This window comes from Desulfofustis glycolicus DSM 9705 (assembly GCF_900130015.1).
Lineage (GTDB): Bacteria > Desulfobacterota > Desulfobulbia > Desulfobulbales > Desulfocapsaceae > Desulfofustis > Desulfofustis glycolicus.
Genome location: NZ_FQXS01000009.1, coordinates 1 through 115343, shown reverse-complemented (window position 1 = coordinate 115343; position 115343 = coordinate 1). Strand labels below are relative to the sequence as shown.

The window sequence follows — 115343 nt, the reverse complement described above, 5'->3', positions numbered from 1 at the left end:
AGGCCCTGGCCGTCGACAACACGGTTCTGATGGACTTCCGCATCGCCCGTGAGGAAGGCGTCTATCCGATGGTGCCGGCCGGCAAGGCAACCACCGAAATGCTGCTCGTATAGCTAACTTAACCAACGGCGGGACTGGTTTTAACCTGTCCCCCGCTAACTTTAAATGCTTTCCAACGGCGGGACCGGTTTTAACCTCACCCTCCGCAAATCTGACTGGAGATCACAACAAAGGAAACCTTGAAAAGTATCATCGTGGTCGATAGGGCTGGGTCGATTCTCCCTCCGGCTGCTGCGTTGCGGTCTGATCGGTTGGTCTCCGAGGCCGGCAGACAGGCCATCCATGGCCTGGCGAGAAGCGTTCGGGCCTGCTTCTCCGCCCCACCTGGCCTCCGCGATGCAGCCTCCGGCAGAACCGGACAGCCCGGGAAACTGAGGTTCACATAAACTTCCAATGGCGGGACAAGTAGTAACCCGCCTTCCACGGACTTTCAACTGCGGTCAACATCAAGAGACGATTGCCATGCGAACAGAACGTATTCCCATCGCCCGAGAGGGTGTCCCGTTTATCGGCTACACCGCTTTCCTCACCCTTACCTGTGCCCTGCTCGGCCTCCAGACGGCAACCCTTGTGCTGGTACTGATCACCACCTTTGTCCTGATGTTCTTCCGCGATCCGGACCGCATCACGCCGGTGGAAAACGATGTTGTCATCGCTCCGGCGGACGGAAAAATCATCGTCGTCGAGCAGGTGATCGATGAGCGGTTCTCTCCCGAACGGGTATGGAAGATCTCCATCTTCATGAACATCTTCAACGTTCATGTCAACCGCATTCCCATCGCCGGCACGATTGAGCACATTCGTCACATACCCGGCGCCTTCCTGGCCGCCGACAACAAGGATGCCCACCTGAAAAACGAGTATTGCGCCATGACCATCGCTGTCCGGGAAAATGTCAGGCTGACGGTGGTGCAGATCGCCGGTCTGATCGCCAGACGAATCGTCTGCCGGGCGGAACCCGGCGAGTCGGTCCACGCCGGCCGGCGCTACGGTCTGATTCGTTTCGGCTCGCGTCTCGACCTTTACCTGCCCATCACGGCGACGATGACCACCGAAGTCGGGCAGAAAAGCAGAGCCGGAGAAACCATCCTGGCCCGTTTAAACTAAAACCGGCCGATCCTATCACGGCTATTGAAAATTAACGGGGGACTGGTTCTAACCTGTCCCCCGCTGACTTTCCTGCCAACGATTCCAGAAGGCGAACCGGTTTCAATCTATCTCTGCTGACTTACCAACGGCAGCCCCGGTTCAACATCCCGCCGCGCCTGCGAGGAGCAATCTGTGGCACGACAAACGGCCCTGCCGACTATGACGGGACCTTTTTTCGATCGTGACAAGCTTCACCCTGGAGATTGCATTGCAATTGAATATTGCCGGTAAACCTGGTACGTTCACTGGTCGATAATCAGACTGGCGGCACGGGCCGCCCGTCATTTCATCTGATCTGAGGTGAACCGATGTTTACACGTAAATCAGCATATAATGTCGCCGTTGTCGGCGCCACCGGAGCCGTTGGTGGTGCTATGCTTGAAACCTTAGCCCGACGAGCGTTTCCAATCAATGAACTGCGGCTGCTCGCTTCGGAACGGTCACGCGGGAAAACCTGCCCGTTTCAAGGTCGGGATGTGGCGGTCGAGGTGTTGACCGAGGATTCTTTCGAAGGGATCGATTTCGCCCTCTTTTCAGCCGGGGCTGACCGCTCCCTCGCCTTTGCGCCGGCAGCGGCGGCGGCCGGCGCCATCGTCGTCGATAATTCGAGCGCCTTCAGAATGGACCCCGATGTCCCCCTGGTGGTTCCCGAAGTCAATCCTCAGGCGATTAGTCGGTACGCTAAGCGTGGTATTATCGCCAACCCGAATTGCTCCACTATCCAGATGCTGGTCGCGCTCAAACCGATTTACGATCGCGCCGGTATCAAGCGAATCGTCGTCTCTACCTATCAGGCGGTATCCGGCACCGGTACGTCGGCAATCGAGGAACTCAAGCAGCAGGTGCGCGATTTTGTCGCCGGCACACCGCTCTCCCATCGCGTCTATCCACACCAAATCGCCTTCAACTGCCTGCCGCATATCGACTCGTTCCTGGACAACGGCTATACCAAGGAAGAGATGAAGATGGTGAACGAGACGAGAAAGATCTTCGAGGACGAATCGATCGGGGTCACCGCTACCGCCGTCCGGGTACCGGTCTTCTACGGCCATTCGGAATCGATCAACATCGAGACCCAAACAAAAATTTCCGCCGCTGAAGTAACCGCCCTGCTGGCGGAAGCCCCCGGCGTCACCGTTGTCGATGACCCGCTCAAGCAGCGATATCCCCTAGCCACCAACGCCCAGGGGGAATTCGACACATTTGTCGGCAGAATCCGCGAAGACGAATCCATCGCCAACGGCATCAACCTCTGGGTCGTCTCCGACAATATCTTGAAAGGTGCGGCACTGAACACCATCCAGATCGCCGAGCAGTTTTTCAAGGATTGATTATCTGCCGGTCGAAAACGCCGACACGCCGGGATGCCTTGCGCCAGCCGGCACCATTTCCACCTCGGAGTTTCAAGCGGACAAGAGAATCGACATCGGCGATGATCGCCTGCGGAGCAGCGAAGAGAGATGAGGATCATCAGCGGCATCGCCCGGGGACGCCGGCTGTTCACTCCGGCCGGCGGCACCCGGGCCATCCGACCGACAGCCGATCGCGCCCGCGAAGCGGTATTCAATATCATCAGCTCGGCGATCGTCGGCAGTCATGTCGCCGATCTTTTCGCCGGCACTGGTGCGTTTGGCTGTGAAGCACTGAGCCGGGGCGCGGCATCGGTGCTTTTCGTCGATAACAGCAGCCAGGCCCTCACGCTGGTAGCTAAAAACGTCGCACTGATTGCTGACGGTCCACAGCGTTCGGCGTTACGCCGGGCCGATCTGAGCAAAGGTCTCGGTGTCATGACCACCACCGGCGATCCGCACCGTCGCTACGACCTTGTCTTTGCCGATCCTCCGTATGGCAAAAATCTGGCACGGACCATACTTCACCTGCTCGATCGCCCCGATGTCTTTTCTGCCACAGCACTGCTCATCATCGAGGAGCGTAAAGACTTTTCGCCGCCCGACTCGCTTCACCACCTAATCCGGATCGACAGCCGGCGCTACGGCGACTCGATGTTTATCTTCTATCGCCCGACGCCACCAATCTGACCACCCTACCGAGCCCAGGAACCAATCATGACACCATCAGAGCACCTGCCCACGACCGCCATCTATCCCGGGACCTTCGACCCGATCACCAACGGCCATCTAGACCTGATTACCAGGGGATTGAATCTCTTTGACAGAATCATCGTCGCTATTGCCATCAACCCCGGGAAGGCGCCTCTGTTCAGCCTGGAAGAACGAAAAGAGATGATTCTTCGCTGTTTTCAGGGCAACGAGCGGATCGAAGTTGATTACGTTTCCGGTCTGCTCGTCGAATATGCCGCCAGACGACAGGCCAGGGCCATCATTCGCGGTCTCCGGGCCGTTTCCGATTTCGATTACGAGTTTCAGTTGGCGCTGATGAATCGGAAACTTGAACGATCCGTCGAATCGGTCTTTCTGATGCCGGGTTTTCGCTGGATTTTCATTTCTTCTTCGATCGTCAAGGATGCGGCACGGCACGGTGGTGATGTCCACGATCTGGTACCGGAACACGTCAATGAAATGTTGATCGAAAAATTCCGAACCAGCGCCCCTCCCGTCGACAGCGAGTCATGAACAACGGCAACCATCGCCAGGTTGCCAGCCCGGCACGCCGACTGATTCTGCTGCTGGGCTCGCTCCTGCTGCTCTATCCGCTGATCCGCTTCATCCGCTTCAAGCTGCCGCGCAAACCGAAGATCATCGAGGTAAGCGGCACGGTGAAGCAGGACGGGCAGTTGCTCAAGCAGGACTTCATCCTCTTATCCCGAGATGATCAACTCTGGGCTGTCTCACGAATCTGTACCCACCTGGGCTGTCGTATCAATTACAAGGAACGGGAAGGCTATCTGGAGTGCCCGTGCCATCAAAGCCGTTTTTCCATCCATGGCGAGGTGCTCAATGGGCCGGCACAGCAACATCTGCCACGCTATCATGTTGAAGAGAAAGGTGCCCCACCGGCTCTTTTCGTAACCATCAAATAGGGCGCATGCGTATCGCGGAGCGATTCGGCACATTGCTGCAATCGATTAAATGGGGAGAGTGGAGCCTGATCTGCCTCTACCTGTCCCTGCTCTCAGGGATCCTCGTCGGTCTGCATTATGACCCGCACGAGCCCTATTACTCGACCTCCGCCCTCGACATCCTGATTCCCTACGGCGCCTGGTTCCGATCCCTTCACTTCTATTCGAGTCAGCTCTTTTTCCTCTTCGCCCTGGCCCACTACCTGGCGGTATTCGACAAATCTGAGAGCTACGACACCACCTCCTTTATTGTTCTCATTCTCTGTTTGCCGGTCATCCTGATGCTGCTGTTCACCGGCTATGTACTGCGCTTCGACAGCACCGGTTTCTCCGCCGGAATGATCGCCGAACATATCCTCGAAGCCATCCCGTTCTTCGGCTCGACCCTGGATCGCCTTCTTTTTGCTATCTCCGATGGTGGGCTGCAACGCGTTTACCTGCACCATGTCTGCTCGTTTAACATCCTCTTTCTGCTTCTCGCCTGGAACCATCTGCGTCGCTATTACCGGGTCAATCTGACTTCGCATCTGCCGCTGGTCGCGACCGTCATGCTCACCGGGGTATTCGTTGCAGCCCCGCTCGACCCGGAACAACTCGGCATTTCTTATATTACCGGCCCCTGGTTCTTTCTCGGCCTACAGGAACTACTCCGCTATCTGCCGCCGCTTATTGCCGGCGTTCTGGTTCCCGTCGCCCTGATCGGCGCCCTCACCGTGCTTCGCCGCAAAAGCCGCTGGTATCCGCATCTGCTGACCTTCGTCGGCTGCTGGCTGGTCGGCTACCTCTTCCTAACGGTTCTCGCCCTGACCATACACGATTGAAAGCGATAAACTGCCCCGAGGCAGTTGTGTTTTTTTTATATGAAAATCGGCGGGACAGGTTTTAACCTGTCCCCCTCTCACTTTCACCAACCGGATCTTCCGAATACGACACCGATTTTCATCGTTCGTTGTGACATCCCGTCATGGGGGCTATATAAAAATCAGTTCCACAGGCTGAACTTCCCGGGCTGGTTGGTTCTCTCGGAGGCTGCATCGCGGAGGCCCGGCGGGGCGGAGAATCAGGCCCGAAGGGGAGCGGACAGGACGTCCGCTCCAGGCCGATCAGGCCGCAGCGCAGTAGCCGGAGGGAGAACCAACCAGCCCATCCGACCACGGCGCTGATTTTCATCGTTCGTTATGACGTCCCGTCATGGGGATAGAGGAGCTGCGGGCAGGATGTCCGCAGCTGTACTGGAGTTCGGGTGACAGGTTGCAACCTGTCACCCCGTATGCATGGTTTTGCGGAGGACTCAGCTTTGGTCTCTGCCTTCCAACCGTTTGCGCAATTCCTCAATATCTGCCTGCAATGAGGAGCGCAACGCTGCCAATTCCTTTTTTACATATTCGGTAACCGGATCGCCACCGGAGCCTTCATCATCCGGCGGCGGCGATTCGGCATCACCAATCTCAGACTCGACAGCAGCATCGAAGGACAAGGAAGAATCATCCGAAGCTGTTTCATCCTCGTTCCCTTCGAGTTCTTCATCAAAAGACAAAAACGGCGAATCTTCCTCCTCGGTATCGGCCGGCGGATCGAGCGAAAACACATTTTCCTCGTCCAAGATCAACGAATCATCAGGAATTCCGCTTTCCTCCGGTTGGTCGGACCCGACCAGGTCGAACAGATCGTCTTCATCCCCTTGCTCATCGCCACCGGTGGCCGCGAGATGCTGATGCTCATCATCCTCTTCGACCGGTTCAAAAACTGCCTGAAAGTATTCCTTTTCAGCCTGCTCCTCGGTAACGAGGTCGGCGGCGCCGGCACCTTCATCTCCGTCACCGGATGGCTCATCCTCAGCCATCTCCTCCGCCTGATCGGAACGAACGGGACTGAGAAAGGTCAACTCGTCGCCCTTGCGGATGGCCTGCCGATCAAGCATGGTCTGCTGCCAGAGTAATACCTTGGTGGTCTCAGCGAGCAGGATCTCGTGGGCCTGCTCCGCCGGCAGTTCCGGATTCTGAATGAGTTCAAGCTTATCGAAGACAGAAAGAAGCAGGCCATGGGCCTCGGCGCTTGCTTCATATCGATACTGGCCGATGTGCTGCACGATGGTCGAAATCAACTGGAGAAACGTCTTCTCTACCGGACGGTTGGAATAATGGTGTCGCAATCCGTTCACTGCCGACAAAATTCCCTGAATGATCGTATCGTTGATTTCAACGCCAAGCGAGGCGATGGCTCCCCGGAGATCGCCGAGATCGTCGTCACTGGCGAAGACGAAGGTATCTTCCTCGTCTTCTTCCTTATCTGTTTCGGTCAATGCGGCCGGAGGTGGTGGCTTCTCACCGGGCTGACCGGCACCATCGGTTTCAGGCTGGCTCAGGGAAGCCACATCACGGGTATCGATATCGTCGGTTTCGTCGAGAAGCTCCATTTGGAACTCACCCGGTTCATCGACTCGTTCATCGATCGCCGCAAAAAATTCCTCCTCATCCGATTCGCTGGCAAACGTGGCATAGCCGTCATCTTCGTCACCGTCATCAATAATGCCTTCGGCGATCTCACCGACAACCTGCTCATCCTCAACAGCAGTGAAGACGACACCCTCCGTTTCTCCATCGTCAGCGGTCAGACCGGCCGCCATCTCGTCCGGCGACAGATCAGCCGGAGCACCGAACGCATCATCGGCCGGTTCGAAAAACGCGGCAACCTGTTCCTCTGCCCCAGCGGTTTCAAGCGAATCCTCCCTTTCGCCACCATCGTCTCGGTCATCGCTGTCATCGAACAAAGAATCGAGTTGGCTCTCAAATTCAATGGATTCTTCGGACTCGAAAAGGACCGGGGATTCATCGTCGAACGAGGCAGCCGGCTGCTGGGCTGGCTCGGCGTCACGCTCGGTATCGAGATCAATGCCTTCAAGCGCCGACGAGACGACGGCGTCGTCTTCTGCAAAAAGGGTCTCGAGACGATCCTCTATATCAGTGCCGATCATCTCACCTTCGTCAGGAGATTCGACACCCCTTTCTTCTTCATCCTCCATCGACAGGGCCGGCGCCAGATCTTCATCATCGCTGAGCGGAAGTGCGGCTTCCTCGGTATCGTCATCAGCTTCACTCTCGACATCGACACCACGGAGAGCCGAATCGGCCACCGCCTGGGAAACCAATCCTTCCTCTGCTTCCTGATCGAAAAAACCGCCGAGCCGTTTTTGCACCTCATGAACCGAATCGTCATCACTCCAGGCAATCGCTTCTTCGGACGTATCGCCGAACATAGTCGCCGGTTCCCCTTCCATATCGGCCAGGGCCGGTGCCAGCGTACCGCTCGGCTCCACCGGTAAGGCCTCTTCGGCCGAGTCGTCGTCGGCGTCGGTCTCGACATCGACACCGCGCAGGGCCTCTTCGGCGCTGATTGACATATACGAGGAACCGGCCCGGCTCTCCTCGGTATCGAAAAACGAGGCAACCCGCTGTGCCGCCTCCTGAGTAAAACTGTCTTCAGGCCCGGCACTGGCCGGCGTTTCTTCGACGGCAGCTTGCTCTCCGTCGCCGCTTTCCGAGAAAAATTGTTCGAGTCGGTCTTCTACATCGTTCGGCACATCTTCACCAAGCTGCGCCGCCTCTTCATCGGCCTGGAAGCCATGCACTTCATCGGGCACATCGGCAAACGCCGGTGCGACACTTGTGCCTTCACCTCCTTCATGCTCGTCGGCGGCTCCGGCATCTTCTTCGTCCGCCGGGGCGTCTTCGGTCAATGACGGCAGAATGATTTTCTTGAATTGTTCAAACTTCTCAACCTCCGGAAAGAGAATCGCCTTCTGCTCTTCGATGCTCATGTCGTTGACGACGATTTTTTCCAGCCCTTCATAAAAAGAATAGAGCAGTTTGAACGCATCGGCGTGAGCATTGCTCTTTTTCAATCTGATATAGCCGCCCAGAGCTTCGATGCCCTGGAGAAACAGCAGGCGCGGTTTGTCGCCGGCGAACTCAACCTCGAGTCGCCTGATCTCCTTGCTCAGATCACTCAATTCCCGCTCGGTTATCTCCCAATCCATACCGAGAATGCAGGCCTTGAGATTGAACAGGACGGGATGTGCGGCACCATGTTCCGACAGGGAAAGGGATGCGGCACCGGCCGGACCCGCGGCCGGTTTTTTACTCTTGGCCGTCTCCGCCTCGATCTGACGCTTGAGTTGCTCGAATTTTTTCACATCCGAGCGGAGAACCTCTTTTTTCTCGGCTTCGGACAATTCGGCATCAAGAACGATCTTTTCCAGATTATAATAGAAGGTCAGAAGCAGTTTGATGGCACTGGGGTGAGAATCCGACTTCTGCTGGAAAATGTACTTGCCGATTTTCTGCAACGCCTGGACATAGACCAGCTTGACCGGATCATCGGCCCAGATATCATGCAGGTCTGTCAATTCGTCGTTGAACTGGGTCAGGACTTCGTCGGTGATCTCCCAATCAATCGACAGCACAATCGTCTTCAGGCGAGCGATAGGAGACTCTTCTTCTCCGGAATACTCGAACAGGTCCACATAACCGGCATCGATGGACTCGTCATCATAGTCCGCGATTCCGACGGTCAGGTCGTCGTCATACTGGCTGTCTGTTTGTCGTTCCACCGTGCCTTCTCTCTAGAGTAATTTTTTCTGTATCGAAATAACGGTCGAGGAAATGATCTTCTTTAAAGTTGCTGCTACATTGTAGCCCGTTATGGCACTTGCTTCGAAATACGGAACCTTGAGTCTGCTGTTCAGATCTTTCTGCAATACCTCCGTGGGTAAAATGGGTATCCCGTGTTCCTTGAGATCCACCTTGTTATATTGCATGACCAACGGAATCTTGAAAATACTCTCTTTGTAGGAAAGGAGGTTTTCGTGTAACTGGTTGAGAGATCGTATATTTTTTTCCCTCTGCTTGGCCATCGCGTCGGCCACGAAGACAATGCCGTCGACACCTCGCAGAACCAATTTTCGCGTCGCGTTATATTTGACCTGGCCGGGTACGGTATACAATTGGATCTTGATATCGTACCCCTTGATCTTGCCCATATCAAACGGCAAAAAATCGAAAAACAGTGTCCGATCGCCGTGCGTTTTCAAACTCACCATCTCGGAGACTATCTGGTTACGATAGGTCTTGTTGATATATTCGAGATTGGTCGTCTTACCGCATCGCCCGGGCCCGTAATAGACGATCTTTACTTGAACAACCTTGTCTTTCAAGTTGATGAAGCTCAACTCAATACCCTCCTCTGCTTCGGATAATCGATACTGCTGAGGCGCACGGTCATCGTGGTGCCCTGTCGCCTATTTTCGTTTCCAAAGCTGGCGGATTTTCTCAATGACATCAACGACATTGAGTCTGAGAAAACCGAGCGATATATCTTTTCCGAACATGGAAATCAACAGTAATTCGTCGTCGATTTTGGAGAAATGAATATTTGATTCCTGCCCCTTGTGAAACAACAGGGAGAACTCCTGCTCCCCAACCAGTTTGGCCATGGCATCTACCGTCGCAAAGTTTCCGGCGGCAAGTGCGGCAAAGGAGTAAACGTCATATTTACTTTCACCATTGTCTTTGGCGGTGATGATATTGCCTGCCATATCAATGATGATGACACAATCAACACCCAGTTTTATCAGCTTGTCAGTGAGAATCGTATCGATCTGCTCAAGCTGTTCCTGACTGACAATTCCGTAATTCATGCCGTTTACCTCTTGTTGGTTTGAGCCATGCCCGCGGCTTTACTTAGATAATGAAACAACCTGTGGAAAACTCACCCGAAACCGGCCCGGTGTCGGAAGACCAGTCGGCCTGGCCAAATAAGTTTTTTTCTGATGCCCTATCCCTCGGTCAATCAAGGGCAGCGGCGCTGCTACTACGGCCCTTCGGCCGTTCTCGTCCGCTGCCCTCATCTCGCCGTTGCCGCCCCCCCGCACCAGTGCCACTGGAACCATCGTGCCGGCAGGCAAACAACCACTTGTCATAGTTGACAAAGTGATCACACTTCTGTTGCTACTCGTACCACTATACGATAGTTTTTTCATGAGTTGAAGCGCTTTTTTCAATTTTTACAATAAAAATCAGAGGCATAACAGGTAGCCCCAGCGAAACACCAAGAAATTCTATTAATTCATATATGATATCTGTTAGTTAAGAACAAATAGCGAAAATCCGTTGAACAATTCCGTGCTGCTGCACGTAAAAAGCTTCGCCGCTATAACACCACTATTTTACCGGGACCGCAAAAAGTTTGTAAAACCGGTTTATGCCCCGTTGGATTTCCGTCCAGACAAGACGGAACGCCTGTCCGGACAAGCCAATTTGCCGTTGCAGACCTCCCGTTAATCTGCTAAGTACCGTGGTGAATTTGACAACGCAGCACTACCGAAATCTCCGCCGCCACCTGTTCCACGCCGTCTCTTTGCCGTCACCGGTCAACCAGGAAGGCGCGTATTCAACTCGTCAGATAATACTTTGATGCAACTTGCAATTCGCCACACTGACCGTTTTGGGGTCCACGGCCCGATAACGCTACACCGATCGGTTCGCCGGATAGATCCTCACCGCAGTCGGGAGGCCCGTGGCCGTGCCTGAACTGCGAACCACCATTCCGGTCCTGCCGGAAGGCGCCACGCTGGTCGATTCTCATTGTCACCTTGACATGGAAGACTATCGCGACGATCTGCAGCAGGTCGTTGAACGGGCTGCTCGGCACGGTGTCTCCGGCATCGTGACCATTGGTATCGATCTAGCCAGCTCCCGTCAGGCCGTCGCCATCGCCGGGCGATTCAAGACGGTGCGGGCCACCATCGGCATCCATCCCCACCACGCCGATGACGTCGACCAGACAACACTGGACGAGCTGGCGCTACTGGTGGAACGGAATCGCGATCAGATTGTCGGATTCGGGGAGATCGGTCTGGATTACGTCAAGCGCCATGTCGCCCCGGAACGCCAGCGTTCGGCACTGATCATGCAACTCGGCCTGGCCAAAGAACTGGGACTACCGATCATCATTCATGACCGGGACGCCCACGAGGATTGCCTAAAATTACTGCAATCAGAAGGGCCGTTCGATCAGGGCGGTGTCATGCACTGCTTTTCCGGAGATCTGGAGTTTGCCCGGACCATTCTCGATATGAATCTGTACATCTCCATTCCCGGTATTGTCACCTTCAAAAACGCCCAGGATCTGCAGGCCGTTGCCGCACAAATCCCGCTTGATCAGCTCTTGGTGGAAACGGACGGACCATTCCTGGCCCCGGTCCCTTTTCGGGGCAAACGAAATGAACCCCTCTATACCATCTATACCGCCGCCGCGATTGCCACCCTGCGAGGAGTGGCATTGTCTGAAATCGCCCGGCACACCAGTGACAATGCATGTCGTCTGTTTGCCTGCACGTTTTCCTCTGATGAGGCGCCGACATCATGATTGGCCGGCAAATCCAGGAAATTCGAACCGAGCTGGCAGCCGCCGCCCGCCGGTGCGGCCGCGACCCTGCCGGAATCAAGCTGATTGCCGTATCGAAACACTTCCCGGTTGCGGCCATACTGGCAGCGCGTGCGGCCGGACAGACGGTGTTCGGGGAAAACTACCTACAGGAAGCCGCCGATAAACGGGCGCTCTTGCCGAATGACGTGGAGCTTCACTTGATCGGTCATTTGCAGAGCAACAAGGCCAAAGCCGCCGCGACGCTGTTTACGATGATCCACACCATCGATCGCTTCAAGATCGCCGCCGCTCTGAACCGTTATCTGGAAGAGGAACAACGCCATCTTGACGTGCTTGTCCAGGTCAACGTCGGCCGTGACCCGAAAAAAGCCGGAGTTTTGCCGGAAGACGCCGAAGCACTGCTCGACCGGCTGGCTACCCTGCCGAACCTGCGCGTCATGGGCTTGATGACCATGCCGCCCTACAACGAAGACCCGGAGCTGTCCAGGCCCTGTTTCAGAGAATTACACCGACTCGCCGAAACCTTCCGGCAACTCGGGCTGTTCGCCGCCGGCGCCCCCCCCGAGCTATCCATGGGCATGTCGCACGACTACCGCATAGCCATCGAGGAAGGAGCGACGATGATCCGCATCGGCACCGCCATCTTTGGCGAGCGATACTGATTGTGCAACGAGGCGGGACAGATGTGCAAAAGTAGCTGCGGTCGACCGGCCGCAATCACGGTATCATCAACCACATACGGCCCGGCGCCGGCCACGTCGGTTCTTTCCAGGCCGTGAAACAATAAGAGGAGCAGGATCAATGGACATCACGATGATCGGCACGGGCTACGTCGGCCTGGTGACCGGCACCTGTCTGGCAGAATTCGGCCATCATGTCATCTGCGTCGACAAAAACACCGAAAAAATCGACAGGCTGCGCCAAGGGGAGGTGCCGATCTATGAACCGGGGCTGGAGGTAATGGTCGCCAAAAACGTCAAGGAGGGACGTCTCTCCTTCTCCTGCGAACTGGCCGCGGCCGTGTCCGCTGCCGAGGCGATCTTTATCGCCGTAGGGACCCCGAGCAGCAGACGGGGCGACGGTTACGCCGATCTTTCTTATATCTACGAGGCGTCGCGGGAAATCGCTCCGCACCTGAGGGGCTACACGGTAATCGTTGACAAGAGTACGGTTCCGGTCGGCACCGCTCGACAGGTCGCCAGGATCATCGGCGAAGTGAACCCCGAGGCCGACTTCGACGTTGCGTCAAACCCGGAATTTCTGCGCGAAGGAGCGGCGATCGCCGACTTCATGCGGCCGGATCGGGTGGTCATCGGGGTGGCTTCGGAACGTGCGGAAAACGTGCTGCGGGCCGTTTATCAGCCGTTGTACCTCCGCGAGACGCCAATCGTCAAAACCGGTATCGAGACCGCCGAGTTGACCAAGTACGCAGCCAACGCCTTCCTCGCCACGAAAATCAGCTTTATCAACGAAATGGCGGTATTGTGCGAAACAATCGGTGCCGATGTGGTGGCCCTGGCCAAGGGCATCGGTATGGACGGCCGCATCGGCAGCAAATTTCTCCATCCCGGACCGGGCTACGGCGGTTCCTGTTTTCCCAAGGACACCCTGGCACTGATGAGAATCGCTCAGGAAAACGGCCAGAGCCTACGCATCGTCGAGGCCACCGTCGAGGCCAATGCTGCCCAGAAGGCCAAAATGGTCAAAAAAGTCAGGGATATGCTCGGCGGCTCGGAAGCCGGCAAGACCATCGCCGTACTCGGCCTGACCTTCAAGCCGGAAACCGACGATATGAGGGACGCGCCGTCTCTTACCATTATCCCCGCTTTATTGGAGAAAGGCGCTCGGATCCGCGCCCATGATCCGCAAGGAATTGAGGAGGCCCGCACCATGCTGCCGCCCGATGTGGTCTATAGCGAACACGCCTATGAGGCCTGCACCGGGGCCGATGCCGTGATCCTGATGACCGAATGGAACCAGTATCGTGCCCTTGACCTGGAACGTCTCGGCACGGTTATGAAACATCGCGTCTTTATCGATCTGCGCAACGTCTACCAGCCGGATATCGTCAAAGCCCACGGCTTTTCCTATAGCGGGGTAGGCAGAACCTGACAGCTGCCGCAAAACAAAACGACCTCCGGAACCGGTCAGGCCGGTCCCGGAGGTCGCTGCCAACAATTCCGTTGCAACAGCCGCTGTCGTCAGTGTGGCAACAGCGTCGTCGCCTAAGTATCAGCGCTTGCGCTTCGAAGCGCGCTTGGACGCTTTCAACGGGTTGATTCGCACCTTGGCGATATTGATTTCCGGCTTCTTGTGAGTAGCGAAATTGCAGATGCCGTTTTTCCATTTCGCTTCGGGATTGACATAGGTCCTGCAATGGCGCACCCCGTCCGTTTCGACAATGCGGTCACATCCTTCGCATTGATCGACGATCGGCTTGAACGGTACGGCCATCTTGAGAGCTGCATCCGACATGGTATCCTCCGGAGTATTTCATAACCAGAAGCGGCCTCGATGGGCACGTTCCCCCTGGCAGGTTGACAGATAAATCGCGGCAGAGCAGCCGGCGCACCGGACCACTCACCTTTTACCGAACCAGCAAACGCACTAAAATACCAAACTTGCGTTCAGTCGGCAAGCACAATGTCAACAACCGGCCACCTTGAAACGTTCTTTGCAGTGCAAGCAAAGAATTCGATCCAATCTGTACTGTTTTTACGAATATCGACGCCCTCCCGACCAAACCCATCGAACCGATTTTCATTGTTCGTTGCGACTTCCCTTCATGGCGCGAATCCGTGAACACCTCGGCACAAAACAATATACTCCATTATATCAGATAGATAATTCTGATAATTCAAGAAAAACGTCCTCTTTTCAAAGGGTTCTTGTTTTCTCCAATCTCTTGGAATATAATAAATTCCGTGATAACTCAGACATACGGCGCACAACCTGTTCACACGGCTGAAAACAACATCTGCTTTTTTGGAGACCGTCATGCCTGTCTATGTATGGAAAGGTAAAAATCAGTACGGAGAAAAACGGAAAGGCGAAGTGGAAGCGCCCGATCAGGCGGCGGCTCTCGCCCATGTGAAACGGTTGCGTATCATCGATCCGGTGATCAAGGAAAAACCGAAAGACCTTTTTGAAAACGTCTCGTTTTTCAAACCGAAAGTCACCGGTAAAGACGTGGTGGTCTTCACCCGCCAGCTGGCAACCATGATCGATGCCGGGCTGCCGCTTGTCCAGTGTTTGGAGATTCTCAGCAAACAACAGGAAAACTCGACCTTCAAAAAAGCCTTGGCGGCCATCCAGGCCGATGTCGAAGCAGGTACGACCTTTGCCGACTCTATGCGCAAGCATCCGAAGATATTTGACAACCTCTACAGCAACATGATCGAGGCGGGCGAGACCGGCGGTATCCTGGACACCATCCTCAACCGGCTGGCCATTTTCATGGAAAAGGCAATGGCCCTGAAAAAAAAGGTCAAGGGGGCGATGACCTATCCGGCCATCTGTCTCGCCATTTCCATTCTCATCCTGGTGGTAATCCTGGTCTTTGTCATCCCTGTTTTCGAGGAGATGTTCTCCCAGATGAACAACGCCACCCTGCCGATCCCGACCCAGATCGTCGTTGGTCTGAGCAACGCCTTTAAAAACAACTTTCTCTGGATTTTGCTGCCGTTTATCGCCATCATCTATATCTTTCGCAAGATCTACAACACCGAAAAAGGACGACTCCGCATTGACCAGGCGCTGCTGCACATGCCGGTCGTCGGCATCCTGATCAGAAAAGTCGCGGTCGCCAAATTCACCCGCACGCTGAGTACCATGCTGCAGAGTGGTGTTCCCATCCTCGAAGCCCTGCAGGTGGTCGCCAGGACCGCCGGCAACAAGGTTATCGAACGGGCCGTGTTCCGGGTGTCGGACTCGATCGCCGAAGGTCGGCCGATTGCCGAGCCGCTTGAGGAAAGCGGCGTCTTTCCGAACATGGTCGTGCAGATGATCAACGTCGGCGAGTCGGTTGGTGCTCTGGACGCAATGCTCGAAAAAATAGCCGACTTCTATGACGAGGAGGTTGATCAGGCCGTCTCCAACTTGACCGCGATGATCGAACCCTTCATGATGGTTTTTCTCGGCGGTCTGATCGGTGCCCTGGTCGTCTCCATGTACCTGCCGATCTTCGAGATGGCTGGCCATATTTAACGGGGGTGCCACACCACCGCGAAAAAAAAAGGTCGACAATCACATTTAAAAAATAATAACCTGATACCATTGACATAATCTACGCGGCGAATACAATTACAGCTAGGTGATGCACAACAGGTCCTATCTATCGGGAGGAAACCATGACACTGACAAAAGCCGACCTGGTCCAACAGGTCTATAAAAACCATGAAGGATTGACCAAGGCCCAGGCGACTGCTTCCGTCGAGGCCTTCCTGCGTCTTTCTAAACAATCGTTGATCAACGGCTCCGACCTGCTGTTGAGCGGTTTTGGCAAATTCAACGTTAAAGACAAAAACGCACGGCGCGGCCGCAATCCGCAAACCGGTGAAGAGTTGACACTGGAAGCCCGCCGTGTCGTTACCTTCAAACCATCGGGAATTCTTCGCGAGAGAATCAATAAATAACCATCGTGCCGTTTGTTGCAGTTTCCCGCAACACACCCTCGTCGCACCGCTGCCTGATCGGGATCGCTCCCGGTCAGGCAGCGTGCTTTTACCTCCATGAATTGGCCCGAACTACACCGATTGCCGCTCGACGCGATCGACACAGACAGATCCTGGAGCCTGCATCAGGACCTAAATCAGTCGATTGATGCTGCACTTCTTGCTTCCGTGCAAAGATACGGCATCCTCCGGGCGCCGCTGGTGCGCCGATCGGGCCGGGACGGCTATCAAGTCATCTGTGGAGCGGATCGTCTCCAGGCACTCCGTGCAGTGGCCGCGGATCACGCATTTTGTCTGGTCCTCGACCCGGCTTTGGAGCCGCGGGATCTGCTCATCCTGGCGGCCAGGGACCAGGCGGAAAACGGTATGCTCAGTCCCATCGAAACGGCGCGGCTGGCGCTGCTCGCGACCACCTTTGCCGGCGATGACGCACCGGCTCTCCTCGCCGCACACACCACCATCAAAAACAGCGGTCAGCGGCGGCGGATCGTCCGGCTGCTCGACCTGGAGCCGCCGCTCCGCCAGTCCATCCACGCCGGAACAATGTCGACGAAGACCGGCCTGCTGCTGGCCGAACTGTCCACAGACGACCGACTCTTTCTCGGACGTCTCTTCGCCGGCCTGGCCCTCAATGACAACAAGCAACTGCGAATCATCGAATATGGCCGGATCATTACCGTTCGAGAGCACTGCTCCTTCCAGGACCTCTTCCGCGCCCGATACCACTATTGCCTAGACCTCGACCACCGGCGGGACAACATCCCGCAGCTGACGAACCGTCTACTCGACGAGATCTACCGTCATAGTCATCCGTTGATCACCGAGGCTCGACAACAGTTCGCCGAACGTGTCAAATCCCTGCATCTCCCCTCGCAGTGCACCGTTATACCGAGCACCTCGTTCGAATACGATCGGGTCACCCTGTCGATCGAATTCGACAGTCTTGACGATCTGGCGACGCGATTGTCAGCCCTGAAAGACCTTCTGGCGTGAGCTTTTGTGTGAAACGGCAACGTTCTGAGGTTCGTTGTGCCTTCCAGCAATAGGGCTTTTTATGACAATTAGGTCCGCCGGGCCGGCCGGTTCTGCCGGAGACTGCATCGCGAAGGCCCGGCTGGACGGAGAAGCAGGCCCGTAGGGCTGCGGACAGGACGTCCGCAGCCGGCGGTCAGGCCATTGATGGCCTGTCTGCCGGCCTCGGAGGCCAGCCGATCAGGCCGCAGCGCAGCAGTCGGAGGAAGAGCCGGCCGGCCCTTCCGATAATGGGCGGAGATCAGGTTGATTGTTTCTTTGCTCTTTTTAGTTCCGGGTGAGCATAGTTTTACTCCTGACCTGCCATTTTCTGGTCAGCGGAGGACAGGCGAAAAATTGTGCTCTGCTGCTTTTTAGTCAGCGGTGGACAGGTTAAAACCTGTCCCGCCGTTAGATATGATAGCTGACATCACCGGTGATCATCAAGTCCTCGCCGAACCGTTTGATCGAGGTGTTGACCAGGCGGGGAGCATGGTTGCGATCGGACGCGGCGAGATAGTGTTCAACCACGCTGTTGCCGCCGTCGCCGATGAAGATCGGGGCGTAAAACAGGTTGACCCGGTCAACGAGCCGGGCTGCGAGAAAGGCGCCATGAACCGCCGCCCCGCCCTCGACGAGCACTGAGGTGATGCCCCTGACGCCGAGCAGTCGCAGCACCTCTCCCGGATCAAGCCGACCGTCAGCGGTGCAGGCGGTCTCAATGATCTCGATTCCCGGCCGCGCTGCAAGGCGCTCCCGTTTGCCCGGATCGACCGCCGCCGAGCAAAAAAGCAGGGTCGATGCCATAGACTGTTGGCACAGTACCCGGGCCTGCTCGTCGATGCGCAGGCTCGTGTCGAGGACGATCCGCACCGGGTCTCGGCCGCGCCTGCCGGCAAGTCTGGTGGTCAGCGACGGGTCGTCGATGACGATCGTGCCGATGCCAACCAAGATGGCATCACACTGGTCGCGCATACGATGCACCTGGCGCAACGTTGCGTCACCGGTAACCGCGCCGCGGCTGCCACGCCGAAAGGTAATCCGACCATCGAGACTGAGACCGGCCTTCAACACAACCCATGGCAGCGATGTGGCAATGTGTTTGAGAAACGGACGATTGATTTCCCGGCACTGCTCCTCTAGCACACCGGTAACCACCGCAATCCCTCTGCTGCGCAGGTAATCGGCACCACTGCCGTCAACAAGCGGGTTCGGGTCGAGCAGGCCGATCACCACTTCGGCAATGCCCGCTTCCGCAACGGCATGAGCGCAGGGAGGGGTTCTGCCATGATGGCTGCACGGCTCAAGCGTCACATACAGCGTCGCCCCCCGTGCTGCCGAACCGGCATCACGAAGCGCGTGGATTTCCGCATGGGGGGTACCGGCCTGTCGATGGTAGCCGGTAGCGACCACTTGGCCGCTCCTGACTATGACCGCACCGACACACGGGTTCGGGGCGGTGCGACCGAGTCCCTTGCGTGCTTCGACCAAGGCACGCCGCATAAAACGGCGGTGCATGTCCTCGCTACTCATAAGATCACATCACAGATATCCGTGGAATCATATCTACTCCGGAAATTCTCGTTCTCGGGTTTCCAGCAGGTTTTTCAGCTCATCCATGAATTCATTGACGTCCTTGAACTGCCGATACACCGAAGCAAAACGAACGTAGGCCACTTCATCGAGAGCCGAAAGGGCTTCCATTACCCACTCTCCGATAACCTTCGACGGTACCTCCTTGGCTCCGAGATCCTGTAGCTTATGCTCGATTTCGTCGACGAACTGATCGATGGCATCACGGCTGACCGGCCGTTTTTCACATGCCTTTTCCAAGCCGACAACGATTTTCTGGCGATCCCATGGTTCCCGCCGGCCGTCCTTTTTTACCAGGACCGGCATCATCACCTCGAGACGCTCGTAGGTGGTAAATCGTTGGTCGCAGGACAGGCAGGAACGGCGGCGCCGGGTAATTGTGGCGTCCTTGTTCAGACGGGAATCGATCACCTTGTTGTCCAGATTTCCGCAATAGGGGCATTTCATGATCTCTCTCCTTCGGGCTGCAGCAACCGCACACAAACCGGAGCGATCAGCCGCGACAAAGCAAACAGGCCGGTATCGACTGAAGGAGTCGATACCGGCCTGTCCAAATTCCCGCTCATTACGCCCGGGTCAACTGAACTTGGCGATACGATGCTGGTGACGACCGCCGTCAAACGATGCGGCAAGCCAAGTCTTGACCAAACCCTCCGCGACTCCGGGACCGATCACCCGAGCCCCGAAACACAGGACATTGGCGTTGTTGTGCTGACGGCTGAGACGGGCGGTGTACTCGTCATGACAAACGGCCGCGCGGATACCGCGATAGCGATTCGCCGCCATCGACATACCGATCCCGGTCCCGCAGATCAGGATGCCACAATCAGCGCGCCCGGCCAGCACCGCCGCACAGACCGTTTCGGCAAAGTCGGGGTAATCGACCGATTCCGGCGAATGACAACCAATGTCGTCGACATCGTGTTCGAGTCGCTGAAGCAGACCGACCACGACTTGCTTCAACTCAAACCCACCGTGGTCGGCGCCGATTATGATTTTCATCACACTCCCTGCTGCCCGCCTAACCGTCGAAGCGGCGTAATACGACAACGCCGTTGGTGCCACCGAAGCCGAACGAGTTGGACATCGCCACCTCGATCTTCATCTCCCGTGCGGTGTTGGGCACGTAATCCAGGTCACACTCAGGACTGGGCCGCTGCAGATTGACCGTCGGCGGCGCCACCTGATCCCGGATGCTCAGCGCGGTAAAGACCGCTTCGATACCACCGGCGGCGCCGAGCATATGCCCGACCATCGACTTGGTGGAACTGATCGCCAAACGGTGCGCGTGTTCGCCGAACACGGTCTTGATCGCGGCCGTCTCGCAGCGATCGTTGAGCGGCGTCGACGTGCCGTGCGCATTTATATAATCAATACGTTCCGGGCCCAGGCCGGCATCCTGCAGCGCAAAGGTCATACAGCGGGCGGCGCCCTCGCCGTCTTCCGGCGGGGCGGCGATATGGTAGGCATCGCTGCTCAGACCGTAACCGACCACTTCGGCGATGATCGTCGCTCCGCGGGCTCGGGCATGTTCGAGTTCCTCGACGATCAGAATCCCCGACCCTTCGGACATGATAAAGCCGTCCCGCTCTTCATCGAAGGGACGCGACGCCTCGGCCGGGCTGTCGTTGCGTTTGGACAGAGCCTTCATGGCCGAAAAACCGCTGACCCCGAGCGGGCAGATCACCGCCTCGGTACCGCCGGTGATCATCACATCGCTCATCCCGTACTTGATATGGCGATACGCTTCACCGACGGCGTGGGTTCCGGCGGCGCAGGCGGTGGTCAGGGTCAGGTTCGGTCCCTTGCTGCCGATATCCATCGAGATATGGCCCGACGGCATATTGGGGATGACCGTCGGGATGAAAAACGGAGTCAGTCGGCGATAGCCCTTGCTGAGCACCAGTTCGTGTTGTTCGGTGATAGTCGGCAGGCCCCCCATGCCGCACCCGGTAATAACTCCGATGCGGCCGCAGTTCTCCTCGGAGATCTGCAGGCCGCTCTCCGCCAGAGCCATCCGGGTTGCCACCAACGCATACTGGACAAACAGGTCGAGATGCTTGGCCGTCTTCTTGTCGAAATGGTCCTCGGTAACGAAGTCTTTGACCTCGGCGGCAATCTGGACCGCGAAATCAGACGCATCAAACCGGGTGATACGATCAATGCCGCTGACCCCGTTGCAGAGATTGCGCCAGGCTTTGGCCACTCCGGTACCCAACGGTGTCACGAGGCCGGTTCCGGTCACCACTACTCGGCGGTTCACGATTCAGTCTCCTTCGGCTTATGCGGTACGTGGTCGATTGTGCGCTCGCAGGCAGGCAGGTAAAATTACCGGAGTTTACTCACGTAATCGACCGCATCCTGGACGGTGACGATTTTCTCGGCATCCTCATCGGGAATCTCGATCTCGAACTTTTCTTCCATCGCCATGATCAATTCCACCAGATCAAGCGAATCGGCGCCGAGATCATCGACAAAGGATGCCTGCGGAACAACTTTATCTTTTTCTACGCTCAATTGCTCAACGATGATGTCAATCATTTCCTGATCGATCGCCATTGTATTGTCTCCTTAAAAACGTTTATCGACTATTCTTGATTGTTTGTCGTCATCGCGCCATTTCAGGAACAGCGTGGGAGCGGATGACGCCGAGAGACCACTTTTTAACAAATCCGCCCAATTTGCAACCATTAAATGCTGCCTGACCGGAGGCAACAGCATTTGTTTCATCGTTACATATACATGCCGCCATTAACATGAATCGTCTGTCCGGTTACGTAGGCGGCCTCGTCGTTGACGAAAAACAAGGCCGCCGCCGCCACATCGGCGGCCGATCCAAGCGTACCCAGTGGTATTTCTCTGATCAGCTTCTGCTGCGCCACCTCCGGAAGGGCCTCGGTCATCTCGGTGACGATATAGCCGGGCGCAACGCAATTGACGGTGATCCGCCGGGAAGCGAACTCACGGGCCAGCGACTTGGTCAGGCCGACCATGCCGGCTTTAGCGGCGGCGTAATTGGCCTGGCCGGCATTGCCGGAGAAACCAACCACCGAGGAAATATTGACGATCCGGCCCCACTTTTTCTTCATCATCGAGCGTACCACCGCCTTGGAGCAGTTGAACGCCCCTTTCAGGTTGGTGTCGAGCACCTGGTCCCAGTCCGCCTCCTTCATCAGCGGCAGCAAGCCGTCCCTGGTGATACCGGCGTTATTGATCAGGATATCAACCGACCCAGCCTGACCGACAACCTCCTTCATCGCTTCCTGGGTGGCGCTGAAATCGGCCACGTCGCACTGCACGATGGCACCATCTCCGCCGGCCTGCCGAACCAGGCCGATGGTTTCTTCGGCGGCATCGGCACGGCTGACGTAGTTGACAAATACATAGGCGCCCCGCGCGCCGAGCGCTATGGCAATTTCCCGGCCGATGCCGCGGCTGCCGCCGGTAACGACTGCGGTTTTTCCGTGCAAAGTCATGATCCACGCCTCCTCTCGATGGCAGCGATAAGTTTCGGGATAACCTCATAGAGATCACCAACCACACCGAAATCGGCAACGTCGAAGATCGGCGCGTCACCATCGCGATTGATGGCGACGATGGTTTCCGACGACTGCATGCCGGCAACGTGCTGGATAGCACCGGATATACCGCAGGCGATATAGAGTTTCGGCGCCACGGTCTTGCCGGTCTGGCCGACCTGGTGCGGATAGGGAATCCAGCCGGCATCGACGACGGCCCGGGACGCGGAGACCTTGGCGCCGAGCGCCTCGGCCAGCCGGCCGAGAAGTTCAAAGCCCTGCTCGTTTTCCAAGCCGCGGCCGCCGGAAACGAGAATATCCGATTCCTGGATGTTGACCATGCCCCGGGCCTCGGTCACCGACTCGAGCACCTTGATGCGACTGGTTAACTGGTGCGGTTTCGGCATGATATCGATAATCTCACCGCTTCGATCGGCTGCAAACGGCACCTCTTTCATCACCTTCGGTCGAACCGTGGCCATCTGTGGCCGGGTGTCGGGGCAGACGATGGTGGCCATGATGTTGCCGCCGAAGGCCGGCCTCGTCTGCAGCAGCACGCCGTCTTCCTCCCTGATCGCAAGGCCTGTGCAGTCGGCCGTCAGGCCGGCATCGACACTGGTGGCCACACCGGGAATGAACGAACGGCCGATGGCCGTCGCCCCGGCCAGTACGATCTCCGGCTTATGCTGCCGGATCAACTCGGAGACTATCTTCTCGTAGATCTCGTCGGAGAACAGCTCAAGGGCCGGGTTGTCGACCCGGTAGACAAGATCGGCGCCGTGCCCGATCAGGGTTGCCGCGCTGTCCCCGGTCATATGACCGAGCAGTACCGCGGCCAATTGCACTCCTCGGGCATCGGCGAGCCGACGGCCGACGCCGAGCAATTCGGTGGCCACCGGCGCCAACCTACCGCGGGTAAATTCGGCAAAGACCCAGACCCCGGAAAAACTGGCCAGGTCCTGCTGGACGGCCCGGCCGCCGCCTTCGATCCGCAGCGCCCCGACTTCGCACTCCTCGACACAGGCGCCGCACAACGTGCACGAATCACCGACGACGGCGATGCCGTCCACTACTTCAATGGCCCCGAACGGACACTGCTGCTCACAGATGCCGCAGCCGATACAGAGCGTTTCGTCTATCTTCAGCATAGAATACCTACCATCTAAACCAGATACGGCGCAAGCCTGGTTACCAGTTGCTCCACCTGCTCATCGACACTGCCCGACAGGATCGCCCGCTGGCCGCGGGGCTCGGGAGGAAAGACCTTGACCACCTGGGTCGGCGAGCCGCCAAGACCGATGTTGGCCGGGTCGGCCTTGATATCGGCGGCGGTCAGGACGGTGATCTGCGCCTTTTTCGCCTTCATCTTGCCCTTCAGCGACGGCACCCGCGGCTGGTTGATATCCTTGACCACGGTGAGCAACGCCGGAAACCCGACGCTGAGCAGATCATGACCGTCGTCCATCATCCGTTCGACCACCAGTTCGTCGTCCGTAGCGGAACGGATTTTCTGAATGCAGGTGGCATACGGGATGCCCAGCCGCATCGCCAGACCCGGTCCGACCTGGGCGGTGTCGCCGTCGATCGCCTGCTTGCCGCAGATGATCAAGTCAAACGGCGCGCACTGCTCCACCGCCTTGGCCAGGGTATAGGAGGTCGCCCAGGTGTCGGCGCCGGCGAAACTGCGGTCGGAGACGAGCACGGCCCGGTCGGCGCCGCAGGCCAGGGCCTGGCGCAGCACGTCTTCGGCCTGGGGCGGTCCCATGGTCAGCACGATCACCTCACCGCCGCGCTCCTCCTTCAAGGCCACCGCCGCCTCCAGTGCGTGCTGGTCATAGGGATTCATGATCGACTCTACCCCTTCCCGGGCCAGCGTGTTGGTCTCCGGATCGAGTCGGACATCCTTGGCGTCGGGTACCTGTTTGACACAGACAATGATCTTCATGCGCAATCCGTCGATTCTCTGCAGGCGCCGCGCCGACGCCGGTCGTTACTTGTTATATTCTTTATTGAGTTCCTGGCCGATGACGTTGCGCTGCACCTGGTTGGTCCCTTCGTAGATCTGCAGGATTTTCGCATCGCGCATCATTTTCTCTGCCGGATAGTGACACATATAGCCGTAGCCGCCCATCACCTGAACCGCATCGGTGGTCACTTTCATCGCCATATCGGTGGCAAAGACCTTACACATCGAAGAAACCTTGGACATATCCTTTGGATGAGCGTCGATGTGACGGGCGGCGGCATAGGTGAGTGCCCGCGCCGCTTCGAGAGTGGTAGCCATATCGGCGAGCAGGTGCTGGATCGCCTGGAAACCGATGATCGGCTTGCCGAACTGCTCCCGCTGCTTGGCATAGGTGACGGCCATGTCCAGCGCCCCCTGGGCCAGGCCGACGCCGAGCGCGGCGATACCGGGGCGACTGGAGTCAAGGGTCTTCATCACCGTGATAAAACCGGTACCCTGTCGACCGATCAGCCGGTCCTTGGGAATCCGGCAATCCTTGAAAATCAGTTCGGTGGTCGAAGAGGCCCGAATGCCCATCTTGACTTCCTTTGGTCCGCAGGAGAACCCGGGATCACCGTCTTCGACGACGAACATCGACGCGCCGCGGGCACCCTTGTTCTTGTCGGTGATGGCCACCACCGTATAGATCTGAGCCTCACCGCCGTTGGTGATCCACTGTTTGGTGCCGTTGAGTACCCACTCGTCGCCGTCGAGCACGGCCGTGGTGCGGATACCCGAGGCATCCGAGCCGGCGTTGGCCTCGGTCAGCCCGAAGGCCGCAAATTTATTGCCGGCAGCCACCTCGGGCAGGTATTTATCTTTCATTTCCGGAGAACCGCCGATCATGATCGGATAGATACCGAGCGCGCTGGCGGCAAAGGCGGTGCCGACCCCGATGCAACCACGGCCGATCTCTTCCAGGGCCAACACGATATCGAGACAGCTGCCGCCAAAACCCCCGTACTCTTCCGGAATGGGTATACCGAACAGGTCGGCCTTGGCCATGGCCGTCAGGATGTCCCGGGGAAATTCGTGCTTTTCATCGAGCTCGGCACGGTTCGGGATGATCAGTTCATCAGTGATCTGCCGCGCTATGTCGACGATCATCTGTTGTTCCTCAGTCAAAAATCTCTCCATAACGATTCTCCTTTCTACCACCTGAGCAGGGTCGCGCCCCAGGTAAAACCGCCACCGAAGGAACAGAACAACACCGTCTTACCGGGTTGCAGCAGCCCGGCGCGATTGGTTTCGTCCAGCGCGATGGGAATGGATGCGGCCGAGGTATTGCCGTAGTGCATCACATTGAGGATCACTTTCTCCTCCGGGATATCCAGTCGCTCCATGAGTTTTTTCAAGATTCTGATATTGGCCTGGTGGGGAATCAGCAGATCGATATCCCATATGCTCATTCCGGTCGCCCGCAGCACCCCATCAACGGCATCTTCCATGGCCTTGACCGCATGTTTGAATACTTCGCGGCCCTCCATGATAATGTGGACACCGGGATTGTCGGGAACAAGCAGATCGGGATTGGTGCTCGGCGACTGGTGCATGTAGAGCAATTGCCAGAGCCGGCCGTCAGAGCGGTGATTGGTACCGAGAATCCGTCGCCGCTCATCCTCCACATGGCCGAGTACCGCTGCTCCGGCCCCGTCGCCGAACAGGATGCAGGTATTGCGATCCTGCCAGTTGAGACGGGAGGATAGCGCCTCGGCCCCGATCACCAAAACCTTGGCCTGACGATCGGCACGGATATGCTTGTCGGCAATATCCAGACCGTAGAGGAAACCGGAACAGGCCGCGTTGACATCGTAGGCAAAAGCATTATCGGCGCCGATTTCCTGCTGCACGAAGCAGGCACACGACGGCATCAGCATATGGGAACTGATGGTGCCGACGATCAGCAGCGAGATATCCGCAGCCGTTACGCCCGCCATGGACAATGCTTCCGAGGCCGCCCGGGCGGCGATCTGGTAAGTTTTCTCACCGGGGCCGCCGATGCGGCGATTCTCTATGCCGGTCCTGGTCCGAATCCACTCGTCGCTGGTATCGACGATCTGTTCGAGATCGACATTGCTCAGCACTCGGCTCGGCAGGCACGATCCGGTGCCCAAGACGACCGTTCCCATTTACACCACCTCGGCCGGAACGGTCACGCCGTCTGCCAGTTCCCGGGAGATGAACTCGTTGATATTGAGCCGCTCCATCTCAACCGCTTCGATCAATGCATTCTTGATCGCGTAGGCACTTGATTTGCCGTGACAGATAATACCGATCCCCTTGATCCCGAGCAGCGGCGCCCCGCCGTATTCGGCATAGTCGACCCGTTTCTGAAAGTTTTTAAAGGCCGGACGAGCGAGCAGATAGCCGATCTTGGCCATGGTCGATTTGAGGATTTCGTCGCGCAGCATCTTCATTGCCGATTCAGCCAAGCCTTCACTGATCTTGAGGCAGATATTGCCGACGAAGCCGTCGCAGACGATTACGTCGACATCACCGAGGAAGACGTCGCGGCCTTCCACGTTGCCGATAAAATTAAGGGCACTCTTGTGCAGCAGGGCGTAGGTTTCCTTGACCAGACTGTTGCCCTTACCCGATTCCTCGCCGATGGTCAGCAGGCCGACTCGCGGCTTGTCGACATTGTAGAGCCGAGAGAAAGCCGAGGCCATGACCGCGAACTGGTAGAGATGGATCGGCCGACACTCGACATTGGCACCGACGTCCATGATCACCACCGGCCCTTTGAGGGTCGGAAAAATCGAGGCCAGTCCGGGCCGGGCGACATTTTTCAACCGTCCGAGTGTCCGCACCGCCGCCGCCAGCGTGGCACCGGAATTGCCGGCACTGACCACCGCTGCCGCCTGACCGGACTTGGCCAGTCCGAAGGCAACCATGATCGACGAATCCCGCTTTTTGCGAATCGCATCGACCGGATTTTCATCCATGCCGATCGTCGTCGGGGCATGGACAATGGTCAACCGGCGTCCTGCTTCACGGCCCGCTGCCAATACCTCGACGTGCTTGGCGAGAATTGTTTCGTCACCGACCAGGCAGATATCAACATCGGCCTGTTCGGCGGCCAGCAGCGCCCCGGTGATCAGTTCCTGCGGACCATGGTCTCCGCCCATGGCGTCCAGGGCAATGTGCACCGAGTGTCCCCTTTTAGACGTCTGTATCCAGAACGTAAACCACGCGCTCTTTGTATTTGCCGCAGCTACCGCAGAGACGATGCGGTTGCTTCGGTTCTCCGCAGTCCTGGCACAGGTTCAACCCCGGAGCCTGCAATCCATCGTGCGACCGTCGTTTATGGGTGCGGGCATGTGAATGTCGTCTTTTTGGTAAGGCCATTGTTTCCTCCGTTATTCAGACTCACTGACTTCTGTTTATTTTCCCTTTACCTGCCGGAGAACGGAAAACGGGCCGCCGTCACCGTCCTGTAGGCACGAGCAGCGCGTATCGTTGAGATCAGTGCCGCACTGCTGGCACAGCCCCCGGCAATCACTGCAACACAGAACCCTCGCCGGCAGAGCAAGATAGATCTGCTCGCGCAGTAAAATCCCGAGATCGATGATCGGCTCCGGCAAAAAGAGGGTCTGACAATCTTCTTCGCGACACTCGGCCACCGTCGCAACACCGTCGACCGATTCCCGGCCGAGACGGCAGTGATAGGTTAACTCGATCATCAACTCCGACGATACCGGACGACAGCACCGATCACAGGCTGCGGTAACGATAACCGTCATCCGTCCCGTCACGTCGACCCGATCACTGCCGATCCGACGAAGCGAGACCAAGCCGTCGACCGGCGTGAGCGCCGTCACCTCGTCTCCGGGGAACCATCCGTCATCGCTGATGCGGCGGACATATTCGTCCCCGACAATCTGATGAAATGCAACCTTCACGACGTACCATCCAACAGACAAAGAGTCAAACGCAGCAGATTAATCCATTTCCATCGTATCTGCCAGAAAAAAAAGCGCTGTGGAGCGGTATGCTGCAAATCCGGCAGCACGGATATCCAGGTTGCCGAGCTGCAGTTGAGGGAGAGAGCCGGGCGGCCCCGCCGACCACGACGATAATTTTCATTGTTCGTTGTGGCCTTCGGCCATAAGGGGACCTTGAAAATTCGGAATTTCGTTCAAGATAGAGGCGCGTAAGAACATTTTACCGCAGGCATAGACATGATATTCCGATGATAAAATTCGATTGCACAACGATGAGATTGGGCGAAATGACAATTTTTCAAGGTTCCCATAAGAGTTAGCGGCAAAAGTCGTTTACAGGATATGGGCCAACCGCGCCGAACACTTCTCCAGCCTCAGTCCGGTAATACGCAGCAAGTGTCCCATGATCGACAATGCGATCTGCGGGTGGCGCGCGGCGAGATTGTCAAAGTCGTCGGCCGCCAGACGAAGCAGCACGGTATCGACGACGGCGTGCACAGCAGTCAGGTGTTCGCCGCTGCCGACCAGCGCCCCTTCGCCGACCGGAGCCGGCGGCGACAGAAGGGCGATCACCTGGCTGTTACGGCCATATCCCGTCTGCTTCTTGACGGCGACACTACCCGACAGGAGCAGATAACAGGCGTCGGCACCATCGCCGATGGTAAAAAGCGGCTCTGCGGCCGCTCTGCGGCAGATGGTGACAAACGGCTGCACGATGGCACGCTCCTGCTGCGACAGGAAGGGAAATACCCGGGCCAGGTCCTCGGGTGTGGCGACTGCTGACAGATCAGGCCGGCTCATCGTTGTCGGCAAACGACTGGTTCTTCTCTTCGATTATCTTCAGCAGCCCCTCGAAACTCTCCTGCCGCAGAATCGAGCGGAACTGTTCCATGTAGTTGCGGATCAGACTGACCCCTTCGATGTTGATGTCATAGACCAACCACCGATCCTGTTCTCTTTGCATGATGTAATGGATCGGCAGATTCTGCCCCTGATGCTCGACGATCGTCGTCACCTGGGCCCGTTTTCCCTTGACCCGCTCGGCCACGAAATCGACAGCCTGGCCGCTATATGTCTCCAGTTTGCCGATATACACATTCTCCAGCAACTTGGTCATCTGGGTTACAAAATAATCCTGCTGATCGGCGGAGATGTCATGCCAGGTCGCGCCAAGGACACGCCGGGACATCTCCCGAAAATCAAAACCGATCGTCACCACCTCCATGATCCGGCTGCGCCGCTCTTCTTTGTTTTCCTTGCCCTTGAGGCTGTCATCAACGAGGATTTCGATCACTTTATCGATGGTCGGCCGCAGTTGCTCGGTCGGGCCGATCTCGCTTGCCGGAGTGAAAGACGGCACGGCGGCAACGAGAAAAACGGCTAGAAACAGGTGCAGCACCTTCATAGTATCCACCTCTTGGGTATTTAAAGAGCAGCTTCGCCGGAGAGCTACCGCTCGTTGATCACGGAGAGCTACCGCTCGTTGATCAGCTTGCGACGGTATTCATAATAGGCCTGCCGCGCCGCCACGTAAGGATCGAGCGAAATACGCTGCAATTCCTCGTAAACATCGGGACTGATCGACAACATATTGACCCGCTCCGCCGAAACGTAGGAAAAGTCGAACACCAGATTATCGGAAAAATAAAACACCGGATGAAAGTAGAAATCGGTAAACAAACCCACCGAATCACGGATATTCGATGGCCCGAGGCCCGGCCAGCAGAGGTAGACGCCTTCGTCCACGCCCCATTTACCAAGCGTCTGGCCGAAGTCGGCATGCCGCTGCCTGATGCCGAAGTCATCGGCAGCCGGATCGATGAGCCCGAAAATACCGATAGTGCTGTTGATCAGAAATCGTTCGAGGACGATGCCGGCATCCCCGACCTCGCCCTGCAGCAGATTATTGACCAAATGGATCGGTGCTGTCAGGTTCGTGAAAAAATTGCCGAGACATTTCCTGATATCTGCCGGCAGGATCTCCGCGTAAACCGTTTTGACCGGCTTGAGAACCCAATAGTACAAGCGGTCGTTAAACTGAAAAAAGGCGCGGTTCATCGATTCAAGGGGATCGTGCACGACCAGGGCCGGCGGCTCCAGTGAATAATCGTCCTCGAACAGGGGGTCGCCGAGGATTCGCTGCGGATCGATGATATACGGTTCATCGCCCAGCAGATCGGGACCCAAACCGTCGCCGACCGCTTCGTCCTCGAGTAGATCGGGAAACGTCTGCTCCGGCCCGGGAGACAGCTCGGCACCGTAAGCCGGAACCGTCAATCCGATTAAAACGAGCATGAGCAAGCTGAAGCGAAGCATTGTTCCCCCGACCGGCGACACGTTATTGGGCGCTGCCGAACGCAAATTTACTGATCAGCGACTCGATATCGATGGCCGACTCGGTATCGAAGATCACATCACGTTCCTCGAAGTGATCCAGCGCCCCGCCGAGGGTGATCTGGATAAACTTGTCACCGATAATCCCCTGTGATTTCACCGATGCGATCGAGTCGGTCGGCACCTTGAGCGTGCGGTCCAGTTTCAGTGTCAATTCCGCGAGCTGATCGTCGTTGAGCCGTATCCCGCTGACCTCGCCGACGATGACCCCGGCCACCTGCACCGTCGCTCCTTTTTTAACACCCGAGACGTTGTCGAACTCGGCCTGGATCTCATAGGTGCGACCGCGGTCGAACAGCCCCACCTCGCCGAGGTTGAAAGCCAGGTAGACCAGGGCCAAAAATCCGGCCACCATGAAGGCTCCGACGGTCATTTCTACCATTTTCGTATTCATGATCTATTCCACAAGCTGACTCTGGTAAAGTTCTCCCATCGTGGTCCGGACGAAATCCTTGATATGGGGTTTGGTCGACCACTGGAGTTCATCGGGGCTGGCGAAGGCGTCCATTTTCCCGTCGTGCAGAATGATTACCTGATCGGCAAGACTGAAGACGGCGGGGATATCGTGGCTGACAATAATCGCCGTATACCCGAGCTTGCGCTGGGTACGGGCAAACAGTTCATAGATTTCTCGGGTCATCACCGGATCAAGGCCGGTGGTTGGTTCGTCAAACAACATGATCTCCGGATCGAGCTGCAGCGCGCGGGCCAGTCCGACCCGCTTTTGCATGCCACCGCTCAACTGGGCCGGAAATTTCTCTTCATGCCCGCTTAGATCAAGTGTCTGCAACGTCGCCAAGACCTGCTGACGGATCTGCTCCTCGGTCTTGTCGGTTCGCTCGCGCAACGGCAAGGCCACGTTATCGAAGACGGTCATCGAATCGAACAAGGCCGCTCCCTGAAACAGCACCCCGAATTTGGTCCGCACTTCCTCGAGCCTGCCACCCCTGATCCCGGTGATATCGACTCCACCGACCAAGATTTGGCCTGCGTCGGCATCGAGCAGACGCAGGATCAGCTTCAGCGTCACACTCTTGCCTTGTCCGCTGCCGCCGGCAATGACTGTGGTTTGGCCGGGCGGAATCGAAAAGTCGACCCGATCGAGGATCACCTGACGGCGTCCGTCCCGACCGACGAAGCTCTTGGAGACGCCGATAAATTCCACGGCCGGTTCGCTCATAGGATGATCGCCGTCAGCAGATAGTCGAAAATGAGAACCGAAATCGAGGCCATGACCACCGCCTGGGTGGTCACCCGGCTGACACTCTCGGCGCCGAACCCGGCACCGCGAATCTCCCGGACCAGATAGCCGCGACCGGTGCAAATCCATACCACCAGCACGGCGAAGACGAACGATTTGATGATGCCCAGATTGATATCGTGGTTGGTCACGCTCTGCTGCATCCCTTCGATGAAGCTACCGGGATTGACGCCCATCAGCAATACTCCGGAGATATAGCCGCCGGCGATGCCGATGACGTCGAACAGTGCGGTCAACAGCGGCACCGAGATGATCGCGGCAACGAATTTGGGCGAGATAAAGAAGCGAAACGGATCAACCGCCATGCACTCGAGGGCATCGATCTGATCGGAGATGCGCATGATGCCGATTTCTGCACACATCGCCGAACCGGCCCGCCCGGCGACCATCAGTGCCGTCAGGACCGGGCCAAGCTCCATGATCAAGGTCAGCGACACGGCCGAGCCGAGCATGCCTTCGGCTCCGAATTTATTGAGCGAATAATAGCCCTGCAGGCCAAGGACCATACCCGTTGACAGTGCGGTAAAAAATATGACGAGCACCGAGCCGGCGCCGATGAAATGCACCTGTTTGACACACTCGCGAAAACGAAACGGCCGGCGAAAAAGACCGCGCAACGCCTGGAGCAGAAACAGGCTCATCTTGCCGAGGTCGGCGAGGATGTACATTCCCGTGCCGCCGAGACTGGCCAGCGCATTTTTTCCTGCAATATCTGTCATAAACATGCCTGCTCTTGACTGCCGAAGGGCAAGGAAGCACTCGCTGAAACGGTTATGCTCGATGGACCGGCTCGCTGAGGCATAACACGGTGCCAATAATACGACATCCCTGCTGAAAGTCAATAATGGAGAGATGACCCAGCAGTTCGTTCTCGTCGATTGCAGCGACTTAACAACCCGAAATCACTACCACAAGAAAAATGAATCCGGCACCCGGCCGACCGACTGGCGGGAGCCGCCGCTGTCTGCCGTCACCGACAGAACTACACGTGTCGTCGAACCGGTCACCAACAGTCCGGCACCACCTGCGATTGCCGTACTATGATTTGCGTGGATCAAAGGCCTCGCGCAGCGCTTCGCCGATAAAGATGAGCAGCACCAGCATGCCGACCAGTACGAGAAACGTCGACAGGGACAGCCACCAGGCATCGATATTGTTTTTCCCCTGCGCCAGCAACTCGCCGAGACTCGGCGTCGACGGCGGCACCCCGAGTCCGAGAAAGTCGAGGCTGGTCAAGGCCAGGATAGAGGCCGACATGCGGAACGGCAGGAAGGTAATGACCGGCGTCATGCCGTTGGGAAGCAGGTGGCGCACCATGATCACCGGGCCGCTGACGCCGAGCGCCCGTGCCGAGCGAACGTAGTCGAGATTCCTGCCTTTGAGGAACTCTGCCCGCACGTAATCGGAGAGTCCCATCCAGCTGAACAGGGATAGCAGAACGAGCAGCAACAGTGCGCTCGGCTCAAAGATCGAGGCAAAGATGATCAGCAGATAGAGTTCCGGCATCGCCCCCCATATCTCGATAAAGCGCTGGCCGAATAAATCGATCCTGCCGCCGAGATAGCCCTGGATGGCGCCGACCAGGATGCCGATCAAGGTACCGACCGCGGTCAGCGCCAGGCCGAACAGGACGCTGAGGCGAAAGCCGTACAACAGCCGGGCGAACACGTCACGCCCGCGGTCGTCGGTACCGAGAAAATTGCTGGTGGTCGGCGGCGACGGCACCGGACCGTCGATCTGAAAATTGATGGTATCGAAATCGTGATGGTTGATCGGGAAGATGGCGCGATTACCGGGCTTTTCCATCTGCTCGAGGAAAAACGGGTCGCGGTAGTCGGTCTCGGTCACAAAGACGCCGCCAAACGTCGTTTCCGGATAGTCGAACAGCAGCGGCGCGTACCAGGACCCCTCGTAGCTGACCAGCAGCGGCTTGTCGTTGCTGATCAGCTCGGCGCCGAGACAGAGGACAAAGAGCACGGAAAAGATGAGTAGGCTGTAATAACCGCGGCGATTGCGGCGAAAGCGCAGCCACCGCCGCTGCCGTGGAGTAATACCCCGTCCGGCCGGAACCGTATCAACCATTGGCATCGACACGACTGAAATGGATCCGCGGGTCAACAGCGACATAGCTCAGGTCGGACAACAACCGGCTGACCAGGCCGATGATCGAGAAAAAGTAAAGGGTGCCGAGCACGACGGGATAATCGCGATTGAGCACCGACTGATAGGCGAGCAGTCCCATCCCTTCGAGCGAAAAAATTGTCTCGATGAGCAAGGATCCGGTGAAGAACGAGGCGATGAAATAGCCGGGAAAGCCGGTGATGATCGGGATGATCGCGTTTCTGAAGACATGTTTGTACATGATGGTCCGCTCGTCAAGTCCCTTGGCCCGGGCCGTCATCACGTAGTTCTTGCCGATTTCCTCGAGGAAGGAGTTCTTGGTCAACATGGTCATCACCGCCAGGCTGCCGATGGCGCTCGACACGATGGGCAGTACCATGTGCCAGAGGTAGTCGAGGACCTTGGCAACAAGCCCCAGCTCCGCCCAATCATCCGAGACCAGCCCGCGCAGCGGGAAGACGCTCCAGAAACTGCCGCCGCCGAACAAGACGATCAGCACGATGCCGAGCACGAAGCCGGGAATCGCATAACCGACGAGGATGACGGTACTGCTGATCACATCGAAGGAGGACCCGTCACGCACCGCCTTGGCAATCCCCAGCGGAATGCAGACGCCGTAGACGATGAAAAAGGTCCACAGGCCGAGCGACATCGACACCGGCATCCGGGAAATTACCAGGTCGACAACATCACGCTGGTAATAGTAGGAAGAGCCGAAATCGAAGCGGAGGTAATCGGCCATCATCGCCAGAAAACGCTGCAATGGCGGCTGATCGAAGCCGTAGAGGGCCTTGAGTTCGGCAAGCCGCTCTTCGTCCAGGCCGGTGGCCCCGCGATACATCGACGACGAGGCGGCCACTTCACCGCCCGCCCCGCCGTGGCCCTCGAGCAGCGCGATCATCTGATCGACCGGGCCGCCCGGGACAAACTGGGTGACGATAAAGGTGATCAGCATGATCCCCACCAGGGTCGGGATCATCAAAGCGATGCGTTTCAGGATATATGGGACCATGCGTGCGCTCTATGGCTGTGCCGGTGTGCGCTCGTTGCGATCTGTCGCGGCGAGCGTCATTCATTATAGCCGGCAGCCTAGCATCGAGAAAGACAAAATGCCAGTCGGACAACAAGCGATGCAGAAAAAATCAACAGCCTCCCCTGTCGACGGCCGCCCCGCGCCGCGCTGCTCGGCACCTCTCAAAGAAACTATTGATTTTATATTTGCTTTCTATTACAGCTTGATACCGGCCGGGACCGGTGCTCATGGTTTCCCGATCATCCGTTACACCAACCAGCTGTTTCGAGGACGACAATGAGCATGATCACCACCGAGGATGAACTCAGGGAATTGGTAGACCACGCCCGACGCAGTGAATGCGTGGCGCTGGACACCGAATTCGTCTGGGAGAGAACCTACTATCCGCAGCTCGGTCTGATCCAGCTGGCCCTTTCCGACGAACAGTGCTACCTGATCGATCCGCTGGCCATCACCGATCTGTCCCCGCTCGGAGCACTACTCGCCGACCCCGGCGTCGTGAAGATCCTGCACGATGCCCCCCAGGACCTGTTCATCCTCAACCGAACCACGCGGGCCCTGCCGGCAAACATCTTCGACACCCGGGTCGCCGCCGGTTTTTCCGGCCTGTCTTCGACCATTTCGCTGGCCGACCTGATCGGTGTCCTGCTCGACATCAACCTGCAAAAAACCCAGACCCGAACCAATTGGCTCAACCGCCCGCTCGATCAGCTGCAACTGGACTATGCCCTCGACGATGTTCGCTATCTCGGCGCGGTGCGTGTCCTGCTGCTGAGCCGGATCATCGTTCCGGAAATCAAATCCTGGCTGAAGCGTGAGCTCGAACTGCTCAACAGCCCGGACCACTATCTCGGCATCGACGACCGGAACCGCTTCAGCAGACTCAAAGGCGCCGGTTCCCTGAATCGGGAGGAACTGGCCGTCGCCCGGGAGCTGGCAACCTGGCGAGAGCAGGAGGCCCGGCACATGAACCGGCCGCGCGGCCATATTCTCACCGACCAGGTCGTCATCTCCCTGGCAAAAAAACAGTGCGCCTCCCCTGCCGAGCTGCAGCAGGCTCACCTGCTGTCACCGAAAAAACTAAAGCGGTACGGTCCGGCTATCCTGAAGAGTATCGAGAACGGGCGGGCCACCGATCGTACCGAGATACCCGAGCGAAAACGCCCCCTGCGCCTGAACCAACGGGAACAACAGGCCTATGAGCGCCTCACCGACTTCATCCAGCTCAAATGCGAACTGCAGGGGCTTGACCCGCAGCTGATCGGCAGCAGCGCCGAGTTGAAACAACTGGCGAAAAATCTGGATAGCCCCGGCAGCCCGTTGCCGAAACGCTTGACCGAAGGCTGGCGCCGGGAGTTTCTCGAAGAATTTTACCGCCGGCGCGGCTGATCAGCGGGCCAGCGCATCGAGCCGGGCCAGCAAATCCTGTTCGGACGGCGCCCCGACGATCCGATCGATTTCCTGCTCCTGCCGGAAAAACAGCAGCGTCGGCACTCCCTTGATCCGGTAATGAACGGCTGTTCCCGGATGGTTGCTGGTGTCGAGACTGGCGACGATTACCCGGCCGACATAGCGGCCGGCGCACCGCGCAATCAACGGCGCCAGCGACCGGCACGGACCACAGCCCGGCGAAAATACATCGACCATCACCGGCAGGGGTGCCGCCCGGATAAACGACTGGAAATCGTCGTCACCGAGCTGCACCGGCGTTGCCGCCCCGCGAAGATCCAGCGGTTTTTTGCAGACGCCGCAGCGCGGCTGCAGGTGCTGTTTCTTTTCCGGAATCCGGTTTTTTTTTCCGCAGGAACTGCACGTGACTATGACTGTCTGCATGGTTTCGCCTCCTCCTGTGGTGGCAACCGCTGTGCACCACGATAATGCTCACGGTCTCGCTTACGACGTCAAATGGCGATAGAGATCGACCATGCGCAGCGGCAATTGTTGCACCTGGTCGATGAGCAAATAATGATCGCTGCCGAAGATCCGCGGCAGATAATCGCGGGCCTGGCGATCGATAGTCACCCCGAAGGCGTGCAGTCCCGAGCCGCGGGCCTCGAGCAGGGCCTTGCGGGTGTCCTCGACGGCATACTCTCCCTTGTAGTCGTCGTAGTCTTCGGGCTTGCCATCGGTCAGCGTCACCAGCAGCCTGGTCCTCGCGTCACTGGTACCGAGCAATTCGGCGCCCCGGCGAATGGCCGGGCCAAGCCGGGTATACTCGCGCGGCGCGATCGAGCCGATCCGGCGTGTCACCGCTTCACCGTAAGGTTCATCCAGCCGTTTGATCGGAAACAACTCGCAGCGGCTGCGCCGCATCCCGGAAAAACCGTAGATGCCGTATCGATCCCCGGCCGCCGCCATAGCCTCGCAGAGCACGACGAGCGCCTCCTTGATCACCGTGCCGACCCACCCCCGGGTAGAATTGGACAGATCAACGAGAAAGAGACTTGCCAGGTCGCGTTCGTTACGCTGCAGCCGAATGAACAGCCGATCACTGGCCGCTGTTGACGCGCGCCGGTCGGCTCGCGCCTCGACCGCTGCATCGAGATCCAGTTCATCGCCTTCGCGCTGGCGGCCGACAAAGCATTCGTCAACCCGCATCATTTCAAACTGGCGCCGTAGACGCAGCAAGACGCCGTGATAATTCTGCAGCGTCGCCGCGACAAAGTTCGACTGCACGAGCGGCAGCTCCTTTTCATAGACGGCGCACCAATTTTTCCGATAACCGTTGCGACGAAAATCCCATTCGTCAACCAGTCGGGCGCCCGGAGCCGGTCCGGGGGAGGGCCCGGCCGCATCGGCGTCGTCATGATGGCCGCTGCTGACACCACCGCCGGCGACACCAACCGCAGCGGCGATATAGGCGGCCGGTATCCTGCCCCGATCCTGCAGGATCTCAGCGGCCAGCGCCTGGAGTTCATCGGGCAGCTGACAGTTCTCGTTGTCGATGTGCAGCACCAGCCGGCACGTCGTCTGACCCTGTTCACCTTCTTCGACCAGCATGATCTGCGTTGCCTCAACTTGGTCGGCAGTACCGCCGTTTCCCTCGCTCGCCTGCTGGTGATGATCGGCCAGCAGGCGGCCCAGCTGCCGGACGAAGGCCTCGCGCACCAGTGCACGCCGGGTCTCGAGTTGTTCGGCGGCGCCGGAAAAATCGTGGTGGCCGAGCATCTCCAGGATCAGCGGACGGCGATACGCCCCACCATGATCGGCAACCTGCCGGTAACACTCCAGCAACGCCGGCCAGGGATTTGCCGCCGCACCGCTCGGATCGCCGCGGCGATCAGGTTCAAACGGGTCGTGCAGTACCGCCAAGGCCAGCCGGGAGACGGCCGTTCCGATCGATGTCGGCTCCACCGCCAGTTGCTGCCTGAGCTCGGGGAAAACGCTTCGCCATTGCCGGGCCAGCCCCGGCAGGCGGCTTTCGATCCACTGCATCGCCCGCCGACACTCGTCGATAAAAAACAGATCGGCCGCCAATTGCGGCTCCGGGAACAAGGCGAAATAGGCAGCCAGGGACGGCCGACTGCCCGACGGCGGCGTAACATCGAAACGCATGCGAACAGCCGCCAGATCATTGTTGCCTGGCACCAGGCGATAGGTCCCCTGCCGAACGAAACCGACGTGCACCGCTGCGACCATTTTATAAAGTACGGTGTTGGCGGTTCCATCACCAGCGCAATCGATCTCCGGGGGCAGCCGGAGGGTCACCGTGTCGGTGGCGGCAGTTTGACCGGCAGTCAGCTCCATCGCCTCGCCGGCCAGGCCGGCGACGAACAGGCTGAGCCACGGGGCTATCTGCTCGAGGGTTACCGCGCTGCTCTGTTCCCGCGAAGCGAGAAACTTCACGCCACCGTCGTCGAGAAGCGTTCGGGCACCCCGGAGACCGTCACGCTCATAGCGCTGCAACAGGGCCCGAACCCAGTCTGCCAGAAGGAGATCGGGCACCGCGATGCGTCGCACGCCCTGCTCGAGAAAGGCTAGGCAGAGGCTGTGACTGACCGGCCAGATCGGTGATACCTGGTCCAATAACACCTCCTGTCGATCTGCCGGCAGACCGGCCAGACGACCCAGCAGGTCCTCTACCTCCCACTCGTTGGGGTGAGAGGGGTGAATCAATTGATAGAATCGCTCTTTGCAGGCCTGTTCATTCATCGCGCCACGGGCTCTTCCACTGGTGCTCTGCAGCTCAGAAGACCGCTGCGACCATCTCTTTCAAGGCCGCGAGCAGATCGGGATCATCGGTAAGGCTCTCGACGATGCCGACCAGGCAGGCGGTCTGTACGTCGATACCCGATTGCACCAGCAGTCCGGCCTGGATGAGCAGCCGCGTCGACGCCCCTTCCGGCAGTCCGGAGTCTTTCAGTCCGCGGCTCATGGCACCGAGGCGCACCAGCTGCAGGGCCAGAGAGGATTCGATGCCGGCCTCCTTCGAGACAATGAGCGCCTCCCGCCGTTCATCGGGATAATCAAAAGACAGGGAAACGAAGCGCTGCCGCGTCGAGGGCTTGAGATCTTTCAAAACGCTTTGATAGCCGGGGTTGTAGGATACGGCCAAGAGGAACTCGTCCGGCGCCGTCAGTAATTCGCCCCGTTTCTCGATGGGCAACTCCCGCCGGTCGTCGGCAAGCGGGTGAATGACCACCGTCGTGTCCTTGCGGGCCTCGACAATTTCATCGAGGTAACAGATTCCACCGACCCGGACCGCCCGGGTCAACGGGCCGTCGAGCCAGACCGTATCGTCACCCTTGATCAGATAGCGGCCGACCAGATCGGAGGTCGACAGGTCATCATGGCAGGAGACGGTGACCAGCGGACGCTGCAGCCGCCAGGCCAGGTAGCGCATGAACCTCGTCTTGCCGCAGCCGGTCGGGCCCTTGAGCAGCAGCGGCAGCCGGCGCGCTGCAGCGGCGAGGGCTATGGACACTTCTTCACCGAGCGGCAGATAAAACGGTTCGCTGCTGATCCGGTGGTCTTCGATCGATTGCTGTTGATAGGCCATGGCCGTCTTCTCCTGAAGGGAAGCTTGAAAAATGAGAGCTTTTATCATCACGGTAAGTGCAGCCGATGACCCGCGCAAGGACCACCTTGCATATCACCGTTGCCGAGTCGGGCCCGTTTCCCCGGCCCGGCGGCGACTGACGATCTTTTCAGCCCCTTTCCGTTCCATCCTTGACTTCTGTAAACTTTCGAAGTATTTTTGATCTCTTTTGAGTACAGCATTCTCGGCTTTTGCCCGGAATAAGCGTAAATACAAATTGTTATCATACCAGCCCAACGTGTGCAGAGGTATGCCCGTTTCTTATGTTTGAAAATCTGACAGATCGGCTTGAAGCAGTTTTCAAGAAACTCCGCGGCCACGGCGTTCTCACCGAAGAGCACATCGCCGAGGCCATGCGCGAAGTGCGCATGGCCCTGCTCGAAGCCGATGTCAACTACCAGGTTGCCCGCGACTTCGTCGATTCGGTCTCCGCCAAGGCCCTCGGCCGGGAAGTCTCCCAGAAACTGTCTCCGGGTCAGCAGGTCATCAAGATCGTTCGCGACGAACTGGTCGAATTGCTCGGTGGCAGCACCGAACAGATCAGATTCGACGGCCGGCAACCGGTAACCATCATGATGGCCGGCCTGCAGGGCTCCGGTAAAACCACCACCGCCGGCAAACTAGCCGCTCAGTTCAAGGACTCGGGACGAAGGCCCTATCTGGTGCCGGCAGATATCTACCGGCCGGCAGCCATCGAGCAATTGCAGATTCTCGGTGATCGTGTCGGCGTGCCGGTGCACCCGTCGACCGCCGACACCAAACCGGTCGACATCTGTCGCCGGGCCGTCGCCGCAGCCCGCGAGAACAATTACGACACGCTGATCATCGACACCGCCGGCCGGTTGCATATCGATGAGCAGCTAATGGGTGAGCTGAAAGAAATTCAGACCGCCGTCGATCTCTCGGAAATCCTCTTCGTCGCCGACGCGATGACCGGCCAGGACGCCGTCACCGTTGCCGACACCTTCAACAAAAACCTGGAGATAACCGGCGTCGTCCTGACCAAGATGGAAGGCGATGCCCGCGGCGGCGCGGCGCTGTCGATCAAGCGGGTCACCGGCAAACCGATCATGTACGTGGGCACCGGCGAGGGTCTCGATGCACTGGAGACCTTTCACCCCGACCGAACCGCTTCCCGCATCCTCGGCATGGGCGATGTCCTGACCCTGATCGAGAAGGCGGAAGCCGTCGTCGACAAGCAGGAAGCCGACCGTATCGCCCGCAAACTGAAGCGCAGCGAGTTCACGCTGGAAGATTTTCTCGACCAGATCCAGCAGATCAAGAAGATGGGCTCGCTCGAGCAGATCATGTCGATGGTGCCGGGTATCAACAAATTGCGCCAGATCAAAGACGCCCCGCAGCCAAACGAGAAGGAACTGGTCAAGACCGAAGCGATCATCCGCTCCATGACCCGCAAGGAACGGACCAACCACCGGATCATCGACGCCAGCCGCCGGCAGCGCATCGCCGCCGGTTCCGGCACCTCGGTGGCCGAGGTCAACCGTGTCTTGAAGAGCTATACGGAAATGCTGAAAATGCTCAAGAAGATGCGTGGCAAACCGGGTGCGATGTCCGGCATGAAACGAAGAAAGGTTCCGAAAGGAATGAGACGATAACCGTACACCAACGAATAACCCGCACGTCAGGACGCCTGATGGCGCCTTTTTGCAGAAAAGGAGAACTCAACCATGGCAGTTAGAATTCGCTTAACCAGACTGGGCCGCAAGAAAAAGCCGTTTTACCGCATCGTCGTTGCCGACAGCGAAGCTTCACGCGACGGTAAATTCCTCGATATCCTCGGCACCTACGACCCGCTGCAGGATCCCGCCGGGATCACCATCAACAGCGAGAAATTGCAGGACTGGCTCGGTAAGGGCGCCCTGCCGACCACTACCGTGAAGAGCTTGATCAAAAAGGCCGCTGTCGTCGGTTGAGTGCGGGCATGAAGGATCTGATCGCCCATATTGCCGAATCGCTCGTCGACCACCCCGACCAGGTCGTCGTTAACGAGCAGGAGACCGAGGACGGCCTGACCATCGAACTGACGGTCGCCCGTGCAGACCTCGGCAAGGTAATCGGCAAACAGGGACGGACGGCCCGGGCCATGCGAGCGCTGCTGTCGGCGACCGCTACGGGTCAGAGCCGGAAGACTAGGCTCGACATCATGGAGTGAGGCGCCCGCCGCCATGCCCATGCAGTATGATTTCCCCACCGACGCCTTCCGGCTGGTCGGGAAAGTGAACAGGGCGCACGGGTTGAAAGGTGAATTGAAAGTCGCCCCGCAATCCTGCACCCCCGAGCAATTCAGACAATTCAGCCGCGTCGCCCTCGTAGCGACAGACGGCCGGATGACCGCGCTGCTCGATGTCGCCGGCGTACGCTGCCACCAGCGACTGGTCATCCTGAAGCTTGCGACCATTGACAACCGTAACGAAGCCGATCTGACCGCCGGTATGGGCGTTTTGCTGCCCGCCGATCAGATGGTGGACTCCGGCGACCGGCTTGACCCGCATGGCCTGATTGGCCTGAGCGTCCGGCAGGTCGGCGAACCCGAGATCATCGGCACGGTGGTCGACTCATTTGACAACGGCGCCCATCAGGTCCTCGTCATCCACCACGGAAAAAAGGAATTTCTGGTGCCGCTGGTCGACGATATCATCACCGGGATCGAAACGAATGCTGTCGTCATCGACCCCCCGCCCGGTCTGCTCGATCTGGACGCGAACAACAACCGCGCCCGCTAAGGCGAAGAAGATGATCTTTTCAGTATTGACCATCTTTCCCGACCTGTTCGACTCGCCGCTGCGCGACGGCATCGTCGGCAAGGCCATCGGCGAGCGGAAGATCAGCGTCGACCTGGTCAATATCCGGCAGTTTGCCACCGATCGCCACGCGACCACCGACGATCGCCCCTACGGCGGCGGCGAGGGTATGGTGATGAAGCCGGAACCGCTGGTCCGCGCGCTGCAGCAGGTACGTACCACCGCCCGGCCGTCGGCGCGGGTGGTATTGCTCAGTCCGCAGGGACGTTTGCTGCGCCAGGATATCGCCGAAGAGCTGGTTGACCCGTCGGGGCAGTTGATCCTCATTTGCGGCCGTTACGAAGGAGTGGACGAACGGTTTCGCCGCCACGTCGATGACGAGATATCGATCGGTGATTATGTCCTGACCGGCGGTGAACTGGCCGCTCTGGTTATCATAGATGCGGTGACCCGCCTGATTCCGGGAGTACTCGGCTGCAGGGCGTCGGCCGAGAACGACAGTTTCTGCGGCAATTTGCTCAAACACCCGCAGTACACGCGGCCACGGGTCTTTGAAGGACAGAATGTTCCTGACGTGTTGCTCAGCGGCGATCACCACAAGATCGGCGAGCATCGCTTCCTCGCTGCGGTCCGGCAGACCCTGCAGCGACGGCCGCAGTTGCTCGCCGGCCGGCAGTTCAGCGCGCCGGAGACGGCGCTGCTGCAACGACACGGTCTGTGGCCGGAAATCGAGGCGCTGCTGAACCGCGGGGAGCGTCAATGAACCGGACAACGGATTTTCGGCTGGATATTGCCCTGCTGCATCACCCGGTGATCAACAAGACAGGGGAGACGATCGGTTCGGCGGTCACCAATCTCGATCTGCACGACCTGGCCCGCGCGGCCCTGACCTACGGGGTCGGCCGGTATTACCTGGCGACACCGTATGAAGACCAGCATGAGTTGGTGTCTCAGATCATCGGTCACTGGCAGGACGGGCACGGGGCAACATACAACCCGGCCCGCAAAGAAGCACTGGCGATCATCCGTCCGGCCTACAGCCTCGACGAGATCGTTGCCGACGTTCAGGCCCGGCGCGGCGAAACGCCGCTGCTGGTGGCGACCAGCGCCAGGCCATGCACCGGCGCCGTCGGTTTTCGGGAGATGCGTGATCATCTGGAGCACGACCGACAACCCGTTCTGCTGCTGTTCGGCACCGCCCATGGGCTGGCCCCGGAATGTTTGGGCCGGGCAGATGCCGTGTTGCAGCCGATCCGCGGCAGGTCGTCGTACAATCATCTGTCGGTACGATCGGCGGTGGCGATCGTGCTCGACCGGCTACTCGGGACGCCCTGAGCCTCCTGAAAAGGTTTGCCGGAAAAGAGCAGCAAGCGTGCTGCTATTGCAGCGATGAAACACTCGGTTTTGCCTCAATTCGAGCGACCGCGCCCCGTCTTTGCGGCGGCGCTGATGCCGATGCGAGCTTTTATATCAGGTAGTCAAACAACGAGAACAACGAGAAGAGTAAAGCCATGAATCATCCAGTCATCGATAAAATCGACCAGGAACAGATGCGCTTCGACCACCCGGCCTTTCGGCCGGGAGACACGGTCAAGGTCCATATCCGCATCATCGAAGGCAACAAGGAGCGTATCCAGATCTTCCAGGGTGTGGTTATCAAGCGCAAACGCGGCGCCATGGACGCATCCTACACGGTCCGCAAAATCTCCCACGGTGTCGGCGTCGAGAAAACATTTGCCCTGCACAATCCGCGAATCGAAAAGGTCGAGCACGTCTCGTCCGGTCGTGTCAGACGCTCGCGGCTCTATTACCTGCGCGAACGTCGTGGTAAGGCAGCCCGTATCCGTGAGCGCGGCATCAACTGATCCCGGCAGCTTTTTTCCCGCCACGAGGCCGGCCCGATGACCACCGGGTCCGGCCCGTGCGGCGTCTTGGTACCAGGGCTGTTCGCGCCGCCGGCCGACGACGGCGATACGTTTCAGTTTGAGCGCTTGCTGCTCGATCGCGGATTTTGCTACATCGCCGGCACCGACGAGGCCGGCCGGGGCCCGCTGGCCGGACCGGTGGTCGCCGCCGCGGTGATCCTGCCGCCCGGTGCCGACTACCGACCCTTCTGCGACTCGAAACAGACGACCGCTCGACAACGGAGCTGCCTGCGCGACCGTCTCCGGGAGATCGGCGCGGCCATCGGCATCGGCTGCATCGATGCCGCCACCATCGATCGAATCAATATCCTGCAGGCCTCACTGCGCGCGATGGCCGACAGTATCGCCGCCTTGGCCGAGCACGGGACAACTCCCGATTTCATCCTGGTCGACGGCACCTGCCGGGTACCGCTGACCATCCCCCAGCAGCCCATCGTCAAAGGTGACTGCCGCAGCGCATCGATCGGTGCCGCATCGATCATCGCCAAGATCACCCGCGACGAGATCATGGCAGAACTGCATGAGCGTTACCCGGTCTACGATTTCCTGGCCAACAAGGGCTACCCGACCAGATACCATCGTCAGGCGGTGCAACACCACGGACCGAGCCCGGTGCACCGCTTCAGCTTCAAGGGAGTCAGGGAATTTGTCACGACAGCGGAGTGAAACCGGCAAGCAGGGCGAACAGCTGGCCGCCGATTTTCTCGTCGCCGCCGGCTATCGAATCGTTGCGCGCAACTACCGGGAAAAATGCGGAGAGATCGATATCATCGCTCGTGACGGCCCCACCTGGGTGTTCATTGAAGTCAAGGCCCGGCGAAGTCGCCGCTACGGCGCTCCGATCGAAGCAGTCACCAGCCACAAACAACGCCAGATCAGCGCCACTGCGCTGCTCTATTTGAGCCGGCACGGACTACTTGAAGCACCGGCCCGCTTCGACGTGGTCGGGATCGATCTAGCCGACGCCGTCCGGCCGCAGATCGTTCACCTCAAAGACGCCTTTTCCACAAGTTAAATGCCATGAGCCGGAATACTACGAACAATGAACATCGGCGTCACGGTCGGAGGGGCCGACCGGTCCTCCCTCCGGCTGCTGCGCTGCGGCCTGTTCGGCTGGCCTCCGAGGCCGACAGACAGGCCATCCATGGCCTGGCCACCGGCTGCGGACGTCCTGTCCGCAGCCCTTCGGGCCTGATTCTCCGGCCCGCCGGGCCTTCGCGATGCAGCCTCCAGGAGCACCGATCGGCCCGGACAATTGATTCGCGGATAACAACCGCACAGCACGCATGAAACAATGAGCAGACAACCAGCACGCGCCGCCGCACCGGTCGGCATCACGATGGGGTGCCCGGTCGGCATCGGGCCGGAAATTATTATCTCCTCCTGGCAGACCTGCAGCCGTACCCTGGCCACGCCCCCGGTCGTCATCGGCGACCGTGCAGTGCTGGCGATGACCGCCAGGCAGCTCGGCCGCCACATGCCCATTGCCGACTGGCAACCGGGACGCCCGCCTCAACCGGACGTTCTGAACGTGCTCACCGCCTCCCGCCTTGATCCGGACACGTTGCGCGCCGGGCAACCGAGCCGCGCCACCGGGCTGGCCATGGCCGGCTATATCGATACCGCCATCTCATTGTGTACAGAAGGTCTGCTCGACGCGATCGCCACCGGCCCGATCTCCAAGGCCGCCCTGAACCTGGCCGGTTACCCGTTCCCCGGCCATACCGAGATGCTCGCCGCCCGAACCGGCGCCGAGCGGGTGGCCATGATGTTGACCGGATCGCGCCTGCGGGTCGTGCTGGTCACCATCCACTGTGCCCTGGCCGACGTGGTTCCGGCCCTCACTGGCGCGTCGATCATCGAACTGATTACGCTGACCGAGCTGGCCCTGCGCACCGATTTCGGACTCGACAAACCGCGCATCGCGGTTGCCGGACTCAACCCGCACGGCGGGGAAGGCGGCATGTTCGGCCGTGAGGAAATCGAAATCATCGCCCCGGCCGTCCGCCACTGCGCCCGGCTCGGCATCACCATCGACGGACCCTTTCCGCCGGACACCGTTTTCCACCAGGCGGCCTCGGGCCGCTTCGACGTGGTGGTCTGCATGTATCACGACCAAGGGCTGATTCCATTCAAACTGCTGCACTTCCACGATGGCGTCAACGTCACGCTCGGTCTGCCGATCATCAGGACCTCGGTCGATCACGGCACCGCCTACGATATCGCCGGCCGCGGCGTGGCCGACTGCCGCAGCCTGGAACAGGCGGTGACGCTGGCCGCCGAGCTGGCCGAAAACCGGCGGCGCAGCGCAGAGAGAGCGTCCGGCACCCTCTCCGACAAACAGGAGGGTTCATGAAACGGAGTAGCGGTCGACTCATCGTCTTCGAAGGCATCGACGGCACCGGTAAAAGCACCCAGCTGCGCCTGCTGGAGAGCTATCTCGAAGAGTGCGGCAACCGTGTCGTCGCCACCCGCGAGCCGACCAACGGCACCTTCGGGCGGAAAATCAGATCACTCTACCACAGCCGCAGGGCCATCTCCCGCGAAGAAGAACTGGCCCTGTTCATCGACGATCGCCGCGAACACGTAACGACGGTACTCGCTCCGGCACTGGCCGCCGGCCGGATCGTACTCTGCGACCGATATTTCCTGTCGACCGCCGCCTACCAGGGCGCTGCCGGGCTCGACCCGGAAAAGATCATCGCCCGGAACGATTTTGCTCCGACCCCGGATCTCGCCCTGGTCTTCGAACTGGATCCGCACGAAGCGCTGCGCCGCATCACCGAACACCGCGGAGAGAAGCCCAACGATTTCGAGCAACTCGATTACCTGAAAAAAGTCGATACCGTTTTTCGCTCGATGCGATTACCTTATATCAAGCGAATCGATGCGTCACCAATCGCCGAACTGATCCAGCAGCACGTGCGGGACGTGGTCGATGAACTGCTCGATCATCATCAAGCGTAACGGAGCCGCAGTGCAGACGTTTATCAAATTCACTCTCCCGTGCCTCTTGTTGTCACTGTTCATGGCCGCCTGTTCCGGAGCAGGGACCATCGGCGCCGAGGCACCGGCCGACGCAGGCCGGGCAGTCGACAGCGACAATCGAGATCTTTCCTGCGCCTACTTTTACTTTCTCTGGGGGAGTCACGCCGAATTCGACAATCGGCTCGAAGATGCACTGGAGGCCTACGAAAAAGCGCTCGTCTGCGATCCCTCCGCCAGCTATATCAAGCAGAAACTGCCCTTGCTGATGATGAAAATGGGCGACACCGACCAGGCCAAAACCCTGCTCGAAGAGGCCATCCGCCGGCACCCGGAAGACACCGCCCGGCGAGCCCTGCTGGCAAGTATCCATATTCAGCAGCAGCAGCACCGCCTCGCCGTCGAGCAATACCGGGCAATCATCGCCTACGACCCGGAAAACGGCCCGATCCTACTGCGCCTCGGTGCCCTGCTGAGCCAACTCGGCGAATACGACGAGGCCGGCTCGATCCTGAACCGGCTGCTGGAACTTGATCAGGAACTCTATCTGGCTCGACTCTACCTGGCTCGACTGGCCGTCCGCCAGGACGACCCCGAGACGGCGGTCCGCCACTACCAGGCGGCCCTGGAACTCAACTGGTCGGCTGAACTGGTTTATGAACTCGCCGATATCTATCAAAAAGAGCACCGCTACCAGGATGCCATCGACCTCCTGCGCTCGGTTTTGGTCGATAACGAGGCGGACGAACAGGCCCGTCTCGGCATCGTCCAGTCCCTGCTGGCCCAGGAACGGGAAGAGGAAGCGATCGCCGAACTGGGACTGGCCCGGCAATTCAGCTCATCACCCGAGCGGTTATCGGTGGTCATCAGCCGGCTCTACCTGCGCATCGACCAGCCCGGCAAGGCCATCGACAACCTCCGCGCCGTGCTCGAGGCGACCGTGAGCAGCGAAGCAAGCTATCTGCTGGCAGTCATCCTCGCCGAGCGGCGGCAATTCGACGAGGCCCTGACCCTGATCGACGCCATCGACCGTGAAGACCGGGAGTTCGAGGACGCGATCTTTCTCAAGACCAAGATCCTCCACGATGCCGGGCAAACCACGGAGGCCCTGGAACTCCTGGAGCGTTTCCTGGCAACAGATTACGGCAACAAGCCGATGCTCGTCCTGCTGGCCGCCTCGCTCAACCGGGACCAGGGCAACGACAAGCGCAGCCTGGCATTGCTGGCCGAGGCCGCCGAGCGTTTTCCCGGCGATGAACAGGTCCTCTTCGCCTACGGCCTGCAACTCGAGCGCAGCGATCGTCTGGACGAGGCAATCAACGTGATGGAAGCGATCATCACCCGCAACCCCGACCATGCCGAAGCCCTCAACTTCGTCGGTTATTGTTGGGCCGACGCAGGTCGCAACCTGGACCGAGCCCTGCAGTACATCAACCGTGCCATGGCCCTGAAACCGGGCAACGGCTATATCCGGGACTCGCTCGGCTGGGTCCATTTCCGCCTCGGCAATCTCGAGCGGGCCGAACGTGAACTGCTCGGAGCCTTGGAACAGCTGCCCGACGATCCACATATCAACGAGCATCTCGGCGACCTTTACCGAGCCCTCGACCGGCCCGACAGGGCCCGCACCTTCTACAACGCCGCCTACGAGAACTTTGACGATGAAGCAAAAAAACAGGCAGTTCGGCAGAAAATCGATGACCTTGCCAGTCCGTGACCGGCGACCGCTAGGCCGGCAACTCGCTCTCCTGCTGCCGCTGCTGCTCCTCTTGCTCGCCGGCGGCTGCGCGCGATCCCCGTGGACGGAACCGGTGGACGATGAGCGCCATCGGCAGCTGCTTGCCGCCTACGATGATCATCGCCGCCAGGCCGCCCAATGCGGCGACGCCTACGACGGAGACCTGAACCTCTCCTGGCGAACCAGTGTCGATTCCGTTGCCCTGGCCGGCTATTACCAGATCCAGCACCCGGCTTCGGTGCGCTTCAATGTCACCAATCCGCTCGGTCAGCCGCTCGTTGCCGTCGCCGTCGCCACCGGCGGTTTTCAGGTTCTGCATGTCCCCCGCCAGACCTTTTATGCGGGCAGCATCCGCTCCTACGCGCTGCGTCACGACGTGCCGCCGGCCTTGCTCAGCGGTCCGTTGTTCGACTGGCTGACCGGCCGGCCGATCGCAGGCGGGGTCCGGGTGGCCGACATCAGAGAAGACAAGCAGGAGCGGGGCGTCTGGTACGCGCTAGTGCGGGACGGAAAGAACAGGACGTTACCGATCGAGCACCTGCTGCTCGATCCGGCCACAGGTCAGGTCGTGGAGCGGGTCGTGGTCGACGATCAGGATGAACAGCACGCCCGCATCAGCTACGACGACTGGCAACCGGCGGGCAACTGCCGGCTGCCGCTGGTCGTGACGATCACCGGCATCTCGTTCTGGGCCGAAGCCGAACTGCGCTTCTCCGAGGTCCTGCCGGCCCGGCTGTCACCGGCAGATTTCAAGCTGCCGGTGCCGTCGGGTTATCTGAGGCAGTTCATGCCGTAGACATCAGCGCACCGCCTGCACGTCGACCGGCGGTGGGGTCTCCGCCGGTTCGTCCTCGAACTCGTCGATGACGATTACGAACAGGTTTTCCTCTTTGAAAAATACCTGCTGCAGGTCGTAGTTGCGGTTGGGCACCAGGTCAAGAACGACACGCACCTTGTCCGGATCGTTATGCCGCGCCACTCTGATGCGGGCAACGAACTCGCCGTTGGTCTCGAGCACGGAACGCACGTCGCGGCTCAATTCGGTATCGAGGAAATCGCAGACCACCCGCGGATTGCCCTTCTCTATGCCGAAGACGATCGGCGGGTAGAAATCGTTGAGTTTGAAGAGGACCATCTCGCTATCACTGCTGGTATTGTCGAAAGAGACATCGCGCAGAATCGGATCGACGCTTTTCTCCGGCTGCGGCTCGACGCCGGGCAGCAACGCGGCAAGGTCATCGACGGGGGGCGGCGGCGATTCAGCCGGTGGTGTTTGCCGGCTTGCCTCCGGTTCGACGGCGGCCGGCGACGGTTGATCGGTAGCCGGGATCGACAACGTTTCTGATTCGGGCTGTTTGACCTGCGCTTGCAGCTCCGGCGATTGCGCCGGAACAGCGGCCTTCGCGGATTCCGGCTCGGGAGCCGGCGGTATCGAAGCCCCCGACGTTTCGCTCGGGTAAAAGGTGATGGACAGGATGTTGTCCTCGATCAGGAAATCCTGCTCGAACTGGTATTCCTCTTCCGCCTTGAGGTCGACGACAACCCGTGTCTTCGGCGGGTCGTCGTGAATGCCGATGCGAACGCCTTTGATCAATTTGCCCTGCGTATCGGCGATACGGTTGATCAGATCGGAATAGCGGGTATCGATGAAATCGAAGACCACCCGCGGCCGCTCTCCCTGAATTTTGAACACCTTCGGGATGTGGGCGCCGTTTAATTTGAAGACGATTTTTTCGCGATTTTCGTCGTCTTTTTCGTATGATATCGATTCTATCACGGCTTCCGTTGCCGGTTGTTCCGCAGCGGCGAAACCACCAAACGTGACGAACCAGATACCAAGCAGAGCAACCGCTAAACGTTTCATCAACCGACACCTTTCACGTAACCTGTTATTTTCCTTAAAAGTTATGAACCAACTATCTCATTACATCATCCATTCTTGAAAAGTCAACCCATTTTCGGTAAATCTGCGGACTCGTGCACACCGCCGGCTCCCTATCAATCACCTCTTCAGCGGAACCGGCCGGTCGACAGACAATCGCCCGGTTCCGCAGACCGACACCCATGACCGATTCTTCGTTTTTGCCGTTCGTCACCAGACCGGGCCGCTATCTCGGCTGTGAATACCAGAGTGCTCCGATCAAGACTACCGCCGACCTGCTCCACTGGGCGCTCGTCTTCCCCGATCTCTACGAAATCGGCATGTCGCACCAGGGTTTGCAGATTCTCTATCATCTCCTCAATAGCTGTGATCGGGTGCAGGCCGAGCGCTGTTATTGCCCGGCTCCCGACGCCGAGGCCGTCCTGCGCGAGCAGGGCGCCGAACTGACGACCCTGGAGAGCGGCCGCCCCTTACGTTCATGTGATCTTGTCGGCATCACGCTGCCCCACGAACTCTGCTATACCAATATCCTGACCATCCTCGATCGTGCCGGCCTGCCGTTTCTCGCCGCCGAACGGGTCGAGGGACAGCCGATCGTCATCGGCGGCGGCCCCTGCGCCTTCAATCCGGAACCGGTGGCCGAACTCTTCGATGCAATCCTGCTTGGCGACGGGGAAGAGGCGGTCATCGACATCGCCGCCCTGGTCCTGAAGCTGAAAACAGCAGGCGCCGGCCGTTCCGAAATAATCGAGGCGCTGGCCAATATCGACGGGGTCTATCTGCCGCACCGCTACCGTCCAACCTACGACGAATCAGGCCGGCTCACCGGTATCGAGCATCGGCCGGACGCCCCGGCTCGGGTCAGGCGGCGGATCCTGGCCACCCTCGATCGCATCGATCATCTGATCAGACCGCTGGTACCCAACGCCAAGATCGTCCACGACCGACTCGGCATCGAGGTCGCCCGGGGCTGTACCAGAGGCTGCCGCTTCTGCCAGGCCGGCATGACCTACCGGCCGGTACGGGAACGCAGTGTGGAGCAGATCTGTGCGCTGGCGGAGGCGGGCATCACCAATTCCGGGTTTGACGAAATCGCGCTGCTATCGCTGTCGACCGGCGACTACAGTTGCCTGCCGGAAGTGCTGCCACGACTGATGAACCGTTTCTGCGGTGAGCGCGTCTCGATTTCCATGCCGTCGATGCGGGTCGGCACCCTCGGCCCGGAACTGATGGAGCAGATCAAGCGGGTCCGCAAGACCGGTTTCACGCTGGCCCCGGAGGCCGGCAGCGAACGACTGCGCCAGGCGATCAACAAGGGCATCAGCGAAGAGGACCTGCTCAGTGCGGCCGAGCACGCGTTTTCTCTCGGCTGGAACCTGATCAAGCTCTATTTCATGATCGGCCTGCCCGGCGAGACCATGACCGATATCGACGCAATCGCCGAATTGGCGCAAAAAACCGCATTGGCCGGCAAGGTCAGCGGCCGCGGTCGCCGCCGGGTCAATGTCAGTGTCGGCACCTTCGTGCCGAAACCGCACACCCCGTTCCAGTGGGACGCCCAGCTGACCATCGAGCAGAGCCGTGAGCGGCTCGAGCGGCTGCGCTCGGTCATGGCCCGTCGCGGCCTGAACCTGAAATATCACGACCCGCAGCAAAGCTATCTGGAAGGGGTCTTCGCCCGCGGCGACCGTCGCCTGACCAGACTGATCATCGCAGCCTGGCAGCGGGGCGCCCGGCTCGACAGCTGGAGCGACTGGTTTGACCTCGGTCGCTGGCAATCGGCGGCCGACGACTGCGCCATCGACCTCAATGCCTACCTGCACTCCCGCGATCCCGGCGAGATCCTGCCCTGGCAGCACCTCGACGCCGGCATCGATATCGACTTTCTCTTGCGGGAGCGCGATCACGCCGAGCAGCAGCTCTACACACCTGACTGCCGATACCACGGCTGCCAGCAGTGCGGTCTTTGCGATTTCAAGACCATCCAGCCGCTGGTCCGAAATCGCCGCCGTCTGCCGCCGGACCCGGCAACGCTGCAGCCACCGGCCACCATAACAGTACCGTCGGATAGCGGCAGCAAATACCTGATCACCTACAGCCGCACCGGCCCGATTCGCTTTCTCGGTCATCTCGAGCTGATCCAGGTCATCTTTCGTGCCATCCGGCGCGCCGGCTGGCGACCGCTCTATTCGCATGGTTTCAACCCGAGTCCGAAAATCTCCTTCGGGCCGGCCCTGCCGGTCGGCACCGAGAGTCTCTGCGAGTTCCTGCTCCTCGAACACGACGGACCTTTGACCGATCTCGCCGACCAGGCGGACCGACTGAGCCGCACCCTGCCGCCCGGACTTGAGGTCAGCTCGATCCACCCGCACCACGGCAAGGTGCCGCAGGATATCGTCTGCAGCTACGAAATACAGCTGCCGTTCGACCTGGACGATGCACAAGCCAACCTGATCACAACCTTCACACAGGCCGAGAGCTTTATCGTTCAGCGACGCCGCAAGAACAACACGGCGCCGCTCGACCTGCGACCGCTCGTCGACGCTCTGAGCGTCACCCCGCCCCGGACGGTACTCGCCGAGATCGTATACCAGAGCGGCCGGCCGGGGTGCAAGCCGCTTGAACTACTGGCCCACCTGCTCGACTGCGACCAGGCCAAGCTGACCGCCGGTCTGGTGCGCAAAACATCGTGGCGGCCGCTGGCCGTCTGATCGCCCTTGCCCGACGACGACCGACTGTGGTAGAAAGATGCTGGCAAACAACCCATACGGATTTTGAGGGGAGTTTGAAAAATTCGGTATTTCGTTCAAGATCGAGGCGCGCAAGAAAATTTTACCGCAGGCATACACATGATATTCCGAGGATAAAATTTGATTACGCAACGATGAGATTGGACGAAATGACAATTTTTCAAGGTTCCCTTGATGCGTAGGCAGACAACAGGAGAACAAGCGTTGAAGAAAATCATTTTGCGTGACGACGAAATGCCGACTCAATGGTACAATGTAGTACCAGACCTGCCGGGCGGCCTCCGCCCGCCGCTCGATCCGGCCACCAAGGAACCGATGGGGCCGGACAAACTGGCGGCAATCTTCCCGATGGGATTGCTGGAGCAGGAGATGTCCGACCGGCGTTTTATCGACATCCCGCCGGAGGTCCTCGATATCCTGAAGATCTGGCGGCCATCGCCGCTGGTCAGGGCCACCGCCCTGGAACAGGCGCTCGGCACCAAGGCCAAAATTTACTTCAAGAACGAAGGCGTTTCCCCGGTCGGCTCGCACAAGCCGAATTCGGCGGTCGCCCAGGCCTACTACAACAAACGGGAAGGCGTCAAGCGGATGACCACCGAGACCGGCGCCGGCCAGTGGGGCAGTGCGCTGTCACTGGCCACCAACAAATTCGGCCTGGAATGTACGGTCTACATGGTCCGCATCTCGTTTGAACAAAAACCGTACCGGAAATCGGTCATGCAGACCTTCGGCGCCGAGGTCATTGCCAGCCCGAGCGATCAGACGGCATCCGGCCGGGCGATCCTGGCCTCCTTCCCGGACACCCCCGGCTCGCTCGGCATGGCCATCTCCGAGGCCATTGAGGACGCCGCCTCCAGGGAAGATACCAAATACGGACTGGGCTCTGTGCTCAATCACGTGGTTCTGCACCAGTCGATCATCGGCCTGGAGGCGAAAAAGCAGCTGGCCATCGCCGGCGATTATCCCGATGTCGTCATCGGCTGCTGCGGCGGCGGATCCAATTTCGCCGGCCTGGCCGTGCCGTTCATCCCCGATTACCTCGACGGCAAGAAGATCCGTTTCGTCGGCACCGAACCGTCTTCCTGCCCGTCGATGACCGCCGGCGCGCTGGCCTACGATTTCGGCGACACCGCTCAGACCACGCCGCTGCTCTACATGCATACTCTTGGGCACGATTTCGTCCCGCCCGGCATTCACGCCGGCGGGCTGCGCTATCACGGCATGGCGCCGATCGTCTCGGCCATGATCAGCCAGAAAATCGTCGAGCCGCTCCGGTTGCACCAGCTCGAATGCTTCGAGGCCGGTGTGCTCTTTGCCAGGACCGAGGGCATCATCCCGGCGCCGGAGACCTGTCACGCCATCCGCGGCGCCATTATCGAAGCGCTGCGGGAACCGGAGAAACCGCAGACCATCCTGTTCAACTTTTCCGGTCACGGGCTGATCGACATGGCCGCCTATGACCGTTATTTCGCCGGAGAACTCCACGACTACGACTATCCCGAGGAGCAGATCGCCGCATCCCTGGCCGGGTTGCCGCAGATCTGAAACGTCTGTGCCGACCCGCCTACGATATCTCCAGCAGCGATGCTTGACAGCGCTGCTGCTGACCCTGATCTGCTGCCTGCCGGCGGCGACGGTATGGTCAGCGCCGCCGCTCGAGCCGGCCATCGACCGTCTGGTCACCTCCGGTGGCCTGGTCGTCACCCTGGACGGCCTGGTGCTTGCCGATACCCGCAGCAGCGAATACTTCGTGCCGGCTTCGACGATCAAAGTCGCCACCGCTCTCGTCGCCCTGGAGACCCTCGGGCCGGGCTACCGTTTCGCCACCGATATTTATCTGCGCGGCGACGGAAGACTGTGCATCAAGGGCTACGGCGACCCGTTCCTGACCACCGAACGGGTACGTGAGATTTCCGCCGAACTGAAAGCACGCGGACTGCGCCGTGTCACTGGCCTGGTCCTTGACGACACCTCTTTCGCCCTTGACGAGCCTGCCGACGGCAGTGAAAATTCGACTAACCCCTACGATGCACCCGGCGGCGCCCTGGTCGTCAACTTCAACGCGCTGCCGCTTCTCAAGCAGCAAAGCGGCACCATCACCAGTCCGGAAGCACAATTGCCGGTGCTGCCGCTGACCAAAGAGATCGGGACGCAACTGCCGGCCGGTCACCACCGGGTCAACGTCGCCGCCTTTGACTCACCGGGGGCTCTTGACACCCCGCTACGCTACGTCGCTGAACTCTTCAGTGCCTTGTTGCGCCTGGAGGGCATCGACGTCTCCGGCACCGCCGTCCGGGGCACGGTTGGCATCGACGATAAGCTGCTGCTCAGATATGTCGGGCCGAAAACGACAGCCGAGATTATCCGCTCCTGCCTGAAGCATTCCAACAATTACATCGCCAACCAGCTGTTTCTCAGCGCCGGCGCCAGCCACCACGGCTACCCGGCCACCTGGGAAAAAGCCCGGCATACGGCAACCAATATCCTCGTCAATCGCCACCACCTGCCGGCCGAACAGTTTCAACTCATCGAAGGCTCCGGCCTGTCGCGGCGCACCCGGGTCACCCCAACATTCATGATCGCCCTGCTCGAGGCGTTCAAACCGTACGCCGACCTGCTGTCGCCGCTTCAGGGCATCCCGCTCAAGTCGGGAACCATGCGCAATATCTATTGCTATGCGGGATACTTCAGTCAGGAACACCGCCTCGACCCGTTTGTCATCCTGCTCAACCAGCCGCCCAATACCAGGCGAGAGCTACTCGGCCTGCTGCACCGGCTGCATCAAAACGCCCGCCAAACCAGCCGCCTCATCGAAGCCAGCCGGGCCACCACCGCCACCCGGTAATCCCGCACCCGATTTTACATCAACAGAAGTTTCCCCGGGCTGGCCGGTCCTGCCGGAGGCTGCATCGCGAAGGCCCGGCGGGCCGGAAAATCAGGCCCGTAGGGCTGCGGACAGGACGTCCGCAGCCGGCGGCCAGGCCATGGAAGGCCTGTCTGCCGGCCTCGGAGGCCAGTCGACCAAGCCGCAGCGCAGCAGCCGGAGGCAGGAGCGGACAGCCCTTCCGACCATGACGCCGATTTTCAATGATCATTTCGTCGCAGAGGCGGAATGTTAAGAGGGACAACAAAGGATTGCAGATCGGCGGCGGATTCGCTACGTTTGCCCTGATGCAATGGATCAACGTACCGCAATCACACAATGTGCAGTTTTTCAAGGTTCCCTCAACCATGGAGGACACAATGAAAGCACTCCCGTTTATCCGTCATTCGGCAGTATTCCTTGGTGCCGGCCTGCTGCTGATTTCCGGTGCCTGCTCCACCCCGTCCGGCGATGCCGAAGAAGGTCAGCGCTGGTACTCGATGCATAATTGTTACGCCTGCCATGGCCGCCAGGGAAACGACGGCAAGGCGCCTCAAATCTATCCGCTGGATATGAGCTATCGTCACTTCCTTGGCATCGTCAGGGATGCCGGCTCACCGATAATGCCCAAATATTCAGAAGAAAAAATACCCGACGGGGACGTGGCCGACATCTATGCCTGGCTGACGCGTAAATAGGGTGCCCGTGACCGGCAGACAGGCGGCCGGCAGCACGAGAGTTTGCGTGCACACGGCGCAAACAATGATTATCAGTCTCTGCAAGCCCGAGCCAGACGGCACCGTGGAGATGCCTTGCACGCAGCGGGCCCGGACGAAATGTCCCCAACACCTACCTGGAGGTTCCCGATGATAGAGGGATTTTATAATCTGCTGGCCCTGGTCGGCTTCCATCACCCGATTCACCCGATCGTCGTTCACATCCCGATGGGCATGGTCGTCGGTGCAGTGCTCTTTTCTTTGGTCCACTGGAAAAAACCCGGTCTCGGCCTCGACCGCACAGCCTTTCACTGCATCGTTCTCGCTCTGATCTTCGTCGTGCCGGTCTATATCGCAGGCCTGCTCGACTGGCAACACGTCTTCGCCGGCGACTGGAACAAGTGGATCGTCATCAAGATGATCCTCGGTGTAGTCCTGACCGGTGTGTTGATCGCCACCGTCGTCGCACAGCGCCGGGGCGCTTCCCATCAGGTCCTGTTCCGCTACTATCTGGTGAGTCTGGCGATCTGCGGCGGCCTCGGTTTTTCCGGCGGCGAACTGCTCTACGGCGGCTGACAGCCGGTTCGGGTCGAAACGACGATGCGCCGCGCCGTCATAGCCGATATCCATGGCAACAACCAGGCCCTGGCGGCGGTCCTCGTCGACATCGAGGACCAGACGGTCGACGAGATCATCAGTCTTGGCGATACCATCGGCTACGGTCCTGAACCGGAGCGGGTCGTCAGGACCCTGATCGCTGCCGGCATACCTTCGGTGCTTGGCAATCACGAACTGGCCCTGATCAACAACGACTATTTCCGGCTGCTCAACCCGACCTGCCAGCAGTCCCTGGCGCGCACCAGGGAGTTGTTGTCGGAGGAGAGCCTGGCCTGGCTGGCGGCCTTGCCGGTTGTCATTTTCCGCGACAACGCCCGATTCCTGCACGGCTGTCCGCCCTCCTCGACCACCGAATACCTGTTCGACCCGTCGCCGATCAGGCTGCAGCGCATCTTCGCCGGCTATCCGGAAGCGATCTGCTTCGTCGGCCATACCCATTTGCTGTCGATGTTCAAAATCACCGCCGCAGGGACGAAACTGTCCGCCACCATCGGTCCGGGTACGACCACCATCGACCCGGCCTGCCGCTACCTGTTCATCTGCGGCAGTGTCGGCCAGCCGCGTGACGATCACAGCAACCTGGCCAAATACGGCATCTGGGATGACGAACGGCACACCGTCGAAATCAGGGCCGTTCCCTACGACGTCGATACCACGGTCCGGCTGATCAAGGTCAAAGGCTTTCCGGACATCAATGCGCGCCGGCTGCTCTGGTCATGAAAACGCAGACCGTCGGCAAGTACACGATTCTCAAGCGACTCGGCAAAGGCGGCATGGGCATCGTTTACAAGGCCCTGCAGCCGGATATCGACAAGGTCGTGGCGATCAAACTGCTGCAGCCGTCCGAGGCGCTGGAGATCACCGTCGGCCGTGATCGGCTCGAAGAGATCTTCCACGCCGAGGCCCGGCTCCTCGCCGACCTGCAGCACCCCCGGCTGGCGGCTGTCTGGGACTGGGACCTCGACGAAGCCGGGCGACCGTTTTTCGTGATGGAATATTATTGCAACAACCTTGGGACGATGATCGGTGAGACGTTTCAGCTCGAACAACCCTCCCGGCCGATCCGCCCCCACCTGCTCGTCCATTACGGCCTGCAGATCCTCGACGCACTCGACTACCTGCACCATCACCTGGTAGTCCACCGTGACATCAAACCGCACAACATCCTGGTCACCGACCAGGATCGGGTCAAGATCTGCGATTTCGGCATGGCCCTGGCCGACACCCTGTCCTTTTCCGGCCCGCAGAACATGCAGATCGGCTCACCCTATTATACACCGCCGGAACAGCAGAAAGCCCCGAACCTCGTGGACGGCCGGGCCGATTGCTACAGCACTGCGGTACTGCTCTATAGGCTGCTCACCGGCACCCTGCCCGGCATGCAGAGCTTTCCGCTGTCGCTGATCAACCCGGCCTACGACCGGAGCTGGGACGATTTCTTCCACACCGGCCTGCAATGGGACCCGGCGCTTCGCTTCCAGAGTGCACGGGTCATGCAGGAGGCGCTCGCGGCGCTGCCGCTTGCCCCGGTCGAGGACCCGCCTCCCCCGTTGCCCCCGGCCGACTCACCGCCGGCCACAACGGTGCTGCTGCGCAGCACCCCGGACAACCAGTGCGGCAAACGGGCACTGGAGCGCTTCGGCCTCAACGACCTGGCTCGCCCGAAGGCACCGGTGGCCGGCTCCTTCACCCGCGACGGCGACATCGTGTTCGACACCGTCACCAAGCTGGCCTGGCAACTGCACCCCAGCCCCTACCCGCTCGCTTGGTCGGCGGCCGAAACCTGGTGCACGTCGCTGCCCACCGTCAGCGGCGGCGGTCCTTGGCGACTACCCACCGTCGACGAACTGCTCTCCCTGCTCGATCAATCCTCGATCCCGCACCTGGTATCCGTCTTTCCGGCCACCGGCAGCTGGTTCTGGAGCTGCGATAAACACGGTCCGGTGGAACGCTGGTATGTCAACCTCGACATGGGCTATGCCGCCCCGCAGGATATGGACTGCCGCTATCACGTCCGCGCCGTGAGCAGTTTCAATTATTCATAAACCTCGGCATCGGCTAAGCGTGACGCCGCGCCGTCCTTGGCGGATAGTTCCGGGGCTGCACCGCCCGGCCAGTCGATGGCCAGGTCTGGATCGTTCCAAATAATGGCCCGCTCGTGTTCCGGGGCGTAATAGTCGGTTGCCTTGTAGAGGAAATCGGCGCTCTCGGAAAGCACCAGGAAAGCGTGGCCGAAGCCGGGCGGCACCCAGAACTGGCGCTTGTTGGCCTCGCTCAAGTGCACCCCGACCCAGCGGCCGAAGGTTGGTGAAGAGCGCCGTAGATCGACGGCCACATCGAAGACTTCGCCGGCTACCACCCGCACCAGTTTCCCCTGTGGCTGCCGGATCTGGTAGTGAATGCCGCGCAGCACACCGCGACTGGACCGGGAATGGTTGTCCTGGACGAACTCGCCGTCAAGACCGGTCAGCGACTGCCAGGTCCGGCGATTGAAACTCTCCATGAAAAAGCCGCGCTCGTCGCCGAACACCTTCGGCTCGAAGAGCAGCACTTCGGGTATGTCGGTAGCAATGGTCTGCATATTCTTTCCTGGAATGAGCCGATTCGATGATCAGCCGTACATCTCGCGATAATAGTCCTGGTAGGACCCGTCGATCACCGCCTCGAGCCAGTCCCGGTGGGTCAGATACCAGTCGACGGTGGCCGCCAGTCCGTCGGCGAAACGAACCACCGACGGCTGCCAGCCGATCTCGTCTCTGATCCGGGTCGCATCGATGGCATAGCGCCGATCGTGCCCCTGGCGGTCCCGAACGTAAGTGATCAGCGAGCGGCGGTGGCTGCCTTCGGATAGCGGGCCGACCCGGTCGTCGAGAATATCGCAGAGCAGGGAGACGACCTCGATATTGGTCATCTCGTTATTGCCGCCGATATTGTAGCGTCGCCCCGGTTCGCCGCGCTCCAGCACGGCCAGCAGCGCCTCGCAGTGATCGGTGACATAGAGCCAGTCGCGCACGTTTTTGCCGTCTCCGTAGACCGGCAACTCGCGACCATGCAGCGCGTTGTTGAAAACAAGCGGGATCAGTTTTTCCGGAAACTGATAGGGTCCGTAGTTGTTCGAACAATTGGTGACCAGCGTCGGCAGACCGTAGGTATGGAAATAGGCCGAGACCAGGTGATCGGAGGCGGCTTTTGAGGCCGAATAGGGCGAGCGCGGATCGTAGGCGGTGGTCTCGCTGAACAAACCGGTCTCGCCGAGCGATCCGTAGACTTCGTCGGTGGAAACGTGCAGGAAGCGGCGCGAAGCTCCATCTGCGGTAGGCGCCTTTGCCCACTGCTCGCGAGCCGCCTGCAGCAGCGAAAAGGTGCCGCCGATGTTGGTGGCGATAAACTCGTCCGGCCCGACGATCGAGCGGTCGACATGGGATTCGGCGGCAAAATGGACGACGGTGTCGATCGCCTCTTCGGCAAAGAGTCGGGCTACCAGTGCCCGATCGCTTATGTCTCCGAGCACGAAGCGATACTCGTCACCCTCGGGGAGATCGGCCAGGCTCTGCAGGTTGCCGGCATAGGTCAGCTTATCGAGATTAATCACCCGCCACTGCGGTAATCGCTGCCGGACCAGCCGGACGAAGTTGCAGCCGATAAAACCGCAACCGCCGGTCACCAGAACGATTCTTTTTTCCATGGTCCTCTCTGATTTCTATTGCAATCTGGGGAAAAGCGCATATGCTTCGTGTTTTTTTCAACGCCTCTTTAGGGCAGTTTGAAAAATTCGGAATTTCGGTCAAAATCGAGGCGCGCAAGAAAATTTTCCCGCAGGCATATAGATGATATTCCAAGGACAAAATTTGATTGCGCAACGATGAGATTGGGCGAAATGACAATTTTTCAAGGCTCCCTTTATACTCAAGTAGACACCAATAAGCAAAGGACATTTTTCTTCCGATGAGTAGTATCCTGGAAAAAGAAATCGGCCGGCGACGGACGTTTGGCATCATCAGTCACCCGGACGCCGGCAAGACCACGCTGACCGAAAAATTGCTGCTCTTCGGCGGCGCCATCAACCTGGCCGGCGCCGTCAAGTCGCGCAAGGCGGATCGGCACGCGACAAGCGACTGGATGGCCGTCGAGCAGGAACGCGGCATATCGGTAACCACCTCGGTGATGAAGTTCACCTATCGAGATTATGAAGTCAACCTGCTCGACACCCCCGGCCACCAGGATTTTTCCGAAGACACCTACCGCGTCCTGACCGCCGTCGATTCGGCGGTGATGGTCATCGACAGTGCCAAGGGCGTCGAGACGCAGACCGAGAAGCTGATGGAAGTCTGCCGGATGCGCAATACGCCACTGATCACCTTCATCAACAAACTCGACCGCGAAGGCCGCTCGCCGCTCGAGCTGCTCGACGAGATCGAAGACAAACTGCAGATCGAGTGTGCCCCGCTCTCCTGGCCGATCGGTATGGGCAAGCGTTTCAAGGGCGTCTACAATATCTATCGCAAAAACCTGCGGCTCTTCACCCCGGGCGGTGAAACCCGCGACCAGCAGACGATCACCATCGACAATCTCGACGACCCGCTGCTCGACGAGTTGGTCGGCCGCCAGGCCGACGATCTGCGCGAGGACCTGGAACTGCTTTCCGGGGCGGCCAGTCCATTCGACTATCAACAATACCTCAAAGCATCTCAGACGCCGGTCTTTTTCGGTAGTGCCATCAATAACTTCGGGGTCCAGGAAATGCTTGACGGCTTTGTCGAGATGGCCCCGCCGCCGAGCGCCCGCGATGCGGTGACACGCAGCGTAGCACCGTCTGAAGAAGATTTCTCCGGGTTTGTTTTCAAGATCCAGGCCAACATGAACCCGGCCCACCGCGACCGCATCGCTTTCCTACGCATCTGTTCCGGCACATTCACCAAGGGAATGAAGGTGCGCCATCATCGGCTCGGCAAAGACATCAACCTGGCGGGGGCGATCATCTTCATGGCCCAGGACCGGGAAAACGTCGAACAGGCCTGGCCGGGCGATATCATCGGTCTGCCCAACCACGGCACCATCAAGATCGGCGACACCTTTACCAGCAAAGAGGTGCTCAAGTTTACCGGGATCCCCAATTTCGCCCCGGAACACTTCCGGCGGGTCTTGCTGAAAAACCCGCTGCGCTTGAAACAGCTGCAAAAAGGGCTGGTTCAGCTGGCCGAAGAAGGCGCCATCCAGGTGTTTCGTCCACTGATCGGCGCCGATTATGTCATGGGAGCGGTCGGCGTGCTGCAGTTCGAGGTGACCATGGCCCGGCTGAAAAACGAGTACGGGGTGGATGCAATCTACGAACCGGTCCGCTTCGGCGCGGCCCGCTGGGTCTATTGTCAGGACAAGAAAAAACTGGCCGAATTCGAACGCGCCAACCAGCACGTGTTGGCCTTCGATGCCGAAGGTTTTTTGACCTATCTCGCCGAAAGCGAGTGGATGCTGAAATTCTTTATGGAAAAGTGGCCGGACATCGAGTTTCGCAAGACCAGGGAAATCATCTGAGCAGTGGTGCCGGCTAAAAAGCGCTCATCGCCGCCGGCCTCGCAACGAACCATCAACTTTCAGAATCGACAAAGACGAGAGCCTGGCCTTCGGTCAGCGCCTGTGCCATCTTCTTCCGGGCGCCGGTGATAATGCGCTGCACGGTTCCCCGGGAAACCCCCATGCGCAGGCCGGCTTCTTCCTGGGTCATACCTTCGAAGTCGCAGAGCCTCAGTGCTTCCAGCTCGTCGCGATGCAGGCTGATCTGGGTCAACTCCTGCAGGGGCGTACCGGTCGGCTTAAAGGCCCTGCCGCAGAAGGTCCCTTCGCAGCGCCGCATTTTTTTTGGTCGTGGTGACATAGCTCTCGTATCTGTGCAAAAAAACGGGTCCGGCGACGGACGATGGTCGCTCGCTGACATGTATATACTGAGATACCGGCAAAAAAGCAATGGTTTGGAGAGCATCCCCGCCCTCGCGGTACAACCAGGCAACCGTTCCCGACGCCGGCCGCTTGCCAACAAGCAATGGACATCTCTTTTGTTTTCAGGTAGATTAGAACGCTGTCGTAGCACGGTCGGGATACGAGCCCGCGCCCCACTCTGATTGCTTCCCGGACAGCCGATCCCCAGATCGTGCCCACCGAAGGATACTGAATATTCATGCGTACTTGCTTTCTCATCCTGGCCTTGGTGCTGATCGCCGTTGGCGTCGGCACGACCGCTTTCTCGACATCGCCGCAGTTGTCGGGCCCGCATTTCACCGATATTATCGTCACCACCTCGGAGACCGACCTGCTGCTGTTCGGTGAACTGCGCAACAGCCTCAACGAGGACATGATCGAGGGGTTGCACAACGGCATTCCGGTACGTTTTTCCTTTTTCGTCGAGTTGGAAAAGGATCGGGCCAACTGGTTCGACGAGGAGCTGGTATCACTGGAGTTTACCCATAGCCTGACCTACGATACGCTAAAAGAGACCTACGTGGTCGATACCGAAGAGAGCCCTCGGCGGCGGCGGACGGCACCGTCTCTGGAAGAGGCTGCGCTGGTGCTCAACGAGATCAACGGGTTGAAGATCATCGAACTGGAACGGCTGGTACCGGACAGCAAATACCGGCTTCGGATCAAGGCCGACCTGCACAAAAAAACCTTGCCGCTCAGCCTGCACACGATCATCCCCTTTATCGGCTGGTGGGACGTGAAAACCGACTGGTTCACCGTGGAATTCATGTATTAGCGAGCATCAGCTGCCATGGCCGGACAAACCCGACTTCCGGAAGATTTTCCGCTCACCCCGTTCGAGGTTCAAACCTCCCCACCGGTGATGACGGAAGAACAGCGGCGTTTGAAGAAACGGATGGTCAGGCGGATCATCCTCTTTTGCCTCTGTCTCATCCCGTTTTTCACATGGCTTCAGGGAGCACTGTTCCGGCAGGACCTGCAGCTGCCGGTGTCGAGCACCATCATCATCTTCGCGCTGATCAACATCAACGTCATCCTCATCCTGATCGTCCTGTTCCTGATCCTGCGCTATCTCGCCGAACTGATCTTCGAGCGCAAGATGAACATCATGGGCAGCAGGCTGCGCACCAAGCTGGTCGTCTCGTTTCTCAGCCTGTCGCTGATTCCGACCATTTTATTGTTTTTCGTCGCCCTGCAATTCATCTCCTCCAGCGTCGACTACTGGTTCAGCTCGTCGATCGAGGAATCGCTGCAGGAATCACTTACTCTGGCCCGCAACCAGATCCAGGAATCGCAGACCCAGGCACAGATCACCGGCAACGCCGTCGCCCGCCGCCTCGCCGACAACGGTTCAGTCGCCGGTGCCACCGACGCTGGCCCGGCCCTGTCATCGCTGCTGTCCCTGACCCCGGCCGCGATTCCCACGGCCCTGACCCTGCTCCAAGATTCCCCGTCCGCGGAACAGAGCGTGTCGAGCAGGGAACTGGAGGGGGTGGTATTGCCGAAAATTCCGGTGGACACTGTGCAACAGGTCAAGTCTTCACAAACGGGCACCGTCATTACCCAGGAAACCGACCGGGGCGATCTGGTCCGTCACGTCCGCCCGATCGACCTGCCCCAGGGCGGCCGGGGAATCCTGGTGACGACGCTGCTCATCGACCGGGACAAACTCGATCGCCTGACCACCATTTCCAGCGGCATCGAAGGCTATCGACAGCTCAAATACCTGAAAGGACCGTTCAAATTCTGGCTGCTCCTGATCCTGCTGATCGTTACCCTGCTGATCGTCTTTGCCGCCATCTGGTTCGGGCTGCGCATTGCCCGCTCGATCACCGAACCGGTTGATCGCCTGGTGGCGGCCACCAATCGGGTTTCCGAAGGCGATTTTGATTTCGTCATGGAAAACGTGCCGCGCGACGAGATCGGCCAGCTGATGACCTCGTTCAACTCGATGACGGCCAATATCCACAGCGGCAATAAAAAGCTGGCCGAGACCCACCAGGCGCTGGAAAAAAGCTCGCAGGAAGCGCTGCAGCGACGGCGCTACATGGAAATCATCCTGCAGAACGTGTCGGCCGGTGTCGTCTCGCTCGACGAGCTCGGTCACATCACCACAATAAACCGCTTCGCCGAGAAACTGTTGCGCATCGACAGCAGCCGCTTTATCGGTATGACCTATCGTCAGTCCCTGCCGCGCGATTACGCACTGATCATCGACCGGTTCATCGAGGAGCTCTACGCCACCGACAAACTGTCGATTGAGCAACACCTGAAAGTAACCATCAACCGGGTCGCCCTATCATTGCTGGTCAATTTCACCCGGCTGGAAGATGACGACGGCGCACCGATCGGTTTCGTGCTCGTCTTCGACAACCTGACCAAGCTGGAAAAGATGCAGCGGATGGCCGCCTGGCGCGAAGTGGCACGGCGCATCGCCCACGAAATCAAAAATCCGCTGACGCCGATCCAACTCTCTGCCCAGCGGCTGCGCAAGCGATATCCGGAGCTGCTCACGGACGAAGCGTCGGTGTTCGATCGCTGTACCGAAACGATTATCAGCCAGGTGGAGGCCCTGCGACAACTGGTCGGCGAGTTCTCCCAATTCGCCCGGATGCCGAAAATCAACAAGGCTCCGGCCAACTTGACGCTGCTGACTCGCGATATCATGGTCCTTTATCAGGAGGCGCACAAGTCCATCGAATTCAGCTTCGCGGGGGATCCGCACCTGCCGGTCTTTGATTTCGATGCCGAGCAGATCAAGCGCTGCCTGATCAACCTGCTCGACAATGCGGTTGCCGTTTTGCCGCACGGCGGTAAAATAGACATCGAACTGGAGGTGAACGACGAGGCCCAAACCGCACTGATCACGGTGTCCGACAACGGACCAGGTATCTCCAAGGAAAACAAGACGAAACTATTCGAGCCCTATTTTTCGACGAAAAAAACCGGGACCGGTCTCGGTCTGGCCATCGTCTCCACCATCGTCACCGATCACGGCGGCTATATCAGGGTGCAGGACAACCAGCCACACGGCTCCACGTTCATCATCGAGTTGCCCCTGTCCGGCAGCGAACTCGGCGCCGAACACAGTCACCACGATTTTGCCTAGCCACCGTGAAAAAAAATATCCTGATCATCGACGACGAAACAAGCATCCGCGAATCGCTGTCCGGTATCCTGGAAGACGAGGGATTCCACGCGCTGACCGCGGCAACGGCGGAACAGGGCCTGGAGCTGATCGAGGAGGAGCGCGTCGATATCGTACTGCTCGACATCTGGCTCGGTGAGGGCATGGACGGCATGACCGCGCTCGGCACGATCCGGGAGCGCTTTGCGCTGCCGGTGATCATGATCTCCGGTCACACCACCATCGAGACCGCCGTTCAGGCCGTCCATGACGGTGCCTACGACTTCATCGAAAAACCGCTGTCCTACGACAAGGTCATCCTCTCGGTCGGTAACGGGCTGCGCTTTGCCCAGCTCGAACAAGAAAACCGTTTGCTGCGCGAACACACCGCCCGGCAGGCAACCATCACCGGCTCATCAGCCGTCATCGAGGATCTGCGCAAACAGATCGAGATGGTAGCGCCCACCGACGCCTGGGTGCTGATCCGCGGCGATCACGGCACCGGTAAGGAGTTGGTGGCCCAGGCCATCCACCAGCAGTCGGCCGGCGCCCGGCAGCCGATGATCGAAGTGAACTGCGCGGCCATTCCGGAAGAACTGATCGAATCCGAACTGTTCGGACACGAAAAAGGCTCGTTTACCGGAGCCCACTCAAGCAAGCGGGGAAAATTCGACAAGGCCGACGGCGGCATCCTCTTTCTCGACGAGATCGGCGACATGAGCCTGAAGACCCAGGCCAAGATCCTGCGCATCCTGCAAGAGCAGAAGTTTGAACGAGTCGGCGGCAGCAAGACGATCAAGGTCAACGTCCGGGTACTCGCCGCGACCAATAAAAACCTGGAGCAGGAGATCGAAGACGGCACCTTTCGCGCCGACCTCTACTATCGCCTCAACGTCGTACCGATCACCGTGCCGCGACTGCGGGATCGCATCGAGGATCTGCCGCTGCTGGTGGCCGAATTGATGGCTGGTGCGGTGGAAAAGGGGTTGCGGAAAAAAGACTTTTCCGACGACGCGCTGGCGGCGATGATGGGCCATCCATGGCCCGGCAATGTCCGCGAATTGCGCAATTTCGTCGAGCGTCTGGCGATCATGTGCCCGGAAGAGACGATCACCGCCCACCACATCACGGCCTTCCTCGGCCCGAGCGGCAGCACGTCCCCAGCCGAGCACACCGCCCTGGTTCCCTACCAGGCCGGTGATTTCAAGGAGGCCCGCCGCCTGTTCGAAAAAGAGTACCTGCAGCACAAGTTGACCGAAAACGACGGCAACATCTCCCGCACCGCCGAACAGGTCGGACTGGAGCGGAGCCATCTGCACAAGAAACTGAAATCGCTCGCTATCATCAACTGAGCTAAACCACCCCAGAGGAGTCAATCATGGTTTTTCCCGAATATCGTTCACGTCGCCTGCGCCGCACCGCACCACTGCGCGCCCTGGTCAGGGAGACCCGCCTCAGCGCAGACCAACTCGTCTACCCACTCTTTGTCGTGCCCGGCAAAAAAGTCCGCCAGCCGGTCGTATCGATGCCCGGAGTCTTCCGCGTCAGCGTCGATAACCTGGCCGCCGAGGCCGAAGAATTGCTGGCACTCGGCATCAACAGCGTCATCCTGTTCGGCATCCCCGAGAATAAAGACGGGGCCGGTTCCGGCGCCCACGCCAAGGACGGCATCGTCCAGCGGGCGATCAAGCAGCTCAAACGGAGCGCCCCGCAACTTGTGGTGATCACCGATGTCTGTCTCTGTGAATACACCGACCACGGTCATTGCGGCTTCCTCGTCGACAACGAAGTGGACAACGACGCGACGCTTGAGATCCTCGCCGAGACCGCCCTGTCCCACGCCCGAGCCGGCGCCGATATGGTCGCTCCGTCGGACATGATGGACGGCCGAGTCGCCGAGATCCGTGCCGCCCTCGACGAGAACGGCTTCGAGATGGTGCCGATCATGTCCTATGCGGTCAAGTACGCCTCCGCCTTCTACGGCCCGTTTCGCGACGCCGCCGAGAGCACGCCGCAGTTCGGCGACCGGCGCGGCTACCAGATGGATCCGGCCAATGTCCGCGAGGCACTGCGCGAGGCGACCCTGGACACCGAGGAAGGGGCCGACATCCTGATGGTCAAGCCGGCCCTGGCCTACCTCGACATCATCGCCAGACTGCGCGAGGAGTTCGACCTGCCGATCGCCGCCTACCAGGTCAGCGGCGAATTCGCGATGATCAAGGCGGCCGCCGCCAACGGCTGGATCGACGGCGAGCGGGCGATGGAGGAATCCCTGCTGGCCATCCGTCGCGCCGGGGCCGATATCATCATCACCTATTTTGCTAAAGAAATGGCCGCACTGCTGAAAAAAGCCTAACCCTGCCGGCGCCTGACCAGCCAGACAATACAGACAAGCGCCGCGCCGAGGCCGTCGGCAAGCAAATCGCCGAAACTGGCGTCGCGGCCGGGCACGAAGGATTGGTGCAACTCGTCGGAGATGCCGTAACAGAGGCAGATCGCCCAGACAAGGCTGGCCGCCCGCCGGGGCCGGCCGATCAGCAGCCGGTCCGGCAACGCGATCAGGGTCGCGGCGGCGAGCAGGCCATAGGCCAGGGCGTGGGCGATCTTGTCGGCGCCGGCAAAGGCCGACAGCTGCAAATTGTCGCCCGGCTGGGCGGAAACAAGGAAGATGATCCCCATGACACACAGCATGGGGATCACCCGGAGAGAAGGACTCATCGTGCCGGCGACTCTTCCTGCTGCTCTCCGGGCTCGATGTGCAGTCCCTGCCGCACGGATGGCGGGAACTTTTTCGCTACCCGCCTGACGGCGGCCGACACCTCTCGGACCGGACAATCCTCGAGCACCTGCTCGCTCCGATCACTGTAGGCGGTAAGCACCAGCTGCCGATCGACCACCCGGAAGGTGTGGCTCCACTCGACCTCGATGGTCTCCGGATTCTCGTTGATCTCCGGTGACACCGGCTGACCATCACGTGCCACCTGCACGCAGTCGGACTGGGTCACCTCAAGCAACCAAGCGTTGCCGCGCTCGGTGGCAAAGAGCACAAAGACACCCAACTCATTGATCACCTGCCGGCGCTGCCCGGCCGCCCGACAGATCCGCTCTACAGCCTGGGTCAGGATGCCTTGGCCCGGCTCGACCGGTGCTACCGGCGTCCGGGGGCTGCGGGCACAACAATGCTTGTATTTTTTGCCGCTGCCGCAGGGACAGCGTTCATTTCTGCCGATTTTCGCCATTACAATTCATCTTGTCGTTCACGATTTCCACTTAAAGGGGGCCAATCCGTCTCCCGGCACCCTTACGAGCACTTACTGTAGCCACACCCTTTGCAGGTCTCACAGCCCTCTTCGAAGACGAGCTGGCCGCCGCATTCCGGGCAGATACTGGCAAAGCCGTACTGGGTCCCGGCCATAAAGGACTTGAACAGCTTGCCGAGCTGCGCCGGCAGATCGAGCATGTGGCCGCTCGAGCGGTCCAGCTGCTTGATGATCTCGTTCATCGGCACGTCGAAGCGCAGCGCCAGCGAGACGAGACGGCAGGTGGTGGTCCACATCGTCGATTTATCCTTCAGATCGATCCGATTGTCAAAGGGGAATTTGGCAAACACCTCCATCGGTTTTTCATCCTCGTCAAAACAGACGATGATATAAACCGATTTCTGATCCTGGTCCTTTACCCGGTAGCGCTTGGCGAGCAGTACGTCGGGCAGGTTGCGTTTGCCGTTGCTGCTGACCACCGCCGTCGGTGTCGACGATTCCGAGCGCTCCTTGGTATTGAGCACCTGGGAATCGCGAGAACCGTCGCGATAGACGGTCAGTCCCTTGCAGCCGAGATTGTAGCCGAGGATATAGGAGTGTTTGACGTCGGCCCTGGTCGCCGTGCCCGGCAGGTTGATGGTCTTGGATATCGATGAATCCACCCCGCTCTTCTGCAGGATGCCCTGCATCTTGATGTGGTCATCGGGGCTGATATCCTGCGCGGTGCGGAAGATCTCCTGCCATTTTTCCGGGATCTCGGAATGGCCGATAACGGTGCCGCTGTCGGCCACCTTGTGCATCAGCTCTTCGGAGTAGAAACCTTCGGCCCGGGCCACCTGCTCGAAATATTTGTTGATCAGGATGAGCCGGTCGCCGTCCATCACGTGCTTGATCATGACAATGGAAAAGTACGGCTCGCAGCCCGAAGCGCAGTCGGCGATCATCGACACGGTGCCGGTCGGCTGGATCGAGGTCAGCGCCGCGTTGCGCCGGGCCGGATAATCGTTTACGGAGGCGTCGTAGGCGGGAAAAGCGCCCTTTTTCTCGGCAATACGCATCGACTCGGCCTCGGCCGCGTCGTGAATGAACTGCATCACCTCGGCGGCGGTTTTACGGCCGAACTCGCTCCCATAGGGAATGCCGAGTTGGATGAGCATATCGTGCATGCCCATGATACCCAGACCGATCTTTCTCGTCTTCAGCGTCATCTCTTCGATTTCCGGGATCGGGAACCGGTTGCAGTCGATGACGTTGTCGAGAAAAACGGTGGCGGTGTGCACCGTCTCTTCCAGCCGCCGGTAATCAATGGCGCCGTCCGCAACGAAGCGCGCCAAGTTGATCGAGCCGAGGTTGCAGCTCTCGTAGGGCAGCAGCCATTGCTCGCCGCACGGGTTGGTCGCTTCGAACAGGCCGAGTTGCGGGGTAGGGTTGCCCTGGTTGGCGGCATCGATGAAGAGCACGCCGGGTTCACCATTGAGCCAGGCCAGATCGACGATCTGCTCGAATACGTCACGAGCCTTCAGGGACCTGATCGTATCGCCGGTGGCCGGCTCGATCAGGTCGTACTCGCCGTCCTCGGCCAATGCGGTCATAAAGGCATCGGTGATAGCGACGCTGAAGTTGAAATTATTGAATTTTTCCTGGTCCTGCTTGGCGACGATGAAATCGAGGATATCCGGGTGATCGATGCGCAGCACGCCCATGTTTGCCCCGCGCCGCTTGCCGCCCTGCTTGATCGTCTCGGTGGCGGCATCGAACACCGCGGCAAAGGACAGCGGTCCCGAGGCGACGCCCTGGGTGGAACGCACCGACGCGTTTTTCGAGCGCAGGCGGGAGAAACTGTAGCCGGTACCGCCGCCGGTCTTGTGCACCAGCGCACCGTTGCGAATCGCCGAAAAAATGCCGTCCATCGAGTCCGGCACCGGCAGCACGAAACAGGCCGACAACTGGCCAAGATCGGTGCCGGCGTTCATCAGGCACGGCGAGTTGGGCAGAAAATCCATACGGTAGATCATCTCGAAAAAGAGGCGGCGCAGCTCCTCGAAATTGGCGGGCCGCTCACCTGCCTCGGCAACGGCGTCGGCCACGCGGCGGCAGAGCGTCTCCCAGGTCTCGATCGGATTGCCCTCCTGGTCCTTGAGATAATAGCGCCGTCTAAGGACGGTCTCCGCGGTTTCGGTGAGCATCTGTGCGGGAATGTCTGCTGTCATGACCTTCTCTCCCTGGTAATGCGGCTCGAGCATGATAACACCAACCAAAATACATGATAATTGAGATTCGGGAACGAGCGTTCCCGAGACGAACGATCAATCAGCTTATACACCACATTTATTGCCCTCTCAACCCCAAACTACAACATATTGTGGAAATAGAAGAAGAATGACAGAACTTCGAAGAGAAAAGCGGGGTCAGGCTTGACAAGTTGACTTGTTGCGCGCAACAAGTCAACTTGTCAAGCCTGACCCCGCTTTTATTCGATGAGTTTCTCGAGGTGTTCGATATTTTGCCGAGCGATCCGCAGCAGCGACAGATTCTCGTCATCGCCCTGGTAGCCGTCGGGCGGCTGCGCCGTCGCCTCGGTGCCGGTCTCAATGAGCCGGCGGAAGAGCTCGATGGCTTTGCGGTAATCACCCTCTTTCTGGTAGACGACTCCGAGGTTGATCAGTGCGTACGGATTCGTCGGGTCGATCTGCAAGGCCTTGGCCAGATAATCGCGGGCCGTGACCAGATCACCGGCGCGCAGCGCATCATAACCGCGATCGGCCAGCACCAGGGCCTGACCCGGGGTGTTGCTGACGCGGTGCAGTTCCTCCTTGGCCCGGGGCATATCGACGCTCAGCCGATCCTCCCGCTCAAGGGTCACACCGGCGATATCGGCCGGATTCTTGACGATATGCGGGGTGATAAAGATGAACATGTTGACCTTGGTATCGGTGGTGCTGTGCGTCTTGAACAGCCAGCCGAGCAGCGGGATATCGCCGAGCAACGGGATCTTGAAGTCGGAGGTGGTCGTATCCTGACCGATGATGCCGCCGATGACGATGGTCTCGCGATCGCGCACGATTACCGTCGTGTCGGCGGTCCGTTTGAAGGTCGTCGGCCGGAACTGATCGTCGCTGGAGCCCTGTTTGAGCCGGGTCACCTCGGTGGCAATCTCCAACCGAAGCGTGTCACCCTGACTGATCTGCGGCGTGATGCCGAGCTTGGTGGCCACGTCCCGATATTCGTACTGGGTATAATCCTGCTGGCTGGAGGTGGTGTTCTGGCTGGTGATGTAGGGCACGTTCTGGCCGACCAGGATCTCCGCCTTCTTGTTGTCGGTGGTCAGGATCTGCGGCGTCGAGATGATATTGATATCGGAGTCGCCCTGGTAGGCGCGCAGCACTGCCGCTATATTGGGGAAGGTGATGTCGCCGATCTTGATGCCCTCCTTGAGCACGCCGAGGGTAAAGCCGGTCGGCAGGCTCGGGTTGTCAGGGTCGGTGATACCGGCGATATTGGCGTAGGCCGGCTCGCCGCTGAAGCCGGTGACCAGTTTGCCGGTCTCGTCACTGAAGATGCCGCCGGCCAGCCATTGCACACCGACATCGAGGCTCCGGTCGGCATCGACCTCCATGATCAGCGCTTCGAGGTAGACCATGCGCCGCGGGATGTCGAGCTTGGCGATCACCTCTTCGAGAACGTTAAACTCGGCGCGGGAGGCGGTGATGATCAGCGAGTTCGTCTCCTCGTCCGGCGTGATGGTCACTTTCTCGGAAATCGCCGGGGCTTTGCCTTCCTCGCTCTGCTGTTCCTGGTCCTGCGGCAGACCGCTGAGCACCTTGGCCAGTTCGGCGGCCCGGGCGTTTTGCAGGTAGACTACGTGAATATTGCCCTCGCCGCGGCGGACCTCGGTATCGAGCTGCTCGACGAGCCGGCGCACCCGCGCGGCGTCGGCCGGTTCGGCGAGTACGATGAGCAGGTTGATACGCTCGTAGGGCACCACCTTGACCGCCGAGGTCACCACCACTGCTTCCTCCTTGCCGCCGCCGGTCGATTTCTGGAAGATGGTATTGAGAATCGTCGCTAGGTTGTCGGCATTGGCGTATTCCAGCGGCAGCACGACGATCTCGTCGCGGGTGTACTCGACATCGAGTTCGGCGATGATCTCGAGCAGGCGCCGGATATTTGACATTGTGTCGGTGATGATCAGCATGCCCGACGGGGTATGGGCGAGCAGCACCGAGGTCTTGGAGACGAGCGGCTGCAGGATCTTCTGCATCTCCTGCGGCGTCGTGAAGCGTAGCGGCACCAATTGGGTGACCACCCGATCCTCGGGGTCGGCCGAATCACCGGGCCGAAGCGTGTCAATGGCTTTGGCCCGGGCCTCGACGGACGGAATGATCTTGATCACCGAGCCGGCCTGCACCGTTGTAAAGCCGTGAATTTCGAGCACCGATTCAAAGACCTGATAGGCATCGGTTTCGGAAATCCGGGTCGGAGAGATGATCGTCACGTTGCCGCGCACATTGGGATCGACGATAAAGTTCCGACCGGTCAACTCGCTCATGTATTTGATGAACAGATTGATGTCGACGTTGTCGAAATCGATGGTGATATAGCGCTCGCCTTTGGGCTCCTGGGCGATGGCGTCATCACCACCCGGCATCGCGCAGACGAGCAGACCGCAGATCATCATGATGATCAGGCAGAGCCGCAGTGGCAGCATAACATGGGCAGACTTCTCAACAATCATCAGCAGCGCTCGTGCAATATCCTCAAGGCAACGAGCCTTTTGCAAAACTTAGATTTTCGTTCAAAATCAAGGCATGCGAAAAATTTTACCGCAGGCATATACATGATATTCCGAGGATAAAATTTTGAGCATAACGTAGAGTTTGGGCGAAAAGATTGTTTTGCAAATGACTCCAACGTCTTTCTCTCGCCGATCATTGTATTCAATTCTGAACGGTTAATAAACCTTTCAATGACCATCGACGACAATTTCTCTGCACAGCCGCCGCCGCACGGCGGAAAAGACGACCGTCAATTACCAAAACGAACTTTATGATGGACTCACTGGTATTTTTTGTTACACTGTCGCAGGGGAAGTAAGCGTCAGGGTATGGGGAGGAAGCGGGGGAACATGCTCACCACGGCAATCGGGGTCAGTGACCATATCGATCAACGCCAGGCGATCGCGGCGGTGCTCGACCAGTGCGAGACGGCCCTTGCAGGGGCCCGGCCGCAGGCGGGCATCCTGTTCACGTCGATCATCGATGGTGATTTCCCGTACTTCCTCGACAAGATTACGAGCCGATTTCCAGGCATCGAACTGATCGGCTGCACCACCGACGGCGAGATCGTCGCCGACCAGGGTTTTGTCGAAGATGCGGTGGCCCTGCTGCTCCTCGCCTCCGACCACCTCCGTTTTGCCAGCGCCGTGGCCTGCAATCTGTCCACCAGTGGCGCCGAGACCCTGCCCGCCGCCGTGGCCGACTGCCGCCGCCGGCTCGATGGCAAACCGGCCCTGGGCATCATCCTGCCCGACGGACTGACCACCATTGGTCTGCCGCTCGGCCGGCTGATCCAGCAGGCCACCGGCAACACCTTTCCTGTCTTCGGCGGCACCGCCGGCGATCACTACCGTTTAGAAAAAACCTATCAATTCCATAACGGCCTCATCTACACCGACGCCACCCCGCTGCTGCTGATCAGCGGCGATTTGACCCTGTCGTCTCAGGTGGTCACCGGCAACGAGCCGATCGGCCGCTTCTACGAAGTGAACCGGGTAGAGGCCAATGTCCTCCACGAGATCGACGGCAGGCGGGCCACCGATTTCTATGACGAACTGCTCGGCGGTTTCTCCGACAAACTGGAGATCGCCCAATTCCCACTGGCGGTCTATGAGCCCCAGGGCCACGACTTCTGCCTGCGCGACCCGTTCCTGCTCGACCGGGAGGCAGGCACGGTGACCTGCGTTGGCACCTTCCCCGATCACTGCCGGGTGCGCCTGACGACGATCTCCCGCGAGGACATCCTGCGCACCGCCCACGAGGCCAACGAGCGGATTCTTGCCGGTCACCCGGCCGGTCGCCCGGAGTTGGTCCTGCTCTTCCCCTGTACGTCGCGGCGGCACGTGCTCGGCACCAGAACCAACGAGGAGTTTGCTGCGCTTCACCAGGCCGACCCGCCGCAGGCCTTCTTCGGTTTCTATTGTTACGGCGAGATCGGCCCGCTCGCCCCGGACGGGCCGAGTGGTTATCACAGCGATACTTATATCGCCGTAGCCCTGTCCGAACGGAGCTGATGACGGCCAGATCCGACGATACCGGCCCCCCGGCCGGACGGATCACCGAGCTGCAGGAGCGTATCGCCTACCTGGAACGAAAACTGGCCCGCAGCGAACAGCAGCGGGTCCGCCAGGAGCGCATCGACGATATCAACCGCCGCCTGATCAAGCATGTCGGCGGCGAGCTGGAGCAGGCGCTGCTGCTTGCCGAACAGGGCAACCGGGCGAAGACCGATTTTCTGGCGACGATGAGCCACGAGATCCGCTCGCCGCTCAATATCATCCTCGGCATGGGTGAGCTGCTCGCCGAGACCGGTCTCGACGAGACCCAGCGCGCCTACCTGTCCAGCCTGCTCTCCTCCGGCCGCCAGCTCCTGGAACAGCTCACCAACGTCCTCGAGTTCTCCCGCCTCGAATCGGGCAAGACGCCGGTCCACCGGGAAGCCTTTAGCTTCGATTTGCTCTGCTCCAGCCTGCTGGCGATGATGGAGACCCTGGCCAGAGACAAGGGTATCGAGTTCCGTGCCATCACCCCGGAGACACCCCTTGGCGACCGGATCGGCGACCTACCGAAGGTCAAACAGATCCTCTTTAACGTGCTGAGCAACGCGCTGAAATTCACCGATCACGGCAGCATTACGCTGACCATCGAGGAGGCGCATGACCACGACACCCCGGACATGATCCGCCTCCAGATCGCCGATACCGGTATCGGCATCCCTCCGGATCGGCTTGAAACCATATTCGAACGCTTCACCCAGGCGGAAAACGGGCTGGCCATGCAACGCGGCGGCGCTGGACTCGGTCTGGCCATCTGTAAAAAACTGGTGGATCAGCTGCACGGTACGATCACGGTACGCAGCATGCTCGGCCACGGCGCCACCTTTACCATCCTGCTGCCTCTGCCTCCCGCCCCGGCAGGCGCCCGTCGCCACAATCCGGCCGACGACGAACCGATAGACTCGAGCACCTCGCTGGCCCTGACCTCAATCCGGCTTCTGGTGGCCGAGGACGTGGCCGGCAACGTCGAGGTGATCAAGCGCTACCTGGCACCCTACGACGTGGAGATCAGGCATGCGCGCAACGGCGAGGAAGCGGTACGGCTCTTTGGTGAGCAGCGCTTTGATATCGTGCTGATGGACATCAAGATGCCGGGCATCGACGGAGTCACCGCGATGTATCGGATCAACGAGATGATCCGCAACGGCCCCGGCCCGGCCGTGCCGATCATCGCCGTAACCGCGCACGCCTTCCCCGAGCAGATCCTCTCCTACCTGAAAAAGGGTTTTTCCGGGGTGCTGACCAAACCGTTCACCAAGGGCGATCTGATCAAGACCATCAGCGACTTCCTCAAATTCATGCCGCCGCAGCAGCAGTCGGAAGAGGACGATGATGTCGAAACCGGGCAGGCGGGCCAAGATCGGGTTCCCGAGGTACTGGCGCCGCTGCTCGGCCGGGTCATCGAGACCCTGAAGAGCGACATCGAATCCCTGGCCGAACTGCTGCACAGCGGTGACACGACGGCGTTGAGGGACACCTGTCACGCCACCAAGGGGCTGGCCGGCCTCTACGGCCTGCATGAATGTGCCGGGCTGCTCGCCAGCCTGGAGGAGCAGATCACTACGCGCCCCGACTCGCTCGACGAGTCCTGCCTCGCTCCGCTCCGCGACTACCTGGCGCGGCTGAAAGACTCCCAGCCGGGCTCGGACATGCTCCTGAAAAATTGAACGCGGCCCATGTTCTCGAACCTGACCGCGTCCCCTGCTCGCTTTCCGGAACATCACGACTGCAGCCCGGTGCCCGTCTTCGCACCGGAACACACCGTCCGGCGTGAAAAACTCCTGCACCATCTCATCCCGCCTGACGGCGGCGACAACCGGCTGCGGCTGCTGCTGACCGCACCGGCCGGTTTCGGCAAGACCGTCCTGGCCGCCCAACTCGCCGCAGCCCCGGGACAATCGCTGCAGCATCAGGCCGTTACCGGTACCGACGACCGACGCCTGCCGAAATCGCCCGACAGCAGGTAACCGACATCGAAAAACACTGCCGCACCGTGCATGCAGACGCGGTAGCCCGCTCGTTCATGATGGTCTTCGGTGGCCCACTGCGCTCCCTTCAAGCCGCACTGAAGAAGCCGGATGCCACCAAACCGCAGCAACAGCCGACGATCCAGTAACCGCCAACCGGCTCCCGTCTGCACGACGGCACCGTTTCAAGCTTGGCGTGTATTTTTTGGCTTCCGTCCTTGTTGCTGCAAAATCGCGCGCCATTTCCAGAATCCCGGTGAGCCTGGCACCTCCCCCGGATTCTGGATGTCCTTCGCCGAACCCTATTTCTGCCATCCCGCCACTGCGACGCTCGTATCTGCTTTTGCAAATCGATTTACTGCCGATAAGAAAGGTATAGGGTACCGTATATTCCCAATACCGGATTATCCGTAAACGGCAGCAAGAGCCATGCAGCAGAAATCGAAACGAAACGCCCTGCGTTACCAGATATCCCCCCGGCAAATCACCTACGAGCGAGACGAGCAGAGCGGCGAGGCAACTCTGGTCAATATCTCGACCGCCGGCCTGCTCGTCGAACTGTCGACCCTGCCGGTCCAGCTCGACGACGAGATCTCCATAACCCTCTCCTGCTTCAAACAACGAAGCCCAACCGAATCGTTGACGTTCAAAGCCAGAATCGTTCGGGTCGATTTCGACGAATTCGCCGCCTCCTTCATCGACACAACCAGGGAACAGACCGCTTTCCTGCTCCGCCTGCTCGCCCAGGAAAAACGTAACGGCAACACCGTTGAAAGCGGGGTCAGGCTTGACATGTTGACAAATTTTTAATTTGTCAACATGTCAAGCCTGACCCCGCTATTTTGTCGCTATTCTCCTACAGCGCTCTTCCTGCCGAAACCACTAGGTCTGTCCGGGGCTGCCAAAATTTGTCCTCCACCGTAAACGGCAATCAGTCGCCCAATACCGACATCTTCGTTTCCGGCAGTTCCCGCCGCTCAGCCCGATGTCCTGGCCGAGGCGATCTTTACGCTGCAATATCTGTCACTGCAACCGTAAATTGAAAATAGGCGACGAGGTGCGTTTCCGGCGAGGCGACAGCTGGCGGGAGGAATTGACCATCGACTGGTCGGGAACAGCCGAGGCATATATTACCTTCAACGACTGCGGCCGACGACACGAATTCCCCCAACGACTTCACCTCGATGGGGCTCTACCTGTGGACCGGGGCGGCCACCTTTGAAGATTTTACGATAACCGGTAATGTCTTGAAGAATCTCAAGCAGAAGGGGTTGGCCATCGGCAGCGGCAGCGGCCGCTTTGTCAACCTGCAGATCTGCAACAACGTGCTCTACGGCATGAACCCCAATATCAGCGACTTTCGGGCCCAGCAGATCATCAACACCGTTTTTTCCGGAAGCTACCGAATGTCCGGCTGGGAGACTTACCGAGGCGATACCGGCTGGGACACCACAGCCCAGCCCCACAAGACCCGTTGCTCGCAGACCCGCCCGGTAACGACTTCTCCATGCACCCAACCAGCATTGCTGTTGATGCCGGCACGGACCTGGCCCAACCGTACAACGGCAGTATGCCGAATATCGGTTTGTAACAGTAAAAGCATGCATTTTTCTAGCGGGCAAACATCTCTTGCAAGACCTGCAGCGTTTTGTCCTGGGCGTGTTTGCTGATAACGCCAAGTCGCCGGACAAGCCGCTTTTTATCAACGGTACGAATCTGATCGAGGACGATTTGTCCGTTTTTCCTTTCGGCTAGACCAATTACTCCGTCATTATTGATATCGTCGACCAGATCGCTGGCACCGGCCAGCCCAGCGAGCACCCCCAGCGTCTCGATCACGTCCGACACCCCCGGCTGCCATTCATCGGCACCGACATCCGGTGCTGCGTCACGCAATTCGCCGTAAAAATCCTCGGGGGTCTGCCCGAGATAGCCGGTGCTTCCTCGGTCGATGGCGGGACCGGCCCGGGATGTCAGGCGAAAATCATAAGATTCCAGATCGACCAGCCAACCGGGATCGGCTGCTTCGATATTTTCGCTGCCGGCCACCGCGGCGGCGCCGTCACGGTTTTCCCAGATCGTCATATTCGCCAGATTGTTGGCAAAAGTGCCGGTAGTATCTGCATAGCGCGCTTCCATCCCCCAGCTCAGCCCCGGCAGCGGATCGAGCAGCAGTACCGTATTGTGAACGACGAGCCAGCCAGTGGCGTGGACCATTTCAATTGCCGTGTCGTGAGGCCGCCGACCGTAGATGATATTATTGCGAACGATGCCGTTTACAACATCTGTATCCTCCCACAGCAGCACTTTCAAGCAACGCGTTCATCTGATTGCGTGACAATGAGTGGTCAATATCCTATGTTTGGTTCAAAATGTTAAAAGCGGGGTCAGGCTTGACTTGTTGACAAACTGTCTGCAGTTTGTCAACAAGTCAAGCCTGACTCCAAAACATTGCTGGGACAATCATGCTGAGACAACCGCTCCTTCTTGTATTGCTGTTGTTCGGGCTGCTCGCTCCGCTGCCGCTGCACAGCCAGGATCTGCCCGCTTCCGACGCGGTATTTGCGCAGACCATTGAGCGTTTTCCGCTTATTATCGAGCAGAGTAAGGCCGGTGTGGTCTATATCGAGGTATCGCGAAAGTCCAGAGAGCGCCACGCAGGGAACCGGGCGCCGACCGGTTTTTTCAACGACCCGGACATCAAGCGGTTCTTCGGCGACGAACCGGATGACAACAGGCTGCCGCAGCAACCGGATATTCCCTCCTTTGGCCACGGGTCCGGCTTTATCATCAGCACTGACGGCCATATCCTGACCAATCATCACGTCGTCGACCGCGCCGACGAGATCACCGTCACCCTGGCTGACCGGCGGCGCCTGCCGGCGGAGTTGATCGGCAGTGACAGCCGCAGCGATATCGGACTAATCAAGATAGACGCCGGCCGTCAAGCGCTGACCGTCCTGCCGCTCGGCTCCTCGGAGCACCTGAAGGCCGGACAATGGGTGCTCGCCTTCGGCTCGCCTTTTGCCAACCTGCAGACAGTGACCGCCGGCATCGTCAGCGCCACCGGCCGCAACAGCCTCGGCATCAGCGACTACGAGGACTTTATCCAGACCGACGCGGCGATCAACCCGGGCAACTCGGGCGGCCCGCTCGTTGACATCGGCGGACGGGTGGTCGGCATGAACACCGCGTTCATCACCCAGACCGGTGGCTACATGGGCGTCGGCTTTGCCATCCCGATCGATATGGCCCGCGACGTTGCCGGCCAATTGCTGGAAAACGGTAGGGTTGAACGAGGCTGGCTCGGCGTCGCTCTGAAAGACGTGCGGGCCGAAGACCTGGTCCGCCACAATCTACCCCTGGACACCCGGGCGGCGCGCATTGAGCAGGTGCAGGAAAACTCGCCGGCCTCCGCGGCCAAACTGCGCAGCGACGACCTGATCATCAGCATCGACAATGTTGCCATCAACGGCCCGGCGGACCTGAGAAACCGGGTCGCGCTGACCGCCCCGGACACCGCCGTTTCCCTGGCCCTCTACCGGGACGGCGACCTGCGCCGGGTCACCGTCACCCTCGGCATCCTGAAATAACGCATAACCGGCCGCTCACGGTCCCAGCTGCTGCAGATAGCGCAACGCGTCGGCCAGGTCGGTGCGACCGTTGCCATCGGGATCGGGGGTGATGACCGTTTCCTGACCGGCCAGTATCCGCAAAATCCTGATCACCCCCGCCAGTTTGTCTGCATCACTCATATCCTGCTGCCGCCAGACCCGCCCGGCCCGTCCCGATCCCCAGAGCACCCGGGCCTCGGAACTCCCCGGCAGATCATAGGCAACAAAGCCCGAATAGGCGGTATTGAGGACGATTTCCAGATCGGCGTCCGCATCGATGTTTGCCAGACGGGGCGCCGCCAACGCACCGTTCCAGGAAACACTGCTGCTCTTGGCCGCCGGCAGTGCTATCTCGTGCAGAACGTCTCCCCGGTAATCGAGGATATGCAGCATGCCGTTCAGATAGCTCCCCTTCCTCGTCCACGAGCCGAACAGCACTTCGGCAAACCCGTCGTTATCGAGATCGGCGACGACCGGCTCAGAGGCAAAACGCCAGACGCCTTCCGCCGGCCGGTACACCGAGAACGGCCAGTTATGGTGTTCCGTCTTGTCCAGCCAGACAGCATGCACTCGGCCGTCATACGAGCTGAAGATAATCTCCCGCAGGCCATCGCCATCGAGGTCCACCACCACCGGATTAGTCTGCACGCTCTCGATCTGGGAATAAGATTCACTGAGCGGCGCCCCGGTGTCCACCGGCAGGCTCCGCCAGTCGAAGCCGCTGCCGGCAAAGCGGCTTCGATCACGATGGTAAACATACACCCCGGTGTATTTGCCTGGCGGATGGCCGACCGCGCAATCATAGACATTGCCGGTCGCCACCACCTCCGGCAGCCCGTTGCCGTCGACATCGGCAACAACCGCCGCCCCGCCGGCGAAATTGGTGCGGTATCGCTCGCTGCGCGCCCCGTCGCACGCGCCCCAGCCACGCAGCTCAACGCCGAGGTCCTCCCAGACCCCGACCTTGCCCCAGCCTTTGTCGCCGTACATCGCGTGGGCGGGCAACTGTCCGCCTGCCGGGGTATAGGCGCAGATATAGTGGACATCGGACGGTACGACGAGTTCGAGCAATCCGTCGCCATCGAGATCGCCGGCGGCGCTGTTGTCGTTGTAGACCCCGGCGGCGTAACCGGAATCGTTGCTCAGCTGCGGCCAGTTGGCGCGCAAAGCGCCGTTATGTTCGTAAACCCAGGTATTGGTCCGGCTGCCCAGAGCGCCGTTGACGACAATCTCGGCGGTCCCGTCCCCATCAAGATCGGCAACCATCAGACCGCGCAACTCCCAAGTCGTCGGCCGCTTCGGCCAGCCGGGCAGAAAATAGCCGTCAAGATCATAGACGGAGACATAGCCGCCGCCATGGGCGGTGACAATCTCCTCGATACCATCGCTATTAACATCGGCGACGACAATCGACGGCCAGGTGCGACCAACATTTTCCACCTCAGACTCGCTGCGATCATGGCCCGAGCCGACCCGCCAGACAAGCTCCCCGGTCGGCCCGTTCAGGGCAACGATCGAATAGGCCGAACCGATCACGTCGAGCACCCCGTCGCCGGTGACATCGGCCACCGCCGGCGAGGAATACCAACCGGTCTCGCACCACGAGTTGTAACAACCGCCATGCTGCCACTTCAGCACCGGCGCCGGCACGGCCGCCCACCCCGACCCGGAATTGACAGCAAGAAACAAACAAAAAACAGACAGTAGAAATCGCCGACGCATACGATAGACTCCGAAAAAATTGCCAAGACCGCCGAGGCGTGATGGCCTCAACCCATGCGTTCAATCTGCAAATTCCAGGCCAACTGATAAGAGATAATAAGGGGACGACCTCTAGGGAGTGAGATGTTCAAGGAGGCTATAAATTTATTGAAACTGTATTATTGTGTGTGATGATGACAAGAGGGAGAGGTTTCTCAGCAGCAGGCGAGCGGGCATAGATATGACACGCACATTCACGGCGATCGTCCACAAAAAAAACGATATCTACATTGCAGAATGTCCTGAGATTGGTACGGTTAGCCAGGGGTATACCATCGAAGAGGCCGTTGCCAATTTGCAGGAAGCAACGGAGCTCTATCTTGAAGAATTCCCGACCCAGCAATCCTTTCGGCCCATCCTGACAACTTTTGAGATAGCGGTTCATGCCTGAAATACCGCGTATATCAGGAGATGAAGCGATCAAAGCATGTGGTGCTTGGCTTCATCCAAGTCCACCAGAAAGGCAGTCACGTTGTCATGCGACGGGGCGATAAGGGGTGTGTCATCCCACGGCACAAAGAGCTGGCCGTTGGGACATTGCGAAGTGTTATCCGACAGGCTGAAATCAGCGTCGATGATTTCGTCACGGCTCTACTGAGATAGTTATAGAAAAAGGGGACTGTCTCCTTTTAACGGTCACCGCTGCGATAGCTTACGCCGGGCCTGCTGCTTGGTCAACGCTTTTACCGCCAGCCACGAGCGGAGCGTACGGGCCTGCAGGTTCAGCACGCCGCTCTTTTTCTCCCAGTTCCAGACCGACGGCACGCTGACCCCGAGTAGCCGGGCAAACTCGCTTTGCGACATATCGAAGAAAGCCCGCAGCTCGGCAACGGCTGCACCGGTTATAACATCGTCTGCGGCAGTTGCCGTTTCTTGCCGGGTGCCGGCTGACGGCGGGTTTTCTTTTTCCCGTCCGCTCTTTTCTGTCGCCCGCCGCGATGGCGCGCGGACGCTCTTCCGGGCCGGTGCGGCTCCCTTTTTCCGGCGCAGTGCCGGCGGCGTCGCCACCGGCTCTTCGGTGAACTCGATACCGAACAGATCGGCCAGATCACCCTCGGCCAAATGCCTACTGCTACCGGCTTGTTGGGTGCCGGTTGCGACCGTGACATCGGTGTCGATCAACTCCTGATGATCGACGCCGCGCAGCAAGAACAGCAACTCCGGCTGCTCGTCGAGCCGCACGCCGACGCCATAAAGAACCGCCGCCACATGCTTGCACATCTCCGCCCAGTCGGGACAGCTGCACTGCAGCTCGATTTCTCGGACCCGCGGAAACAGGCCATTGGCGGGATCGGTGACCACCGCCATGACCTTCTCGGACAACCGTCCCTGCAGCAATTCCAGCAAGGAGCCGATTTGGCCGGCACAGCGTTTCTTCACCACCTGCCATCTCCGCACAGCCAGGGGCTTGATGGCGATGGTCACCGAATAGAGTTCGGACCCGCAGACCTTAGCGGTGATTTTGCCCGGAGCAATATCGAGGTGACAGACCGAGCCGTTGCGCAGATAGGTGCGGCCGCGCGGCAGCCGGTTCTCGTAGTCGTGAAAGGACTCGATATGATCACACCAGGCCTGCCCCCAGAAGGTGCGTGCCATCTTACGCCCCGACTGGCACGGTATCGGTTTGACCTCAAACCCTTTTTTGCGCAGCTTTTCCATCTTCTGCAATGCCCGCGTCCGGCGCTGGGCTACCGGAACGTAAGGTCTCCAGCCATACCGACTCATCACCTCTCTCCTAGAGCTGCGCCTGCTGTAGATCAAGCGCCACGGTTTTGAGCAGCTCCTCGCTGCTCATCTCGGTGAGCAGCGCTTCCGCTCCGGCCTGCAGGATATCATCGGCCAAGCTCACCTTCTCCTCGATCAACGCATCGATCTTTTCCTCCACCGTGCCCCGGCAGATGAATTTATGCACCATCACCGGTCGATGCTGACCGATCCGAAAGGCCCGATCGGTCGCCTGGTTCTCCACCGCCGGGTTCCACCACCGGTCGAAATGAATCACGTGCGACGCCTCGGTGAGATTGAGCCCGGTACCGCCTGCCTTCAGGGACAGCACGAAAAACGGCGGTCCGTCCGACCGCTGGAACAGATCGATCAAGGCCCGGCGCTTCTTCACCGGCGTGCCGCCATGCAGGACCAGACCCTCGCGTCGAAAGACACCGGCGAGAAAGGCGGCAACCGGCTCGGTCATCTCGCGGAACTGGGTAAAGACCAGCACCTTTTCCTGCCGGGAGGCGATCTCTTCGCCAATCGCCGACAGCCGCGCGAACTTGCCGCTGTGATCGGGCCGATAGCCACCGTCGCCGAGGAGCTGGCTCGGGTGGTTGCAGATCTGCTTGAGGCGCATCAGACAGGCGAGCACCGCGCCGCGCCGTTGCATGCCGTCCAGCCCCTCCAGATCGCGGCCCAGCTCATCGACGAGACGACCGTAGAGCACCGCCTGCTGTTTGCTCAGACCGCACCAGGCCTTCATCTCCGTCTTCTCTGGAAGATCGGCGATGATGCTCTTGTCGGTCTTGAGCCGCCGCAGGACATAGGGGCTGACCAGGTTGCGCAGCGGCGCATAGCGATCGTGCTGCCGTCCCTCCAGCACCTTGACAAATTTCTTGAAGGCGGCGGCCGAACCGAGCAGGCCGGGACAGAGAAAATCAAAGAGCGACCAGAGATCCCCCAGCCGGTTCTCCACCGGCGTGCCGGTCAGCGCGATCCGGGCCTCGGCGTGCAGCTGCTTGACCGCCCGGGTCTGGCGGGTGGCCGGATTCTTGATGGCCTGCGCCTCATCGAGGATAACCAGCCGCCAGTCGACATCGAGCAACCACTTCTGCCGCAGCACCATGGCATAACTGGTCACCACCAGGTCGACACCGTTACCGGCCACGCCCTCCTGCATCGCCGCGACGGCAGTAAAATCATCCGGTTCAGAGGGGTGGACGAAACAGATGGACAAGCTCGGCGCAAAGCGGCTGATCTCAGCCTTCCAGTTAGCCAGCAAGGATGCCGGCAGCACCAGCAGTGAGGGTTTCCCGTCCTGTGCCGGGCCGGTCTGTGCGGTTTTGATCGCCAGCAGCAGAGAGAGCACCTGGACCGTCTTGCCCAGCCCCATGTCGTCGGCCAGGCAGGCGCCGAGCCCGAGGCCCGTCAGCAGCCGCAGCCACTGGAGCCCGACCTGTTGATAGGGGCGCAGGACACCGCGAAACTCGCGGTTCAGTTCGGCCTCGGCCAGGCCGCCGGGCCTGCGCAGCTCACTGAGCAGGTCCTTCAGCCAGCCACCGGCCCTCACCTCGGACCAGTTCCGCGCCACATCGTCCATATCTTCGACGGCGGCCAGGCCGGCAGGTGCACCGGCGAGCAGACGCATGCCCTCGATAAAGGAAATCCCCTCGCCGGCCGCCCTGGCCTCAACCTTCTGCCAATGCTTCAGAGCGGTGGCCAGCTGCTCCCGATCAACCTCGATCCACTGGCCCTTCAGGTTGATCAGGCCGTCTTCGGCGGCCATCAATTCGCGCCACTGCTGCTCGCTCAGCGTCTCTTCACCCAAGGCCAGCTTGATTTTGAAATCGAGCATCTCGCCCAGGCCCAAACGGCTCTGTTGCTGCGCTCCGATGGTCACCGCCACCCGCGGGCGCGGCCTCCGCTGCCACCAGTCCGGCAGCCGCACCAACAGGCCGCTCGCCTCCAGCACCGGCACCGCTTTAAGCAACCGATACGCCTCGCCCGGCGTCCAGGCCAGGGGGTGAAAGATGTCGCCGGATTCGACCAGTTCGGCGACCCACGGGACCTGTTCCGCCGACCGCTGGACCGGCGAGAGCAGGTTGATGAGGGCTTTCTTGTTGCGCTCGCCGCTATACTCCTGCAATGCCTTACCCAAGGGCTGATACTGCACCCGCCCACCGGTAGACAGTCGCGGCGAGTAGGTTGCCAGAAAGGCAAAGGGGAGGTCGGGATCGCGTTTATTCTCGGCCAGATGAAAGCAGACCCGCCCGACCTGCCGCCAGAGCGGGGCGTGCTTCTTCAACCAGCCGGCTAGCCCACCGGCAGCCCGACCGATCTCACCACGCACCCAGCCATCAAGCTCCTGCCATAAACCGTGCAGGACCTCACCGCTGAGATACTCTCCGCCGGGCATCGGCGGCGCCGCCAGCATCATCGCCGCCCACTGCCCTGCTTCGGGTGGCTCCACCGGTTCAAGCAATCGTCCGCTCGTTTCGGGAGTACGGCACAGCCGGGTCAGATAGGAAACGGCAAAGTCCCGCCAGAAACCGAAAGAAGGCGACAACGCCCCCTCCGGCCTGGTAGCCGCCAAGGCAAACAACCCGGCCCCCTGACCGGCAGAAAAGCCGGCGGTCACCCGATTCAACCACGCCGCCGTCAGCGAGTGGTTCTTCTCATCGCCGGCGGTGTCCAACAGATACAGACAGCCGGCAGGCGTCAGGGCGAGCTCAAGAGTCACGATCTTTCACCGCCACCCGCACTACGCTCTCGAAGAACACGGAAACACTCTGACAAGAGGGTGAATCGGTATCATGGTGCAATCAATTCTAACGATTTGAAATATGACCGATAGCGTGCAGTATCACGGGTCAAAAGACGCATTTCGTGAACCAAGGCATGGGCACCGATAAAAAATTCAGGAAGAGGTGAACACCGAACACCACCGGCGCGCCGGTAGGCAAGAAAACATTTTCCGGCGAGAAATGCCGCTTCCCACGGGATATCCTGCCGTTCGAAGGTATCTGGTGGCACGGCCGCTTCCAGGTCTTCCACCCGATGAAACCCGATGGAAACTTCAGCATAGATAATTGAATTGACGACCAGGATTGTTTCCTCTGCACACCGGGAAAGCTGCTCTGCGGACCATTCAAACCAGATGGAATCTTCCAGGAGAATATCCAGAATCACATTGCTATCGACCAATACCGGCTTGGCCATCAATCCTCGCCCCTGGTCAGCGCCATGATATCATCGGTCGACATGCGTATCGTGGCTCGGCCACGCATTCGCTCGACGATACGTTTGCCGCGCTGAGTGCTGCCTGAGGCCTTCTGCAGGATGACCAGATTCCCCTGCACCACAAAATCCACCTCTGAATTCGCAAAAATTCCCATCCTTTCACGAATCTCGACCGGTATTGTCACCTGTCCCTTACTGGTAACTCTCATTGGTTTCCTCCCCGATGTAATACTTTTTCAAGTATTACTCTTTAAATCAAGAGTCAATGGAAAAAATCAAAAAGACTGTCTGAAAACGCAAAGCTGTTTGGCAACTACCTGTTCAACCCGCTGCAGGATTGGAAAAGCTCCGAAACGCTCTTCAAAACGACACATTCAGCGCTTTTGAGCAGGCATTGGCAGACATATTCAGTTCTTCCAGTTCACCTTTAAGGATCTCGCCGGGGTGGATTGGGCGCGTCTTGTGAGGCATGTTTATCAAACGAAGACGGATACAAAGACGGGAAACCCTTGCCAACCTTCAGGCAACAACCACCTTGCCAGCCAAGTACTGAAAATTCGACTGACCATCTTTCACCGTGCTTCCGCCAACAGAGACAGCACCACCAAAACTCTTTTTCTTCCCTTTTTCGGCAAACACCCCTTATAATAGCTGAGGGAATGGGCGCTCGGCTACGATCCGCCCAGGAAGGGGGGCCAGATAAGAGCTGTTTTATTGGAACTTCAACACATGGTCGATCTCATGCGCTTCCTTCTCCTCCTCGTCATCCTGCTGACTGCCGGCTGCAATTCCGGACCGGAAACATCGGCAACGCTACCTGCCCACCCCACTCTTTTTATCTCAGAACCAGCAGTCCACAACCAGCTGCCACCCGCTTCAAGCGGTGAGCGGGGTGAAGTCGCCAACCAATTCGTATCAATCAATACTGCCGTTGTTGGCCTGCAGCCGGGGGAACACCTCACGTTCCAAGAATCGGCACAACCACCCGTCGCGCTGGAAATCACCAAGCGCGCGCAACAAGCCAACGGCGATGTCACCCTTACCGGCAGTGCATTCACCGACGACGGTGAATACCGGATGATCCTGACCAGCGGAAACGGAGGCGCTTTCGGCCGTATCCAGACACCGACAACAACCTATCGAATCACTGTCCAAAACGGCCGAACCATCCTTATTAATCTCTCGGCAGAAGGCAATACACTCGTCCCCAAGAGACCTGACGACGCCATCGTGCCGCCGCCAAAGCAGCCTCGCCAGCAGGCTGTCGAAGACGTACCGACTGCGGAACCCAGTCCGGCCACGGCTGCAGCACCGCCGGCGGCGGACGGCCGTACGACCATCGATCTGATGATCCTCTATACCACCGGCATGACCACCCGATACCCCGACACCCTGGCAACACGACTGAACCACCTGGTTGCCGAAGCCAATGCAGCGTATGAAAACAGCGAGGTCGACATCTTCCTGCGCCTCGTTCACAGCCAGGAAATTGCCTACCCCGACGAGACAACAAACAATACAGCACTGACAGCGCTGACCAATAACGCAGAGCCGTTCGAGCAGATCGAGTCGTTACGGCTGCTCCACGGCGCCGACCTGATTACCCTGGTTCGCCCGTTTGACTACGACAACCACAGCGGCTGCGGGATCGCCTGGCTACTGGGTAGGAACGGATCGTTCAATGGTGACGCCAACTATGGCTATTCGGTGGTCAGCGAAGGGAGCGAGCAGATCGGCAGTACAACCTGGTATTGCTCGGACCTGACCATGACCCATGAACTGGGCCATAACATGGGTTCTCACCATGATCGGGCCAACGCATACAGTGAACCCGCCTACTCGTACTCTTACGGCTACGGCGTTTCCGGAACCTTCGGTACCATCATGAGCTACCTTCACCCGGAAATAGACCGGTTCTCCAACCCGGATCTGACCTGTTTCCACGGCGACGTCACCTACCCGTGCGGCATTGACGAGAATGCTCCGGACTCGGCCCACAACACCTTGTCACTCAACACTGCCGCCGCCTCGGTAGCCGCGTTCCGGCAGGCCCGCTACCTGGGCGATATCAACGAGGACGGCCAGGTCACCGTCGAAGATTCCCTGCTATCGCTGGTTATCCTGACTGATCAAGCACCGCCCGACACCGTCAGCTCCTATCAGGATATCAATGGTGACGGTAAGATCGGCCTTGCCGAAAGCATCTATATCCTCCAGCAAAACCGGCAATAACAACAAAGGAGCCCACTACCGCCAACTCTTACCCCCTGACGTCTGCCCCCTACGTCCGTTTGTCTGAACGAAAAAAGGCTCTGCCACCCCCTGTTCCAGTAGCCTCTCTCCATCCATGGTCAACGGTTTTCCATCAACACCTTCACCTCATACGGGGCGAATTGGCTGTACAATTCGTCACGGACCACGTAGTAACGATCGCTGCCGAAATAATCCCGCCACTGCAGCGCGCTGCCGGCCGCCACCGGCACCGCCGCCTCGACCGTCGTGCCGATGGTGTTGGCGCACATCAACAATCGCGTGCCTAGTTGTCGTTTGCTGGCACAATGCACCGCCGGCCGGCCTTGTGGGTCAAAGCGGTTTGGCGACGTCATCCGCACTTCAATCGCTGTCTCCTCATTGTCCAGAGCCAGCCAGGAGCGCAGACTGTTGAGCCGCCGGATCACCCGGGCAAAGTCCTCCCGGCCCTCAGCGCTCCGGGAAATCTCCGGAAAGCTGTAGAAATAAAGTCCCCGGCTCCCGTGGATCACCGCCAAAAACGCCAAGCAATTCATCTCCGCAAACGTCGGCAGCCGCGGCCAGCCGCTCTCCGCAAACCGCTCACCGCCAAAGGCCTGGATAACAGCCATCAATCGCCTCCCCCCAACAGACTCGGCCGCCTCGTCAAGCGAATCGGCAAGCCAGCTCATCGGCATATGCGGCACCGGATACTGATCGAGCATGAAATAATCGGCCGACTCCCGGTAATGCGAAACCACCTGGGGACGGACAATGGCCATTGCGGTGAACCGGTCGGGAAATCGCTCCTTGAGCAAGCGCTGGATATCCTCTGTCTGCAAGCGGGGAAACGAATGAATGCCCGGCTCGTCATTGACGTAAAAAGAAAAATCCCCCGTCTGCAGAACTCCGCCAAAACGCTCCAGCATGACCATCAACCGTTCAGGCTCACGCGGCACGGACACCAGGCAATGCAGCCCCTGTTCACCGCAGGCATGCAGATGCGCCTCATCAAGACCAACTACGGCGCTGTTCAGCCCGATGTCCTTGATGGCCGGCAGATTGTCAGCCGCTGCGCCATACACCCCGAGCGGAAAAAACCGCTGCGCCGGCACCTCCTGCCCGCCCCGCTCCACCGGCTGATGGGCAACCAGGCGGGGGTGCCGCATCCAAAACGTCACGCCGGGGTTGTTGTTAACAAACGCGAAGTGATGCTCCCGCTGAGGCACCTGATCGGGGCACACCACCTCGAAAAACAGCGGCTGAAACCTGCCGACCATCCGGTGCGTGTTGAGTCGATGGGACTGTCCCCAGATGCGCACCTCCGGATAGCCGCTGTTAAGCAACCGATCATTCCGGTAAAATTCGGCGGTAAAACGATACCGGCTGCCCTGCCGGCACGCTGGCAGCTCCACCGACCAACTGCCCTGCCGGTCTCTGCCGCCGACAATGCCAACAGCCGGCCCACCACCCTCACTCTCCGGGGCAAAGAGAAATCGCGAATCGATCACTGTGCCGCCCGCCCCCACGCGCCACTGGTCCGGCCGAAAAGCCGCCCCCTCATCACCGCCCGGCGCCGCGCCCCCATCCGCTCCGGTAAAGCGCGGGTTGGCGATCAGGTTGTCCGGCGGCGCAAAACCGGCCAACTCCCCCCACTGACCATTTTCCATAAACCGATGTGCATAGACCAGCAGCCCGTCTGCCCCGCTGGCCGACACCGCCGCCACCGCCGCGCCGAATTCGTCAACCGGGACCTGCTCCGCCTGGATAATCGGCCACAGCTGCCCAGCAGCCATATCCCGATAATAACGGCTGATATCCTCGACCCACCCCACCGGCTGGCCGACCATCCGGTGATAAACCATCGGTGATAGATTATCGACAGCAGCGCCAAAGTCTGCCGCATCCTGGCCGAGCAGTGCTACCAGCGCCCCGCCATGATCGGATTTACGCCAAGGCACGACAAAGGCGCCCAATTTCAGGCGGCGTTCACCGTCCCCTTCGTCCAGCACCGCCCGCGCCGCTCTGACAAAAGAGCTGATTTGTTCTTTTTTCCACATCAGCCACTGATACGCTGCGTTTTGCCTGATCCACCCGGCCCGCTCCGCAGTCGACCCCGCATCCGCAGGAATTACCACGCCGCTCTCCTGTTGAAACAAGGCCAGACAGCGATCGCAATAACAGGTATCGGGAATATCCGGCTGCGGCTCTTCCCACCGCCCCGGATAACGGATAAAATCGAGCCACACCCCACTAATGCTCCCCGGCCCGCCCAACTCCCGCGCCCACCGGCCGAGCAACTCCAGCCGATTCTGCCGCCAGCCGGCATGCGTCGGGCAGACGCCGCCAAAACGGTCCGGCAACAACTCACCGCTGGCCAACACCGGAACCGAATCAACAAAGTGGTGCCGCGCTTCCTTCCCGCCAAACACATTCAACGACAGATAAACCTCTCGACCACCGGCCGTATGCTCCCTGATCACGTCAGCGCGCGGCACCACAAACACCCGATCGACCGCGCCCTCGCCCTGCCCGGCCCACTCCTCGCCAACGCCGTAGATGCCCACCGAAGCAGCACCCACCCAGGAAACAAAGCACGCAAAGAGTGCACAAACAAACCAGCAAACAACCAGCATCCTCATCTTCCAACAACCACTCATAACACCACCTGCATGATGATTATTCAGAACTGTAGTCTTCTCCTCTACAGACCGTACCCCTCCTTCCTTGCACGCCTTCTTGCTTGACAAGCATAACCGCTCTACTATATCGTTCCCACTCGAAAATCAGTACCGCAGGAAACGGTAGCCAATACTCCAGCCACCAGCGAGAATCATTGTGCCAAACCCAAGACACACTCTTCTCTTTTCTCTCATCGGCCTCCTGCTCACCCTTGCCTGCACCCACCCCAGTCAGGCGGAACTCAGCGCCCGCTTACGCTTTGTGCCAACAGAGGAGAAAGACCCAGGACAGTTCTCCCTGGTCATCGATAGAGCCGAAAAACTGGCCGGCATGAAAGTGACGCTTTCTTACGACAGCACCAACCTCTCCTTCGTCAAGGCCGAAAAAGCACCCCCTGTTTCTTCGTTCATGCACGTGGTTAACGATAAAATCCCCGGTACGGTGATTATCGTCATGGCCAGTGCCACCGGCATCTCCGGCACCAATGTCGAACTGCTCCACCTGTACTTCAAAAAAATAGACAACGACTCAAAATCACAGAAGAAAGTATCCGTTATTCAAACTCAATTAATGAACGAAAACCTCCAAGAGATCAGCGCCGACACCCCCGAGTACCTGTTTTAATTGTAGCCAAGTCGCGACACGCCTCACAGATTCCTCCCCCCTGCCACCTGCTCCACAAAAATAATTCGCCCCCATCCGAATCCGCCGCTTAACACCCCCCAAAACCGCACACTGTAAACAATATCACCGTAACCTTTCTGCACACAGAAAAGCCCAAAGCATATTCACAACAACACAATAAATTAGATCACTTAACAAACAACCAGAACAAGCGTCACGTCCACCACCAGAAGCCACATTTAACAAAAACGTAAACGATGTTTCCAAACACCCCCATAGCCTCAACCAAGCCCCAGATCACCCTGCCCCTAACAAAAACAATGATACGAATTCATTCATCTTTCCAAAGTGGCACGCCTCTTGCTCTAAGGTAGGCGGTGCCGTAGTTACAAAACCGTAACAACCGGCTAACCCATAACAGCAACGGCAAAACAAAAACGCAAATAGCTCCGATGAAAAGCCGAACACGACATACATTCAGCATGATCACGCTGCTGCTGTTCGCGCTTTCCGTCATTCCGCTTCAACTGACATATCAAAACGATACCAAAGACTTACAATCAGCAATCAGCACGATTCAACATCTCCAGCAAACAAATCAATCGGCCGACTCGTCATTTCAGACTGCATTTACCGACACCATCACCGCCTTGCAAACCGCCGCCGGTCTGGCAACACTCGCCACACTCTTCACAACCGATAGCGCGCCCCAGGATGCGGACACACAACAAATCGTCATCCCCGTCCGCCTGCCCTGCCTGCTCCCATCCACCATAACCGTAGGATCCGACCTCTCCATACAAAAATTGTCACCCGATCCGTACCAGTTTGTCACCATCTCCTATCTCCCCATCCCGGACACCCCACCGCCGCTCTTCTGCTAACACCACCCAGCTGTACCACCACGCCGCTCCCCAAAACGGAGCACAACAAAAACAACGAGTTCAATCAAGACCGCCACCATTGATGAACCGGCAGAAGATAAACGATAGGAACAACCAGATGAACAAACATATCATCCTGACCATTGCCCTGATCAGCCTCGTGCTTGGCACCCTTACCGCCCAGGCCGAAACCCTTTCGGTCACCAACGCCACCGGCACCCCGGGACAGAGGGTAACTGTTAACATCATTCTCGACGACAACGACAACGGCGTCGCCGGAACCACCTTCACCCTCAACTACGACGCCGCCAACCTTGACCTCGTCGAAGTGCGCAGCGAGTTTTTCCCGCTCTTCTCCACCCAAAACATCACCCCCACGTCCATCGAAATCGATGGCACAATCTACGACAGCGCCTTGGTGATCTGCCCGGCCGGATCAAAATTTGCCGCCGCCAGAGTAGACAACGGCCCACTCGGCCACCAAACCATTTTCGAACTCGACTTCGTCATTGACGAAACGGCCCCGACAGGCACCTCACTCCCCGTTCAAATTCAACAAACTCAAGTCCAAAACTCCGAAGCAGGCTACGAGGAACTCACCCCCATTCCGTACCTCATCGGCATTGATGGCACCGCCTACCCAGAGCGAACCTTATCAGCACCGGCTACTGCCGGAAGCATTTCCGTAGAAGAAGGTACCTCGTTTGTTGATACAGATGGCGATGGAATTGATGACAATTGGGAAATCGAGTATTTTGGCAATACTAACACAGCCACTGTAGCGACGGATACCGATGGAGACGGCTATTCGGACCTTGTTGAATATGAGAACGAGACTGACCCCAACGTCAGGAATGCTTCAGGAAACGATGGGTATAACAAATTATCTGACAAACAGGCGGCGGTTAACCGGGACTTCAACGGTGACGGCAGAGATGATATCCTCTGGCGACACTCGACTCTCGGCCGAGGTGCCATATGGTTCATGAACGGCACCACCAAAACTATCGCTTACCCCTTTACTGAAAGTAACCTGAACTGGGTCATCAAGGAAACTGGAGACTTCAACGGCGATGGCAACGATGACATCCTCTGGCGCAATATTGCCACAGGAGGATTATATATCTACCTGATGGACGGTGCCACGAGAGTTGAAGGCAGCGGATCTCTTGGTGCAGTTGACTTAGCCTGGGACATCCAGGCCACCGGGGACTTCAACGGTGACGGCAGAGATGATATCCTTTGGCGACACTCGACTCTTGGCCGAGGTGCCATTTGGTTCATGAACGGCACCACCAAAACAATCGCTTACCCCTTCACTGAAAGTAACCTGAACTGGGTCATCAAGGAAACTGGAGACTTCAACGGCGATGGCAACGATGACATCCTCTGGCGCAATATTGCCACAGGAGGATTATATATCTACCTGATGGACGGTGCCACGAGAGTTGAAGGCAGCGGATCTCTTGGTGCAGTTGACTTAGCCTGGGACATCCAGGCCACCGGGGACTTCAACGGTGACGGCAGAGATGATATCCTTTGGCGACACTCGACTCTTGGCCGGGGGGCCATATGGTTCATGAACGGCACCACCAAAACAATCGCTTACCCCTTTACTGAAAGTAACCTGGACTGGGTCATCAGAAAAACTGGAGACTTCAACGGCGATGGTAAAGATGACATCCTGTGGCGTAATATTACCACAGGAGGATTATATATCTACCTGATGGACGGTGCCACGAGAATTGAAGGCAGCGGATCTCTTGGTGCAGTTGATTTAGCCTGGGACATCCAGTAAATCGATAATAAGAGCAAAGAGAGCCCTTTTTCAGAAACCCAAAGTATATTCATTTGCAGCCAATGGGTATACTTTGGGTTTTTTCTAAAGAGAACAAAAAATGAAACTACTATTAATTGCATTTTTTATCATATTCCATGTTCAAGTTAGCATCGCCGATGACAGCATCATACAAGAAGACTATTCTAATGGAAACATCAGTTTGCAGGCAAACGGTGCAAAAATTCCTTCGCTTCTTGCACAAATACATGCTCGCACGGGAATCAAATTTGTCATCGATAAAGCAATCAATGAGGACGCTATTTTTATCGACTTACAAAGGGTAGATATTAACAAAGCAATTGATCGCCTGCTCAAAAACTACAATAAAGTCTTTGAATACGACGAATCTGGAAAAATCAAAGTAGTTTATATAAAACCTGAAAGCTCCCAAGTGAAATTAGTGCAACAATCAGTCTTTCCTCAAACTGAAATCGCCAAGACATTGGCACCGCTATCTTCTAACCAACCTGTAGCGATGGGAGAAGTTAACCTAGACAATTCGAATGATTTAGAAGAAACACCGCCCGGACAAGCTGCCATTACTTCGAATAACACTGCATATATTGATGAAGGTGAATTAGAAATGTTCGTAGATAACAGCACTCAGCTGGAGCCACCTGGCACCATAGACCCCAACGTCGCCCATGTTGAGATGGAAGTTTCAGAATTCACAGGAACTGCGCCTGGGATGGATTAATCGGAAAGCTAATTTATCTTTTGCAGTCGTCACATTAACCCGATCTGGTCAACTAAATTACCGGTTCGTTGTAACGAGCCGCTAGGATTCCCCTCACGCCTGCAGCAGGCGCCGTTGCAACAATAAGAAAAAGGGGACAGATTTATTTTTTTTTCCAAAAAGCAAATCTGTCCCCTTTTTCTCTTTATCGGACCGCCACTGCCATAACCGCCTTCACCGCCTCGACCGTCCGCCCGACCTCCTCTTCGCCAATTCCCGGATGCACGAGAAACATCAGGCTCGTCTCTCCTAATTCCCGGGCCACCGGGAGCCACTGCTTTGGTCGCCAGCCGGTATTGTCGAAGGCCTTTTCAAGATATACCTCGGAACAGGAGCCGGAAAAACACGGTACACCCCGGGCAACTATCTCCTCCATCACCCTGTCTCGCGACCAACCGCTCTTCAGCGATTGTGGCTCAGAAAAGACATAGCACTTGTACGCGGCGTGCTCGATATGCTCGGGCACGACCGGAACACGCAGGCCAGGTATCTCCCGGCAACCGCTCCAGATTGCTTCAGCGTTGGTCAATCGAATTTGGTGCCATTCCTCCATACGTCCCAGTTGGATTCGGCCAATGGCCGCTTGCATCTCGGTCATCCGCCAATTAGTTCCAAAACTCTCATGCAACCAGCGAAAACCGGGCGGATGCTGCCGCTCATGGACCGCATCCCAACTCTTCCCGTGATCCTTCAACGACCACATCTTTGACCACAGCTCCCGGTCATTGGTGGTGACCATCCCCCCCTCGCCGCCGGTGGTCATGATCTTATCCTGGCAGAATGACCAGGCACCAACCTGGCTGAAGGAACCGACCGATCGCCCCTTGTACCGCGCCCCATGGGCCTGGGCACAATCTTCGATCACTGCCAAGTTATGCTTCGCTGCCAGATCCATTATCGAATCCATGTCACACGGCCAGCCTGCGAGATGCACGCAGACAACTGCCCTAGTCTTGGGCGACAACACTTTCCTGATGGTTGCCGCGGTGATATTCTGAGAATCTCGGTCAACATCTGCAAAAATCGGAACGCCGCCAGCATTGATCACACACGACACGGACGCTAGAAAGCTGCGCGGAGTTACCACCACCTCATCACCTTTGCCTATACCGATCGCCGCCAAAGCCGCTTCGAGAGCCACCGTGCCGTTTGCCAAAGCTATGGCGTAAGCAACACCACCCCAGACGGCATATTCTTTCTCGAACATCTTCCCTTCGTCGCCGGTCCAGTAATTAACACAGTTTGACAACAGGATTGAAACAACAGAATTCGCTTCTTCGGCAGTAAAAGATGGCCATGGAGGAAACGGGATATTCAGCAAAATTTCACTCCTGTTCAGTGACCTGTCCGGCCCGGATCACTTATCACGATTCAATGGAAGAATAAATAGTTGCGAGCAACGATCAGACAAAATCACCTAGAAAAAATAAAATTAGGCAATTGACTGATTTTATACAACCCAACGAACCAATGTTGCTGCCCATGAATAGCCAACACCAAACCCTACTATCATTACCAAGTCGTCCTTATGTAATTTATTGTCTAGGTAAGCATCCTTCAAAGCTAACGGAATAGTTGAGGAAACAGTGTTTCCATAATTTTTAAACGATACGTAGAATTTCTCGTTGTCAATTCTAATTTTCTTCCGGAGGTAATCGAGCATAAATTTGTTTGCTTGATGAAATACAAAGAGATCAATTTCACCCAAATTTCGATTGGCAGCCAGCAGCAGCTTGTTTATCGCTTTAGGGACCGCATTAAGAGTGAACGTAAATATTTCCGACCCGTTCATATACAAATTGTCCAGAGAGCGAGTGTTTCCGTTAGCATCTTCAATCGTTATAGATGTTTCTACGGAACATGGCAATCTCATCCCCCCAGCAGGAATAATTAGATTACTGCTTCCGCTGCCATCAGTACCATAAACAAAAGGACCTATGTATGTTTTTGACTCTCCGCTACTGTTGCTCTGTATCAGCGTTGCCGCAGCAGCATCTCCAAATAAAGTGCGTACACTTTTATCACCTTGATGTATGTGTTTGCTATATGTCTCGGCAGTTATGAGCAGCACATTTTCAGCTTGACCCGTTTCAACCAGACCTTTGGCAAGTCCAAGACCATAGACATATCCTGAACATCCCAAATTAAAATCAAGAGCCCCACAGGTTTTTCGCAGCCGCAAACGGTCCTGCATTATGCAAGAAGTGGAAGGGAGCAAAAAATCCGGACTTTGAGTGCATAGCAAGAGATAGTCAATTTGTTCTCGGTCGCATACTCCACTGCTAAAAAGTTTCTCTACAGCTCGCACACCCAAATCAGATGCGCACTCATTTTCCGCTGAGACTCGTCTAATACGAATACCTGTTTTTTGTTCTATCTTTTCAACAGACCACTCTGGGAATTCATATGCTAACTCTTGATTCGTCAGCTGCCCATTAGGTAATTCATACTCTATCGCTTTAATGAAAGCTGCCATTACACTTTTGCGTTCGGGAGATTATTCTTAAAATCCAGATACTTGTTTGGCCGGAACGCCCATGACAGTTGCCCCGGACTTAACTCTTTTCAAAACTACGCTACCAGCTCCGATGATTGCATAAGCACCGACCTTTGCCTTAGGTAAAACTACAGCGTGACTGCCCAAGAAAACCCCTTCTTCCACAACGGCAAATCCTGTAATGTCGACATGCCCACTGAGTGTGCATCCTTTTCCGACAATTGTATCGTGCCCTATGGAAGCATGTACGTTAACACTGACAAAATCACCTATCTTAACATCTGTGGTGATGATGGCTCCGGGACAGATTATACATCCTTGACCAATAGAACACCTCCGGCCAATAACGGCGGATGGATGAATGAGAGTAATAAAATTCCCCCCTTTATTAACCAAGCTATCGCATATTTGAATTTTCCTGTCCGGATTACCAATCGCACAAATAAAACAATCATCATCCTTCGGTTGATAGTGCATTGGGTCAGCCAAAACCGACTTCGCACAATCATATCCAGACAAAACTCCCAAATTGGAATCAAGGAATCCCCCCACTTTCCAATCCCGATCTTGTAAGGGAATATCCAAGGCGTAATTGAGAACTTCGCGGCCAAACCCACCCGCACCAATAATAAGCAAGCGTTTCATCTTGTTCTCAATGTGCAGTGTATCCACCATCAACCACCAACGTTGTTCCAGTTATCCATTTTCCTGTGTCGGCAAGCAAGAATGCTATGGCATTGGCGACATCCCGTGGAGTGCCAACACCGAGAGGATGCATGTCCTTAATAGCTTGAACCTGGTCTTCCGTCAGTTGCAGCATAAGTTGCTCAGCCATTTCCGTACTGACATGCGCAGGAGCAACACAATTAATCCTTATATTTTCTCTTGCCAACTCGAGTGCAGAGGACTTTGCCAAGGCTATGAGAGCTCCTTTGCTAGCCGAATAAGCAGTTACCCCGGCTTGCCCTACCAGTCCCATTACCGATGCGATCAGAACGATACTACCAGGTTTTGCACAAACACTTCTTTGCCGAAAACCTTTCAACAAACCGAAGGCGGCATTCACATTGACTTGCATTACCTTTTCTATATCCGAGGAAGTCAGAGATCGTAGCGGCTTGGTAATTTGGATACCCGCGCAATGAACCAAACCATCGAATGGCCCAGTTTCATCGGCAACGTTTTTCATCCAAGGCGCTATCGTTTCGCTTTCCGATAAGTCGAAAGAGAAGTGATGGTGCAATGGACCATCAAGCAATTCCTGAGTCTTTTTCAACTCTTCCTGGTTTCTTCCAACGAGAACAAGTTTTGCTCCCAAGAGACTGAGCAATATCGAGACATCTCTCCCGATGCCTGAAGAAGCACCGGTCACCATGATGGTATGATTCTCTAATTCCATTGGGTTGATCATTCCAATTTCCTACGAATCGTTGGCAGAATCAATTTTAGAGAGCAGCACCACGTCAGGGATGCTCAGAGGACCGCAATGCAACCTTACTGCGCCCCAGGAATAACCAACTCCAAAACCCGCCAGAAGGAGTTGTAGAGACTGTGTTTTTAGCCTTTGAGCAAGAGCAACAGTCAAGGCCAGCGGGATTGACGCTGAGCTTGTATTCCCATAGTTTTCAAGTGCCAAGATAGATTTTTCTTCCGGAATTTTTAATCGTTTCGCCAGATACTCTAGTATAAATTTGTTGGCCTGATGCATAACTACGGCATCAACACCATCAAAATTGTCACACAGCGATTTCACCATGGTCGGGACTTCTTTCAGCGTAAAACTGAAAATTTCCGGACCATTCATATAAAGATCTTCGTCACTCCTGTAATTGCCCCCCTCTCTTTCAACCTGCAAACCTGTTTTATCTGAATGAGGATAGCGGAAACCTCCCGCAGGTACGATGAGGTTTTGTTGTCCGCTCCCATCAGTACCCAAAACAAACGACATGGACGGTGCATTTTCGTCACGTTCTAAAAGAGTGGCGGTGCCCGCGTCACCGAAAAGAAAGGAAACAGACCTGTCTCTGGAAGAGGTTAGACTGCTCATAACATCACCAGCCAGAAGCAAAACACGATATGAACTACCGCAGGAGATCAGATTTGAGGCAAGCCAAAGCCCATAAACATACCCGGAACAACCCAGATTGACATCAAAAGCCGCACAACTCTTCTTCAGCCCCATCCGGCTATGCAGACAACAACTGGTAGCCGGCAACACATAGTCTGGCGTTTGAGAAACAAAGATGAGCGTGTCAATCGTCGCTCTGTCAATCCCAGTTGCTGCAAGCAGACTCTCCGATGCTGCAAAACAAAGATCGGATGTACATTGACCTGTTTGAGCAATATGCCTTTTGCGGATACCAGTATTTTCGATGATTTTTATTACATTCGAATCAGGAAATTTGTTATCATCTTCCCCTACCGTTTGTATTTGCTCAGGAACAGCACTGGCAATACCTTTGAGACTGACTCTGCTGATGTTCATATGGAACCTGCTTCTTTTTTAAACCGTGAGGAATGTTCACCCTGAAATACTATCTCCCAGCAAAACAACCAGGTCGCCAACAGTTTTTGCGTTCACAATTTCCGGCGGGGGAATATTCATCCCGAATTTTTCATCGACCATGGCAATGAATGCCATAATCGTTAGAGAATCCCATCCATCCAAATCAGCCAATTTTTGACTTTCGGTGATGGTATCCGGATCAGCTTCCAACACTTCTTCAAATGCCGCCAAAAATTCCACCTTTTTCATACTAATCTCCACATTAGTTCATATTAATTGCGAGCAGGAAATGCTGAAAATCTCCAACACCCTGAGCCAGAAAAACTTTAATTACAGTAACTAATCCACGTCAGACGAACCAGTAAAACGCGGCATGGTTACCTCCCCCGCTGCACTGATACCGTCGCGCCGCACGACCTTCCACAGGGTCAGAGTAATTATTTTCATATCCAGCCACAATGACTGATTTTCGACATACCAGACGTCCAACGCAAACTTCTCTTCCCAGGAAAGCGCGTTGCGCCCGTTGACCTGTGCCCACCCGGTAATCCCCGGCCGCACCTCATGCCGCCGCGCCTGCTCAGGAGTATACAAAGGCAAGTACTCCATCAACAACGGCCGCGGCCCGACCAGACTCATATCACCTTTCAACACGTTCCACAACTCCGGCAGTTCATCGAGGCTGGTGGTGCGTAAGTATCGGCCCAGCCCGGTAAGCCGTTCACTGTCCGGAAGTGGCCTGCCGACGCGGTCCTTTGTATCACACATGGTGCGAAATTTGATCATCTTAAAAGGCCTGCCGAAAAGCCCTGGTCGCACCTGACGAAACGATACTGGCGTTCCCATCCTGCACCGGATCAACACCGCCATAAATACTAATACAGGCGACAAAACAACCAACGCTGTCGTAGAAACCAGAACGTCAAAAACTCGTTTAATCATTGTGAGATCATGTTATTACCAGCAGGCCATTGACACCAGAGTCTTTTCTCAATACCGAACAATACTTCTGTTCATCCGAGACTTGATTTTTGGACAAGAGCTTCAACAATTCGAGGTGCAGTTCTTCCATCCCACAATTCCGGACGCGATGGGGTACGACCTCCCTGCAAGATCTTGTAATAAGCTCGTCTAATTTGGTCCCTGTCGTTGCCCACCAAAATGCTTGCACCACCATGCTCTTGCAAGGTGACCGGACGCTCAGTATTCCGGCGTAGAGTCAGACAGGGTGTGCCCAGTACACAGCACTCTTCCTGCAATCCACCACTATCGGTAAGAACCACCGTAGCTCCCATGTTCAAACGAAGCAGCTCGTGGTACCCCAGAGGGTTTAACGCTAGAACATTGTCAACGGATACCACTTTAATCCATAGTCCAAAGGTCTTGAGCTGCTTTTCGGTGCGAGGATGGATAGTCCACAGCAGTGGCATATCACGTGCCAGTTCGTTCGTCAATAAGTCCACAATCTCACCAAATGTCTGAGGATCATCGACATTGGAGGGCCGATGGAGCGTGAGAAGTGAATATTTCTCGCCCCTCAAGACATTCATCTTGCTATCCTGGCCCTCCTTCAGGTTACCGCTGACAATTTCTGCTACGCTCAGGATTTTCGCTTTTTCCCGTTGAACCTCCAATGTATCGATCATGATATTACCGACGAACTTTATCCTCTCCTCAGACACTCCTTCACGCCGAAGATTGTCATTGGAGAGTCGGTCCGGGGTGAAGAGTAGATCAGAAAGGCGATCCGTGACCAGCCGGTTGATCTCCTCGGGCATGTCCATGTCGCCGGACCGTAAACCGGCCTCGATGTGGGCCAACCGCACACGCTCCTTTTTCGCAGTGATGGAACAGGCACAGGTTGCGTTAACGTCTCCCACCACCACAATCCAGTCCGGTTGGAACTGTCGAACCACCTTTTCGAAGGCAATCATCGTCTGGCCCACCTGCTCCGCGTGGGTCCCTGATCCAATGCCAAGGTTGATATCGGCCTCCGGGATCACCAACGCCTCGAAAAACGCACGGGACATATTGTCATCATAATGTTGCCCGGTGTGGACGAGACGATGGTCGATACGTACACCATCATTCTTGTTCCAGTCTTCTACCGCCCTGATGAACGGTGCGATTTTCATGAAATTGGGTCGTGCGCCCACCACGGAAACAATCTTTAGCGTTGTCAATTCACATCCTCGTTCAGGGTCTCTGCCGTTCCAGGAAATCAACAAACTCGTTCGCCAGTTTCTCACGGGAAAACTCCAGTTCGGCCAGTCGGCGTGCGTTTTCGCCATACTCTCGGCGCAGTTCCGGATCGTCTGCCAGTCTGCACAAGCCATCAGCAAACGCCTCGGGATCGCGCGGTGGTATATCCAAACCACATTTGTGCTGCTGGATCATTCCCGCCAACCAACCAGGGTAGTTATTGATCACCGGCAGCCCGGAAGAGATATAGTCGAAAAACTTGTTTGGTGAAGTGCCGTAATAAAATGCGGGTACATCATCCAAAATCATCATGCCCACATCACAGCAGTTAACCACTTGATTGAGCTGGTTCTTGGGCATCGGCTCAAAAAAGCGGCAGTTGACCAAACCTTCGGCGCGAGCCCTTTCGATTAACTGCGGTTTTAGTTTGCCGTCACCAATGAAAGCCAGCACGATATCACGCCGACCCCTTTCCAGCAGCACACGACCGGCATCCAAGACCGCGTCCAATCCATTGGCAATGCCGTGAGCACCAGTGAAGACTGCCACACAGTCATCCGGATTTATCCCCGGGAGATTCAGGTCTTGCCGCCGTCCCGGTTGAAAAATTTCCAGATCGCAGCCATTGGGGATCATGGCAATCTGACGCCCTTTTGGACTACGCTTCGCGATACCCTCTTTGATACCCGGAGCCAGGGCGACACACGCGGTTGCCGACCGGTAACTCATCCACTCCAGCAGTGACATTCCTGCAAGGACCAATGGACTTTTTACTACGCCCATGGCGCGAGGCAACTCCGGCCATAAATCCCTGACCTCAAATACAAAAGGCCTATTCCTCAACCATCTGGCACAAATTCCCGGGATACCGGCAGTCAGCGGGGTGGATGTGGCAAACACCAGGTCACAATCCGTACGCAAGGCAATTTTCACGCTGTTGAAGGCATACTGCAGAAATACCCGGGCACGCCGAGGGAGGCTCATGTAGTTGCTGTAGTGCAGGTTGAATTGGATCACCTCAATCCCATCAACCACCCCTTTCCGCACCGCGTCACCAGGTGCACCGGGTAGCGGAAGTTCGCCCTTCCCACTGCGCGCACACACCATGGTTACCCGATGCCCGCGTTCAATGAGTTTTCGGGCCATTTCATAAGACCGCGTCCCACCGGCTACAGATGGTGTATTGAAATATTGGTGAAAGTATAAAATATGCATTGCTTTCAATGACTATTCATGATTTCGGTCGGTTTTATGACTACTCAGCGCCACATCCCTGCAAGGAAATACGAGTTGTAATTCTTTGCTGCGAACCACCGACACGGATAACGAGCACCTGGACAGGATTTTTTTCCCAGTAATACAGGGACTCCATCCCTTCCTCCAAATCCACTCGGCAATCGGCGCCGCTCACCTCCACAACTCCCCACGGGGCCATCAATTTTCCCCCTTCAAGCCGAAATTCCTGTGGAGCGAACCGGAACCGGATTTCCACACTCTGAAAAGACCCTGCAAGTTCATCTTCCACCACCCACTCATCGTCCCGCCAGAGGACTATCCGCCGGTGCCGGTTGCCTCGAAAGTCTCTGTAGGCGCCGCTCCAGCGAAGCCACCCGCCCTCAAACGCTTCTATCCCGCTTACGTGATCGGCCTGCAGCCATTTGGCCAGCAGAAACCTGCTCAGCCGGGGCATTTGCTCCTGGCCATCAAAGCAAACGGTATTATGGGCCTGGGCAGATTTGAAGTACAGGCCATCTGAGGGCCGATCCGGATTATAGGAATAACTCCCTGCATCCCGGCAGATATTTTCGCCCTGGTACCACAGGTCGAAATGAAACACGTCATTGTGCGACGGCCGGAACCGGTACATGGGAAACCGGAGCAAGGCCCATGAATTATGTCCGGCCATGGTCACATAGCCGCCAGGCAACACGTTGTTCTTTTTTTGCACCCCGACCCGCTCTACCGACCCCGCATCGATGCCAAGCCAGAACAGGGGTTCATCCCAGGGGCCGGCGCCAAACATTTTCCGTTCGCGGAACAAGACACTCGCGGTCTGCAATGTTGGGCGGAAATCCCGGTAATCACAGCTATGCATGTGCAAGAGCATAGCCCCGTCATTGGCCCCCAGGTTCGGCGCACCACCACTAGCAGGATCGATCAGCGCTGCCAACCAGTCCAAGGCAGCGTTTGCACGCTCATAGAAGCGGTCTAAAAAGGGGGCGGCATCAAGAATCCTTCGCCACTGTTCAGCAAAAATCAGCGTATCAAGCAGCACCCGATGATAGGTCACCGAATGCTGCGAGAAACTCCCATCAACCTCAACCAGTTTCGCTATTCGGTTTTCCAGCCATTTTCTCCCGCTACGGGCATAAAAGGCGCTTTTCCAGGCCACTTTCTGGTCATCTGAGACCCGGGCAAGCCAACTCCCGCCGATGAACAAGGCCGCTGCCTCGCTGGTGCCATGGTTGTTGTCCTGGGCGATAGCATAGCGGATGTTGCCATGGATTCGTTGAAGATGGCGAAAGATGAATTCCACCAAGGGGGCACTTGGCTCCTGCCACTGACGTAAAACCATAGCCGCCAGCATCACGTTGAACACCCGAATCGAGGCTTCCTGGCCGCATTTCCAGTTCGGCCCAGCATTGACCGGGTTCATCTCCGCCCAGTCCCGCAGCCATTCGTTTAAAACCCTGAGACACCGTTTATCGCCGGATACGGCTAACGCACGGGCCAGGACAGGAGCCCATTCAAACCGAGAAGCCTCCCAGATATTTTTGATGTCTCCAACATTAACGTCAAAATCTTTCAAAGCAGTCCAGTGGTCATTAGGACATGGGTGACAGGCTTTACTGAAGGGACTCCAAAACCAGTTCGGTGGCCTGCCGACAAAGCGCCAGTGCCTACCATAGTAGCGAAGGTTTCCGTCGGCAATCTTACCTGCATCCGCTAGCAGGGCACATTGCCAATCATCTGGGAGATCAAGCGGCTCTTGCAAGGAGCGGAAACAATCCCCGTCTTGTTCAAAACACCGTTGTTGGAAAAACCACTGTCGGATTCCTACTTTCAAATTGAAGCGGTACCAAGCAACATAAACTACGTTGCATAGCCCTAAACGGTGAACGACCTCCGTGTACCACAATAATTTTTCAAAAAAATACATCACTAAGATTACAAATGATGTGTAGCAAAAGTTGAGAGAGGGATTCTAAAAGATTTTTGATCATGCGCTGAAGCAAAAGGGGTAAACCACAAGTTCTCCCCATCGCCCGGCCCGGCCGGAAACAGGACCTGACCGTACTGAAAATATTTCATTGGCCAGATATCTTTTTTAAACTTTCTTATCAATTTCCAGTCAGTACCGTTCGCAGAGCCCCACACCTCGGCATAGCGGGTAGTATTAACCCTGCTCGGTTCAACAGCAGTTGAAAAAAATAATGAGTTTCCAACCCTGTACCCGTAAAAGACCGAACTGCCGACCGCCATGAGTTTTTCAACTGCATTTCCGTTCCTGTCCATGCGAAAGATGTAGTTTTTATCATCCGGCACGTCCGAACCAAAATAGACATGATCTTTAGTGAAAAGAAGTTGCACTACTCGGAACTGCTGGGAGTCGCCGGCAATTTTCTCCAGCGTGTTAAAATCATCATCCGTGCGCCAAATTCCGGCTTCATGGTCAAGATCACCGGTAGTAACCCATATCGAATTTTCATAAGAATCATGAAACACCCCGTGTACATGGCGAATTCCCTCAAAACGCCAGACAGGCTGCCACTTATCTTCACCTTCTTCTAATTTCCAAACATGCACAGTTGAACGTTCGGGGTTAGAACGGTATTCCCCGTAATAAAAAGCTCCATTTACCGCACACAGTGTGAGGGGCCGGGACCCGTGCACCGGCTCAAGCAACCTTTTCTGCCCGCTTTCTAAGGAATAAACATCCCGGTTGGCAGAAACCAGCGCGCATGACTCGCCAACCGCGAAATGATGCACCCCTTTTCGCAGCAACCGAGATGAAAGCCTAAAAAACATGAGTGACTTTTCAATGAAACCGACCGGTAGAGAGCCAATCTGCTTCCATTCAACACCACCATCCAGGCTCTCAATAAGCCTGTTTCCCCGAGCTGCCAGTACCCTTTCCCGGGTCACGTAAATCACCCGCCCATAAATCATTCTATCCGTCTGCATACCCGCCTGACCCTGAAATGCCGGTACTTCATGTATGGCCATGTACCCATTACGATCACCAGCCATCCGAACAGAACCCAAAGCCTGTCTTTCAAGCTGAGCCGGTGATTCCGCTGATCCCTTGCATACCCCCCCTTGGCCATAGCCTCTCCGCAGCATAGCTCGGAAAGCACCACTTCCCTGAGGCGAAGGTCGGTTTTCCATTTCTCCCTGTTTTCCGTCAAAAGCGGACCCAAAGTTTCCTTCTTCCAACTCATCTCCTGGTCAGTAACCAGTTTTCTTGCGGCATCCCCAAAAGAAAGCATGCTATGGTCGTATTCAAGGGCCAGATTCCGGCACAATCTGGAAAGCACTTTCTCAGGTTCGGCCAAAAGTTCCTCGTAGCAAATTTCATGATATTTCTTGCCGAACAATTCCGGCCCAAGCCTGGATCCAATCGCAATCTGCACCCGGTTGGCAAAAATATGTTTCCAGACATGGCTCTTTCTGGACCAGGCTGCTTTTTTTTTGGAGGCCAGCACATCCCTTGGATCGCGATATACTTGAATCAAATGGACATCCGGCAAAACTGCGGCTAAGAGGGGCAGGAACTCAACAGCCCGGGGATCTTTGTCCCCCACCCATGTCTTATTCTTGGCTGTATACAAAGTCAGCATCTCCCGGTACACGGCAACATCCAGCAGTCCGCCCCGAGCAGACGCCCTAGCAACCACTTTTGAGGCGTCAAGCCCGGTCCTGACAAAATAGTTGTTCTGCGCCAAGGTTTTCGAAACCACTTTTTCTCCGTGCTTCTTCAAAATTGACTGGAGACAACTCGAAAAAACCATCCGCCGAATAAACGCGGTTTCCGGAAGGTATGATACCCGTGGATGGGCTGCAATCATGCTTTGCATAAGCGAAGTGCCGGATCGTCCCACGCCGACAATAAACACGGTCTTGGGGGTCATTTGATGCAGGATATTGTCTTTTGGTAAACTGAAATGACTTTGTCGGCCACACCATGCCATCCAAACTCCGCAATAACCCGTTTTCTTAATCTTTTCATGGTCTCCTCTCCTTCTTCACTGCATCTCCAAAGAAAAGTATCCATCATAAACGATGCGAGCTCTTTAGAATCTTCGCAGGTTGCCGAAAAAGGAACTAAAAGCCGTTTTTCATCTTCATCGAACTTCAGATACTCATGAAATTCACGTATAATGGGTTCATATCCGATTACCGCGGCTCCTTCCATGAGGGCCTCTATGTAAATGAGCCCAAAGCTTTCACTGAGGCTTGGCCCGACCAGCACACAGGATTGCCGCATAATCTCCCGGGCCTGAACATTTTGCACGAATCCTTTCCACTGCACCGGCTCCCCTGATTCTTTTGCTTTTTTGACCATATATTCATGGGCACCAGAACCGGCTACCCGCAGCAATGGGCCTGGAGACCCACAATTTCTTCGGGCCTTTAAAACTAGTTCGATTCTTTTGCGCGCCTGCAGACTTCCAACAAAACAAAAACCGTTACGGCCGGACCAGGGGGTATAAGGGCGCTCGGGCTCAGGAAGCCCATTAGGCACAACAAATTCCCGGTCGGGCAAACTCACGCCAAGCCCCCCTCCCTTGGCGCGGTCTGCCTTAGAAACGTGGATAATCCCGTCTGTCCATTTAAGCCTTTTATTTATTATTCTAACTCTCTTCTTCTGACCCCTTTTCCGGAAAAATACATCATGATAACTATGAATTGTAGTAATAATGGGTGGGTGCACATTTATAGCGGACAGGGCCTGCAGAGCTCCATTGTAAACACCATGTACATGTATAATATCGTATTTAGGTAGCATGTCGGCAACCACGGCCACCCGAAAGGATGCATTTAGTGCATGCAAAAAATCTTTAGCTTCAAATCCGTTACATCCGCCCTTCAAAAAATGTCCGACAATAGCCGCTGCGATTGGTATATCACCGGGCCAAATCATGCCCCGGTAACAAAAAAAACCCGATCGAACCTGATGGCTGGGAAAAAAATACCGGCCCATGGGCAACACATTCACCGCATGCCCTTTCGCATGTAAGGCGCAACTCAGCCCCCAAACATGCCTAGCCACACCACCAAAATTGTGTCCATTAGCCTCCGGAGGAAGGGGGCCGAGTATCAAAATTTTCAGCTGTGATCCACTCATTACTACAGATGTTCCAAGTATAGGTCAGTCGAAATTGACGCCCAGGTGATCGTGCGATTCGTGCAGGTGGCTTTCAGAAAGTCGCCCACCTGCAGTTTACTCTTTTTATCCCATACCCTCTGGGTGGCTCTGGAGAAATCAGCTCGCGGGGCTCGGCCAGATGGCGGTTTTGTTCAGCGGCCAACGCCTGGACAGCAGAAATTTTCCGGGCACGTTACGCTGCCACCTCAGCGGCTCGGATCGGGTTACACCGCAGGATATAGCGCACTCCAGTAAGTCCAACCTCACACAGTTCGCTACCGAACAGGCCCAGCTGAAAAGCACCGCTTTTCAGCTGGGCCCGAATCTGCGGCTGGGTGATTGCCGTGATGTAGCAAAAACCGGCTTCTTTCAGCTCCTCGATCTGGACGCTTTTGATCATTCCCCGATCGCCGACCATGGTCACCCGCTGACAACGATAAAACCGTCGTCAGCTGCTCTGTTACTCTTACGAGGCTGAATCGCTTGAGGGAGGTACGTCTCCCCTGCGGCCTGCAGTGTTCCCTGTGTACACTTCACGATCTTTGTTCGTCGATTCATCTGTAACCGACTCCGCCAACCGCGCAACACTCGGTACGGGCTGCTGGTTAAGCTTTGCCCGATGGGGACTTCTCACCTTGATACTGGCAAGGCACCCTATAAGAAGCGTCAAGCTGCGCCTGGCGCACTATCGTTACCGTTCATACGTTTCTCCTCGCTATTTCGTGTGGATTTGATCTTATGATATCAAATCCACACGAAATGAGGAGGAGCCATTCATTTGAGAGAATCTTGAAAAATCGAATCTGGAAGCTTGAAAATTCCATCGAAGAACAATTCGGCTCGTCAGATTTGATTTTTCAAGACTCCATTGTAATTGAATCAAATAGTTTCCGATCAACAGAATCATATTCTTTTAAATATTTCAAAACTTTACGCCATATCTTAAAATGTTTTTTTGGTGTTTTTATATTTATCATAAACGTATACGATAAATATATAATAATATATAAAATATACAGCAATCGATTGCTGTATGTCCTTAGATCCATTAATCTCATAGTATAATAGAGAACTTTTTTGTTTAAATTATTCGAAACAGTAGATATACTGCTTCCAACTTTGTGATAAATTACAGAATCATACACACAGGCAATTTTTTTATTTTTTCTTTTCAATCTCAAAGAAAATTCAAAATCTTCTTCGCCAAAGAAAAACCGTTCTGTCAACAAACCCGTTTCTTGAGGTTTAAACATTAATGCACAACCCGTAACAAATGTTATGTCGTTAAAACCATTTTGAGGTATTTCATCAATATGACAATTTGAGTAGTAATACTTTCTATTGCCATACCATTTAATACACCCACCACAATTCCATAACTTATCTTTCTTTGCATACAAACGAATTTGAGGAGTGCATGCCACATATCTATAATTACTGTTAATAAACTTTACTAAATGACCAAGAAAATCACGCTCAACGACTGTATCATTATTCAATAATAAAGCTAAACTATTTTTAGTTCTACTTAAAATATAACGTAAAGCCACGTTATTTCCTGCAGCAAAACCTAAATTTTCATTGTTTTCAATGAATACTAATCGATCACTCGATTTTTCACGCTTCAATAATTCTTCATTTTCACTGGTCCCCCCTTGTTCAGCTTGATTTTTATTATAAAAATTTATTCTTTTAAAATTTGCCCTACACCACTCTTTTAATTCAATTAGCAAATTTTCTTCAGATCCATTATCGACAAGGATTATTGTGTAATTTTCATATCTATTATTTTTTATTGATTTTAGACATTCTATTGTATCTTCAGTGCCGTTCCAATTTAAGATAATGATATGTGCTTGTCTAAATTTTTCTTTCATCACTCTTGTCTGAGGTTTAGAGTCAATGTATTTGACTTAACAGATTGGTTTATAATTTGGGAAAAATTTCCTCATTGATACCTTGAGATTACGAGGATTTTTCCTGCCGGGTCTCACTGCTTCAAGTGTTGCAGCAAAAACGTTCAGGAGACCTTCGATGAGCCGTACTGTGTGCCGATAACTTCTTAAAAACAGAAGCACCAGCGACTGTTTGGTTTTCGAAAGCGCCTGAGCAAAATTGATTTTATAAGCGTGCTTATATCCTTGTCGCGGTTGTTCAATTTCATCAGATATAGAGAACGCCAGAATTGAAGTTAAGTTTTTTGAAAATATTTTTGCATGGAAGTCCTGGTAGATGGAGAGAACAGATTTACCCTAAATTCCCGGATCATTGTAACGAGGCGGGAGGCCGCACCGCAAACTTCTGATACAGTTCCGCCTGTCGCTTTGTTATCTCGCCGACCTGAAGCTGTTTGCCAGGGACGGCAAAGCATTCTATGACATCGAACTCGTCGAGCACTTCCTGGAGCGTATAATTTTTGAACAACTGTTCCTCCTGCATCTTCGCGGTGATGTACGAGAGATAGATCAATGCAACAAACTGCACGAAGAGTTTCCCGTCGAGGCTTTGCTCCGACGAGACGGCAAGACGGCGCACATTCAACCGCTCTTTGAGATTGTCGAATGCTTTTTCCACCAGATCCTTGCGGCGATAAGTTTCCAGCGCCTGTATCGGATCCTTAATATCGTTACTCAGAAGTGCGAAGTAACCGTAATTTCTCTTGGCTTTGGCCAGTTCCTCTTCTTTGGCAGTGACGGTTATCCCCCGTACCGGCGTCTGCTTCACCTGGAAGTAACGGTCATAGAGTTTCTCATGCTCCGGGTGACACTGATTGCTCATCAGTTCTTCCTGGAGATCGGCCAGTCGGCTATTGAACGCTTTTTCATCTTCCAGCGCACGATCAGGCGAGTAATAGAGATGCAGGTACAACCGGCGATTCTCACGGATTGTGTCGCCCTTGTAGGGGCGTTCTTCCGTATACGACCAGCCGATCGGCAGACTATATGTTGTTCCCCACAATATCTGAATGAAAAGCAGCGGTTTTTGTCAGAATCGTTTATCAGTGCTCCATGACAATGCAGATTATTTTGATCCACTGAAATAATCTTTCTTTCTCACCAGCATGGGTAGGGGACAGGGCCTTGGCCAAGGCCCTGTCCCCCCTCCAGTCAGGAACAAGCCTTCCTGAAAGGAGTTTAGCAACTGGTACTGTTTGTCGCCGTATCCGTCAAGGAAATTGCCCGTCTCGGCACGGCCTATCCCTGGCATAAACCTGCAGCCTGTCCCTGTTGCGGCGGCAAGTTGTGGTGGCACGGCTTTGTTGAAG

At 57.4% G+C, this 115343-nt stretch carries 113 protein-coding genes and 2 pseudogenes (1 of these 115 running past the window's edge); 54 read left to right on the top strand and 61 right to left on the bottom strand.

Going from position 1 to position 115343, the window contains the following annotated elements; all coding sequences use genetic code 11:
* The 7 genes from ilvB to BUC26_RS09410 all read left to right on the top strand — a co-directional run.
* A protein-coding gene (ilvB, locus tag BUC26_RS09440; RefSeq protein WP_073375492.1) for a biosynthetic-type acetolactate synthase large subunit crosses the window boundary here: on the top strand, window positions 1–113 show its 3' portion. Its footprint begins 1594 nt before the window's first position; 113 of the gene's 1707 nt are visible here — the last part of the coding sequence; its start codon lies beyond the left edge, outside the window; the stop codon is at window positions 111–113.
* 409 nt (window positions 114–522) lie between these two features.
* Entirely contained in the window at window positions 523–1167 is a 645-nt protein-coding gene (locus BUC26_RS09435) for a phosphatidylserine decarboxylase family protein (RefSeq protein ID WP_073375490.1), read from the top strand.
* 350 nt (window positions 1168–1517) lie between these two features.
* Window positions 1518–2540, top strand: coding sequence for an aspartate-semialdehyde dehydrogenase (locus BUC26_RS09430; protein ID WP_073375488.1), 1023 nt, complete (start codon window positions 1518–1520; stop codon window positions 2538–2540).
* 129 nt (window positions 2541–2669) lie between these two features.
* Window positions 2670–3248 carry a 16S rRNA (guanine(966)-N(2))-methyltransferase RsmD gene (rsmD, locus tag BUC26_RS09425; protein WP_073375487.1) on the top strand — a complete coding sequence of 193 codons (579 nt, stop codon included), beginning with the start codon at window positions 2670–2672 and terminating at the stop codon, window positions 3246–3248.
* A 27-nt stretch (window positions 3249–3275) separates the two neighbouring features.
* Window positions 3276–3803 carry a pantetheine-phosphate adenylyltransferase gene (gene coaD / locus BUC26_RS09420; RefSeq protein ID WP_073375486.1) on the top strand — a complete coding sequence of 176 codons (528 nt, stop codon included), beginning with the start codon at window positions 3276–3278 and terminating at the stop codon, window positions 3801–3803.
* Window positions 3800–4210: a QcrA and Rieske domain-containing protein gene (locus tag BUC26_RS09415; protein ID WP_073375485.1), complete on the top strand. Its 411-nt coding sequence runs from the start codon at window positions 3800–3802 to the stop codon at window positions 4208–4210. The genes coaD and BUC26_RS09415 overlap by 4 nt, the downstream gene beginning before the upstream one ends.
* Before the next feature lie 5 nt (window positions 4211–4215).
* Window positions 4216–5070 (top strand): cytochrome b N-terminal domain-containing protein, encoded by an 855-nt coding sequence (locus tag BUC26_RS09410; RefSeq protein WP_073375483.1) that lies wholly within the window; start codon window positions 4216–4218, stop codon window positions 5068–5070.
* 470 nt (window positions 5071–5540) lie between these two features.
* On the opposite strand, the gene BUC26_RS09405 is transcribed toward BUC26_RS09410, so the two are convergent.
* From BUC26_RS09405 to BUC26_RS09395, 3 genes are all read right to left on the bottom strand, one after another.
* Window positions 5541–8858 carry a hypothetical protein gene (locus BUC26_RS09405; protein WP_073375481.1) on the bottom strand — a complete coding sequence of 1106 codons (3318 nt, stop codon included), beginning with the start codon at window positions 8856–8858 and terminating at the stop codon, window positions 5541–5543.
* 12 nt (window positions 8859–8870) lie between these two features.
* Window positions 8871–9476 (bottom strand): GTP-binding protein, encoded by a 606-nt coding sequence (locus tag BUC26_RS09400; RefSeq protein ID WP_073375480.1) that lies wholly within the window; start codon window positions 9474–9476, stop codon window positions 8871–8873.
* Between the two features lie 69 nt (window positions 9477–9545).
* Window positions 9546–9944 (bottom strand): roadblock/LC7 domain-containing protein, encoded by a 399-nt coding sequence (locus tag BUC26_RS09395; protein WP_073375479.1) that lies wholly within the window; start codon window positions 9942–9944, stop codon window positions 9546–9548.
* Between the two features lie 884 nt (window positions 9945–10828).
* Here BUC26_RS09395 and BUC26_RS09390 point away from each other — a divergent pair.
* The 3 genes from BUC26_RS09390 (at window position 10829) to BUC26_RS09380 (ending at window position 13807) form a co-directional block, all read left to right on the top strand.
* Complete coding sequence (locus tag BUC26_RS09390; protein WP_073375593.1) at window positions 10829–11674, top strand: TatD family hydrolase; 846 nt, start codon at window positions 10829–10831, stop codon at window positions 11672–11674.
* Window positions 11671–12357 carry a YggS family pyridoxal phosphate-dependent enzyme gene (locus tag BUC26_RS09385; RefSeq protein WP_073375478.1) on the top strand — a complete coding sequence of 229 codons (687 nt, stop codon included), beginning with the start codon at window positions 11671–11673 and terminating at the stop codon, window positions 12355–12357. Before BUC26_RS09390 ends, BUC26_RS09385 begins: the two co-directional genes overlap by 4 nt.
* Before the next feature lie 139 nt (window positions 12358–12496).
* Window positions 12497–13807 (top strand): UDP-glucose dehydrogenase family protein, encoded by a 1311-nt coding sequence (locus tag BUC26_RS09380; RefSeq protein WP_073375477.1) that lies wholly within the window; start codon window positions 12497–12499, stop codon window positions 13805–13807.
* A 120-nt stretch (window positions 13808–13927) separates the two neighbouring features.
* On the opposite strand, the gene BUC26_RS09375 is transcribed toward BUC26_RS09380, so the two are convergent.
* Window positions 13928–14170: a PxxKW family cysteine-rich protein gene (locus BUC26_RS09375; RefSeq protein ID WP_073375476.1), complete on the bottom strand. Its 243-nt coding sequence runs from the start codon at window positions 14168–14170 to the stop codon at window positions 13928–13930.
* Between the two features lie 522 nt (window positions 14171–14692).
* On the opposite strand from BUC26_RS09375, the gene BUC26_RS09370 reads away from it, so the two are divergent.
* From BUC26_RS09370 to BUC26_RS09360, 3 genes are all read left to right on the top strand, one after another.
* Window positions 14693–15901 carry a type II secretion system F family protein gene (locus BUC26_RS09370; protein ID WP_073375474.1) on the top strand — a complete coding sequence of 403 codons (1209 nt, stop codon included), beginning with the start codon at window positions 14693–14695 and terminating at the stop codon, window positions 15899–15901.
* Between the two features lie 143 nt (window positions 15902–16044).
* A complete protein-coding gene (locus BUC26_RS09365) occupies window positions 16045–16329 on the top strand; it encodes an integration host factor subunit alpha (protein ID WP_073375473.1) in 285 nt (94 codons plus the stop codon).
* 96 nt (window positions 16330–16425) lie between these two features.
* Window positions 16426–17361 (top strand): ParB/RepB/Spo0J family partition protein, encoded by a 936-nt coding sequence (locus BUC26_RS09360; RefSeq protein WP_073375471.1) that lies wholly within the window; start codon window positions 16426–16428, stop codon window positions 17359–17361.
* 429 nt (window positions 17362–17790) lie between these two features.
* Here BUC26_RS09360 and ribD read toward each other — a convergent pair whose 3' ends face one another.
* The 19 genes from ribD to BUC26_RS09265 all read right to left on the bottom strand — a co-directional run bounded on the left by ribD (window position 17791) and on the right by BUC26_RS09265 (window position 32813).
* Complete coding sequence (gene ribD, locus BUC26_RS09355) at window positions 17791–18912, bottom strand: bifunctional diaminohydroxyphosphoribosylaminopyrimidine deaminase/5-amino-6-(5-phosphoribosylamino)uracil reductase RibD (RefSeq protein WP_244155824.1); 1122 nt, start codon at window positions 18910–18912, stop codon at window positions 17791–17793.
* A 33-nt stretch (window positions 18913–18945) separates the two neighbouring features.
* Window positions 18946–19419, bottom strand: coding sequence for a transcriptional regulator NrdR (gene nrdR, locus BUC26_RS09350; protein WP_073375468.1), 474 nt, complete (start codon window positions 19417–19419; stop codon window positions 18946–18948).
* A 129-nt stretch (window positions 19420–19548) separates the two neighbouring features.
* A complete protein-coding gene (gene rpiB, locus BUC26_RS09345) occupies window positions 19549–19974 on the bottom strand; it encodes a ribose 5-phosphate isomerase B (protein ID WP_073375466.1) in 426 nt (141 codons plus the stop codon).
* Between the two features lie 19 nt (window positions 19975–19993).
* Window positions 19994–21235 (bottom strand): beta-ketoacyl-ACP synthase II, encoded by a 1242-nt coding sequence (fabF, locus tag BUC26_RS09340; RefSeq protein WP_073375464.1) that lies wholly within the window; start codon window positions 21233–21235, stop codon window positions 19994–19996.
* Window positions 21236–21300: 65 nt separating this feature from the next.
* Entirely contained in the window at window positions 21301–21531 is a 231-nt protein-coding gene (gene acpP / locus BUC26_RS09335) for an acyl carrier protein (RefSeq protein WP_073375462.1), read from the bottom strand.
* Window positions 21532–21704: 173 nt separating this feature from the next.
* Window positions 21705–22448 (bottom strand): 3-oxoacyl-[acyl-carrier-protein] reductase, encoded by a 744-nt coding sequence (fabG, locus tag BUC26_RS09330; protein ID WP_073375460.1) that lies wholly within the window; start codon window positions 22446–22448, stop codon window positions 21705–21707.
* Entirely contained in the window at window positions 22445–23638 is a 1194-nt protein-coding gene (locus tag BUC26_RS09325; RefSeq protein ID WP_073375458.1) for an electron transfer flavoprotein subunit alpha, read from the bottom strand. Before BUC26_RS09325 ends, fabG begins: the two co-directional genes overlap by 4 nt.
* A gap of 14 nt (window positions 23639–23652) precedes the next feature.
* Complete coding sequence (locus tag BUC26_RS09320; RefSeq protein ID WP_073375457.1) at window positions 23653–24435, bottom strand: electron transfer flavoprotein subunit beta/FixA family protein; 783 nt, start codon at window positions 24433–24435, stop codon at window positions 23653–23655.
* Window positions 24436–24480: 45 nt separating this feature from the next.
* A complete protein-coding gene (locus tag BUC26_RS09315) occupies window positions 24481–25632 on the bottom strand; it encodes an acyl-CoA dehydrogenase family protein (RefSeq protein WP_073375455.1) in 1152 nt (383 codons plus the stop codon).
* A gap of 14 nt (window positions 25633–25646) precedes the next feature.
* On the bottom strand, window positions 25647–26624 hold the full coding sequence (locus BUC26_RS09310; protein WP_073375454.1) for a beta-ketoacyl-ACP synthase III: 978 nt from the start codon (window positions 26622–26624) through the stop codon (window positions 25647–25649).
* On the bottom strand, window positions 26625–27644 hold the full coding sequence (gene plsX / locus BUC26_RS09305; protein ID WP_073375452.1) for a phosphate acyltransferase PlsX: 1020 nt from the start codon (window positions 27642–27644) through the stop codon (window positions 26625–26627).
* 13 nt (window positions 27645–27657) lie between these two features.
* Complete coding sequence (gene rpmF / locus BUC26_RS09300) at window positions 27658–27843, bottom strand: 50S ribosomal protein L32 (protein ID WP_073375451.1); 186 nt, start codon at window positions 27841–27843, stop codon at window positions 27658–27660.
* A gap of 35 nt (window positions 27844–27878) precedes the next feature.
* Window positions 27879–28397, bottom strand: coding sequence for a YceD family protein (locus BUC26_RS09295; RefSeq protein WP_073375449.1), 519 nt, complete (start codon window positions 28395–28397; stop codon window positions 27879–27881).
* Window positions 28398–28772: 375 nt separating this feature from the next.
* Window positions 28773–29240 carry a Crp/Fnr family transcriptional regulator gene (locus BUC26_RS09290; protein WP_073375448.1) on the bottom strand — a complete coding sequence of 156 codons (468 nt, stop codon included), beginning with the start codon at window positions 29238–29240 and terminating at the stop codon, window positions 28773–28775.
* The gene (locus tag BUC26_RS09285) at window positions 29227–29844 is read right to left on the bottom strand and encodes a Tgt2/MlaC family protein (protein ID WP_073375446.1); all 618 of its coding nucleotides are present in this window, start codon (window positions 29842–29844) and stop codon (window positions 29227–29229) included. The genes BUC26_RS09290 and BUC26_RS09285 overlap by 14 nt, the downstream gene beginning before the upstream one ends.
* Window positions 29845–29912: 68 nt before the next feature.
* Entirely contained in the window at window positions 29913–30755 is an 843-nt protein-coding gene (locus BUC26_RS09280; protein WP_073375444.1) for an MlaA family lipoprotein, read from the bottom strand.
* Window positions 30756–30777: 22 nt separating this feature from the next.
* Window positions 30778–31227, bottom strand: coding sequence for an outer membrane lipid asymmetry maintenance protein MlaD (gene mlaD, locus BUC26_RS09275; RefSeq protein ID WP_073375443.1), 450 nt, complete (start codon window positions 31225–31227; stop codon window positions 30778–30780).
* Window positions 31228–31230: 3 nt separating this feature from the next.
* Window positions 31231–32013 carry an ABC transporter ATP-binding protein gene (locus BUC26_RS09270; RefSeq protein ID WP_073375441.1) on the bottom strand — a complete coding sequence of 261 codons (783 nt, stop codon included), beginning with the start codon at window positions 32011–32013 and terminating at the stop codon, window positions 31231–31233.
* Window positions 32010–32813 carry an MlaE family ABC transporter permease gene (locus tag BUC26_RS09265; protein ID WP_073375591.1) on the bottom strand — a complete coding sequence of 268 codons (804 nt, stop codon included), beginning with the start codon at window positions 32811–32813 and terminating at the stop codon, window positions 32010–32012. Before BUC26_RS09265 ends, BUC26_RS09270 begins: the two co-directional genes overlap by 4 nt.
* 133 nt (window positions 32814–32946) lie before the next feature.
* On the opposite strand from BUC26_RS09265, the gene BUC26_RS09260 reads away from it, so the two are divergent.
* Window positions 32947–33138, top strand: a complete 192-nt coding sequence (locus BUC26_RS09260; RefSeq protein ID WP_073375440.1) for a hypothetical protein — start codon at window positions 32947–32949, stop codon at window positions 33136–33138.
* On the opposite strand, the gene BUC26_RS09255 is transcribed toward BUC26_RS09260, so the two are convergent.
* Both BUC26_RS09255 and BUC26_RS09250 read right to left on the bottom strand, forming a co-directional pair.
* A complete protein-coding gene (locus BUC26_RS09255) occupies window positions 33133–34176 on the bottom strand; it encodes an ABC transporter permease (protein ID WP_073375438.1) in 1044 nt (347 codons plus the stop codon). The two genes, BUC26_RS09260 and BUC26_RS09255, sit on opposite strands and share 6 nt — an antisense overlap.
* Entirely contained in the window at window positions 34169–35227 is a 1059-nt protein-coding gene (locus BUC26_RS09250; protein WP_073375437.1) for a microcin C ABC transporter permease YejB, read from the bottom strand. The genes BUC26_RS09255 and BUC26_RS09250 overlap by 8 nt, the downstream gene beginning before the upstream one ends.
* Here BUC26_RS09250 and BUC26_RS09245 point away from each other — a divergent pair.
* Together BUC26_RS09245 and BUC26_RS09240 are read left to right on the top strand one after the other, a co-directional pair.
* Entirely contained in the window at window positions 35226–35528 is a 303-nt protein-coding gene (locus BUC26_RS09245; RefSeq protein ID WP_073375435.1) for a hypothetical protein, read from the top strand. The two genes, BUC26_RS09250 and BUC26_RS09245, sit on opposite strands and share 2 nt — an antisense overlap.
* The gene (locus BUC26_RS09240) at window positions 35525–36637 is read left to right on the top strand and encodes a ribonuclease D (RefSeq protein ID WP_073375434.1); all 1113 of its coding nucleotides are present in this window, start codon (window positions 35525–35527) and stop codon (window positions 36635–36637) included. The genes BUC26_RS09245 and BUC26_RS09240 overlap by 4 nt, the downstream gene beginning before the upstream one ends.
* Here the strand turns inward: BUC26_RS09240 and BUC26_RS09235 are convergent, their stop codons facing one another.
* Genes BUC26_RS09235 through BUC26_RS09225 form a run of 3 tightly spaced genes read right to left on the bottom strand, consistent with a single transcriptional unit; the run spans window position 36638 to window position 40247 of the window.
* Window positions 36638–37081, bottom strand: coding sequence for a thioredoxin family protein (locus BUC26_RS09235; protein WP_073375432.1), 444 nt, complete (start codon window positions 37079–37081; stop codon window positions 36638–36640).
* Between the two features lie 60 nt (window positions 37082–37141).
* A complete protein-coding gene (locus tag BUC26_RS09230; protein WP_073375431.1) occupies window positions 37142–39400 on the bottom strand; it encodes a nitric oxide reductase activation protein NorD in 2259 nt (752 codons plus the stop codon).
* A gap of 34 nt (window positions 39401–39434) precedes the next feature.
* Window positions 39435–40247, bottom strand: a complete 813-nt coding sequence (locus BUC26_RS09225; RefSeq protein ID WP_073375429.1) for a CbbQ/NirQ/NorQ/GpvN family protein — start codon at window positions 40245–40247, stop codon at window positions 39435–39437.
* A gap of 302 nt (window positions 40248–40549) precedes the next feature.
* On the opposite strand from BUC26_RS09225, the gene ffh reads away from it, so the two are divergent.
* The 13 genes from ffh (at window position 40550) to BUC26_RS09160 (ending at window position 50492) form a co-directional block, all read left to right on the top strand.
* On the top strand, window positions 40550–41902 hold the full coding sequence (ffh, locus tag BUC26_RS09220) for a signal recognition particle protein (protein ID WP_073375427.1): 1353 nt from the start codon (window positions 40550–40552) through the stop codon (window positions 41900–41902).
* A gap of 72 nt (window positions 41903–41974) precedes the next feature.
* On the top strand, window positions 41975–42220 hold the full coding sequence (gene rpsP, locus BUC26_RS09215) for a 30S ribosomal protein S16 (protein ID WP_073375425.1): 246 nt from the start codon (window positions 41975–41977) through the stop codon (window positions 42218–42220).
* A gap of 8 nt (window positions 42221–42228) precedes the next feature.
* On the top strand, window positions 42229–42459 hold the full coding sequence (locus tag BUC26_RS09210; protein WP_073375423.1) for a KH domain-containing protein: 231 nt from the start codon (window positions 42229–42231) through the stop codon (window positions 42457–42459).
* 13 nt (window positions 42460–42472) lie between these two features.
* Window positions 42473–43030: a ribosome maturation factor RimM gene (gene rimM / locus BUC26_RS09205; protein ID WP_084540574.1), complete on the top strand. Its 558-nt coding sequence runs from the start codon at window positions 42473–42475 to the stop codon at window positions 43028–43030.
* Between the two features lie 10 nt (window positions 43031–43040).
* Window positions 43041–43811, top strand: coding sequence for a tRNA (guanosine(37)-N1)-methyltransferase TrmD (trmD, locus tag BUC26_RS09200; RefSeq protein ID WP_073375420.1), 771 nt, complete (start codon window positions 43041–43043; stop codon window positions 43809–43811).
* On the top strand, window positions 43808–44383 hold the full coding sequence (locus BUC26_RS09195; RefSeq protein WP_073375418.1) for an RNA methyltransferase: 576 nt from the start codon (window positions 43808–43810) through the stop codon (window positions 44381–44383). Before trmD ends, BUC26_RS09195 begins: the two co-directional genes overlap by 4 nt.
* A 176-nt stretch (window positions 44384–44559) precedes the next feature.
* Complete coding sequence (gene rplS / locus BUC26_RS09190) at window positions 44560–44913, top strand: 50S ribosomal protein L19 (protein ID WP_073375416.1); 354 nt, start codon at window positions 44560–44562, stop codon at window positions 44911–44913.
* Between the two features lie 36 nt (window positions 44914–44949).
* Window positions 44950–45639, top strand: a complete 690-nt coding sequence (locus BUC26_RS23865) for a ribonuclease HII (protein ID WP_084540573.1) — start codon at window positions 44950–44952, stop codon at window positions 45637–45639.
* Window positions 45620–45988 carry a YraN family protein gene (locus tag BUC26_RS09180; RefSeq protein WP_073375414.1) on the top strand — a complete coding sequence of 123 codons (369 nt, stop codon included), beginning with the start codon at window positions 45620–45622 and terminating at the stop codon, window positions 45986–45988. The genes BUC26_RS23865 and BUC26_RS09180 overlap by 20 nt, the downstream gene beginning before the upstream one ends.
* Before the next feature lie 279 nt (window positions 45989–46267).
* The gene (gene pdxA, locus BUC26_RS09175) at window positions 46268–47329 is read left to right on the top strand and encodes a 4-hydroxythreonine-4-phosphate dehydrogenase PdxA (protein ID WP_073375412.1); all 1062 of its coding nucleotides are present in this window, start codon (window positions 46268–46270) and stop codon (window positions 47327–47329) included.
* Entirely contained in the window at window positions 47326–47940 is a 615-nt protein-coding gene (gene tmk, locus BUC26_RS09170) for a dTMP kinase (RefSeq protein WP_073375410.1), read from the top strand. Before pdxA ends, tmk begins: the two co-directional genes overlap by 4 nt.
* Window positions 47912–49675 carry a tetratricopeptide repeat protein gene (locus BUC26_RS09165; RefSeq protein WP_073375409.1) on the top strand — a complete coding sequence of 588 codons (1764 nt, stop codon included), beginning with the start codon at window positions 47912–47914 and terminating at the stop codon, window positions 49673–49675. Before tmk ends, BUC26_RS09165 begins: the two co-directional genes overlap by 29 nt.
* On the top strand, window positions 49656–50492 hold the full coding sequence (locus BUC26_RS09160) for a LolA-like protein (RefSeq protein WP_073375407.1): 837 nt from the start codon (window positions 49656–49658) through the stop codon (window positions 50490–50492). Before BUC26_RS09165 ends, BUC26_RS09160 begins: the two co-directional genes overlap by 20 nt.
* Window positions 50493–50495: 3 nt before the next feature.
* Here the strand turns inward: BUC26_RS09160 and BUC26_RS09155 are convergent, their stop codons facing one another.
* On the bottom strand, window positions 50496–51560 hold the full coding sequence (locus BUC26_RS09155) for an AMIN domain-containing protein (protein ID WP_073375405.1): 1065 nt from the start codon (window positions 51558–51560) through the stop codon (window positions 50496–50498).
* 200 nt (window positions 51561–51760) lie between these two features.
* Here BUC26_RS09155 and BUC26_RS09150 point away from each other — a divergent pair, with 200 nt between their 5' ends.
* The 8 genes from BUC26_RS09150 to BUC26_RS09120 all read left to right on the top strand — a co-directional run bounded on the left by BUC26_RS09150 (window position 51761) and on the right by BUC26_RS09120 (window position 60570).
* Window positions 51761–54289: a TIGR03960 family B12-binding radical SAM protein gene (locus tag BUC26_RS09150; RefSeq protein ID WP_073375403.1), complete on the top strand. Its 2529-nt coding sequence runs from the start codon at window positions 51761–51763 to the stop codon at window positions 54287–54289.
* A 213-nt stretch (window positions 54290–54502) separates the two neighbouring features.
* Entirely contained in the window at window positions 54503–55873 is a 1371-nt protein-coding gene (locus tag BUC26_RS09145; protein ID WP_073375401.1) for a TrpB-like pyridoxal phosphate-dependent enzyme, read from the top strand.
* Between the two features lie 43 nt (window positions 55874–55916).
* Complete coding sequence (locus BUC26_RS09140) at window positions 55917–57173, top strand: D-alanyl-D-alanine carboxypeptidase/D-alanyl-D-alanine-endopeptidase (RefSeq protein WP_073375400.1); 1257 nt, start codon at window positions 55917–55919, stop codon at window positions 57171–57173.
* A gap of 139 nt (window positions 57174–57312) precedes the next feature.
* Window positions 57313–57447: a hypothetical protein gene (locus BUC26_RS24405; RefSeq protein WP_279626278.1), complete on the top strand. Its 135-nt coding sequence runs from the start codon at window positions 57313–57315 to the stop codon at window positions 57445–57447.
* Between the two features lie 124 nt (window positions 57448–57571).
* On the top strand, window positions 57572–57889 hold the full coding sequence (locus BUC26_RS09135; protein ID WP_161949830.1) for a c-type cytochrome: 318 nt from the start codon (window positions 57572–57574) through the stop codon (window positions 57887–57889).
* Between the two features lie 168 nt (window positions 57890–58057).
* Entirely contained in the window at window positions 58058–58483 is a 426-nt protein-coding gene (locus tag BUC26_RS09130) for a DUF2231 domain-containing protein (RefSeq protein ID WP_073375396.1), read from the top strand.
* 24 nt (window positions 58484–58507) lie between these two features.
* On the top strand, window positions 58508–59245 hold the full coding sequence (locus BUC26_RS09125) for a metallophosphoesterase family protein (RefSeq protein ID WP_073375394.1): 738 nt from the start codon (window positions 58508–58510) through the stop codon (window positions 59243–59245).
* Window positions 59242–60570, top strand: coding sequence for a serine/threonine protein kinase (locus BUC26_RS09120; protein ID WP_073375392.1), 1329 nt, complete (start codon window positions 59242–59244; stop codon window positions 60568–60570). Before BUC26_RS09125 ends, BUC26_RS09120 begins: the two co-directional genes overlap by 4 nt.
* Here BUC26_RS09120 and rfbC read toward each other — a convergent pair.
* Together rfbC and rfbB are read right to left on the bottom strand one after the other, a co-directional pair.
* Window positions 60561–61106: a dTDP-4-dehydrorhamnose 3,5-epimerase gene (rfbC, locus tag BUC26_RS09115; protein WP_073375390.1), complete on the bottom strand. Its 546-nt coding sequence runs from the start codon at window positions 61104–61106 to the stop codon at window positions 60561–60563. The two genes, BUC26_RS09120 and rfbC, sit on opposite strands and share 10 nt — an antisense overlap.
* 30 nt (window positions 61107–61136) lie before the next feature.
* Entirely contained in the window at window positions 61137–62210 is a 1074-nt protein-coding gene (gene rfbB / locus BUC26_RS09110) for a dTDP-glucose 4,6-dehydratase (RefSeq protein WP_073375388.1), read from the bottom strand.
* A gap of 260 nt (window positions 62211–62470) precedes the next feature.
* Here rfbB and BUC26_RS09105 point away from each other — a divergent pair, with 260 nt between their 5' ends.
* Window positions 62471–64057: a peptide chain release factor 3 gene (locus BUC26_RS09105; protein WP_073375386.1), complete on the top strand. Its 1587-nt coding sequence runs from the start codon at window positions 62471–62473 to the stop codon at window positions 64055–64057.
* Window positions 64058–64109: 52 nt separating this feature from the next.
* Here BUC26_RS09105 and BUC26_RS09100 read toward each other — a convergent pair whose 3' ends face one another.
* Entirely contained in the window at window positions 64110–64397 is a 288-nt protein-coding gene (locus BUC26_RS09100) for a DUF134 domain-containing protein (protein ID WP_073375384.1), read from the bottom strand.
* A gap of 300 nt (window positions 64398–64697) precedes the next feature.
* On the opposite strand from BUC26_RS09100, the gene BUC26_RS09095 reads away from it, so the two are divergent.
* From BUC26_RS09095 to hemB, 4 genes are read left to right on the top strand one after another with little or no spacing between them, the layout of a single operon-like run.
* Window positions 64698–65273 carry a DUF4390 domain-containing protein gene (locus BUC26_RS09095; RefSeq protein WP_073375382.1) on the top strand — a complete coding sequence of 192 codons (576 nt, stop codon included), beginning with the start codon at window positions 64698–64700 and terminating at the stop codon, window positions 65271–65273.
* Window positions 65274–65288: 15 nt separating this feature from the next.
* Window positions 65289–67607 (top strand): sensor histidine kinase, encoded by a 2319-nt coding sequence (locus tag BUC26_RS09090; protein WP_084540570.1) that lies wholly within the window; start codon window positions 65289–65291, stop codon window positions 67605–67607.
* A gap of 5 nt (window positions 67608–67612) precedes the next feature.
* Entirely contained in the window at window positions 67613–68977 is a 1365-nt protein-coding gene (locus BUC26_RS09085; protein ID WP_073375380.1) for a sigma-54-dependent transcriptional regulator, read from the top strand.
* A 26-nt stretch (window positions 68978–69003) separates the two neighbouring features.
* The gene (gene hemB, locus BUC26_RS09080; protein WP_073375378.1) at window positions 69004–69981 is read left to right on the top strand and encodes a porphobilinogen synthase; all 978 of its coding nucleotides are present in this window, start codon (window positions 69004–69006) and stop codon (window positions 69979–69981) included.
* On the opposite strand, the gene BUC26_RS09075 is transcribed toward hemB, so the two are convergent.
* From BUC26_RS09075 to gspD, 4 genes are all read right to left on the bottom strand, one after another.
* Window positions 69978–70343 (bottom strand): VanZ family protein, encoded by a 366-nt coding sequence (locus BUC26_RS09075; protein WP_073375376.1) that lies wholly within the window; start codon window positions 70341–70343, stop codon window positions 69978–69980. The two genes, hemB and BUC26_RS09075, sit on opposite strands and share 4 nt — an antisense overlap.
* Window positions 70340–70864: an SEC-C metal-binding domain-containing protein gene (locus BUC26_RS09070; protein ID WP_073375374.1), complete on the bottom strand. Its 525-nt coding sequence runs from the start codon at window positions 70862–70864 to the stop codon at window positions 70340–70342. Before BUC26_RS09070 ends, BUC26_RS09075 begins: the two co-directional genes overlap by 4 nt.
* A gap of 62 nt (window positions 70865–70926) precedes the next feature.
* Entirely contained in the window at window positions 70927–73095 is a 2169-nt protein-coding gene (locus tag BUC26_RS09065) for an adenosylcobalamin-dependent ribonucleoside-diphosphate reductase (protein WP_073375372.1), read from the bottom strand.
* Between the two features lie 260 nt (window positions 73096–73355).
* Window positions 73356–75620 carry a type II secretion system secretin GspD gene (gene gspD, locus BUC26_RS09060; RefSeq protein WP_073375370.1) on the bottom strand — a complete coding sequence of 755 codons (2265 nt, stop codon included), beginning with the start codon at window positions 75618–75620 and terminating at the stop codon, window positions 73356–73358.
* A gap of 390 nt (window positions 75621–76010) precedes the next feature.
* Between gspD and BUC26_RS09055 the strand changes: the two genes are divergently transcribed.
* From BUC26_RS09055 to BUC26_RS09040, 4 genes are all read left to right on the top strand, one after another.
* On the top strand, window positions 76011–77174 hold the full coding sequence (locus BUC26_RS09055; RefSeq protein ID WP_073375368.1) for an FIST signal transduction protein: 1164 nt from the start codon (window positions 76011–76013) through the stop codon (window positions 77172–77174).
* Complete coding sequence (locus BUC26_RS09050; RefSeq protein WP_073375366.1) at window positions 77174–78883, top strand: hybrid sensor histidine kinase/response regulator; 1710 nt, start codon at window positions 77174–77176, stop codon at window positions 78881–78883. The genes BUC26_RS09055 and BUC26_RS09050 overlap by 1 nt, the downstream gene beginning before the upstream one ends.
* A 9-nt stretch (window positions 78884–78892) precedes the next feature.
* Window positions 78893–79183, top strand: a complete 291-nt coding sequence (locus BUC26_RS23740) for a hypothetical protein (RefSeq protein WP_073375364.1) — start codon at window positions 78893–78895, stop codon at window positions 79181–79183.
* Between the two features lie 429 nt (window positions 79184–79612).
* Window positions 79613–79993, top strand: a complete 381-nt coding sequence (locus BUC26_RS09040; RefSeq protein ID WP_073375362.1) for a PilZ domain-containing protein — start codon at window positions 79613–79615, stop codon at window positions 79991–79993.
* 801 nt (window positions 79994–80794) lie between these two features.
* On the opposite strand, the gene BUC26_RS09030 is transcribed toward BUC26_RS09040, so the two are convergent.
* The gene (locus tag BUC26_RS09030; protein WP_244155825.1) at window positions 80795–81490 is read right to left on the bottom strand and encodes a type II toxin-antitoxin system PemK/MazF family toxin; all 696 of its coding nucleotides are present in this window, start codon (window positions 81488–81490) and stop codon (window positions 80795–80797) included.
* Between the two features lie 158 nt (window positions 81491–81648).
* Between BUC26_RS09030 and BUC26_RS09025 the strand changes: the two genes are divergently transcribed.
* Complete coding sequence (locus BUC26_RS09025) at window positions 81649–82776, top strand: S1C family serine protease (protein ID WP_073375357.1); 1128 nt, start codon at window positions 81649–81651, stop codon at window positions 82774–82776.
* 15 nt (window positions 82777–82791) lie between these two features.
* On the opposite strand, the gene BUC26_RS09020 is transcribed toward BUC26_RS09025, so the two are convergent.
* Window positions 82792–84519, bottom strand: a complete 1728-nt coding sequence (locus tag BUC26_RS09020; protein WP_084540568.1) for an FG-GAP repeat domain-containing protein — start codon at window positions 84517–84519, stop codon at window positions 82792–82794.
* Between the two features lie 220 nt (window positions 84520–84739).
* On the opposite strand from BUC26_RS09020, the gene BUC26_RS09015 reads away from it, so the two are divergent.
* Entirely contained in the window at window positions 84740–84949 is a 210-nt protein-coding gene (locus BUC26_RS09015; protein WP_073375585.1) for a type II toxin-antitoxin system HicB family antitoxin, read from the top strand.
* A gap of 20 nt (window positions 84950–84969) precedes the next feature.
* Entirely contained in the window at window positions 84970–85161 is a 192-nt protein-coding gene (locus tag BUC26_RS09010; protein ID WP_208609756.1) for a type II toxin-antitoxin system HicA family toxin, read from the top strand.
* Between the two features lie 33 nt (window positions 85162–85194).
* Here the strand turns inward: BUC26_RS09010 and BUC26_RS09005 are convergent, their stop codons facing one another.
* The 5 genes and pseudogenes from BUC26_RS09005 to BUC26_RS24510 all read right to left on the bottom strand — a co-directional run.
* On the bottom strand, window positions 85195–86283 hold the full coding sequence (locus BUC26_RS09005) for an SWIM zinc finger family protein (protein ID WP_073375353.1): 1089 nt from the start codon (window positions 86281–86283) through the stop codon (window positions 85195–85197).
* Window positions 86284–86293: 10 nt separating this feature from the next.
* The gene (locus BUC26_RS09000; RefSeq protein WP_208609755.1) at window positions 86294–89008 is read right to left on the bottom strand and encodes a DEAD/DEAH box helicase; all 2715 of its coding nucleotides are present in this window, start codon (window positions 89006–89008) and stop codon (window positions 86294–86296) included.
* A gap of 71 nt (window positions 89009–89079) precedes the next feature.
* The gene (locus BUC26_RS08995; RefSeq protein WP_073375350.1) at window positions 89080–89487 is read right to left on the bottom strand and encodes a type II toxin-antitoxin system VapC family toxin; all 408 of its coding nucleotides are present in this window, start codon (window positions 89485–89487) and stop codon (window positions 89080–89082) included.
* Window positions 89487–89717, bottom strand: a complete 231-nt coding sequence (locus BUC26_RS08990) for an AbrB/MazE/SpoVT family DNA-binding domain-containing protein (protein WP_073375348.1) — start codon at window positions 89715–89717, stop codon at window positions 89487–89489. The genes BUC26_RS08995 and BUC26_RS08990 overlap by 1 nt, the downstream gene beginning before the upstream one ends.
* A 157-nt stretch (window positions 89718–89874) precedes the next feature.
* Window positions 89875–89979 (bottom strand): annotated as a pseudogene (locus tag BUC26_RS24510) (helix-turn-helix domain-containing protein); the annotation flags it as partial.
* 258 nt (window positions 89980–90237) lie between these two features.
* Between BUC26_RS24510 and BUC26_RS08985 the strand changes: the two are divergent.
* Complete coding sequence (locus BUC26_RS08985) at window positions 90238–91740, top strand: reprolysin-like metallopeptidase (RefSeq protein ID WP_143165968.1); 1503 nt, start codon at window positions 90238–90240, stop codon at window positions 91738–91740.
* Between the two features lie 119 nt (window positions 91741–91859).
* Here BUC26_RS08985 and BUC26_RS08980 read toward each other — a convergent pair whose 3' ends face one another.
* Window positions 91860–94397, bottom strand: coding sequence for a hypothetical protein (locus BUC26_RS08980; RefSeq protein ID WP_143165967.1), 2538 nt, complete (start codon window positions 94395–94397; stop codon window positions 91860–91862).
* Between the two features lie 178 nt (window positions 94398–94575).
* On the opposite strand from BUC26_RS08980, the gene BUC26_RS08975 reads away from it, so the two are divergent.
* The 4 genes from BUC26_RS08975 to BUC26_RS08960 all read left to right on the top strand — a co-directional run bounded on the left by BUC26_RS08975 (window position 94576) and on the right by BUC26_RS08960 (window position 98464).
* Entirely contained in the window at window positions 94576–95043 is a 468-nt protein-coding gene (locus BUC26_RS08975; RefSeq protein ID WP_143165966.1) for a cohesin domain-containing protein, read from the top strand.
* Between the two features lie 482 nt (window positions 95044–95525).
* Window positions 95526–95927, top strand: a complete 402-nt coding sequence (locus tag BUC26_RS08970; RefSeq protein WP_073375340.1) for a hypothetical protein — start codon at window positions 95526–95528, stop codon at window positions 95925–95927.
* Window positions 95928–96045: 118 nt separating this feature from the next.
* On the top strand, window positions 96046–97725 hold the full coding sequence (locus tag BUC26_RS08965) for an FG-GAP-like repeat-containing protein (RefSeq protein ID WP_161949829.1): 1680 nt from the start codon (window positions 96046–96048) through the stop codon (window positions 97723–97725).
* A 100-nt stretch (window positions 97726–97825) separates the two neighbouring features.
* Window positions 97826–98464: a hypothetical protein gene (locus BUC26_RS08960; RefSeq protein WP_073375336.1), complete on the top strand. Its 639-nt coding sequence runs from the start codon at window positions 97826–97828 to the stop codon at window positions 98462–98464.
* Between the two features lie 184 nt (window positions 98465–98648).
* Here BUC26_RS08960 and BUC26_RS08955 read toward each other — a convergent pair whose 3' ends face one another.
* The 17 genes and pseudogenes from BUC26_RS08955 to BUC26_RS23860 form a co-directional block, all read right to left on the bottom strand.
* On the bottom strand, window positions 98649–99824 hold the full coding sequence (locus BUC26_RS08955; protein ID WP_073375334.1) for a DegT/DnrJ/EryC1/StrS family aminotransferase: 1176 nt from the start codon (window positions 99822–99824) through the stop codon (window positions 98649–98651).
* A 129-nt stretch (window positions 99825–99953) separates the two neighbouring features.
* Entirely contained in the window at window positions 99954–100979 is a 1026-nt protein-coding gene (locus BUC26_RS08950; protein WP_073375332.1) for a ketoacyl-ACP synthase III, read from the bottom strand.
* A gap of 27 nt (window positions 100980–101006) precedes the next feature.
* Window positions 101007–101645: an acetyltransferase gene (locus BUC26_RS08945; RefSeq protein WP_073375583.1), complete on the bottom strand. Its 639-nt coding sequence runs from the start codon at window positions 101643–101645 to the stop codon at window positions 101007–101009.
* A 7-nt stretch (window positions 101646–101652) separates the two neighbouring features.
* Window positions 101653–102411, bottom strand: coding sequence for an SDR family NAD(P)-dependent oxidoreductase (locus tag BUC26_RS08940; RefSeq protein ID WP_073375330.1), 759 nt, complete (start codon window positions 102409–102411; stop codon window positions 101653–101655).
* A 9-nt stretch (window positions 102412–102420) separates the two neighbouring features.
* Window positions 102421–103485 (bottom strand): 3-oxoacyl-ACP synthase III family protein, encoded by a 1065-nt coding sequence (locus tag BUC26_RS08935; protein ID WP_073375329.1) that lies wholly within the window; start codon window positions 103483–103485, stop codon window positions 102421–102423.
* A 36-nt stretch (window positions 103486–103521) separates the two neighbouring features.
* On the bottom strand, window positions 103522–103755 hold the full coding sequence (locus tag BUC26_RS08930) for an acyl carrier protein (RefSeq protein WP_073375327.1): 234 nt from the start codon (window positions 103753–103755) through the stop codon (window positions 103522–103524).
* Between the two features lie 90 nt (window positions 103756–103845).
* Window positions 103846–104448: a sugar transferase gene (locus BUC26_RS08925; protein WP_073375326.1), complete on the bottom strand. Its 603-nt coding sequence runs from the start codon at window positions 104446–104448 to the stop codon at window positions 103846–103848.
* A 71-nt stretch (window positions 104449–104519) separates the two neighbouring features.
* Window positions 104520–105689, bottom strand: coding sequence for a non-hydrolyzing UDP-N-acetylglucosamine 2-epimerase (wecB, locus tag BUC26_RS08920; protein ID WP_073375324.1), 1170 nt, complete (start codon window positions 105687–105689; stop codon window positions 104520–104522).
* 13 nt (window positions 105690–105702) lie between these two features.
* Window positions 105703–106923 carry a glycosyltransferase family 4 protein gene (locus tag BUC26_RS08915; RefSeq protein ID WP_073375322.1) on the bottom strand — a complete coding sequence of 407 codons (1221 nt, stop codon included), beginning with the start codon at window positions 106921–106923 and terminating at the stop codon, window positions 105703–105705.
* 40 nt (window positions 106924–106963) lie between these two features.
* Window positions 106964–108868 (bottom strand): alginate lyase family protein, encoded by a 1905-nt coding sequence (locus BUC26_RS08910; RefSeq protein WP_084540566.1) that lies wholly within the window; start codon window positions 108866–108868, stop codon window positions 106964–106966.
* An 8-nt stretch (window positions 108869–108876) separates the two neighbouring features.
* On the bottom strand, window positions 108877–109935 hold the full coding sequence (locus BUC26_RS08905; RefSeq protein WP_143165965.1) for a hypothetical protein: 1059 nt from the start codon (window positions 109933–109935) through the stop codon (window positions 108877–108879).
* The gene (locus BUC26_RS08900) at window positions 109875–110900 is read right to left on the bottom strand and encodes a sulfotransferase family protein (RefSeq protein ID WP_084540565.1); all 1026 of its coding nucleotides are present in this window, start codon (window positions 110898–110900) and stop codon (window positions 109875–109877) included. The genes BUC26_RS08905 and BUC26_RS08900 overlap by 61 nt, the downstream gene beginning before the upstream one ends.
* Window positions 110837–112057, bottom strand: coding sequence for a glycosyltransferase family 4 protein (locus tag BUC26_RS08895; RefSeq protein ID WP_084540564.1), 1221 nt, complete (start codon window positions 112055–112057; stop codon window positions 110837–110839). The genes BUC26_RS08900 and BUC26_RS08895 overlap by 64 nt, the downstream gene beginning before the upstream one ends.
* Window positions 112058–112271: 214 nt before the next feature.
* Complete coding sequence (locus BUC26_RS08890; RefSeq protein WP_073375315.1) at window positions 112272–112496, bottom strand: hypothetical protein; 225 nt, start codon at window positions 112494–112496, stop codon at window positions 112272–112274.
* A 439-nt stretch (window positions 112497–112935) separates the two neighbouring features.
* Window positions 112936–113955 carry a glycosyltransferase gene (locus BUC26_RS08885; protein ID WP_073375313.1) on the bottom strand — a complete coding sequence of 340 codons (1020 nt, stop codon included), beginning with the start codon at window positions 113953–113955 and terminating at the stop codon, window positions 112936–112938.
* Window positions 113956–114343: 388 nt separating this feature from the next.
* Window positions 114344–115021, bottom strand: a pseudogene (locus BUC26_RS08880) (IS1634 family transposase); the annotation flags it as partial.
* 78 nt (window positions 115022–115099) lie between these two features.
* Window positions 115100–115343 (bottom strand): hypothetical protein (locus BUC26_RS23860; RefSeq protein WP_208609752.1); only part of this gene is annotated, 244 nt, incomplete at its 5' end.

Coding starts and splice junctions, on each gene's coding strand:
- BUC26_RS09320 (WP_073375457.1), bottom strand. CDS start 24,435: ATGAAGATCATTGTCTGTGTCAAACAGGTACCCGACGCCAAGGATGTC.
- BUC26_RS09290 (WP_073375448.1), bottom strand. CDS start 29,240: ATGAGCCGGCCTGATCTGTCAGCAGTCGCCACACCCGAGGACCTGGCC.
- ffh (WP_073375427.1), top strand. CDS start 40,550: ATGTTTGAAAATCTGACAGATCGGCTTGAAGCAGTTTTCAAGAAACTC.
- BUC26_RS23865 (WP_084540573.1), top strand. CDS start 44,950: ATGACCACCGGGTCCGGCCCGTGCGGCGTCTTGGTACCAGGGCTGTTC.
- BUC26_RS09010 (WP_208609756.1), top strand. CDS start 84,970: ATGAAGCGATCAAAGCATGTGGTGCTTGGCTTCATCCAAGTCCACCAG.
- rfbC (WP_073375390.1), bottom strand. CDS start 61,106: ATGCAGACCATTGCTACCGACATACCCGAAGTGCTGCTCTTCGAGCCG.
- BUC26_RS09125 (WP_073375394.1), top strand. CDS start 58,508: ATGCGCCGCGCCGTCATAGCCGATATCCATGGCAACAACCAGGCCCTG.
- mlaD (WP_073375443.1), bottom strand. CDS start 31,227: ATGAATACGAAAATGGTAGAAATGACCGTCGGAGCCTTCATGGTGGCC.
- BUC26_RS09155 (WP_073375405.1), bottom strand. CDS start 51,560: ATGAAACGTTTAGCGGTTGCTCTGCTTGGTATCTGGTTCGTCACGTTT.
- BUC26_RS23740 (WP_073375364.1), top strand. CDS start 78,893: ATGTTCTCGAACCTGACCGCGTCCCCTGCTCGCTTTCCGGAACATCAC.
- BUC26_RS09285 (WP_073375446.1), bottom strand. CDS start 29,844: ATGAAGGTGCTGCACCTGTTTCTAGCCGTTTTTCTCGTTGCCGCCGTG.
- BUC26_RS09225 (WP_073375429.1), bottom strand. CDS start 40,247: ATGGCCTATCAACAGCAATCGATCGAAGACCACCGGATCAGCAGCGAA.
- BUC26_RS09075 (WP_073375376.1), bottom strand. CDS start 70,343: ATGAGTCCTTCTCTCCGGGTGATCCCCATGCTGTGTGTCATGGGGATC.
- BUC26_RS09235 (WP_073375432.1), bottom strand. CDS start 37,081: ATGCAGACAGTCATAGTCACGTGCAGTTCCTGCGGAAAAAAAAACCGG.
- BUC26_RS09415 (WP_073375485.1), top strand. CDS start 3,800: ATGAACAACGGCAACCATCGCCAGGTTGCCAGCCCGGCACGCCGACTG.
- pdxA (WP_073375412.1), top strand. CDS start 46,268: ATGAGCAGACAACCAGCACGCGCCGCCGCACCGGTCGGCATCACGATG.
- BUC26_RS09255 (WP_073375438.1), bottom strand. CDS start 34,176: ATGGTTGATACGGTTCCGGCCGGACGGGGTATTACTCCACGGCAGCGG.
- BUC26_RS09040 (WP_073375362.1), top strand. CDS start 79,613: ATGCAGCAGAAATCGAAACGAAACGCCCTGCGTTACCAGATATCCCCC.
- tmk (WP_073375410.1), top strand. CDS start 47,326: ATGAAACGGAGTAGCGGTCGACTCATCGTCTTCGAAGGCATCGACGGC.
- BUC26_RS08910 (WP_084540566.1), bottom strand. CDS start 108,868: ATGTATTTTTTTGAAAAATTATTGTGGTACACGGAGGTCGTTCACCGT.
- rplS (WP_073375416.1), top strand. CDS start 44,560: ATGAATCATCCAGTCATCGATAAAATCGACCAGGAACAGATGCGCTTC.
- BUC26_RS09245 (WP_073375435.1), top strand. CDS start 35,226: ATGCGTGCGCTCTATGGCTGTGCCGGTGTGCGCTCGTTGCGATCTGTC.
- BUC26_RS09025 (WP_073375357.1), top strand. CDS start 81,649: ATGCTGAGACAACCGCTCCTTCTTGTATTGCTGTTGTTCGGGCTGCTC.
- rsmD (WP_073375487.1), top strand. CDS start 2,670: ATGAGGATCATCAGCGGCATCGCCCGGGGACGCCGGCTGTTCACTCCG.
- BUC26_RS08930 (WP_073375327.1), bottom strand. CDS start 103,755: ATGAAAAAGGTGGAATTTTTGGCGGCATTTGAAGAAGTGTTGGAAGCT.
- BUC26_RS09005 (WP_073375353.1), bottom strand. CDS start 86,283: ATGAGTCGGTATGGCTGGAGACCTTACGTTCCGGTAGCCCAGCGCCGG.
- BUC26_RS09065 (WP_073375372.1), bottom strand. CDS start 73,095: ATGACAGCAGACATTCCCGCACAGATGCTCACCGAAACCGCGGAGACC.
- BUC26_RS09240 (WP_073375434.1), top strand. CDS start 35,525: ATGAGCATGATCACCACCGAGGATGAACTCAGGGAATTGGTAGACCAC.
- gspD (WP_073375370.1), bottom strand. CDS start 75,620: ATGATTGTTGAGAAGTCTGCCCATGTTATGCTGCCACTGCGGCTCTGC.
- BUC26_RS08980 (WP_143165967.1), bottom strand. CDS start 94,397: ATGAGTGGTTGTTGGAAGATGAGGATGCTGGTTGTTTGCTGGTTTGTT.
- BUC26_RS09365 (WP_073375473.1), top strand. CDS start 16,045: ATGACACTGACAAAAGCCGACCTGGTCCAACAGGTCTATAAAAACCAT.
- nrdR (WP_073375468.1), bottom strand. CDS start 19,419: ATGAAATGCCCCTATTGCGGAAATCTGGACAACAAGGTGATCGATTCC.
- BUC26_RS09265 (WP_073375591.1), bottom strand. CDS start 32,813: ATGACAGATATTGCAGGAAAAAATGCGCTGGCCAGTCTCGGCGGCACG.
- BUC26_RS09050 (WP_073375366.1), top strand. CDS start 77,174: ATGACGGCCAGATCCGACGATACCGGCCCCCCGGCCGGACGGATCACC.
- BUC26_RS09130 (WP_073375396.1), top strand. CDS start 58,058: ATGATAGAGGGATTTTATAATCTGCTGGCCCTGGTCGGCTTCCATCAC.
- hemB (WP_073375378.1), top strand. CDS start 69,004: ATGGTTTTTCCCGAATATCGTTCACGTCGCCTGCGCCGCACCGCACCA.
- BUC26_RS08905 (WP_143165965.1), bottom strand. CDS start 109,935: ATGGCCATACATGAAGTACCGGCATTTCAGGGTCAGGCGGGTATGCAG.
- BUC26_RS09160 (WP_073375407.1), top strand. CDS start 49,656: ATGACCTTGCCAGTCCGTGACCGGCGACCGCTAGGCCGGCAACTCGCT.
- BUC26_RS09070 (WP_073375374.1), bottom strand. CDS start 70,864: ATGGCGAAAATCGGCAGAAATGAACGCTGTCCCTGCGGCAGCGGCAAA.
- BUC26_RS09100 (WP_073375384.1), bottom strand. CDS start 64,397: ATGTCACCACGACCAAAAAAAATGCGGCGCTGCGAAGGGACCTTCTGC.
- BUC26_RS09310 (WP_073375454.1), bottom strand. CDS start 26,624: ATGGGAACGGTCGTCTTGGGCACCGGATCGTGCCTGCCGAGCCGAGTG.
- rpiB (WP_073375466.1), bottom strand. CDS start 19,974: ATGAAAATCATAATCGGCGCCGACCACGGTGGGTTTGAGTTGAAGCAA.
- BUC26_RS08915 (WP_073375322.1), bottom strand. CDS start 106,923: ATGCATATTTTATACTTTCACCAATATTTCAATACACCATCTGTAGCC.
- BUC26_RS09195 (WP_073375418.1), top strand. CDS start 43,808: ATGAACCGGACAACGGATTTTCGGCTGGATATTGCCCTGCTGCATCAC.
- BUC26_RS09230 (WP_073375431.1), bottom strand. CDS start 39,400: ATGAATGAACAGGCCTGCAAAGAGCGATTCTATCAATTGATTCACCCC.
- BUC26_RS08890 (WP_073375315.1), bottom strand. CDS start 112,496: ATGGTCGGCGATCGGGGAATGATCAAAAGCGTCCAGATCGAGGAGCTG.
- BUC26_RS09380 (WP_073375477.1), top strand. CDS start 12,497: ATGGACATCACGATGATCGGCACGGGCTACGTCGGCCTGGTGACCGGC.
- coaD (WP_073375486.1), top strand. CDS start 3,276: ATGACACCATCAGAGCACCTGCCCACGACCGCCATCTATCCCGGGACC.
- BUC26_RS09280 (WP_073375444.1), bottom strand. CDS start 30,755: ATGCTTCGCTTCAGCTTGCTCATGCTCGTTTTAATCGGATTGACGGTT.
- BUC26_RS09270 (WP_073375441.1), bottom strand. CDS start 32,013: ATGAGCGAACCGGCCGTGGAATTTATCGGCGTCTCCAAGAGCTTCGTC.
- BUC26_RS09325 (WP_073375458.1), bottom strand. CDS start 23,638: ATGCTGAAGATAGACGAAACGCTCTGTATCGGCTGCGGCATCTGTGAG.
- BUC26_RS08960 (WP_073375336.1), top strand. CDS start 97,826: ATGAAACTACTATTAATTGCATTTTTTATCATATTCCATGTTCAAGTT.
- BUC26_RS08985 (WP_143165968.1), top strand. CDS start 90,238: ATGGTCGATCTCATGCGCTTCCTTCTCCTCCTCGTCATCCTGCTGACT.
- ribD (WP_244155824.1), bottom strand. CDS start 18,912: ATGAGTAGCGAGGACATGCACCGCCGTTTTATGCGGCGTGCCTTGGTC.
- BUC26_RS09150 (WP_073375403.1), top strand. CDS start 51,761: ATGACCGATTCTTCGTTTTTGCCGTTCGTCACCAGACCGGGCCGCTAT.
- BUC26_RS09250 (WP_073375437.1), bottom strand. CDS start 35,227: ATGGTCCCATATATCCTGAAACGCATCGCTTTGATGATCCCGACCCTG.
- BUC26_RS08935 (WP_073375329.1), bottom strand. CDS start 103,485: ATGAACATCAGCAGAGTCAGTCTCAAAGGTATTGCCAGTGCTGTTCCT.
- trmD (WP_073375420.1), top strand. CDS start 43,041: ATGATCTTTTCAGTATTGACCATCTTTCCCGACCTGTTCGACTCGCCG.
- BUC26_RS09020 (WP_084540568.1), bottom strand. CDS start 84,519: ATGCGTCGGCGATTTCTACTGTCTGTTTTTTGTTTGTTTCTTGCTGTC.
- BUC26_RS09385 (WP_073375478.1), top strand. CDS start 11,671: ATGATTGGCCGGCAAATCCAGGAAATTCGAACCGAGCTGGCAGCCGCC.
- BUC26_RS09135 (WP_161949830.1), top strand. CDS start 57,572: ATGAAAGCACTCCCGTTTATCCGTCATTCGGCAGTATTCCTTGGTGCC.
- BUC26_RS08965 (WP_161949829.1), top strand. CDS start 96,046: ATGAACAAACATATCATCCTGACCATTGCCCTGATCAGCCTCGTGCTT.
- BUC26_RS08940 (WP_073375330.1), bottom strand. CDS start 102,411: ATGATCAACCCAATGGAATTAGAGAATCATACCATCATGGTGACCGGT.
- BUC26_RS09055 (WP_073375368.1), top strand. CDS start 76,011: ATGCTCACCACGGCAATCGGGGTCAGTGACCATATCGATCAACGCCAG.
- rimM (WP_084540574.1), top strand. CDS start 42,473: ATGCCCATGCAGTATGATTTCCCCACCGACGCCTTCCGGCTGGTCGGG.
- fabG (WP_073375460.1), bottom strand. CDS start 22,448: ATGACTTTGCACGGAAAAACCGCAGTCGTTACCGGCGGCAGCCGCGGC.
- rpmF (WP_073375451.1), bottom strand. CDS start 27,843: ATGGCCTTACCAAAAAGACGACATTCACATGCCCGCACCCATAAACGA.
- BUC26_RS09370 (WP_073375474.1), top strand. CDS start 14,693: ATGCCTGTCTATGTATGGAAAGGTAAAAATCAGTACGGAGAAAAACGG.
- BUC26_RS09120 (WP_073375392.1), top strand. CDS start 59,242: ATGAAAACGCAGACCGTCGGCAAGTACACGATTCTCAAGCGACTCGGC.
- BUC26_RS24405 (WP_279626278.1), top strand. CDS start 57,313: ATGGAAGGCCTGTCTGCCGGCCTCGGAGGCCAGTCGACCAAGCCGCAG.
- BUC26_RS08925 (WP_073375326.1), bottom strand. CDS start 104,448: ATGATTAAACGAGTTTTTGACGTTCTGGTTTCTACGACAGCGTTGGTT.
- BUC26_RS08895 (WP_084540564.1), bottom strand. CDS start 112,057: ATGAGTGGATCACAGCTGAAAATTTTGATACTCGGCCCCCTTCCTCCG.
- BUC26_RS09145 (WP_073375401.1), top strand. CDS start 54,503: ATGCGTAGGCAGACAACAGGAGAACAAGCGTTGAAGAAAATCATTTTG.
- BUC26_RS09410 (WP_073375483.1), top strand. CDS start 4,216: ATGCGTATCGCGGAGCGATTCGGCACATTGCTGCAATCGATTAAATGG.
- BUC26_RS08995 (WP_073375350.1), bottom strand. CDS start 89,487: ATGGCCAAGCCGGTATTGGTCGATAGCAATGTGATTCTGGATATTCTC.
- BUC26_RS08990 (WP_073375348.1), bottom strand. CDS start 89,717: ATGAGAGTTACCAGTAAGGGACAGGTGACAATACCGGTCGAGATTCGT.
- BUC26_RS09090 (WP_084540570.1), top strand. CDS start 65,289: ATGGCCGGACAAACCCGACTTCCGGAAGATTTTCCGCTCACCCCGTTC.
- BUC26_RS08885 (WP_073375313.1), bottom strand. CDS start 113,955: ATGAAAGAAAAATTTAGACAAGCACATATCATTATCTTAAATTGGAAC.
- BUC26_RS09015 (WP_073375585.1), top strand. CDS start 84,740: ATGACACGCACATTCACGGCGATCGTCCACAAAAAAAACGATATCTAC.
- BUC26_RS08950 (WP_073375332.1), bottom strand. CDS start 100,979: ATGGCAGCTTTCATTAAAGCGATAGAGTATGAATTACCTAATGGGCAG.
- BUC26_RS09360 (WP_073375471.1), top strand. CDS start 16,426: ATGAATTGGCCCGAACTACACCGATTGCCGCTCGACGCGATCGACACA.
- rpsP (WP_073375425.1), top strand. CDS start 41,975: ATGGCAGTTAGAATTCGCTTAACCAGACTGGGCCGCAAGAAAAAGCCG.
- BUC26_RS09395 (WP_073375479.1), bottom strand. CDS start 9,944: ATGAATTACGGAATTGTCAGTCAGGAACAGCTTGAGCAGATCGATACG.
- BUC26_RS09210 (WP_073375423.1), top strand. CDS start 42,229: ATGAAGGATCTGATCGCCCATATTGCCGAATCGCTCGTCGACCACCCC.
- rfbB (WP_073375388.1), bottom strand. CDS start 62,210: ATGGAAAAAAGAATCGTTCTGGTGACCGGCGGTTGCGGTTTTATCGGC.
- BUC26_RS09165 (WP_073375409.1), top strand. CDS start 47,912: ATGAACTGCTCGATCATCATCAAGCGTAACGGAGCCGCAGTGCAGACG.
- BUC26_RS08900 (WP_084540565.1), bottom strand. CDS start 110,900: ATGGCATGGTGTGGCCGACAAAGTCATTTCAGTTTACCAAAAGACAAT.
- BUC26_RS09375 (WP_073375476.1), bottom strand. CDS start 14,170: ATGTCGGATGCAGCTCTCAAGATGGCCGTACCGTTCAAGCCGATCGTC.
- BUC26_RS09430 (WP_073375488.1), top strand. CDS start 1,518: ATGTTTACACGTAAATCAGCATATAATGTCGCCGTTGTCGGCGCCACC.
- BUC26_RS08945 (WP_073375583.1), bottom strand. CDS start 101,645: ATGAAACGCTTGCTTATTATTGGTGCGGGTGGGTTTGGCCGCGAAGTT.
- acpP (WP_073375462.1), bottom strand. CDS start 21,531: ATGGCGATCGATCAGGAAATGATTGACATCATCGTTGAGCAATTGAGC.
- BUC26_RS09435 (WP_073375490.1), top strand. CDS start 523: ATGCGAACAGAACGTATTCCCATCGCCCGAGAGGGTGTCCCGTTTATC.
- BUC26_RS09105 (WP_073375386.1), top strand. CDS start 62,471: ATGAGTAGTATCCTGGAAAAAGAAATCGGCCGGCGACGGACGTTTGGC.
- BUC26_RS08970 (WP_073375340.1), top strand. CDS start 95,526: ATGATCACGCTGCTGCTGTTCGCGCTTTCCGTCATTCCGCTTCAACTG.
- BUC26_RS09260 (WP_073375440.1), top strand. CDS start 32,947: ATGACCCAGCAGTTCGTTCTCGTCGATTGCAGCGACTTAACAACCCGA.
- BUC26_RS09095 (WP_073375382.1), top strand. CDS start 64,698: ATGCGTACTTGCTTTCTCATCCTGGCCTTGGTGCTGATCGCCGTTGGC.
- BUC26_RS09315 (WP_073375455.1), bottom strand. CDS start 25,632: ATGGAGAGATTTTTGACTGAGGAACAACAGATGATCGTCGACATAGCG.